The sequence below is a fragment of the Microbacterium sp. Se63.02b genome (assembly GCF_014171575.1).
In the GTDB taxonomy this organism is placed as follows: domain Bacteria; phylum Actinomycetota; class Actinomycetes; order Actinomycetales; family Microbacteriaceae; genus Microbacterium.
Window position 1 is genome coordinate 2,783,729 of record NZ_CP050453.1, and the last position, 113,542, is coordinate 2,897,270.

General features: G+C 68.9%; 97 protein-coding genes and 28 pseudogenes (1 of these 125 only partly in view). 51 read left to right on the forward strand and 74 right to left on the reverse strand.

The window, feature by feature from the left end; all coding sequences use genetic code 11:
* The 16 genes and pseudogenes from G4G29_RS13670 to menC form a co-directional block, all read left to right on the forward strand.
* Window positions 1-1,249, forward strand: partial view of a serine hydrolase domain-containing protein gene (locus G4G29_RS13670; RefSeq protein ID WP_183150502.1) — the 3' portion only. It extends 140 nt beyond the left edge of the window; the window shows 1,249 of its 1,389 coding nt (coding positions 141-1,389); its start codon lies beyond the left edge, outside the window; the stop codon is at window positions 1,247-1,249.
* Window positions 1,246-2,196: a serine hydrolase gene (locus G4G29_RS13675; protein WP_202045257.1), complete on the forward strand. Its 951-nt coding sequence runs from the start codon at window positions 1,246-1,248 to the stop codon at window positions 2,194-2,196. Before G4G29_RS13670 ends, G4G29_RS13675 begins: the two co-directional genes overlap by 4 nt.
* Window positions 2,197-2,397: 201 nt before the next feature.
* Window positions 2,398-3,858 (forward strand): ABC transporter substrate-binding protein, encoded by a 1,461-nt coding sequence (locus tag G4G29_RS13680; RefSeq protein ID WP_202045265.1) that lies wholly within the window; start codon window positions 2,398-2,400, stop codon window positions 3,856-3,858.
* A gap of 20 nt (window positions 3,859-3,878) precedes the next feature.
* Complete coding sequence (locus tag G4G29_RS20670; protein ID WP_202045267.1) at window positions 3,879-4,361, forward strand: ABC transporter permease; 483 nt, start codon at window positions 3,879-3,881, stop codon at window positions 4,359-4,361.
* Window positions 4,301-4,876, forward strand: coding sequence for an ABC transporter permease (locus G4G29_RS20675; protein WP_210274177.1), 576 nt, complete (start codon window positions 4,301-4,303; stop codon window positions 4,874-4,876). The genes G4G29_RS20670 and G4G29_RS20675 overlap by 61 nt, the downstream gene beginning before the upstream one ends.
* The gene (locus tag G4G29_RS13690; RefSeq protein WP_183150503.1) at window positions 4,873-6,810 is read left to right on the forward strand and encodes a dipeptide/oligopeptide/nickel ABC transporter permease/ATP-binding protein; all 1,938 of its coding nucleotides are present in this window, start codon (window positions 4,873-4,875) and stop codon (window positions 6,808-6,810) included. Before G4G29_RS20675 ends, G4G29_RS13690 begins: the two co-directional genes overlap by 4 nt.
* A complete protein-coding gene (locus G4G29_RS13695) occupies window positions 6,807-7,184 on the forward strand; it encodes an ATP-binding cassette domain-containing protein (RefSeq protein ID WP_183150504.1) in 378 nt (125 codons plus the stop codon). Before G4G29_RS13690 ends, G4G29_RS13695 begins: the two co-directional genes overlap by 4 nt.
* Window positions 7,160-7,849, forward strand: coding sequence for an ABC transporter ATP-binding protein (locus G4G29_RS23495; RefSeq protein WP_183150505.1), 690 nt, complete (start codon window positions 7,160-7,162; stop codon window positions 7,847-7,849). Before G4G29_RS13695 ends, G4G29_RS23495 begins: the two co-directional genes overlap by 25 nt.
* Window positions 7,850-8,002: 153 nt before the next feature.
* The gene (locus tag G4G29_RS20680; protein WP_202045273.1) at window positions 8,003-9,178 is read left to right on the forward strand and encodes a PD40 domain-containing protein; all 1,176 of its coding nucleotides are present in this window, start codon (window positions 8,003-8,005) and stop codon (window positions 9,176-9,178) included.
* Window positions 9,082-9,780 (forward strand): prolyl oligopeptidase family serine peptidase, encoded by a 699-nt coding sequence (locus tag G4G29_RS20685; protein ID WP_202045275.1) that lies wholly within the window; start codon window positions 9,082-9,084, stop codon window positions 9,778-9,780. Before G4G29_RS20680 ends, G4G29_RS20685 begins: the two co-directional genes overlap by 97 nt.
* 106 nt (window positions 9,781-9,886) lie before the next feature.
* A pseudogene (locus tag G4G29_RS24105) lies at window positions 9,887-10,459 on the forward strand (serine hydrolase domain-containing protein); the annotation flags it as partial.
* Window positions 10,460-10,599: 140 nt separating this feature from the next.
* A complete protein-coding gene (locus G4G29_RS22285; RefSeq protein WP_244632024.1) occupies window positions 10,600-11,199 on the forward strand; it encodes a serine hydrolase in 600 nt (199 codons plus the stop codon).
* Window positions 11,199-11,786, forward strand: coding sequence for a M20/M25/M40 family metallo-hydrolase (locus tag G4G29_RS22290; protein ID WP_244632025.1), 588 nt, complete (start codon window positions 11,199-11,201; stop codon window positions 11,784-11,786). The genes G4G29_RS22285 and G4G29_RS22290 overlap by 1 nt, the downstream gene beginning before the upstream one ends.
* Window positions 11,783-12,313 (forward strand): M20/M25/M40 family metallo-hydrolase, encoded by a 531-nt coding sequence (locus G4G29_RS22295; protein WP_244632026.1) that lies wholly within the window; start codon window positions 11,783-11,785, stop codon window positions 12,311-12,313. Before G4G29_RS22290 ends, G4G29_RS22295 begins: the two co-directional genes overlap by 4 nt.
* Complete coding sequence (locus G4G29_RS13715; protein WP_183150506.1) at window positions 12,310-13,182, forward strand: GNAT family N-acetyltransferase; 873 nt, start codon at window positions 12,310-12,312, stop codon at window positions 13,180-13,182. The genes G4G29_RS22295 and G4G29_RS13715 overlap by 4 nt, the downstream gene beginning before the upstream one ends.
* Window positions 13,179-14,285: an o-succinylbenzoate synthase gene (gene menC / locus G4G29_RS13720; RefSeq protein ID WP_183150507.1), complete on the forward strand. Its 1,107-nt coding sequence runs from the start codon at window positions 13,179-13,181 to the stop codon at window positions 14,283-14,285. The genes G4G29_RS13715 and menC overlap by 4 nt, the downstream gene beginning before the upstream one ends.
* A gap of 47 nt (window positions 14,286-14,332) precedes the next feature.
* Here menC and G4G29_RS20700 read toward each other — a convergent pair whose 3' ends face one another.
* Together G4G29_RS20700 and G4G29_RS20705 are read right to left on the reverse strand one after the other, a co-directional pair.
* Window positions 14,333-14,632 carry a hypothetical protein gene (locus G4G29_RS20700; protein WP_202045281.1) on the reverse strand — a complete coding sequence of 100 codons (300 nt, stop codon included), beginning with the start codon at window positions 14,630-14,632 and terminating at the stop codon, window positions 14,333-14,335.
* Window positions 14,633-14,793: 161 nt separating this feature from the next.
* Window positions 14,794-15,168 (reverse strand): hypothetical protein, encoded by a 375-nt coding sequence (locus tag G4G29_RS20705; protein WP_202045283.1) that lies wholly within the window; start codon window positions 15,166-15,168, stop codon window positions 14,794-14,796.
* A gap of 8 nt (window positions 15,169-15,176) precedes the next feature.
* Here G4G29_RS20705 and G4G29_RS20710 point away from each other — a divergent pair, with 8 nt between their 5' ends.
* Window positions 15,177-16,076: a helix-turn-helix domain-containing protein gene (locus G4G29_RS20710; RefSeq protein ID WP_202045284.1), complete on the forward strand. Its 900-nt coding sequence runs from the start codon at window positions 15,177-15,179 to the stop codon at window positions 16,074-16,076.
* Window positions 16,077-16,324: 248 nt separating this feature from the next.
* On the forward strand, window positions 16,325-16,783 hold the full coding sequence (locus tag G4G29_RS13730) for an Lrp/AsnC family transcriptional regulator (protein ID WP_183152844.1): 459 nt from the start codon (window positions 16,325-16,327) through the stop codon (window positions 16,781-16,783).
* Between the two features lie 23 nt (window positions 16,784-16,806).
* On the opposite strand, the pseudogene G4G29_RS13735 reads toward G4G29_RS13730, so the two are convergent.
* The 3 genes and pseudogenes from G4G29_RS13735 to rsmA all read right to left on the reverse strand — a co-directional run bounded on the left by G4G29_RS13735 (window position 16,807) and on the right by rsmA (window position 19,690).
* Window positions 16,807-17,736, reverse strand: a pseudogene (locus tag G4G29_RS13735) (4-(cytidine 5'-diphospho)-2-C-methyl-D-erythritol kinase).
* 7 nt (window positions 17,737-17,743) lie between these two features.
* Entirely contained in the window at window positions 17,744-18,811 is a 1,068-nt protein-coding gene (gene mgrA, locus G4G29_RS13740; RefSeq protein ID WP_183150508.1) for an L-glyceraldehyde 3-phosphate reductase, read from the reverse strand.
* Window positions 18,812-18,820: 9 nt separating this feature from the next.
* Complete coding sequence (gene rsmA, locus G4G29_RS13745) at window positions 18,821-19,690, reverse strand: 16S rRNA (adenine(1518)-N(6)/adenine(1519)-N(6))-dimethyltransferase RsmA (protein WP_183150509.1); 870 nt, start codon at window positions 19,688-19,690, stop codon at window positions 18,821-18,823.
* A 244-nt stretch (window positions 19,691-19,934) separates the two neighbouring features.
* Between rsmA and G4G29_RS13750 the strand changes: the two genes are divergently transcribed.
* Window positions 19,935-21,218: an MFS transporter gene (locus G4G29_RS13750; RefSeq protein WP_183150510.1), complete on the forward strand. Its 1,284-nt coding sequence runs from the start codon at window positions 19,935-19,937 to the stop codon at window positions 21,216-21,218.
* Here G4G29_RS13750 and G4G29_RS13755 read toward each other — a convergent pair.
* From G4G29_RS13755 to rsmI, 10 genes and pseudogenes are all read right to left on the reverse strand, one after another.
* Window positions 21,197-22,089: pseudogene (locus tag G4G29_RS13755) on the reverse strand (TatD family hydrolase). The gene G4G29_RS13750 and the pseudogene G4G29_RS13755 overlap by 22 nt on opposite strands.
* Window positions 22,038-23,669 (reverse strand): methionine--tRNA ligase, encoded by a 1,632-nt coding sequence (gene metG / locus G4G29_RS13760; RefSeq protein ID WP_244632027.1) that lies wholly within the window; start codon window positions 23,667-23,669, stop codon window positions 22,038-22,040. Before metG ends, G4G29_RS13755 begins: the two are co-directional and overlap by 52 nt.
* Before the next feature lie 40 nt (window positions 23,670-23,709).
* The gene (locus G4G29_RS13765; RefSeq protein WP_183150511.1) at window positions 23,710-24,879 is read right to left on the reverse strand and encodes a family 1 glycosylhydrolase; all 1,170 of its coding nucleotides are present in this window, start codon (window positions 24,877-24,879) and stop codon (window positions 23,710-23,712) included.
* A 42-nt stretch (window positions 24,880-24,921) separates the two neighbouring features.
* Window positions 24,922-26,631 carry an ABC transporter ATP-binding protein gene (locus tag G4G29_RS13770; RefSeq protein WP_244632028.1) on the reverse strand — a complete coding sequence of 570 codons (1,710 nt, stop codon included), beginning with the start codon at window positions 26,629-26,631 and terminating at the stop codon, window positions 24,922-24,924.
* Entirely contained in the window at window positions 26,628-27,542 is a 915-nt protein-coding gene (locus tag G4G29_RS13775; protein ID WP_183150512.1) for an ABC transporter permease, read from the reverse strand. The genes G4G29_RS13770 and G4G29_RS13775 overlap by 4 nt, the downstream gene beginning before the upstream one ends.
* A complete protein-coding gene (locus G4G29_RS13780) occupies window positions 27,539-28,519 on the reverse strand; it encodes an ABC transporter permease (RefSeq protein WP_183150513.1) in 981 nt (326 codons plus the stop codon). The genes G4G29_RS13775 and G4G29_RS13780 overlap by 4 nt, the downstream gene beginning before the upstream one ends.
* Window positions 28,516-30,135 carry an ABC transporter substrate-binding protein gene (locus G4G29_RS13785; RefSeq protein ID WP_244632029.1) on the reverse strand — a complete coding sequence of 540 codons (1,620 nt, stop codon included), beginning with the start codon at window positions 30,133-30,135 and terminating at the stop codon, window positions 28,516-28,518. Before G4G29_RS13785 ends, G4G29_RS13780 begins: the two co-directional genes overlap by 4 nt.
* 179 nt (window positions 30,136-30,314) lie before the next feature.
* A complete protein-coding gene (locus G4G29_RS22300) occupies window positions 30,315-30,608 on the reverse strand; it encodes a substrate-binding domain-containing protein (RefSeq protein ID WP_244632030.1) in 294 nt (97 codons plus the stop codon).
* Window positions 30,609-30,844: 236 nt separating this feature from the next.
* Entirely contained in the window at window positions 30,845-31,510 is a 666-nt protein-coding gene (locus G4G29_RS22305; RefSeq protein WP_244632604.1) for a LacI family DNA-binding transcriptional regulator, read from the reverse strand.
* Window positions 31,437-32,248 (reverse strand): annotated as a pseudogene (rsmI, locus tag G4G29_RS13795) (16S rRNA (cytidine(1402)-2'-O)-methyltransferase); the annotation flags it as partial. The gene G4G29_RS22305 and the pseudogene rsmI, both read right to left, overlap by 74 nt.
* Window positions 32,249-32,310: 62 nt before the next feature.
* Between rsmI and G4G29_RS22310 the strand changes: the two are divergent.
* From G4G29_RS22310 to G4G29_RS13800, 3 genes are read left to right on the forward strand one after another with little or no spacing between them, the layout of a single operon-like run.
* Window positions 32,311-32,469, forward strand: coding sequence for a hypothetical protein (locus tag G4G29_RS22310; protein ID WP_244632031.1), 159 nt, complete (start codon window positions 32,311-32,313; stop codon window positions 32,467-32,469).
* Window positions 32,454-32,756, forward strand: coding sequence for a hypothetical protein (locus G4G29_RS22315; protein ID WP_244632032.1), 303 nt, complete (start codon window positions 32,454-32,456; stop codon window positions 32,754-32,756). The genes G4G29_RS22310 and G4G29_RS22315 overlap by 16 nt, the downstream gene beginning before the upstream one ends.
* The gene (locus G4G29_RS13800) at window positions 32,669-33,862 is read left to right on the forward strand and encodes a phospholipid carrier-dependent glycosyltransferase (protein ID WP_244632033.1); all 1,194 of its coding nucleotides are present in this window, start codon (window positions 32,669-32,671) and stop codon (window positions 33,860-33,862) included. Before G4G29_RS22315 ends, G4G29_RS13800 begins: the two co-directional genes overlap by 88 nt.
* Window positions 33,863-33,880: 18 nt before the next feature.
* Here G4G29_RS13800 and G4G29_RS13805 read toward each other — a convergent pair whose 3' ends face one another.
* The 9 genes and pseudogenes from G4G29_RS13805 to G4G29_RS13835 form a co-directional block, all read right to left on the reverse strand.
* Window positions 33,881-34,363, reverse strand: a complete 483-nt coding sequence (locus G4G29_RS13805) for an Lrp/AsnC family transcriptional regulator (protein ID WP_183150515.1) — start codon at window positions 34,361-34,363, stop codon at window positions 33,881-33,883.
* Window positions 34,364-34,366: 3 nt separating this feature from the next.
* Window positions 34,367-35,683, reverse strand: a complete 1,317-nt coding sequence (locus G4G29_RS13810; RefSeq protein WP_244632034.1) for an amino acid permease — start codon at window positions 35,681-35,683, stop codon at window positions 34,367-34,369.
* A gap of 82 nt (window positions 35,684-35,765) precedes the next feature.
* On the reverse strand, window positions 35,766-36,833 hold the full coding sequence (hisC, locus tag G4G29_RS13815) for a histidinol-phosphate transaminase (RefSeq protein WP_183150516.1): 1,068 nt from the start codon (window positions 36,831-36,833) through the stop codon (window positions 35,766-35,768).
* Between the two features lie 177 nt (window positions 36,834-37,010).
* Window positions 37,011-37,331 carry a hypothetical protein gene (locus G4G29_RS24110; protein ID WP_309491580.1) on the reverse strand — a complete coding sequence of 107 codons (321 nt, stop codon included), beginning with the start codon at window positions 37,329-37,331 and terminating at the stop codon, window positions 37,011-37,013.
* 105 nt (window positions 37,332-37,436) lie between these two features.
* A complete protein-coding gene (locus G4G29_RS13820; protein ID WP_345941080.1) occupies window positions 37,437-38,813 on the reverse strand; it encodes a DUF255 domain-containing protein in 1,377 nt (458 codons plus the stop codon).
* A gap of 49 nt (window positions 38,814-38,862) precedes the next feature.
* A complete protein-coding gene (gene msuE, locus G4G29_RS13825; RefSeq protein WP_183150517.1) occupies window positions 38,863-39,432 on the reverse strand; it encodes an FMN reductase in 570 nt (189 codons plus the stop codon).
* Between the two features lie 76 nt (window positions 39,433-39,508).
* Window positions 39,509-40,344: pseudogene (locus tag G4G29_RS13830) on the reverse strand (aldo/keto reductase).
* Between the two features lie 62 nt (window positions 40,345-40,406).
* A complete protein-coding gene (locus G4G29_RS22320; protein ID WP_244632035.1) occupies window positions 40,407-40,718 on the reverse strand; it encodes a hypothetical protein in 312 nt (103 codons plus the stop codon).
* Window positions 40,685-41,593, reverse strand: a complete 909-nt coding sequence (locus tag G4G29_RS13835; protein ID WP_244632036.1) for a heparan-alpha-glucosaminide N-acetyltransferase domain-containing protein — start codon at window positions 41,591-41,593, stop codon at window positions 40,685-40,687. Before G4G29_RS13835 ends, G4G29_RS22320 begins: the two co-directional genes overlap by 34 nt.
* 43 nt (window positions 41,594-41,636) lie before the next feature.
* On the opposite strand from G4G29_RS13835, the pseudogene hrpA reads away from it, so the two are divergent.
* Window positions 41,637-45,553: pseudogene (hrpA, locus tag G4G29_RS13840) on the forward strand (ATP-dependent RNA helicase HrpA).
* A 38-nt stretch (window positions 45,554-45,591) separates the two neighbouring features.
* Window positions 45,592-46,095 (forward strand): alcohol dehydrogenase catalytic domain-containing protein, encoded by a 504-nt coding sequence (locus G4G29_RS22325; protein WP_244632037.1) that lies wholly within the window; start codon window positions 45,592-45,594, stop codon window positions 46,093-46,095.
* Window positions 46,096-46,156: 61 nt separating this feature from the next.
* On the opposite strand, the gene G4G29_RS22330 is transcribed toward G4G29_RS22325, so the two are convergent.
* From G4G29_RS22330 to G4G29_RS22355, 14 genes and pseudogenes are all read right to left on the reverse strand, one after another.
* Window positions 46,157-46,483 (reverse strand): hypothetical protein, encoded by a 327-nt coding sequence (locus G4G29_RS22330; protein ID WP_244632038.1) that lies wholly within the window; start codon window positions 46,481-46,483, stop codon window positions 46,157-46,159.
* Window positions 46,484-46,553: 70 nt separating this feature from the next.
* A pseudogene (locus tag G4G29_RS13850) lies at window positions 46,554-47,160 on the reverse strand (alkylhydroperoxidase domain protein).
* Complete coding sequence (locus G4G29_RS13855; protein WP_183150518.1) at window positions 47,157-47,786, reverse strand: CMD domain protein; 630 nt, start codon at window positions 47,784-47,786, stop codon at window positions 47,157-47,159. Before G4G29_RS13855 ends, G4G29_RS13850 begins: the two are co-directional and overlap by 4 nt.
* Window positions 47,783-48,181 (reverse strand): hypothetical protein, encoded by a 399-nt coding sequence (locus G4G29_RS22335; protein ID WP_244632663.1) that lies wholly within the window; start codon window positions 48,179-48,181, stop codon window positions 47,783-47,785. Before G4G29_RS22335 ends, G4G29_RS13855 begins: the two co-directional genes overlap by 4 nt.
* A gap of 412 nt (window positions 48,182-48,593) precedes the next feature.
* A pseudogene (locus G4G29_RS22340) lies at window positions 48,594-48,833 on the reverse strand (LLM class flavin-dependent oxidoreductase); the annotation flags it as partial.
* Window positions 48,830-49,123 carry an ABC transporter ATP-binding protein gene (locus tag G4G29_RS24115; RefSeq protein WP_345941081.1) on the reverse strand — a complete coding sequence of 98 codons (294 nt, stop codon included), beginning with the start codon at window positions 49,121-49,123 and terminating at the stop codon, window positions 48,830-48,832. The pseudogene G4G29_RS22340 and the gene G4G29_RS24115, both read right to left, overlap by 4 nt.
* The gene (locus G4G29_RS24120) at window positions 49,087-49,995 is read right to left on the reverse strand and encodes an ATP-binding cassette domain-containing protein (RefSeq protein ID WP_345941082.1); all 909 of its coding nucleotides are present in this window, start codon (window positions 49,993-49,995) and stop codon (window positions 49,087-49,089) included. The genes G4G29_RS24115 and G4G29_RS24120 overlap by 37 nt, the downstream gene beginning before the upstream one ends.
* The gene (locus G4G29_RS24125; protein ID WP_345941083.1) at window positions 49,989-50,486 is read right to left on the reverse strand and encodes an ATP-binding cassette domain-containing protein; all 498 of its coding nucleotides are present in this window, start codon (window positions 50,484-50,486) and stop codon (window positions 49,989-49,991) included. The genes G4G29_RS24120 and G4G29_RS24125 overlap by 7 nt, the downstream gene beginning before the upstream one ends.
* Window positions 50,487-50,538: 52 nt before the next feature.
* Entirely contained in the window at window positions 50,539-51,435 is an 897-nt protein-coding gene (locus G4G29_RS13870; RefSeq protein ID WP_183150519.1) for an ABC transporter permease, read from the reverse strand.
* Window positions 51,436-51,579: 144 nt separating this feature from the next.
* Window positions 51,580-51,861: pseudogene (locus G4G29_RS22345) on the reverse strand (ABC transporter permease subunit); the annotation flags it as partial.
* Window positions 51,747-52,409, reverse strand: coding sequence for an ABC transporter permease (locus tag G4G29_RS13875; RefSeq protein ID WP_244632039.1), 663 nt, complete (start codon window positions 52,407-52,409; stop codon window positions 51,747-51,749). The gene G4G29_RS13875 and the pseudogene G4G29_RS22345, both read right to left, overlap by 115 nt.
* 16 nt (window positions 52,410-52,425) lie before the next feature.
* Window positions 52,426-54,060, reverse strand: coding sequence for a TIGR04028 family ABC transporter substrate-binding protein (locus tag G4G29_RS13880; RefSeq protein ID WP_183150520.1), 1,635 nt, complete (start codon window positions 54,058-54,060; stop codon window positions 52,426-52,428).
* Window positions 54,061-54,179: 119 nt separating this feature from the next.
* Window positions 54,180-54,677, reverse strand: a complete 498-nt coding sequence (locus G4G29_RS22350) for a hypothetical protein (RefSeq protein ID WP_244632040.1) — start codon at window positions 54,675-54,677, stop codon at window positions 54,180-54,182.
* A complete protein-coding gene (locus tag G4G29_RS22355) occupies window positions 54,602-55,552 on the reverse strand; it encodes an LLM class flavin-dependent oxidoreductase (protein WP_345941183.1) in 951 nt (316 codons plus the stop codon). The genes G4G29_RS22350 and G4G29_RS22355 overlap by 76 nt, the downstream gene beginning before the upstream one ends.
* Window positions 55,553-55,717: 165 nt before the next feature.
* On the opposite strand from G4G29_RS22355, the gene G4G29_RS13890 reads away from it, so the two are divergent.
* A complete protein-coding gene (locus tag G4G29_RS13890; RefSeq protein WP_183150521.1) occupies window positions 55,718-56,704 on the forward strand; it encodes a Gfo/Idh/MocA family oxidoreductase in 987 nt (328 codons plus the stop codon).
* Between the two features lie 2 nt (window positions 56,705-56,706).
* A pseudogene (locus G4G29_RS13895) lies at window positions 56,707-57,674 on the forward strand (NYN domain-containing protein).
* A gap of 27 nt (window positions 57,675-57,701) precedes the next feature.
* Here the strand turns inward: G4G29_RS13895 and G4G29_RS13900 are convergent.
* From G4G29_RS13900 to G4G29_RS13935, 9 genes are all read right to left on the reverse strand, one after another.
* Window positions 57,702-57,992 carry a Dabb family protein gene (locus G4G29_RS13900; protein ID WP_183150522.1) on the reverse strand — a complete coding sequence of 97 codons (291 nt, stop codon included), beginning with the start codon at window positions 57,990-57,992 and terminating at the stop codon, window positions 57,702-57,704.
* 20 nt (window positions 57,993-58,012) lie between these two features.
* Window positions 58,013-59,020, reverse strand: coding sequence for a sugar phosphate isomerase/epimerase family protein (locus G4G29_RS13905; protein WP_183150523.1), 1,008 nt, complete (start codon window positions 59,018-59,020; stop codon window positions 58,013-58,015).
* A 42-nt stretch (window positions 59,021-59,062) separates the two neighbouring features.
* Window positions 59,063-59,914, reverse strand: a complete 852-nt coding sequence (locus G4G29_RS13910) for a sugar phosphate isomerase/epimerase (RefSeq protein WP_183150524.1) — start codon at window positions 59,912-59,914, stop codon at window positions 59,063-59,065.
* 76 nt (window positions 59,915-59,990) lie between these two features.
* Window positions 59,991-61,199: a substrate-binding domain-containing protein gene (locus tag G4G29_RS13915; protein WP_183150525.1), complete on the reverse strand. Its 1,209-nt coding sequence runs from the start codon at window positions 61,197-61,199 to the stop codon at window positions 59,991-59,993.
* A gap of 2 nt (window positions 61,200-61,201) precedes the next feature.
* Complete coding sequence (locus G4G29_RS13920; RefSeq protein ID WP_244632041.1) at window positions 61,202-62,305, reverse strand: ABC transporter permease; 1,104 nt, start codon at window positions 62,303-62,305, stop codon at window positions 61,202-61,204.
* Entirely contained in the window at window positions 62,302-63,426 is a 1,125-nt protein-coding gene (locus G4G29_RS13925; protein ID WP_183150526.1) for an ABC transporter permease, read from the reverse strand. Before G4G29_RS13925 ends, G4G29_RS13920 begins: the two co-directional genes overlap by 4 nt.
* A complete protein-coding gene (locus tag G4G29_RS24130; protein WP_309491582.1) occupies window positions 63,423-64,124 on the reverse strand; it encodes an ATP-binding cassette domain-containing protein in 702 nt (233 codons plus the stop codon). Before G4G29_RS24130 ends, G4G29_RS13925 begins: the two co-directional genes overlap by 4 nt.
* Window positions 64,112-64,948, reverse strand: coding sequence for an ATP-binding cassette domain-containing protein (locus tag G4G29_RS24135; RefSeq protein ID WP_309491583.1), 837 nt, complete (start codon window positions 64,946-64,948; stop codon window positions 64,112-64,114). Before G4G29_RS24135 ends, G4G29_RS24130 begins: the two co-directional genes overlap by 13 nt.
* Window positions 64,945-66,054, reverse strand: a complete 1,110-nt coding sequence (locus tag G4G29_RS13935; protein WP_183150527.1) for a Gfo/Idh/MocA family oxidoreductase — start codon at window positions 66,052-66,054, stop codon at window positions 64,945-64,947. The genes G4G29_RS24135 and G4G29_RS13935 overlap by 4 nt, the downstream gene beginning before the upstream one ends.
* Window positions 66,055-66,168: 114 nt before the next feature.
* Between G4G29_RS13935 and G4G29_RS13940 the strand changes: the two are divergent.
* Window positions 66,169-67,361, forward strand: a pseudogene (locus tag G4G29_RS13940) (ROK family protein).
* A gap of 31 nt (window positions 67,362-67,392) precedes the next feature.
* Here the strand turns inward: G4G29_RS13940 and G4G29_RS13945 are convergent.
* Window positions 67,393-68,532 carry a Gfo/Idh/MocA family oxidoreductase gene (locus G4G29_RS13945; RefSeq protein ID WP_183150528.1) on the reverse strand — a complete coding sequence of 380 codons (1,140 nt, stop codon included), beginning with the start codon at window positions 68,530-68,532 and terminating at the stop codon, window positions 67,393-67,395.
* Window positions 68,532-69,338, reverse strand: a complete 807-nt coding sequence (locus tag G4G29_RS13950; RefSeq protein WP_183150529.1) for a sugar phosphate isomerase/epimerase — start codon at window positions 69,336-69,338, stop codon at window positions 68,532-68,534. The genes G4G29_RS13945 and G4G29_RS13950 overlap by 1 nt, the downstream gene beginning before the upstream one ends.
* A 108-nt stretch (window positions 69,339-69,446) precedes the next feature.
* Between G4G29_RS13950 and G4G29_RS13955 the strand changes: the two genes are divergently transcribed.
* From G4G29_RS13955 to G4G29_RS13965, 3 genes are read left to right on the forward strand one after another with little or no spacing between them, the layout of a single operon-like run.
* The gene (locus G4G29_RS13955; RefSeq protein ID WP_183150530.1) at window positions 69,447-70,094 is read left to right on the forward strand and encodes a TetR/AcrR family transcriptional regulator; all 648 of its coding nucleotides are present in this window, start codon (window positions 69,447-69,449) and stop codon (window positions 70,092-70,094) included.
* 17 nt (window positions 70,095-70,111) lie between these two features.
* The gene (locus tag G4G29_RS13960; RefSeq protein ID WP_244632042.1) at window positions 70,112-70,750 is read left to right on the forward strand and encodes a DUF4166 domain-containing protein; all 639 of its coding nucleotides are present in this window, start codon (window positions 70,112-70,114) and stop codon (window positions 70,748-70,750) included.
* Window positions 70,747-71,715: a DUF1731 domain-containing protein gene (locus G4G29_RS13965; protein ID WP_183150532.1), complete on the forward strand. Its 969-nt coding sequence runs from the start codon at window positions 70,747-70,749 to the stop codon at window positions 71,713-71,715. The genes G4G29_RS13960 and G4G29_RS13965 overlap by 4 nt, the downstream gene beginning before the upstream one ends.
* On the opposite strand, the gene G4G29_RS13970 is transcribed toward G4G29_RS13965, so the two are convergent.
* The 3 genes and pseudogenes from G4G29_RS13970 to G4G29_RS13980 form a co-directional block, all read right to left on the reverse strand.
* Window positions 71,712-72,101 (reverse strand): PLDc N-terminal domain-containing protein, encoded by a 390-nt coding sequence (locus G4G29_RS13970; protein WP_183150533.1) that lies wholly within the window; start codon window positions 72,099-72,101, stop codon window positions 71,712-71,714. The genes G4G29_RS13965 and G4G29_RS13970 overlap by 4 nt on opposite strands.
* A 35-nt stretch (window positions 72,102-72,136) precedes the next feature.
* Window positions 72,137-73,067: pseudogene (locus tag G4G29_RS13975) on the reverse strand (aldo/keto reductase).
* Between the two features lie 29 nt (window positions 73,068-73,096).
* Entirely contained in the window at window positions 73,097-73,327 is a 231-nt protein-coding gene (locus G4G29_RS13980) for an XRE family transcriptional regulator (protein ID WP_244632043.1), read from the reverse strand.
* A 94-nt stretch (window positions 73,328-73,421) separates the two neighbouring features.
* On the opposite strand from G4G29_RS13980, the gene G4G29_RS13985 reads away from it, so the two are divergent.
* From G4G29_RS13985 to G4G29_RS13995, 3 genes are read left to right on the forward strand one after another with little or no spacing between them, the layout of a single operon-like run.
* A complete protein-coding gene (locus G4G29_RS13985; RefSeq protein ID WP_244632044.1) occupies window positions 73,422-73,796 on the forward strand; it encodes a helix-turn-helix transcriptional regulator in 375 nt (124 codons plus the stop codon).
* Window positions 73,797-73,841: 45 nt separating this feature from the next.
* Window positions 73,842-74,237 carry an ImmA/IrrE family metallo-endopeptidase gene (locus tag G4G29_RS13990; RefSeq protein WP_183150534.1) on the forward strand — a complete coding sequence of 132 codons (396 nt, stop codon included), beginning with the start codon at window positions 73,842-73,844 and terminating at the stop codon, window positions 74,235-74,237.
* 42 nt (window positions 74,238-74,279) lie between these two features.
* A complete protein-coding gene (locus tag G4G29_RS13995; protein ID WP_183150535.1) occupies window positions 74,280-74,882 on the forward strand; it encodes a GNAT family protein in 603 nt (200 codons plus the stop codon).
* Window positions 74,883-74,897: 15 nt separating this feature from the next.
* Here the strand turns inward: G4G29_RS13995 and G4G29_RS14000 are convergent, their stop codons facing one another.
* Window positions 74,898-75,101 (reverse strand): hypothetical protein, encoded by a 204-nt coding sequence (locus G4G29_RS14000; protein ID WP_183150536.1) that lies wholly within the window; start codon window positions 75,099-75,101, stop codon window positions 74,898-74,900.
* A gap of 90 nt (window positions 75,102-75,191) precedes the next feature.
* On the opposite strand from G4G29_RS14000, the gene G4G29_RS14005 reads away from it, so the two are divergent.
* Window positions 75,192-75,803, forward strand: coding sequence for an NAD(P)H-dependent oxidoreductase (locus G4G29_RS14005; protein ID WP_183150537.1), 612 nt, complete (start codon window positions 75,192-75,194; stop codon window positions 75,801-75,803).
* On the opposite strand, the gene G4G29_RS14010 is transcribed toward G4G29_RS14005, so the two are convergent.
* A complete protein-coding gene (locus tag G4G29_RS14010; RefSeq protein WP_183150538.1) occupies window positions 75,775-76,821 on the reverse strand; it encodes a hypothetical protein in 1,047 nt (348 codons plus the stop codon). The genes G4G29_RS14005 and G4G29_RS14010 overlap by 29 nt on opposite strands.
* 662 nt (window positions 76,822-77,483) lie before the next feature.
* Between G4G29_RS14010 and G4G29_RS14015 the strand changes: the two genes are divergently transcribed.
* The 4 genes and pseudogenes from G4G29_RS14015 (at window position 77,484) to G4G29_RS14030 (ending at window position 81,814) form a co-directional block, all read left to right on the forward strand.
* Complete coding sequence (locus G4G29_RS14015) at window positions 77,484-78,548, forward strand: substrate-binding domain-containing protein (protein ID WP_183150539.1); 1,065 nt, start codon at window positions 77,484-77,486, stop codon at window positions 78,546-78,548.
* 112 nt (window positions 78,549-78,660) lie between these two features.
* Window positions 78,661-79,403: pseudogene (locus tag G4G29_RS14020) on the forward strand (GolD/DthD family dehydrogenase).
* A 402-nt stretch (window positions 79,404-79,805) separates the two neighbouring features.
* The gene (locus G4G29_RS14025) at window positions 79,806-80,903 is read left to right on the forward strand and encodes an ATP-binding protein (RefSeq protein ID WP_183150540.1); all 1,098 of its coding nucleotides are present in this window, start codon (window positions 79,806-79,808) and stop codon (window positions 80,901-80,903) included.
* Window positions 80,867-81,814 carry an AAA family ATPase gene (locus G4G29_RS14030; protein WP_183152928.1) on the forward strand — a complete coding sequence of 316 codons (948 nt, stop codon included), beginning with the start codon at window positions 80,867-80,869 and terminating at the stop codon, window positions 81,812-81,814. The genes G4G29_RS14025 and G4G29_RS14030 overlap by 37 nt, the downstream gene beginning before the upstream one ends.
* Before the next feature lie 547 nt (window positions 81,815-82,361).
* Here the strand turns inward: G4G29_RS14030 and G4G29_RS14035 are convergent.
* From G4G29_RS14035 to nrdI, 6 genes and pseudogenes are all read right to left on the reverse strand, one after another.
* Entirely contained in the window at window positions 82,362-82,607 is a 246-nt protein-coding gene (locus G4G29_RS14035) for a DUF2188 domain-containing protein (RefSeq protein WP_183152848.1), read from the reverse strand.
* A gap of 82 nt (window positions 82,608-82,689) precedes the next feature.
* Window positions 82,690-83,577: a hypothetical protein gene (locus G4G29_RS14040; RefSeq protein WP_183150541.1), complete on the reverse strand. Its 888-nt coding sequence runs from the start codon at window positions 83,575-83,577 to the stop codon at window positions 82,690-82,692.
* Between the two features lie 564 nt (window positions 83,578-84,141).
* The gene (locus G4G29_RS14045; protein WP_183152929.1) at window positions 84,142-84,663 is read right to left on the reverse strand and encodes a hypothetical protein; all 522 of its coding nucleotides are present in this window, start codon (window positions 84,661-84,663) and stop codon (window positions 84,142-84,144) included.
* A 356-nt stretch (window positions 84,664-85,019) separates the two neighbouring features.
* Window positions 85,020-85,884: pseudogene (gene nrdF, locus G4G29_RS14050) on the reverse strand (class 1b ribonucleoside-diphosphate reductase subunit beta); the annotation flags it as partial.
* Between the two features lie 70 nt (window positions 85,885-85,954).
* Window positions 85,955-88,057 (reverse strand): annotated as a pseudogene (nrdE, locus tag G4G29_RS14055) (class 1b ribonucleoside-diphosphate reductase subunit alpha).
* Window positions 88,058-88,299: 242 nt separating this feature from the next.
* Window positions 88,300-88,710 (reverse strand): class Ib ribonucleoside-diphosphate reductase assembly flavoprotein NrdI, encoded by a 411-nt coding sequence (gene nrdI / locus G4G29_RS14060; RefSeq protein WP_022710813.1) that lies wholly within the window; start codon window positions 88,708-88,710, stop codon window positions 88,300-88,302.
* Between the two features lie 356 nt (window positions 88,711-89,066).
* On the opposite strand from nrdI, the pseudogene G4G29_RS14070 reads away from it, so the two are divergent.
* Window positions 89,067-89,836, forward strand: a pseudogene (locus tag G4G29_RS14070) (MFS transporter); the annotation flags it as partial.
* Complete coding sequence (locus tag G4G29_RS22360) at window positions 89,833-90,192, forward strand: hypothetical protein (protein ID WP_244632045.1); 360 nt, start codon at window positions 89,833-89,835, stop codon at window positions 90,190-90,192. The pseudogene G4G29_RS14070 and the gene G4G29_RS22360, both read left to right, overlap by 4 nt.
* A gap of 75 nt (window positions 90,193-90,267) precedes the next feature.
* On the opposite strand, the gene G4G29_RS22365 is transcribed toward G4G29_RS22360, so the two are convergent.
* Window positions 90,268-90,501, reverse strand: coding sequence for a hypothetical protein (locus G4G29_RS22365; protein WP_244632665.1), 234 nt, complete (start codon window positions 90,499-90,501; stop codon window positions 90,268-90,270).
* Here G4G29_RS22365 and G4G29_RS22370 point away from each other — a divergent pair.
* The 5 genes and pseudogenes from G4G29_RS22370 to G4G29_RS14095 form a co-directional block, all read left to right on the forward strand.
* Window positions 90,449-90,670, forward strand: a pseudogene (locus tag G4G29_RS22370) (PfkB family carbohydrate kinase); the annotation flags it as partial. The gene G4G29_RS22365 and the pseudogene G4G29_RS22370 sit on opposite strands and share 53 nt — an antisense overlap.
* A 160-nt stretch (window positions 90,671-90,830) precedes the next feature.
* Window positions 90,831-91,589: an alpha/beta hydrolase gene (locus G4G29_RS14080; RefSeq protein ID WP_183150542.1), complete on the forward strand. Its 759-nt coding sequence runs from the start codon at window positions 90,831-90,833 to the stop codon at window positions 91,587-91,589.
* Window positions 91,586-92,748 (forward strand): annotated as a pseudogene (locus G4G29_RS14085) (acyl-CoA dehydrogenase family protein). Before G4G29_RS14080 ends, G4G29_RS14085 begins: the two are co-directional and overlap by 4 nt.
* A gap of 89 nt (window positions 92,749-92,837) precedes the next feature.
* On the forward strand, window positions 92,838-93,302 hold the full coding sequence (locus tag G4G29_RS14090) for an Lrp/AsnC family transcriptional regulator (protein WP_183150543.1): 465 nt from the start codon (window positions 92,838-92,840) through the stop codon (window positions 93,300-93,302).
* A pseudogene (locus G4G29_RS14095) lies at window positions 93,299-94,692 on the forward strand (aspartate aminotransferase family protein). The gene G4G29_RS14090 and the pseudogene G4G29_RS14095 overlap by 4 nt, the downstream one beginning before the upstream one ends.
* 38 nt (window positions 94,693-94,730) lie before the next feature.
* On the opposite strand, the gene G4G29_RS14100 reads toward G4G29_RS14095, so the two are convergent.
* Complete coding sequence (locus G4G29_RS14100; RefSeq protein ID WP_244632046.1) at window positions 94,731-95,054, reverse strand: helix-turn-helix domain-containing protein; 324 nt, start codon at window positions 95,052-95,054, stop codon at window positions 94,731-94,733.
* Window positions 95,047-96,201 (reverse strand): PucR family transcriptional regulator ligand-binding domain-containing protein, encoded by a 1,155-nt coding sequence (locus G4G29_RS14105; protein WP_183150544.1) that lies wholly within the window; start codon window positions 96,199-96,201, stop codon window positions 95,047-95,049. The genes G4G29_RS14100 and G4G29_RS14105 overlap by 8 nt, the downstream gene beginning before the upstream one ends.
* A 173-nt stretch (window positions 96,202-96,374) precedes the next feature.
* Here G4G29_RS14105 and G4G29_RS14110 point away from each other — a divergent pair.
* Together G4G29_RS14110 and G4G29_RS14115 are read left to right on the forward strand one after the other, a co-directional pair.
* Window positions 96,375-97,857, forward strand: a pseudogene (locus G4G29_RS14110) (CoA-acylating methylmalonate-semialdehyde dehydrogenase).
* A gap of 11 nt (window positions 97,858-97,868) precedes the next feature.
* Window positions 97,869-99,254 (forward strand): aspartate aminotransferase family protein, encoded by a 1,386-nt coding sequence (locus tag G4G29_RS14115; protein ID WP_183150545.1) that lies wholly within the window; start codon window positions 97,869-97,871, stop codon window positions 99,252-99,254.
* 28 nt (window positions 99,255-99,282) lie between these two features.
* Here the strand turns inward: G4G29_RS14115 and G4G29_RS14120 are convergent.
* From G4G29_RS14120 to G4G29_RS14140, 7 genes and pseudogenes are all read right to left on the reverse strand, one after another.
* A pseudogene (locus tag G4G29_RS14120) lies at window positions 99,283-100,010 on the reverse strand (GntR family transcriptional regulator).
* Window positions 100,011-100,043: 33 nt separating this feature from the next.
* A pseudogene (locus G4G29_RS14125) lies at window positions 100,044-100,822 on the reverse strand (3-oxoacyl-ACP reductase).
* 39 nt (window positions 100,823-100,861) lie between these two features.
* Window positions 100,862-102,223 (reverse strand): aldehyde dehydrogenase family protein, encoded by a 1,362-nt coding sequence (locus tag G4G29_RS14130; RefSeq protein WP_183150546.1) that lies wholly within the window; start codon window positions 102,221-102,223, stop codon window positions 100,862-100,864.
* Window positions 102,220-102,540, reverse strand: a pseudogene (locus G4G29_RS23500) (gamma-glutamyl-gamma-aminobutyrate hydrolase family protein); the annotation flags it as partial. The gene G4G29_RS14130 and the pseudogene G4G29_RS23500, both read right to left, overlap by 4 nt.
* Window positions 102,492-102,692: pseudogene (locus G4G29_RS23505) on the reverse strand (gamma-glutamyl-gamma-aminobutyrate hydrolase family protein); the annotation flags it as partial. The pseudogenes G4G29_RS23505 and G4G29_RS23500, both read right to left, overlap by 49 nt.
* Window positions 102,596-102,898 carry a gamma-glutamyl-gamma-aminobutyrate hydrolase family protein gene (locus G4G29_RS23510; RefSeq protein WP_345941087.1) on the reverse strand — a complete coding sequence of 101 codons (303 nt, stop codon included), beginning with the start codon at window positions 102,896-102,898 and terminating at the stop codon, window positions 102,596-102,598. The gene G4G29_RS23510 and the pseudogene G4G29_RS23505, both read right to left, overlap by 97 nt.
* 51 nt (window positions 102,899-102,949) lie before the next feature.
* Window positions 102,950-104,305, reverse strand: coding sequence for a glutamine synthetase family protein (locus G4G29_RS14140; protein ID WP_183150547.1), 1,356 nt, complete (start codon window positions 104,303-104,305; stop codon window positions 102,950-102,952).
* A gap of 158 nt (window positions 104,306-104,463) precedes the next feature.
* Between G4G29_RS14140 and G4G29_RS14145 the strand changes: the two genes are divergently transcribed.
* Window positions 104,464-106,011, forward strand: a complete 1,548-nt coding sequence (locus G4G29_RS14145) for an amino acid permease (RefSeq protein WP_183150548.1) — start codon at window positions 104,464-104,466, stop codon at window positions 106,009-106,011.
* A gap of 47 nt (window positions 106,012-106,058) precedes the next feature.
* Here G4G29_RS14145 and G4G29_RS14150 read toward each other — a convergent pair whose 3' ends face one another.
* Window positions 106,059-106,331: a metal-sensitive transcriptional regulator gene (locus G4G29_RS14150; protein WP_017202671.1), complete on the reverse strand. Its 273-nt coding sequence runs from the start codon at window positions 106,329-106,331 to the stop codon at window positions 106,059-106,061.
* 36 nt (window positions 106,332-106,367) lie between these two features.
* Here G4G29_RS14150 and G4G29_RS14155 point away from each other — a divergent pair, with 36 nt between their 5' ends.
* From G4G29_RS14155 to G4G29_RS14165, 3 genes and pseudogenes are all read left to right on the forward strand, one after another.
* The gene (locus tag G4G29_RS14155) at window positions 106,368-107,645 is read left to right on the forward strand and encodes a DUF445 domain-containing protein (protein ID WP_183150549.1); all 1,278 of its coding nucleotides are present in this window, start codon (window positions 106,368-106,370) and stop codon (window positions 107,643-107,645) included.
* Between the two features lies 1 nt (window position 107,646).
* Window positions 107,647-108,578, forward strand: a pseudogene (locus G4G29_RS14160) (arginase family protein).
* Window positions 108,575-109,111, forward strand: coding sequence for an AAA family ATPase (locus G4G29_RS14165; protein ID WP_183150550.1), 537 nt, complete (start codon window positions 108,575-108,577; stop codon window positions 109,109-109,111). Before G4G29_RS14160 ends, G4G29_RS14165 begins: the two are co-directional and overlap by 4 nt.
* A 27-nt stretch (window positions 109,112-109,138) precedes the next feature.
* On the opposite strand, the pseudogene hutI reads toward G4G29_RS14165, so the two are convergent.
* The 3 pseudogenes from hutI to hutH all read right to left on the reverse strand — a co-directional run bounded on the left by hutI (window position 109,139) and on the right by hutH (window position 113,530).
* Window positions 109,139-110,301: pseudogene (gene hutI, locus G4G29_RS14170) on the reverse strand (imidazolonepropionase).
* A gap of 34 nt (window positions 110,302-110,335) precedes the next feature.
* Window positions 110,336-111,997 (reverse strand): annotated as a pseudogene (gene hutU, locus G4G29_RS23515) (urocanate hydratase).
* A pseudogene (hutH, locus tag G4G29_RS14180) lies at window positions 111,990-113,530 on the reverse strand (histidine ammonia-lyase). The pseudogenes hutU and hutH overlap by 8 nt, the downstream one beginning before the upstream one ends.
* Window positions 113,531-113,542 lie beyond the last annotated feature (12 nt).

Here is a 113,542-nt window from a genome sequence, read left to right on the forward strand (position 1 = left end):
CAACACCGGCGTCGAGGCCGATGAGGACTCGGTCTTCCAGATCGGCTCGATCACCAAGACCTGGACGGCGACGCTGATCATGCAGCTGGTCGACGAGGGGCGGCTCGACCTCGACGCCCCGGTGCGCGACACGCTCCCCGCCTTCGCGATCGGCGACGATGCCGCGGCGAGCGCGATCACGACCCGACAGCTCCTCAGCCACGTCGGCGGCTTCGAGGGCGACCTCTTCAACGACACGGGTGTGGGCGACGACGCGGTGGAGAAGTATCTGGCGACGATCGCCGACGCCCCGCAGCTCTTCGCCCCCGGAGAGCGCTTCTCCTACAACAACGCGGCGTTCGTCGTCCTGGGTCGCATCGTCGAGGTGCTGCGCGATCTGCCGTACGACCAGGCGCTGCGCACGCACCTGATCGCACCGCTCGGCCTCACCCACGTGGCGACCACCGCAGCGGAGGCGATCATGTTCCGCGCGGCGCTCGGGCACATCCCCGCGGACGGCAGCGACGAGCCGGTCGCGGCGCCGGTGTGGAGCCTGGTGCGCTCGAACGCACCCGCCGGATCGATGCTCGCCATGACCGCACGCGACCTCGTGACGTACGCACGCATGCACCTCGACGGCGGTACCGCCGCCGACGGCACCCGCGTGCTCTCCGCGGAGAGCGTCGCGGCGATGCAGGAGCGGCAGGTCGAGCTTCCCGAACTCGGGCTGATGGGCGACGCCTGGGGCCTCGGCTGGGAGATCTTCGACTGGGAGGGCGGGACGGTGATCGGGCACGACGGCGGCACGATCGGGCAGAACGCGTTCCTGCGGATGGTGCCGGGCGCCGGCGTCGCCGTCGCCGTGCTGACGAACGGCGGGCAGACCGTCGACGCTTATCACGCGATCGTGTCGAAGGTGCTCGCGGCGCTCGCCGGCATCACGGTGCCCGCGCTGCCGACTGTTCCGGAGGCGCCCGTCGCCATCGACCTCGAGCGGGTGCTCGGCACGTACTCGTCGTCCGTCTCGGACTCGACCGTACGCGTGGACGACGACGGACGGGTGTGGCTCGACCGCACCATGAAGGGCATCTTCGCCGAACTCGGCCCTGCCCCCGAGCCCGTCGAGCTCGTCGGCTGGTCCGGCGACACCCTGCTCCCCCGCAAGGCCGAGCACGGGATGCGCATGCCGCACGCCTTCGTCGGCGATGACGGCAGCGGACGCGCGCTCTACCTGCACACGGGCCGCGCGGATCGGCGGATCGACGCATGAGCGGAATCACCGCGGCTGCTCCGGCGACCGCGGAGATCGCCGACATCTTCACGGATGCGGGAGCCGCCGGATTCCTCCATGCGCGGAAGATCGGCGCCGCCGGCGCCACCGACGCCGCCGAGGTGACGCACGGCGCAGACGAACCGGTGGTCCTGGCCTCGGTGTTCAAGATCCTGGTGCTCACCGCCTACGTCCGGGCCGTCGCCGCCGGTGAGCTCGACCCGACCGGTCGCACGACCGTGACGGCGCGCTACCGCATCGGCGGCGTCGGAACGGCCGGATTCGCTGACGACGTCGAGGCCAGCTGGCGCGACCTGGCCCTGAACATGATGACGATGAGCGACAACGCCGCCACGGACGTGCTCTACCACCGGCTCGGCGCCGACGCCGTGAACCGCGTGATCGACGACCTGGGGCTCGACGGCACCCGCCTGATCGGATGCTGTGAAGACCTGTTCGCCTCCGTGGTCGCCGACCTCGGCGGCACGCCGGACAGCGACCTGGACGAGCTGCTCGGCAGTGCGACCCCGGAGCAGATCCTGGCGCTCGACGCGGTGCACCCCGTCCGCACCTCGCACTCCACCCCGCGCGACGTCACGACGCTGCTGAACGCCCTGTGGACCGACACCGCGGCTCCCGCCGACGCGTGCCGCCAGGCCAGGGACATCATGGCCCAGCAGATCTGGCCGCACCGGCTCACCTCGGGGTTCCCGAACGGAGTGCGCATCGCCGCCAAGACCGGCACGCTCCCGACCTGGCGCAACGAGGCGGGCGTCGTCACCTACCCCGACGGCCGCCAGTACGCGGTCGCCGTGTTCACGCGCGACCTCTCTCGCCGACCGACAGCCCCTGGTCGACGCCTCGATCGGCCGGGCGGGGTTCGCCGCGGTCGAGCACCTGCGCGCACACTGACCCCCTCCCCCGTCGCTCGCACCCCATCGCTGTAGATCACTCATCCCAGACACTGCACCATCCCAGACACTGCACCATCACAGACACTGCTGGAGGCTTCTGATGCGTTCTCGTACCCCGCTGGTCGCCCTGCTCGCCGTCACGGCCCTCGCCCTGACATCCTGCGCCGCGAGCGCTCCCCCGGAGGCGGTGACAGCGCCGAGGGTGTCCTCGCGGACGGCAAGACCTTCACCTCGGTGATCTCGACCGACCCGGGCAGCCTCGACCCGTTCATCACCGTGATGTCGGTCGCCCGCTCCATCGACCGCTTCGTCTACGGGCGCCTGGTCGAGACGACGGAGGACGGCTCGATCGTCTCCGGCCTCGCCGAATCGTGGGAGGCCGACACCACCACGGCGACCTTCACCCTGCGCGACGGCATCACCTGCGACGACGGCACGCCGCTGACCGCCACCGACGTCGCCGCGAACATCACGCACATCGGGGACCCCGCCAACGGCTCGCCCCTGATCGGCCTGCAGGTGCAGCCGGGGACCACCGCCGTCGGCGACGACACCGCCGGCACCGTCACGGTCACGAGCGGACGCCCCGACTCGTTCCTGCTCGAGAACGTCGGCAGCGTGTCGATCGTGTGCGGCACCGTGATCGACGACCCGGACGCCCTCGCCAAGGGCGAAGGATCGACGGGCATGTTCACGATGACCGAGATCGTGCCGAACAGCCAGTACACCCTCACGCGCCGCGATGACTTCACCTGGGGTCCCGGCGACTGGGATGCGACGCAGAAGGGCCTGCCGGACACCGTCGTGTTCCGGGTGGTCCCCAACGAGACCACCGCCGCGAACCTGCTGCTCTCCGGCGAGGTCAACGCCGCGCTCGTGATCGGTCCGGACAGCGCGCGCATGGAGAGCGCCGGGCTGTACCACACCGACCTCCAGACGCCGGGCGGATCGTTCACGTTCAACCAGGCCGCAGGCCGGGCCACCGCCGACCAGGCCGTGCGCGACGCGCTCATGCAGGCCGTCGACCTCGAGCAGATGCGTCAGGTCATCGGCAGCGGCAAGGCCACGGTGCCGACCGGCCTGGTCACCGTGTCGCCGAACCCGTGCCGTGCCGACACCGTGTCGGGCCACCTGCCGGAGTTCGACGCCGACGCCGCGGCGGCCGCCCTCGACGACGCCGGCTGGTCGGCAGGCTCCGACGGGGTACGCAGCAAGGACGGCGAGACGCTCACCCTCCGGATGATCTACTCCTCGCAGCTCGGCGACGCGGGCAACGCCGCCGCCGAACTCGCACAGTCCGCATGGAAGGACCTCGGCGTCGACATCACGGTCACCGCCGTCGACTCCCCCACCTTGAGCGAGGTGCTCTTCTCCACCGGCGACTGGGACATCTCCGCCGCGCCCCTCACGGTCAACCTGCCGAGCATGCTCGTGCCGTTCTACTCGGGTCCCACCCCGCCGAACGGCACCAACTTCGCCTCGATCGACAACGCCGACTACACGGCAGCCGTCACCGCGGCGTCGCAGAAGCCGGGCACCGAGGGATGCGACGAGTGGTCGGCCGCCGAGGTGGCGCTGTTCGAGACCACGAGCGTCGTCCCGTACGCGAACATCGTGCGCTCGACCTTCGCGCAGAAGTCGACCTTCACCGAGAGCGACGGGATCGACCCGACGTCGATCCGGATGTTCGAGTAGCAGAGAGCCGGAGTCAGCCGATGGCCAGCACCACCGCCACACAGGCGATACTGATCAGATCCGCACGGTCGGACAACCCCTGGGTGTCCTTCCTGGTCCGTCGCGGAGGGCAGTTCGTGCTCTCGGTGTGGGTGCTGGTCACGGCTGCCTTCCTCATGATCCACCTGGTGCCGGGAGACCCGGTGCGAGCGGCTCTCGGGCTGAACGCCCCCGCCGAACTCGTCGAAGCCAAACGCGCGGCGCTGGGCCTGGACCAACCGCTCCTCGTGCAGTACTTCCACTACATCGGCGGCCTGTTCACGGGCGACATGGGGTCGTCGATGATCACCAGCCAACCCGTGTCCGAGATCATCTCCACCCGACTCCCGGCGACGTTGCAGCTCGCCCTCCTCGCGGTGCTGCTGGTGCTCCTGGTCTCCGTCCCCTCGGCGTCACGATGGCGGTGGCCACCCGCGGCGGCCGGCGCCGAGGACTCGAGCTCGCGTTCGCCGCCGGCTCCGTGATCCTCGCTGCCATCCCCGAGTTCCTCCTCGCCGTCGGCCTCGTCTACGTGTTCGCGGTCTCGCTGGGCTGGTTCCCGGTCGCCGGCAACACGGCGCCGTTCGCGCTGGTGCTCCCCGTGGTCGCCCTCGCCGTCGGACCCATCGCGGTGTTCTCGCGCATCATCCGCGTCGAGGTGCTGTCCGTCCTCGGCCAGGACTTCATCCGCACCGCCAGGGCGAAGAGGCTCGCCCCGCACCGCATCTACTCGCGCCACGCCCTGCCGAACGCGATGACGGCGACGCTCACCCTCACCGGCCTCCTGCTGACGGGCATGGTCGCGGGCACGGTGCTGGTCGAGAACGTGTTCGCCTGGCCGGGCCTCGGCACGATGATCGTCCAGTCGATCCTCACCAAGGACTACTCGGTCGTGCAGGGCATCGTGCTCGTGTACGGCATCGGGGTCCTGCTGGTGAACCTCGTGATCGACGTGATCCTCGCGCTCCTCGACCCTCGATCCACCATCCGGGAGGCATGATGTCGGCACGCACCGCCTGGTCGGGCATCGTCCGATCGCCCCTGGGACTGACCGCGCTCAGTCTGTTCCTGCTGGTCGCCCTCGCCGCGATCTTCGCACCGCTCATCTGGGGCGCTCAGGCCGAGCAGGTGAACCCCGCCGAGATCACGCAGGGGCCCAGCGCCGCGCATCTGCTGGGCACCGACACGCTCGGGCGCGATGTGCTCGCGCGGGTCCTGGTGGCGACCCGGCTCTCGGTGGTGCTCGCGGTGCTCGCGGTGATCATCGGCGTCGTCGCAGGAACCCTGCTGGGCACGGCGCCCTCCGTGCTCCCGCGGTGGGCGGGCCGACCGATCGTGGGCTTCGTGAACATCGCGGTCGCCTTTCCCGGGCTCCTGCTCGCCCTGTTCTTCGCGGTGATCTTCGGGGTCGGCACGACCGGATCGGTGCTGGCGATCGGCTTCGCGATGGCGCCGCAGTTCGCCCGGCTGACCCAGACCCTCTCGGCCGCGATCGCAGGACGCGACTTCATCTCCGCCGCGCAGGTGGCCGGAGTGTCCCGCTTCCGCATCCTGATCCGGCACATCCTGCCGAACATCGGTGAACCGCTCATCGTCAACGCGACCGTCGCCGCCGGATCCGCTCTGCTCGCCTTCGCGGGCCTGTCGTTCCTCGGGCTCGGCGTGCAGGTGCCGGCATACGACTGGGGCCGCTTGCTCGGAGAAGGCCTGAACCGCATCTACCTCAACCCCGCGGCGGCCCTGGGCCCCGCGGTGGCCGTGGTGATCGCCGGACTCGCGTTCAACCTCCTCGGCGAGACCGCGGCGGCCGCCCTCGGCGGGCGTTCGGCTCGTCGCCGACACGCTCTCCCCGCTGTCGCGTCGTCGCCCACGCGCGTCGACGCCCCTCAGCCCGCGCAGGTCGACGGCGACGACGTGGTGCTCCTCGTCGACGACCTGCGCGTCTCCTTCCCCACGCCCGCCGGATGGGTCACGCCGGTGCGCGGGGTGTCGTTCACGATCTCGCGCGGCGAGGCGATCGGCGTGGTCGGCGAGTCGGGCTCCGGCAAGAGTCTGACCGCTCTCGCCGCCGCCCGACTGATCGAGCGCCCGGGGCACATCGACGCCGCTCGTCTGGACTTCTGCGGCACCTCGCTGCTGACCTCACCGGACCGCGCGATCCGCAGCCTTCTCGGCACCTCGCTCGCGATGGTCTTCCAGGATCCGATGACCTCGTTCAACCCGACCAGGAGGATCGGCTCGCAACTGGCGGAGGCCGCGTCGGAGCATCAGGGCATGAGCCGCCGCGACGCCATGACCCGCGCGGTCCAGCGGCTGCAGTCGGTGCGGGTGCCGGCCGCCGCCCGTCGCGCGCACCAGTACCCGCACGAGTTCTCCGGTGGCATGCGGCAGCGGGCGATGATCGCGATGGGGCTCATGAACCATCCGCGTCTGATCATCGCGGACGAGCCGACCACCGCACTCGACGTCACCGTGCAGCGCCAGGTGCTCCAGCTCCTCGCCGGTGTGCGCCGCGACACCGACGCCGCGATCCTCCTGATCAGCCACGACATCGCCGTCGTGGCGCAGACCTGCGAGCGCGTGCTGGTGATGTACGCCGGCCGCATCGTCGAGGATCTGCCCGCCGCCGACCTGCACACGGGGGCGCAGCATCCGTACACACGGGCGCTCCTCGAGGTGGTGCCCGAGATCGACGCGGATCGGAATGCGCCCCTCAAGATGATCCCCGGCCGCCCACCGGCGCCCGGGGCGTTCCCTCCCGGATGCGCGTTCGCCGATCGCTGCCCCCTCGCCTCGGCGGTCTGCCGCGAGCGCGACCCGGAACTCGCCGCCGCCGGACCCGGGCATCGCGTGGCGTGCTGGCATCCGATGGACCACCGCGTCGCCGCTTCCGCGGCGCAGACGCAGGTCGAGGAAGAGACGGTCCCCCGATGAGCGAGCTCCGCTTCGATCGTGTCAGCGTCCGCTACGGAACGCACCGCTCCGGTCTCACCGCCGTGGACGATGTGAGCCTCACCGTGCCCTCCGGGTCCGTCGTGGGGCTCGTCGGCGAATCCGGATCGGGCAAGTCCACCCTCGCCCGCGCGGCGATCGGCCTCGCACCGATCAGCGACGGAGCCATCACGCTCGACGGCGCCGACGTCCGCGGGTTCCGTCGCCGCCGCCCGATCCAGATGGTCTTCCAGGACCCGTTCTCCTCCCTCGATCCCCGGATGACGATCGGGGAATCGATCGCGGAGGCCCTCCCCGCGACCTGCGGGGCACCAGAGCCCGTCGGGCCGAGGTGGCACGGCTGCTCAACCTGGTGAGCCTCGACGCCGATCGAGCACAGTCGCTGCCGGCGGCGCTCTCCGGTGGCCAGCGCCAGCGCATCGCCCTCGCGAGAGCCCTCGCCGCCCGGCCCGATGTCGTGATCGCCGACGAGATCACCTCGGCACTCGACGTCTCGGTACAGGGGTCCGTGCTCAACCTCGTGCGCGACCTCCGCGGCGAGCTCGACCTGACGATGCTGTTCATCTCGCACAATCTCTCGGTCGTGCGCTACCTGAGCGACCACATCGCCGTGATGTACCTGGGACGGATCGTCGAGGTCGGCCCGACCGAGCAGGTGCTCGCCGACCCGCAGCATCCGTACACCCGCGACCTGCTGCAGGCCGCACCGACCAGGCACGGGAACCTCCTCGCGGTCGACCCGCTCGCGCCCGTCGACGTCGAACCGGCCGACCCGCATGCCCCGCCGAGCGGATGCCGCTTCCACCCGCGATGCCCCATCGGCCCCGCCGCGCGGCCCGATCGACAGATCTGCGTCCTCACGGAGCCGCCGCGTCCCACGGGAACGGTCGGAGCCGCATGCCACTTCGCGGGCTCCGGTCCGCACGCCGCGCTGGGGACTGTGCCCTCGCCCCAAAGCACCCTCCTGGTTTCGGCCGCCGACACAACACGCTCCCCGCACTCTGCGGACACAGTGAACTGACCATCCGATTGGAGCCCTCATGAATCGCCTCACCGTCGACGACCTGCTCTCCCTCCGCTCACCCGAGCAACCCGCGCTGTCGCCCGACGGTTCCCGCGTCGCGTACGTGCTCCGCACGACCGACCGCGACGGCGATCGCGACACCCGCGCGCTGTGGCAGGTGCCGGCCTCCGGAGGCGACGCCGCCCCCTCACGCACGGGACGGCGGACACGACTCCGGTCTGGAGTCCGGACGGCGCCCAGCTCGCCTTCCTGCGCGCTCAGGATGGTCCGGCGCAGATCTGGCTGCTCCCGGCCACGGGAGGAGAGCCGCGCGGCCTGACGACTCTTCCGCTCGGCGCCGGCACTCCGGTGTGGAGCCCCGACGGCACGCGCATCGCCTTCGCCGCCCCCGTCGACACCGCGGCCCTCCCCGGGGAGAGCGCCGACACGATCCTCGCCCGGCGTTCCGCACCCGCGGCGACCGACCGTCTGGGGTACAAGGCCGACGGCGCGGGAAACCTCGGCACGCTCGTGCAGCAGCTGCACGTGCTCGACGTCGCGTCGGGGGCGGTCACCGTGCTGACCCGCGGTCGCGCGCACGCCACCGACCCGTTCTGGTCGCCCGACGGCACGCAGCTCGCCTTCTCGTCCAGCCCGGACGACGACGCGGACCTCACCATGCGCATCCCGGTCTTCGTCGTCTCGTCGACCGACCCGAACAGCGCCCCGGTGCGGATCAGCGCCCCCGACGTGCAGGCCGCAGCCGTCGGCTGGACTCCGGATGGGAGCCGGGTGATCGCCGCAGGGCGCACCGACACCGAGGTCGGCAACGCCGACCTGCTGCTGTTCCCGCTCGACGGCGGCGAGGTGCGGAACCTCACCGGATCGCTCGACCGCAACGTGATGCCCGGCGGCCCCGGATACCCGGGCGGCATGCCGCAGTTCGCCGACGACGACACCCTGGTCTTCTGCCTGCGCGACAACGGGTACTCCCACCTGTACCGCATCCGCCTCGACGGGTCGGACGCCGTCCCCCTGATCGGCGGCGGCGGCAACGTCTCGGGGCTGTCGGTGGCCGGGGCCTCGGCCGCGGTCGTCGTCGCCTCGTCCGACTCGTTCGGCGATGTCGCCCTGGTGGACCTGGCAGACGGCACGCACCGCACCCTCACGGCGTACGGGACGCCGGAGTTCGAGCTGGTGCCCGCCGAGGAGCGGCGCTTCACGATCTCCGACGGCACAGTCGTGACGGGGTGGCTGCGCCGCGATCCCGACGCCGCCGGCCCGCTCCGCTGCTGCTGGACATCCACGGCGGACCCCACAACGCGTGGAACGGCGCGGCGGATCTGATCCACCCCTATCACCAGGTGCTGGCGCGCCGCGGGTGGGCGATCCTCACCCTCAACCCGCGCGGCAGCGACGGTTACGGCGACGCGTTCTTCTCCGCCGTGTCGGGCGGCTGGGGTGTGAACGACGCGAACGACTTCCTGGAGCCGATCGACGAACTCGTCGCGGAAGGCATCGCCGACCCGGCACGGCTGGCCGTGACCGGCTACAGCTACGGCGGGTTCATGACCTGCTTCCTCACCTCGCGCGACGACCGGTTCGCGGCGGCGGTCGCCGGCGGCGTGGTGACGGACCTCTTCTCGATGGGCGGCACCTCGGACTACGGACACTTCCTCGCCGAGAAGGAGAACGGCGGCCTGGCCTGGCGCGACGAACAGCGGATCTCGGCGCAGTCGCCCTTCACCCAGGTCGACCGGGTCACGACGCCGACTCTGATCCTGCACGGCGCCGCAGACGAGCGGTGCCCCGTCGGCCAGGCGGAGCAGTGGTTCACGGCCCTCCGCGAGCGCGACGTGCCCACGCGCCTGGTGCTGTATCCCGGGGCTCGCATCTGTTCGTGCTCTCCGGCAAGCCCTCGCACCGCGCGGACTTCTCGCAGCGCGTGATCGACTGGGTCGAGCAGTACGCACCCCCGCAGGCAGGCCCGTGCGCGCGCGCCTCGACGCCCGGCACTGGCAGCAGCGGCTGAGCGCCCTCGCCGCCGCGCACAAGGTGCCGGGAGCGACCCTCGGAATCCTCCGCCTGGGCGAAGAGCCGGTATATGCGCATCACGGCATCCTCAACGCCCGCACGGGGATCGAGACCACCGACGACTCCGTGTTCCAGATCGGCTCGATGAGCAAGGTGTGGACGACCTCCGTGGTGATGCGACTGGTCGACGAGGGCAAGCTCGACCTGGATGCGCCGATCGTGGAGTACGTCCCGGAGTTCTCGTCCTCCGACCCCGAGGTCACCCGCACCGTCACGATGCGCCACCTCCTCACGCACACCAGCGGGATCGACGGCGACGTCTTCACCGACACCGGCCGCGGCGACGACACCCTGGAGAAGTACGTCGCCCTGCTCGACGGTGTGGCGCAGAACCACCCGCTCGGTGCCACGATGTCGTACTGCAACTCGGGCTTCGTGCTCGCCGGGCGCGTGATCGAGAAGATCACCGGCACCAGCTGGGACCAGGCGATGCGCGAGCTGCTGATGACCCCGCTGGGGCTCACGCACTCGACCACCCTCCCCGAGGAGGCGATCATGTTCCGCGCGGCCAGCGGACACACGGGCGTGGACGACGACGGAGAGCCCACCCTCGCGCCGGCATGGATGCTGCCGCGGGCGATGGGCCCTGCCGGACTCGTCAACTCCACGACGGCCGACGTGCTCGCCTTCGCGCGCATGCACCTGACCGGGGGCTCGCCGCCGACGGCACACGGGTGCTGTCCGAGGAGAGCGTGCGACGGATGCAGCAGCGCGAGGTCGACATGCCCGATCCGTACTCGCTCGGCGACGCGTGGGGCGTCGGCTGGATCCTCTTCGATTGGGACGGCCACCGGCTGTACGGCCACGACGGCAACACGATCGGACAGGCGGCGTTCCTGCGCATCCTCCCCGACGAGCAGGTCGCTGTCACGCTGCTCACCAACGGCGGGAACACGCATGACCTGTACATCGAGCTCTTCGACGAGATCTTCGCCGAGGTCGCCGATGTGCACCTCCCGGTCGGGCTCACCCCACCGCAGGAGCCCTTCGAGGACGACTTCTCCGACTACGTCGGCGTGTACGACCGTTCGGGCGTCCGCACCGAGATCTTCGCAGAGGACGGCGGTCTGCGCATGCGGACCACGTTGAACGGCCCGCTCGCCGCTCTCCTCCCCGACCCCGTGCAGGAGCATCCACTGGTGCCGGTGCGCACGGGCGAGTTCGTCATGCGGCCGGAGGGCGAGCAGAACTGGAACGCCGTCGTCTTCTACTCACTGCCCAGCGGCGAGCGCTACCTGCATCACGGTGTCCGCGCCGCGCCGAAGGTGTCGTGATGATCGTGCAGGCCGGCCAGGATCTCGACGTGGTCCTGGCCGACATCGAGACCCTCGTCTCGTGCGAGTCGCCATCGGACGATCTCGCAGCCGTCGCCCGCAGCGCCGACGTCGTGGCCGCTCTCGGCGAGCGTGTGCTGGGCGTCGGGCCGGAACGGATCGTCCTCGAGGGGCGGACGCACCTGCGCTGGCGGTTCGGCGACCCTGCCGTGCTGGTGCTCGGTCACCATGACACCGTGTGGCCGCTGGGCTCTCTCGATCGGCTGCCGTTCGGCGTCTCCGACGGGATCCTCCGCGGGCCCGGCTGCTTCGACATGAAGACGGGCGTCGTCATGGCCCTGCACGCGGTGGCCGCACTGCCGGATCGCACAGGCGTCAGCATCCTCATCACGGGCGACGAAGAACTCGGGTCGCCGAGTTCACGCGCGCTGATCGAGCAGGAGGCCCTCGGCTGCGCCGCGGTGCTGGTGCTCGAGGCCGCCGCCGACCATGGTGCTGTGAAGATCGCCCGCAAAGGGTGTCGCTGTACCGGGTGCACGTCGAAGGCCGAGCGGCACACGCCGGCCTCGAACCAGAGCGCGGCGTGAATGCCGCCGTCGAAGCCGCCCATCTGCTGCTCGCGGTCGCCGCCCTGGGCGACGCCGCCGCGGGCACGAGCGTCACCCCGACGCTCCTGAAGGCCGGGAGCACCACCAACACGGTCCCCGCCGGGGCGGAGTTCGCCGTCGATGTGCGGGTGCGCACCATCGCGGAGCAGGACCGGGTCGACGCGGCGATCCGTGCCATCGCCCCCACGCTCCCCGGCGCCGTGATCCGGGTGGAGGGCGGTGCGAATCGTCGGCCGATGGAGCGGGAATCGTCCGCCGCACTTTTCGCCGAGGCGGTCGCGATCGCCGAGGCCGCCGGGCTCACGCCGTTCGAGGGCGTCGCGGTCGGCGGGGCTTCCGACGGCAACTTCACCGCGGGTCTCGGCGTGCCGACCCTCGACGGGTTGGGCGCCGTCGGCGGTGGAGCGCACGCCGACGACGAGCACGTGATCGTGGCGATGATCCCCGAGCGCATCGCGCTGCTGCACGGGCTGCTCTCCGCGGCTCTGCCGGGAGGGAGGGCATGAGCGTGACCGACGCCGCGGCATACAGCGCCTCACCGCAGGAGGCCGCGGACGCGGCGAGCGCTGCGGCGGCCACGGCCGGCGTGGAGATCCGCCTGCTCGGCGACGTGGACGAGTTCACGCGGGTCGCCGACCTGTTCCAGCGCATCTGGACCAAGCAGGGCGAGACCTCGCCCGTGAACGTCGAGACCCTGCGCGCCCTGTCCAAGGCGGGGAGCTACGTGGGGGGTGCGTTCGAGCACGACGAGCTCGTCGGCGCATGCTTCGGATTCTTCGCGGCCCCCGATCAGCGGGCGCTGCACAGTCATATCGCGGGTGTCTCGCAACGGATGCGGGGCCGCAGCGTCGGCTTCGCGTTGAAGGTGCATCAGCGCGCCTGGGCGCTGGCCGAGGGGCTCGACGAGATCTCCTGGACCTTCGATCCGCTGATCAGCAGGAACGCCCATTTCAATCTCGTGAAGCTCGCCGCGACGCCGACGTCGTATCACCGCAACTTCTACGGGCACATGGCCGATGCGCTCAACGGGGCGGACGACACCGACCGGATGCTGGTGACCTGGTACGTCCGCGACCCGCTGGTCGTGGCGGCATGTCACGGCGAGCCCGCCCTCCCCGACGCGCGTGTCACGGCGGAGCCCCTGCTGAGCGTGGGCGACGACCTCGGTCCGCTCCGGCATCGCACCGACGCCAGGATCGTGCGGGTGGCGCTGCCGCGCGACATCGAGGCCCTGCGTCTCACGGAGCCGGCGCGTGCGACGGCGTGGCGACTGGCGCTGCGCGACACGCTCGGAGCCCTGCTGGAGGGCGGAGGGCGCGTGCTCTCCTTCGACCGCTCCGGCGCGTACACCATCGACAGAGGAGAACAGGGATGAAGCTCACCGGATTCGAGCTGCGCGTGATCGAGATGCCGTTGGTGTCGCCGTTCCGGACGTCGTTCGGGGTGCAGACGGTGCGCGAGGCGCTGGTGGTCCGAGCGGTCACCGACGAGGCCGAGGGCTGGGGCGAGGGCGTGGCGATGAACGACCCGCTGTACTCGTCCGAGTACGTGGCGGCGAGCGTCGACGTGATCACACGGTTCCTGCTGCCTGCCCTCGCGCAGGTGCAGGACCTCGACGCCGCGGGAGTCGCGCCGGCCCTCGCGAAGTTCAAGGGACATCGCATGTCGAAGTCCGCCGTCGAGCTGGCGGTGCTCGACGCCGAGCTGCGGGCCTCCGGCGTTCCCCTCTCGCGGGAGCTGGGCGCCGTGCGCGACCGGGTCGACTGCGGGGTCTCCGTGGGGATCATGGACTCGATCCCCGAGCTGCTCGATGCGGTCGGCGGCTACCTCGACGAGGGGTACGTGCGCATCAAGCTGAAGATCGAGCCGGGGTGGGACATCGAGCCGGTGCGTGCGGTGCGCGAGCGCTTCGGCGACGACGTGCTGTTGCAGGTCGACGCGAACACCGCGTACCACCGCGGCGACGCCCGGCATCTCGCCAGGCTCGACCCGTTCGACCTGCTCCTGATCGAACAGCCGCTCGACGAGGAGGACCTGCTCGGCCACGCCCAGCTGGCGAAGGCCATCACCACCCCCGTGTGCCTCGACGAGTCGATCGTGTCGGCCCGCGCCGCCGCGGATGCGATCGCGCTCGGCGCCTGCTCGATCGTGAACATCAAGCCGGGTCGGGTCGGCGGGTACCTCGAGGCTCGTCGCATCCACGACGTGTGCGCGGCGAACGACATCCCCGTGTGGTGCGGCGGGATGCTCGAGACCGGGATCGGCCGCGCGGCGAACGTCGCGCTCGCGGCACTGCCCGGTTTCACGCTCCCCGGCGACACGTCAGGCTCTGGGCGCTACTACGCGAACGACATCACCGAGCCCTTCGTCGTGGAGGACGGCACGCTCCGGGTCCCGACGGGTGCGGGCATCGGGGTCGCCCCGGATCCCGATGCTCTGGACGCCGTCACCGTGCGCACCGAATGGGTCGCGCTCTGAGGGCGCACTGAGACCCGATCGAACCTGTCGGGCTCGACGAAGAGTCGCTACGATTTCGTCGTGCCCCACAGATCCGCGACGCCCCCACGCCGCCTAGCCTGGGCCTCGTGCTCATGCCAGTGACGACGAAGCCCCGGGCCAGCCTCGGCCGGGTGATCGAAGACCTCGGCAACACGCTGCTGGAGGTGGTAAGCGGCGCGGTCGACGACGACACCGAGATCGAGACGGTCGTCATCCACGACGTCCTCGACGATGCGATGCCGATGCGCGGCGCCCTGGTCCTCGGCGTGGGGCTGAGCGACCCGGAGGAGATCGCCGAGCTGCTGCGCACCCTCGCGGATCAGCACGCGACCGCCCTGGTGCTGCGGGCGCCGGTGCGCGCCGAGCAGCCTGTCCGCGAGGCCTCCGCGACCACCGGCATCCCCGTGCTGTCGCTCACACGCGGCGCATCCTGGGCGCAGTTGGCCGCGATGCTGCGTTCGCTGATCGCCGAGGGCGACGTCGGCGATCAGGGCGCGACGACGCTCGGCGGCATGCCGTCGGGCGACCTGTTCGCGCTGGCCAATGCGATCGCGACCCTGCTGAACGCCCCCGTCACCATCGAGGACCGCAACTCGAGGGTGGTCGCCTTCTCCGGCCGGCAGCATGAAGCCGACCCCGCGCGCATCGAGACCGTGCTCGGACGCCAGGTGCCGGAGCGCTTCGCACGGCAGCTCGAAGAGCGCGGCGTCTTCCAGGAGCTGTACCGCAGCGAGGATCCGATCGACGTCGTCCCGGTGCACAACGCTGAGGGGCTTCCGTCGTTCCCCCGCGTCGCCCTGGCGGTGCGGGCCGGCGACGAGATCCTCGGATCGATCTGGGCCGCGGTCCAGGAGCCGCTCACCCGATCGCGTGCAGGCCCTGAAGGACTCCGCAGGCCTGGTGGCCCTGCACATGCTGCGCCTGCGAGCGGGCGCCGATGTCGAACGCCGCCTGCGGGCCGACCTGCTCGCCACGATCCTCGAGGGAGGACCGGGGGCCGCCGACGCCACGGCCCGATTGCGTCTCAGCGACCATCGCTGCGTCGTGCTCGCCCTGTCGGCCGCCGAGGAGATCGGCGACGAGCCATCGGCAGGAGCACGCGGCGTGGCCGAACGGCAGCGGATCGCCGATGCCTTCGCCGTGCATCTCGGCGCCGTCTACCTCCGCTCGGCGGTCGCCGTGATCGGCAACGTCGCGTACGCGGTCGTCGGCATCCGTCCGGAACAGGGCGAAGGCGACGCGGGGGCGGAGCACAGCGATGCGGACAGCCGAGCCGCACGCGTGGCTCTCGACTTCCTCGGCCGGCTCGGCGCCTCAGGCGACATCCGGATCGGGGTCGGCACGGTGGCGGACGACGCCTCGAGCATCCCTGCGTCCCGCGCCAATGCCGACCGCGCCCTCCGCGTGGTCCGCCAGGCACCGGCACGCGAGCCGGTCGCCCGCTTCACGGCCGTGCAGATGGAGGCGCTGCTGGTCGAACTCGGCGACCTCGTCCGCGCGCGGGGCGATCAGCCGACGGGACCCGTCGCACAGCTTCTGGCGCAGGACCGGGAGCGTGGCACGCACCTCGTCGAGACGCTGCGGGCGTGGCTCGACGCGTTCGGCGACGTGGCGGTGGCCGCCGCACGCGTGTACACGCACCCGAACACGTTCCGCTACCGGCTGCGCCGACTGTCGGAGATCAGCGGACTCGATCTGACCGATCCCGAAGCCCGGTTCTCCGCCATGGTCCAGCTGCGCCTGCTCGTCCCCAGAGAGGGAGACGCGTAGACGAGAGACAGCGCCTGCCCCGTCCCTCCCGGGGACGGGGCCGGCTGAGGCTCGTGGCCCGTCGCCGTCGACACCCGACGTGGCTGCTCGTGGCCGTCCTGCCGAGTGCGCGTGATGCCCGCTCATGACCGGCATCCTGCGTATCTGACACACATCTCAACACACACCGGTCATTCAGACCATAGAGTGAGTTCCGACTGATCGATCCGATCAATCGCGACGTGGCGCAGAAGGTGATGGTGATCGATATGGCCAACCTCGACGAGACCGACCGGAGGATCCTCGGTGTGCTCGACACCGACCCGCGTCGCCCGGTCGCGCTGATCGCCCAGGACCTCGGCCTCGCCCGAGGCACCGTGCACTCCCGGCTCGACCGGCTCGAATCGGGCGGCTACCTGCGCGCGCACAGCTCCCGCATCCCCCAGGCGCTCGGCCGAGGCGTCGCGGCCTCGATCCTCGTCGAGCTCGACCAGCACCAGATCACCGCGGCGATCGACGCCCTGAGCCGCATCCCCGAGGTTCTGGAGTGCTTCGCACCCGCGGGAGACACCGACCTGCTGCTCCGCGTCGTCGCGAAAGACCCCGACGACCTCTACCGGGTGGCCGAGGTCGTGCGCCTGTGCCCCGGGATCCTCCGCACCTCCACGAGTCTCTTCCTCCGGGAGGTCATCCCCTATCGGGTCAGCGCCCTCCTGCAGGCGGAGTGATCCGCAGCGGCGGCGAACGGGTCTCAGCCGATGATGCGCGCCCCGGGAACGGGACCGTGCACGTGCAGCGGATCGAGCCCTGTTTCGCGGAGGGCGGACTGCACGTGCTGTGCGGTCTCCGGATCGGGGCAGAGCAGCGCCACCGTGGGCCCCGAGCCTGACACGATGCCCTGCAGAGCGCCGGCGAGGACGCCCTGCCGGATGGTCTCGGCGAGATCGGGCCGCTCGTACAGCGCGGCCGCCTGCAGGTCGTTGAAAAGCGTGTCGGCGAGCTGCACGGGGTCGCCCGACCTCAGCGCCTGGAGCACCGGGATCGGCACGTCGAGCGACAGCGGCGGGTCGTCGGCGAGCGCCCCTCCTCGTCGCGCAGCAGGTCCAGACGCTCGTACACCACGGGTGTCGACAGCCCCTGCTCGCTGGGCACCAGGATCCAGTCGAAGCGTCCCCGCGCCAAAGCCGGGTTGAGCTGATCGCCCCGCCCCGTGCCGACCGCGGTCCCGCCGTGCAGGGCGAAGGGCACATCCGCGCCGAGACGTGCGGCGAGGTCGTGCAGCCGTGCCGCCGACAGGCCGGTGCCCCACAGCGCGTCGCAGGCGACGAGCGCGGCCGCCGCATCCGCAGACCCCCGCCCATGCCCCCGGCGACCGGGACGCTCTTTCGGATCTCGAGCGCGACGCCCCCGGGTGCTCCACCGCGGCGGCGAGCAGCTTGGCGGCCCGCATCGCCAGGTTGCGGTCGTCGAGCGGAACCTCGCCCATGTCCTCGTATCCGGAGACCGTGAGAGAGAAGTCGTCGGAGGGACGCGCGATCACGTCTTCGTAGAGCGAGACAGCCTGGAACACGGTCGCCAGCGCATGGTAGCCGTCCTCATGCCGCCCGCCGACCCCGAGGAAGACGTTGATCTTCCCCGGCGCGCGTACGTGCACGGATTCGGTGGACGCGGCCTGACTCATGATCCGGTCACAGCTCCGAGGACTTCGCCCACAGGTTCACGTCGATCGCTCCGGAGAGCTCGTCGATCCTGGCCAGTTCCTCGGCGGCGAACGCCGGACCGTTCACCGCGGCGATGTTCTCGTCGAGCTGCTCGGGTCGCGAGGCGCCGATCAGCGCGGAGGCGACGACCGGGCTGCGCAACGTCCACTGCAGCGCGAGCTGTGCCAGCGACTGGCCGCGCCCCTGTGCGACCTCGTTCAGCGCGCGCAGCGACTCGACGGCCTCATCTGTGAGCTTGCCGTCCGGCAGAGAGCCGCGCTTCTGCGCACGCTCCGCCGTGCCGTCACCGAGATACTTGTCGGTGAGGAGACCCTGCGCCAGCGGCGTGAAGGCGATGGCGCCGAGGCCCGACTGCTCGAGGGTGTCGGTCAGCCCGTCCTCGATCCAGCGGTTGAGGATCGAGTACGCCGGCTGGTGGATGACCAGCGGCGTGCCGAGCTCCTTAGCGACGGCGACGGCCTCGGCGGTGCGCTCGGCGCTGTACGAGGAGATGCCGACGTAGAGGGCCTTGCCCTGGCGGACGAGCGTGTCGAGCGCGCCCACCGTCTCGGCGATCGGGGTCACGGGGTCGACGCGGTGCGAGTAGAAGATGTCGACGTAGTCGAGGCCCATGCGGCTGAGCGACTGCTCGGCGCTCGCGAGGATGTACTTGCGGCTCGCGAAGTCGCCGTACGGCCCTGGCCACATGTCCCAGCCGGCCTTCGACGAGATGATCAACTCGTCGCGGTACGGACGCAGGTCCTCGGCGAAGATGCGTCCGAAGTTCTTCTCGGCAGACCCGTAGGGCGGGCCGTAGTTGTTCGCGAGGTCGAAGTGGGTGATGCCGCGGTCGAAGGCGTGCCGCAGCAGCGCGCGCTGGTTGTCGAGCGGGATGTTGTCGCCGAAGTTCCACCACAACCCGAGCGAGATCGGGGGCAGGTACAGACCGGAGGTGCCGACCTGGCGGTAGGCGAACTGCTGGTAGCGGCTCTCGTCCGCGGCATACGGACGGTGCAGCTCGGGGACATCGGGGCGGAAGCGCGAGGACTCGGTCACCGTGCCAGATTAGCCCCTGACGTCGACCTCATCGATCGCGGTTGCGTGCTGCGCGATGCGCTGGTAGTCGTCGACCGTGAGGTCTTCGCCGCGAGCGGTGGGAGCGACCCCCGCGGCGATCAACACCTCGGATGCCGCGGCGGAGCTGCCGAAGATCCCGGACAGCGCCTGGCGCAGCATCTTGCGGCGCTGGTTGAACGCGGCGTCGACGATCCGGAACGTGCGACGCCGCTCGTCCTCCGGGCCGCGCTCCCCCTCCGACCGGTCGAAGCCGACGAGAAGGCTGTCGACGTTCGGCACCGGCCAGAACACCTGGCGCGACACGGTGCCCGACAACTTCCACTCGCCGTACCAGGCGGCCTTCACGCTGGGCGAGCCGTAGATCTTCGAGCCCGGCTTCGCGGCCAGCCGTTCGGCGACCTCGGCCTGGACCATCACGACGCCGCGCTGCAGGTACGCGAAATTCTCGAGGAAGTGCAGCAGGACCGGCACCGAGACGTTGTACGGCAGGTTGGCGACGAGGACCGTGGGCTCACCCGGCAGCTCGGTGATGCGCAGGGCATCGGCGTCGACGACCGTGAGCCGGTCGGCCTCGACCCCGTGCTCTGCGGCGGTCTGCGCCAGGCGCGCGGCGAGGCGGTGGTCGATCTCGACCGCGGTGACGGAGGCGCCGGTCTCGAGGATCGCGAGCGTCAGGGAACCGAGCCCCGGGCCGACCTCGACCACGCGTTCGTGCGGGCGGACATCGGCTGCCTGGACGATCTTGCGGACCGTGTTCGCATCGGTCACGAAGTTCTGGCCGAGCTTCTTCGTCGGGGTGACGTCGAGCTCGGCGGCGAGGCGGCGGATCTCGGAGGCGCCGAGCAGGGTGACGGTCATCCGTCCATTCTCCCCTACTCTCCCGGTGTCCCCGTGACTCAGTGACTCAGTGACTCAGTAACTCAGTGACTCAGTAACTCAGTGACTCAGTGACTCAGTGACTCAGTGACCTTCTCTGGTGCCCTCCCTCGGTGAACTCGTCGCCCCCGCCGCATGGGCCGCAATTCAGCAACCTTCTCTGGTGCCCTCCCTCTGTGAACTCGTCGCCCCCGCCGCATGGGCCGCGATTCAGTAGCCTTCTCTGGTGCCCTCCCTCGGTGAACTGATCGCGCCCCGCCGCATGGGCCGCGATTTCCGCTGGCTCCTCGCGTCGTCGTGGACCAGCAACATCGGCGACGGCGTCGCCCTCGCAGCGGCTCCCCTGCTGATCGCATCGATGACGTCCTCGCCGATCCTGGTCGCGGCAGGCGCGATCCTGCAGTTCCTCCCGTGGCTGCTGTTCGGGCTGCACGCCGGCGCGATCGCCGACCGCTTCGACCGCCGACGCCTCGTCATGGCCGCGAACGCCGCGCGCGCCGTCGTGCTCGCCGCGCTGTGCGTGTTCCTCGTCACCGGCGTCGCGAACATCTGGATCGTCCTCGCCGTCGCCTTCCTCTACGGCACGGCCGAGGTGTTCGTCGACACGGCAGGGAGCACGCTGCTGCCGATGCTCGTGAAGCCCGCCGATCTCGGCACCGGCAACGCGCGCCTGCAAGCCGGATACCTGGTCGCGAACCAGTTCGCCGGCCCTCCGCTCGGCGCCTTCCTGTTCGCCGCTGGCACGGCATGGCCGTTCCTGCTCGAGGTCGTGTGCGTGAGCCTCGCCGTGGTGCTGATCTCACGCATGGCGAAGACTCCGGTGCCCCCGGGAGACCGACACCCACCGCCCGTGCACACCGACATCGCCGAGGGCCTGCGGTGGCTGTGGCGCAACCCACCGGTGCGGATGCTGGTGCTCATCATCCTGGTCTTCAACGTCACGTGGGCGGCGCCGTGGGGCGTGCTCGTCCTCTACGCCACCGAGCATCTGCACATGGGCGCGGTCGGCTACGGCGCGCTGACGACGGCGTCCGCAGCCGGCGGCATCCTCGCCACGCTCAGCTTCGGCTGGCTCGAGCGGCACGTCTCCTTCGCGACGCTCATGCGCATCGTCCTGTCGCTCGAGGTGCTCATGCACCTGTCGTTCGCGCTCACCACGACGGGGTGGGTCGCCCTCATCATCATGTTCGTCTTCGGCGCATACGCGTTCGTGTGGGGCACGATCTCCACGACCGTCCGACAGCGCCTGGTCCCCGCCGAGCTGCAGGGCCGCGTCGCCTCGGTGAACATGGTCGGCGTGTTCGGCGGCATGGTGATCGGCCAGGCGCTGGGCGGAGTGATCGCTCAGCTGTGGGGACTCACGGCCCCGTGGTGGTTCGCGTTCGGCGGCGCCGCGATCACCCTGCTGCTGGTGTGGAAGCCCATCTCGCAGATCGTGAGCGCGAAGCCGGTCGCCGAGACCGGGCCCGAAGACGTGGATCCCGAGCGTCAGTCGGCGAACGAGCCGTAGACGCGCAGGGTGTTGTCGGCCAGCTGGGCGCAGAGCTCGTCGACGTCGATGCCGAGCTCTGCCGCCATGAAGCGCACGGTGATCGGCACGAGGTACGGCGCGTTCGGGCGGCCCCGCAGCGGTACCGGAGTGAGGAAGGGGGCGTCCGTCTCGACGAGGATGCGGTCGAGCGGGGTGACCTTCAGCGCGTCCCGCAGGTTCTGCGCGTTCTTGAACGTCACGTTGCCGGCGAACGACAGGTGGTAGCCCGCGTCCGCGCAGATCCGGGCCATCGCGTCATCGCCCGAGAAGCAGTGGAACACGGTGCGGTCGGGAGCGCCGACACGGGTCAGGGTCTCGAGCACCGCATCGTGCGCATCGCGATCATGGATCTGCATCGCGATGCCGTGCTTCTTCGCGAGCGCGATGTGGGCCTCGAACGATTCGAACTGCGGCGCCCGGCGCTCGGGCTCGGTGCGGAAGAAGTCGAGCCCGGTCTCGCCGATCGCCCGGGTGCGGGGTGCGCCGCGAGCTCGTCGATCACGGCGATCGCCTCGTCCAGGCCCACCCCGCCGACCCGGCCCTGCTCCGCATAGGTCGGAGCGTCGTTGGGGTGGATCGCGACGGCGGCGAGCACGCGCGGATCGGATGCCGCGGCCTCGACCGCCCACCGCGACGACTCGATGTCTCCCGATGCCTGCACGACGCCGGCGATGCCGACGGCCGCCGCCCGGTCGAGCTGCTCCGTCAGCGACAACGGTTCATCGCCGTCGACGATCTCGAGGTGCGCGTGGTTGTCGTACACCGGAACCGTCAACGGCTCGGGGGCCGCCGGATACTTCAGATCCTTGCGCCCGTCGCCATCGCGGCGCTGTACGTACGTGCCCGACATCGTTCAGGCCGTGGACTCCACGCGGGGAACAGCGGCGCGAGGCCGTTGACGCTGGTGCCGGGGCGCAGCACGCCCCAGGTTCCGGCCTCACGGATCGGCTGATCCTGCAGACGCCCGAGGGTCTCGGCGGCGCCGAGTGCGATCCACAGCATCTCGGTCGACTGCGGCATCACCGGCGAGAGCAGCACAGCGAGAGCGCGCAGCCCCTCGGCGCAGGTGTACAGCACGGTGCCGAGCCGTGCGCGCTGGTCCTCGTCGCGGGCCAGAGCCCACGGCTCGTTCTCGGTGATGTAGCCGTTGAGCGCGTCGACGATCGTCCAGATCGCCGAGATCGCCTCGTCGATGCGGAACTGCGCGACCGCAGCATCCGCGTTCGCCGCGGCATCCGCCACGATCTTCTGGATCGCGAGGTCGTTCTCGGCGTACTCCGCCGCAGGCGGCACGATGCCTTCGAAGTACTTCTCGATCATCGCCGTGGTGCGCGACGCCAGATTGCCGAAACCGTTCGCGAGCTCGGCCTGGTAGCGCGCCGACAGGTCTTCCCACGAGAACGAGCCGTCCTGCCCGAAGGCGATCGCGGAGAGGAAGTAGAAGCGGTACGCGTCGGAGCCGAAGACGTCGGTGATCTCGGTCGGCGCGATGCCGGTGAGCTTCGACTTCGACATCTTCTCGCCGCCGACCAGCAGCCAGCCGTGCGCGAAGACGCCCTTGGGCACCTCGAGGCCGGCAGCCATCAACAGCGCGGGCCAGATCACCGCGTGGAAGCGCAGGATGTCTTTGCCGACCACGTGGTACGCGGGCCACCGGCGCGCGAACGTCTCTTCGTCGGAGCCGTATCCGACCGCCGTGGCGTAGTTCAGCAGGGCATCGACCCACACGTAGATGACGTGCGACTCGTCCCACGGCAGCGGGATGCCCCAGTCGAAGGTCGAACGCGAGATCGACAGGTCCTTCAGGCCCTGACTCACGAACGACATGACCTCGTTACGCGCCGAGTCGGGGCGCACGAAGTCGGGCTGGGTCTTGTAGAGCTCGAGCAGAGGCTCCTGGAACTCGCTGAGCTTGAAGAAGTAGTTCTTCTCCTGCAGCAGCTCCAGCGGCTTCGAGTGGATGGCGCAGACCTTCAACCCCTCGAACGGACCGGTGCCGTCGACGATCTCCGACTCGGGCTTGAACTCCTCGCAGCCCACACAGTAGAGCGCCTCGTACTCGCCCGCATAGATGTAGCCGCGGTCGTACAGGCGCTGGAAGAACGTCTGCACGTTCGTCTCGTGGCGCTCCTGGGTGGTGCGGATGAAGTCGTCGTTCGCGACGTCGAGCGTCGTCAGCAGCGGGAACCAGCTCTCGCTGACCAGCTTGTCGACCCACTCCTGCGGGGTGACGCCGTTCGCCGCCGCCGCACGCAGCATCTTCTGACCGTGCTCGTCGGTGCCCGTGAGCATCCAGGTGTCATCCCCCGCCTGGCGGTGCCACCGTGCGAGCGTGTCGACGGCCACCGTCGTGTACCCGTGGCCGATGTGAGGCACGTCGGACGGGTAGTAGATGGGCGTGGTGATGTAGAAGGATTCGCCTGCGGGCATGGGGACAATTCTAGGTGCCCCCATGCCCGTGGTTACGCCGTCACAGCCCGTTGCGCCGGGCGACCTCCCCGAGCCAGGCGAGCGAGGGCTTGGGTGTCCGCGCGAACGTCTCGTGGTCGAAGCCGATCAGACCGAAGGTCGGCGCGAAGCCGCTGGCCCATTCGTAGTTGTCGAGCGCGCTCCAGTGCTGGTATGCCCGCACGTCGATGCCGTCCGCGATCGCACGGTGCAGGCCCTCGAGCGCCCCCTGGGTGTAGGCGATGCGCCGGGTGTCGTCGGCGGTGGCGATGCCGTTCTCGGTGACGAGCACCGGCACCCCGCCGCTGCGCTCCCACGCGCTGCGCACCCCGAGTTCGAGCGCTTCGGGGAAGAACTCCCAACCGGTCAGGGTGGTCTCGACGTCGGTCGACACCGGAAGCGGCCCCTCCGGACCGATGAAGGTGCGGGTGTACGCCTGCACCCCCACGAAGTCGTCTCCGGCCGACTGCTCCAGATACCAGTGGTCGCGCGGATCGCCGTACGCCGCGAGCATCTCGTCGGCCCCCGGCTCCCCCGTGGAGTGGAAGGCCTGGGTCGCGATCGTCCACCCCGCCTGGACGCCGGGGACGGTGTGCAGGATCTCCGTTGCCCGGTGGTGGGCCGCCAGCAGCGTGTCGGCGACGCCGAGGTCGGGGTTGGGCAGGCCGTAGGCCACGAGGTTGGCGGCGTCCTCCCCTCCTGCCAGCATGGCGGCGATGTTCGGCTCGTTGATCGTGCACACGTAGCGCACGCCATCGAGGATCGGCAGCACCGTCTCGACGTAACGCGAGAACAGATCCACCGCGTCGTCGGCACGCCAGAAACCGTCTCTCTGGAACCACTGCGGCACCGTGAAGTGCATGAGGGTGACCGTCGGGTCGAGGCCGTTCTCCCGCGCCGTGTCGATCATGCGACGGTAGTGGTCGAGCATCGCCAGCGACACGAAGCCGCGCTCCGGTTCGATCCGCGCCCACTCCACCGAGAACCGATAGGAGTTCAGTCCGGCCTCGGCGAGCAGCCGCATGTCCTCCGGGTACCGGTGGAAGTGATCGGCGGCGTCTCCCGAGGGCTCGACCATGGGCGAGTCCGGTGCGTGTTCCATCGCCCACCAGTTGCTCGTGGTGTTGTTGCCCTCCACCTGGTGGGCAGCGGTCGCGGCGCCCCAGAGGAAGCCGTCGGGGAATGCGAGCACGGATGCGCTCCTCTCTCTTACTTGCAGGTCTCTCGTCGCGGTCTAGCGCGCGCGTGCGGGGTTGGGCACGGCGTCGAGCAGCTCGACCGTGTACGGATCTTCGGGGTGCTGCAGGACCTGCGAGGTCTCGCCGCGCTCGACGACGCGGCCGCGGTTGAGCACGAGGATGTTCTCGGTCACGAGGCGCGCGCTCAGCAGGTCATGCGTGATGTAGAGCATGCTGATGCCCCACCTCTCGCGCAGGTCTTCGAGCAGGGCGAGCACGCCGGCGCGGAGCGAGACGTCGAGCATCGACACCGGCTCGTCGGCGATCAGCACCTGGGGGTCGCTGGCGAGCGCGCGGGCGATCACCACGCGCTGGCGCTGCCCGCCGGAGAGCTGATGCGGCAGCTTGGCCGCGAACTGCTCGACGGGAGTGAGACCCACGGTCTCCAGGAGTTCGAGCACTCGCGCTCTGGCCTCGGCGCCGCGGAGTCGCGTGTAGTTCACGACCGGACGTGTCAGCGCGTACTCCACGGTGTGCAGGGGGTTCAGCGCCGCATAGGGGTCCTGGAACACCATCTGCACGTCCTTGCGCAGATCGCGCAGCCCCCGCCGCTTGAGGGTGGCGACATCGGTGCCACCGAAGCGGATGCTGCCCGAGGTCGGCTTCTCGACGCCCGTGAGCATCTTCGCGATGGTCGACTTGCCCGACCCCGAGGCGCCGACCAGCGCGAGCGCCTCTCCCGGCTCGAGCCGGAACGACACGTCGTCGACCGCCGTCACGGCGTCCTGACCGCGTCGCGGTGCCGGGTAGCGCTTCGACACCCCGTCCACGACGATCGCGGCATCCGCCCGACGGGCATCGCGCGGCGACACGGTCGGCACGGTCTCGGTGACGTCCGCCCTCGAGCGCCCTTCGCGACGCCGCGTGCCCAGGTCGACGAACCCGGGGATGGAGAGCGTCTTCGCCCGCGGGTCCGCATAGTGGCTCAGCAGCATGCGCGTGTACTCGTCCTGCGGGCGTTCGAGGATGTCCCGGCTCGGGGCGTCCTCCACGATGCGACCTTCGTGCATGACCATCACACGGTCGGTGGCCTCGAGCACGATGCCGAGGTCGTGGCTGATGAGGATGGCCGTGAAGCGCTCCGACCTCTGCAGCTCCTTGATCGTGTCCATGACGGCGTGCTGCACCAGCACGTCGAGCGCCGTTGTCGGCTCGTCGAACACCATGAGCTGAGGTTCGAGTGAGAGCGCGAGCGCGATCGAGGCGCGCTGTCGCATGCCGCCGGAGAGCTCGCCGGGGAAGCGCGCGAGCACCTCGGGCGCGAGCCCCACCTTGCCGACGAGTTCGCGAGCACGAGCCTCGCGTTGCTCGCGCGGCACGTGGCCGTGCGCGGCGAAGATGTCGCGGAAATGGTTGCCCACCGTCCGGACGGGGTTGAGGGCGTTCATGCCCGACTGCAGCACCATGGCGAAGCCGCCCTGGCGTTGGCGGCGCAGCTCCTCGGCGTCGAGCTCCCGGATGTCGCGCCCGTCGAACAGGATGCGTCCTCCGCTGATGCGCGCCGGAGGCTTCTGCAGCCGCGTGAGCGCGAAGCCGAGCGTGGACTTGCCCGATCCCGACTCCCCGACGAGTCCGACGAACTCCCCGCGGCGCAGACGGAACGACACGTCGTGCACCGCCTGCACCGGATCCTGTCCCGGCGACGCGTATTCGATCGACAGTCCCTGGACGTCGAGCAGGATCTCGTCGTGCTCCATGGCGCTCATCGCCCCTTCCCTTCTCGCAGGCGCGGATTGGATATGCCGTCGACGCCGAAGTTGATCAGTGTCAGGCTCAGCGCCAGCAGGGCGATGCAGAGACCGGGGGCGAACAGCAGCAGCCACTGCCCGGTGAGCAGCGAGTTGGAGTTCTGCGCCCAGTAGAGCATCGTGCCCCAGCTGACGATGCTGGAGTCGCCGAGGCCGAGGAACTCGAGGCCCGCCTCCGCGAGGATGGCGGCCGTCGCCGCACCGAACAGCGTCCCGGCGATGATCGAGGTCATGTTCGGGAGGATCTCGCGGAACACGATGCGGGTGCGGCTGTCGCCCGAGAACTGGGCCGAGGTGACGAAGTCGTTGCCGCGCAGCGACTGCGTCTGACTGCGGAGCACGCGCGCTCCCCACGCCCATCCGGTCACGACGATCACCGCGATGATCATCAGGATGCCGCCGTTCTGCAGATAGGCGGCGATCACGATCATGAGCGGCAGCCCGGGGATCACGAGGAAGAGGTTGACGATGAATCCGATGACCTCGCCCGCGAAGCCGCGCATGTACCCCCAGCTGAGACCGATGAGCACCGCCACGATCGTGGAGAGGATGCCGGCGGCGAACCCGACGAGGAGGCTGACCTGCGCGCCGTAGATGAGCTGGCTGAGCACGTCCTCCCCCGCGGCCGTCGTCCCGAGCCAGTGCGCCCAGGAGGCGTCGGCGTTGCGCTCGAAGCCGTTCTCCTTCGGGTCGTACGGCGCCAGCAGCGGTGCGAACACGGCCACGAGCACGAAGAAGCCGAGGATGCACAGGCCGAGCCTGGCCTTGCCGTTCGACCAGAGGGTGCTCACCATCCGCCCGAAGGCGCGCCACGGACTGGGCGCCGCGATGCGGTCGGCGGGGATCTTGACGTTCATGGTGGAGGTCATCGGCGTGTCCTTGGGTCCAGCACCCCATACAGGATGTCCACGAGGAAGTTGGCGATGAGCACGCTCACGGTGATCATCAGGAAGAGCGCCTGCATGAGCGGGTAGTCCTGCCCGATCACGGCGTTGAAGAGGAGGTATCCGATGCCCGGGTATCCGAACACCTGCTCGACGAGGATGGACCCGCCGACGACACCGCCGAGGGTGAGCCCGAAGCCGGTGAGGTTCGGCAGGATCGCATTGCGCGCGGCGTAGCGGAGGGCGATCGTGCGGCCGTGCAGGCCGTTCGCCTCACCGAAGGTGATGTAGTCCTCGCCGAGGGTGTTGATCATGGCGTTGCGCATGCCGATGATCCACCCGCCGAGCGAGGTGAGCAGGATCGTCAGCGCCGGCAGGAACGCGTGGCTCAGGAGGTCTCCGAGGAAGTCCCACGTGAATCCGGGCGTCGTCGTGGCGGAGTAGGCGCCGGTGGTCGGGAACCAGTGCAGCACGTAGCCGAAGAAGAACAGCAGCAGCAGTGCCGTCCAGAAGTAGGGGAACGTGCTCAGGAACGAGCCGGTCAGCGTGGGGAGCGTGTCGAGCCAGGTGCCTCGGCGCCAGGCGGCCGCGACCCCGATCAGCGTCCCGATCACGAACGCGAGGACCGTGACGATGCCGACGAGCCCGATCGTGTACGGCAGCGCGGTGGAGACCATGCTCGACACGCTCTGCGGGTAGAAGGTGTACGAGACCCCGAAGTCGAGCCGCACGACCTGGCCGAGGTAGGCGATGTACTGGTCCCACAGCGACCCCGTCGGCACGCCCAGCTGCGCCTCGATGGCGGCGCGCGTGGCATCCGACACCGGACCGTTCTGGGAGAGCTTGGCGATCGCGGCGTCGGCCGGCGACCCCGGCATCATGCGCGGGAGGAAGAAGTTCAGGGTGACCGCCGCCCACAGGGTGAGCACGAACAGGCCGAACTTCTGGAGCACGTACTTCACTTGTCGTCCTCCTTCACTCGCTCGAGCCGCGTGAAGATGCCCAGCGGCGCGGAGTCGTAGTTCTGCGGGATCATGTACGGGTCGTCCTCACTCGGCCATCCGGTGAACTTGGCGTCGTTGAACAGCCCCCAGATGCCGCCGTAGTAGAGGCCGATCACGGGGAGTTCGTCGTAGACGATGCCCTGCAGCTCCTGCACGATCTCGGCCTGGCGAGCCGTGTCGACGGTCTCGCGGTATTCGGCGAGCAGCGCGTCGGCCTCGTCCGAGCGGTAGCGCTCGAAGTTGTTGGCTGTCGCCTCCCCCGACGGCACGTAGAACTCACTGGAGAGCAGGTTGTTGTACGCCTGGTAGACGTCGCCGTTGCCCATGCCGCCGATCGCCATCTCGAAGTCGCCGTTGCTGATCGCGCTCTGGTATCCGGCCGGCTGAGGGAGCTTGAGCGTGACCTTCACCCCGACCTCGGCGAGCTGACTGCGCACGGTCTGCGCCGCGCGCGTCCAGTCGGTGAAGCCGTTGGCGGTCGTGAGAGCGAACTCGAACTGCTCGCCCTGCGCGTCCACGAGACGGTCGCCGTCGAGCGTGTATCCCGCGTCGGCGAAGGCCGCGAGCGCGGCATCCTCATCCTGCGTGATCATGCCGCCGTCGGGGATGCTCGGGTCGAGGTACTGCTCCTGATTAGGGAGGATGAGTCCGGTCTGCCCTGCCGGCTTCATGTACCCCTCGGAGGCGGTCTCGGCGATCTCCTCGCGGTCGAGCGAGAGAGCGATGCCGCGTCGCACGTTCACGTCGTCGAACGGGGCCACCTCGAGGTTCGGCATCAGCGCGATCACGCCGCCCGGCGGGAACCACCACGAGTTGTGCGGACTCGCCGCGCCCCAGGTGCCCTCGACGTCGGAGATGAACGCATACGCCCAGTCGTAGCCGCGGCTCACGGTGTCGAGCTGCGAGTTCGTGGCGGGCAGGACGATGTGCTCGATCTCGATCGAATCGGCCTGCCAGTAGTCGGGGTTCTTGTCCATCGAATACTGCTGGTCGTTGTAGTTTCCGAGCACGAAGGGTCCGGTGCCGACCGGGTTCTCGTTGCGGAAGGTGCCGGGGTCCTTGACATCGGACCAGAGGTGCTCCGGCACGATCATGGTCTGGCCGAGGATCGACAGCGAAGGGGCGTCCTCCGTCTTGAGGTGCAGGATGACGTCGTCGCCGTCGGTCTCGACGCTGTCGAGGTGCTGCCACGCGCCCTTGATGTCGAGCGAGGGGTTGTCCTTGAGCAGCTGGAACGTGAAGGCCACGTCGTCCGGGGTGAGGTCTTCGCCGTCGCTCCACTGCACGCCGTCTCGAATCGTCATCTCGATCGTGCGGGCGTCGGGCTGCGACCATTCCGACGCGAGCCACGGGTTCTGCGCACCGTCGAGCGGGTTGATCAGGATCAACGGCTCGTAGATCCACCGCGACGCGGTGCGGGTGTTGGTCAGGTACGGGTTGAAGTTCTTCGTGAAGAACGGGTTGCCGTGGTCCGCGTTGATCAGCATCGTGTCGTCGCCGATCGAGGGATCGGGTTGCGACGTGATCTGGATGCTGCAGCCGGTCAGCGCGATCGCCGCAGCCGTGAGACCCACGACCGCTGCCCGGCGCCACCGTCGGAACGTACGCCCTCTCGGCGCTCTGCCACCTGACATCTGCCACCTCATGTCGTCTCTGTCATGAACGACGGTCTACGCCGCCTCCGCGAGTGTAAGCGCATACATTTTGCGAAGGCAACCCCTTGACAGCCGAGCGACGGCATGCCTCCCGCGCCTCAGGAGGGGCGTCGGGAGCTCTCGCGGAGGAGGATCTGCAGCGGCAGCCGCGCCACCACCGGATCGGCATCGGTGTGCTCGAGCCGACGCGCGAGCACCTGCACCGCCGCCCGCCCGAGATCGATCATCGGCTGGCGGACGGTGGTGAGCGGCGGGTGCGCGAGCGCCGCAGCGTCGATGCCGTCGAAGCCTGTGACGAGCACTTCGTCCGGCACGCCGATGCCGGCATCACGGAACACGTCCAGCACGCCGAGCGCCATCTGGTCGTTCGCCGCCACCACGGCCGTCGGCACCCCGGAGTCGACGAGCTGCCGCGCCGCCGCGCGCCCGGACCCGCGTGAAGTCGCCGCGGAGGACGGCGACGTCGGCGACGGACCGGCCGGCCGCCGTCACCGCGGCCGCGAACCCTCCCAGCGCTGGAGTCCGTCGGGCGAATCCGCTGGACCAGCGAGGAACGCGAGCCGCCCCTTCCCCACCTGGCTCAGGACGTGGCGCGTGAGCTCCGCCATGGCCTCGGCATTGCTCACCGTCACGTGGTCGTAGTGATCCCCGCGCGGGGGGCCAGAGAGGACCACGACGGGGATCCGCCGCGCCAGCCGCGCCAGCACGTCATCCGGAACGCTGGTCGCGAGGACCATGAGGCCGTCGACACGACCGGCCATGTCGCGCACGGTGGAACGGTCGGGGTCGTCGCGCCCGACACCGACCATGAGCACGAACCCCTGCTTCCACGCCTCCAGCTCCGCACCGCGCAGCACCTCGTCGAGGAAGAGCATCGAGGAGCGCTCCGTCTCGGCCTGCGTCTCCTCCGCACCACGGCGAACGGCGGAGCGTCGGCCCGAGCGGCGGACAGCGCGTCGAGCGGCGGAGCGTCCTCCGCGGCGTCGAACCCGGGAAAGTACAGCCCGAGCACCCCGGTGCGGCGTTCCGCGAGACCGCGGGCGCTGCCGCTGGGCACATAGCCGAGGGCGGTCACGGCGTCGAGCACACGCTCCCGTGTGACCGGACGCACCGCATCCGGCGAGCGCAGCACGCGCGAGACCGTGGCGATCGAGACCCCGGCGCGGTCCGCCACGTCGTAGACGGTCGCCGCTCTGCTCACGGTCGCGCTCCTCCCCGGAGCGGGCGGCGAGGGCCGCCTGATACAGGTCGCGGGAAGAGAGCCCGGTGAGGGACGCGACCTCGGACGCGGCATCCTTCAGCCTGATGCCGTCGGCGACGAGCTGCTGCACCTGGGCGAGGGCGTCTTCCGGAGAGGCGTCACGGCGCGCGGCACCTTCGACGACGACCACGATCTCGCCCTTCACGCCGCCCTCGGCCCAGGCCACGAGCTCGGAGGCCGTGCCCCGCCGTACCTCCTCGTACAGCTTCGTCAGCTCACGGCACACGGCGATCCGCCGCTCGTCGCCGAAGGCCGTCCCCATGTCGGCGAGCGCGCTCGCGAGGCGGGCCGGCGACTCGAAGAAGACCATGGTGCGAGGTTCCGCCGCGAGCGCCCGGAGCGTCGAACGCCGCTCCCCGGCTTGCGCGGCAGGAACCCCTCGAACGTGAAGCGGTCGGTCGGCAGGCCCGAGATCGCGAGCGCCATCAGCACCGCGCTCGGACCGGGTATCGCGGTCACGGTGACGCCCTGCGCGACGGCCTCGGCGACCAGACCATAGCCGGGGTCGCTCACCGTCGGCATCCCGGCGTCGCTCATCACGACGATGTCGGTCTCCGCGGCGAGCGCCGCCAGCTCCGCCGCCTTCTGTTTCTCGTTGTGGTCGTGCAACGCGATCAGGCGGGGCCGGTTCTCGATGTGCAGCGCTTTCAATAGGCGCTGCGTCGTGCGGGTGTCCTCCGCGACGACGACTTCGGCGTTCTCGAGCACCTCCACCAGGCGACGCGACGCGTCGCCGAGATTTCCGATCGGAGTGGCGGCGAGGATGATCACCCGCCCAGCTTAGGCGCGGTGGATGCAGCCGACCGGGAGGGCCGGTTGTCTAGGCTGGAGCGGTGACCGCGCCCGAGCCCCTGCTGCCCGCTCCTCAGGAGCGGTCGACGCGCTACGGGCAGCTCCGCGATCGCGTGCTGCGCGATCCGGACTGGGGCCGCGCCGTCCGCTGGCTCGCCCGCTCGTCATCACCGCGCTGGCCGCGGTGCTGCGCCTGGTGAACGTGGGGCATCCGCATCAACTCGCGTTCGACGAGACCTACTACGTCAAGGACGCCTGGTCGTTGTGGACGCTCGGCTACGAGGGCACGTGGGGCGAGAACGCCAACGAGGCGTTCGTGACCCTGCAGGCGCTGCCCCTGTCCGAGCAGGGCGCCTTCATCGTCCACCCCCGCTGGGCAAGTGGCTCATCGCGCTCGGCATGGCGCTCGGCGGGCCCGACAACAGTGCAGGCTGGCGCCTGGCCACCGCGGTGCTCGGTACCGGATCGGTCCTCCTGGTGTACCTGATCGCGCGTCGCCTGAGCGGTTCCATCGTGGTCGCGACCGTGGCGGGCACGCTGCTGGCGATCGACGGCCTGAGCATCGTGATGAGCCGGATCGCTCTGCTCGACGGCATCCTGACGTTCTTCCTCCTGCTGGGCGTGCTGTTCGTGCTCATCGATCGGGAGCGGACCATCCCGGTGCTCGAGAGACGCGATCCTGACGCCCCCGATCCGTTCTGGGGACCCGTGCTCTGGCGTCGGCCGTGGCTGATCGCCGCGGGGACGGCGTTCGGCGCCGCCTCGGCCGTGAAGTGGTCCGGCCTCTACGCGCTGGCGGGTTTCGGGCTGTACGTCGTGGTCACCGATGCCCTCGCCCGACGCCGCGCGGGGGTGGTGCTGTGGCCGACCGCTGCGGCATTCCGCCAGGGGCCGGTCTCCTTCGTCCTGTTCGTCTTCCCGGCCCTCGCCGTGTATCTGATCAGCTGGACCGGCTGGCTGGTGACGTCCGGGGGCTACGACCGGCAGAGCGACCCGAACCCGCTGGTCGCGCTGTGGAAGTACCACGAGTCCATGCTCGGCTTCCACGTCGGGCTGACACGCGGCCACCCCTACGCGAGCCCCGCCTGGGAGTGGCCCCTCCTGCTCCGGCCGACCGCGGTCTGGGTCGACTCCGACCCGACGAACTGCGGCACCGACCACTGCATCGCGGTGATCTCGGCCGTACCCAACCCGCTCATCTGGTACGCCGGCGTCGCGGCGGCCGTCTACCTGCTGTACCGGCTGATCCGCGGCTGGATCGCCCGACGGCCGATCGGCCCGGAGCTGACGCTCCCGCTCGTCGGGCTGGCGGTCACGTACCTGCCCTGGCTGATGTTCCCCGAGCGCACGATCTTCCAGTTCTACACGGTCGTGATGATGCCGTTCCTCGTGCTCGGGCTGAGCATGACGCTGCGCATCATCGCCGGGCGACGCGAGGATCCGCTGTACCGTCGGCAGTCGGGCGAGCGCACCGTGACGATCTTCCTCGTCTTCGTCGTGCTGGTGTCGGCGTTCTTCCTGCCGCTGTGGACGGGGATGAGCGTGCCGTACGACTTCTGGCTGCTGCACAACTGGATGCCCGGCTGGGTGTGAGGCCGGGCCGGTCGGCCCCTACGGCACGTCGTCGGCAGCGACGTGATCGACCAGCGGAAGGACGCGTCCTGAGAGGTGCGTGCGCATCGCGATCGACGATGCGGTGCGCGCGACACCGGGGACGAGTGCCACCCGGTCGAGCACTTCCTGCAGCTGCGTGGCGTCGCGGGCGACGAGTCGCAGCTGCATGTCGCTGGCTCCGGTGACCGTGTGCATGTCGACGATCTCGGGTACGGCATCGGCGAGCGCGGTGGCCACGTCGTCGTGGCCGACCTTCTGGTCGATCTCGACCAGGCAGAACGCGACGACACCGTAGCCGAAGCCCGCAGGATCGATGCGGGGCACGATCGCCTCGATCACCCCGCCCTCGTGCAGACGCGCGAGACGGCTGGTCGCCGTGCCGCGCGCGATGCCCAGCCGCCGCGCGCACTCCAGGATCGGCAGCTGCGGCGACTCCGTGAGCAGCCGGATGAGCTGCGCGTCGAGGCGATCGATCCGCATCCGCTACTCCCTGGTCACGCCGGGGCGGGCGACACCCCTCGTCGCGCGGGCGACGACCAGGAGCACGGCCGTGAGACCGAGCGTGAGCAGCAGCTGGATCCGGGCGGCCGGGTCGATCATCGCGAGCGCGATCACGGCGGCCAGCAGCACCAGGCACAGCCACGACAGCCACGGGAAGCCCCACATCCGCATCGGCATCTGCTCCCCCGTGCGGTCGGCGCGACGGCGCAGGATGATCTGCGACACGGCGGTCGCGGTCCAGATCACCAGCAGTGTCGAGCCGACCACGTTGAGCAGCGCGGGGAGCACGACGTCGGGGAACGCCCAGTTGAGCCCCACCGTGACGAAGCCGAAGGCGACCGAGGCCAGCACGGCGACGAACGGCACGCCCTTGAGGCTCGTGCGCGTCGCGGCCAGCGGCGCCAGACCGCGCTCGCCCAGGGAGTAGGCCATGCGCGAGGCGCCGTAGATGTTGGCGTTCATGGCCGACAGCAGCGCGATGATCACGATCAGGTCCATCACGAGTCCGACACCGGGCACGTTCAGGGTGTCGAGCACGGCCGAGAACGGACCCGCCTTGACCGCCGGGTCGTTCCACGGCAGCACGGCCACGATCACGAAGATCGATCCGACGTAGAACACCAGGATGCGCACGAGCACCTCGCGCACGATACGGCGGATGTTGTGCGCGGGGTCATTCGACTCGGCGGCGGCGATCGCGACCACCTCGGTGCCCCCGAAGGCGAACACGACGATGAGAAGGGCGCCCGCGATGCCGGCGATGCCGTTGGGCGCGAAGCCACCGTCGTCGACCAGGTTCGCGATGCCGGTCGCCGGCACACCGGGGATGAGCCCGACGATCGCGCACACCCCGACCACGAGGAACGCGATGATCGCCGCGACCTTGATCGCCGCGAACCAGAACTCGAAGCGGCCGTAGTTGCGCACCCCGAACAGGTTCACGGCCGTGAGGGCCACCACGAAGATCAGCACCCACACCCAGGCGGGGATCCCCGGCGTCCAGTTCGCCACGATCGCACCGGCACCCGTCGCCTCGGCCGCGATCACCACGACCAGCTGGATCCAGTACAGCCAGCCGACCGCGCTGCCCGCGCTGCGTCCCATCGCCTTCTGGGCATAGGAGCTGAAGGCACCGGAGCTGGGCCGAGCCGCGACCATCTCGGCGAGCATCGCCATCACGAGCACGACGATGCCGCCCGCGACCAGGTACGACACCAGGACCGCGGGACCCGCGATGCTGATCGCCTGCCCCGAGCCGACGAACAGGCCGGCGCCGATGGCCCCGCCGAGACCCATCATCGAGATCTGACGACGGGTCAGGCCGGGGTGCAGGCCCTGGTGGTGGTCGTGGTGGGCGGGACCTCGGTCCGACGATCGCCGGTCATGCGTCCACCTCGACGCGCAGGGTCGCGAGTGCGGCCGCGACCCGATCGATGTCCACCGTCGAGCCCGACGAGATGCGGATGCCCTCGCCGGCGAAGGCGCGGGCGATCACACCTCCCGCCTGCAGGACGCTCTCGAGCTCGGCGGTGCGCTCGCCCGCGGGGACCCAGACGAAGTTCGCCTGCGAGCGGACGGCGGGCCACCCTGCCGCGGTGAGCACCGTGTACAGACGGTCGCGCTGGACGACCACCTCGTCGATGCGCGTCGCGAGCTCATCCTCCGCATCCAGCGAGGCCAGGGCCGCGGCCTGGGCGAGGTCGGTCACCCCGAACGGCACGGCGACCTTGCGCTGATTCTCGGCGACCTCGACGGGCGCGATCGCGTAGCCGATGCGAAGACCGGCGAGCCCGTAGGCCTTCGAGAACGTGTGCAGCACAGCCACATGCGGGTGACGTCGGAACAGCTCGATCCCGGCACCGTGGCTCTCGGTGCGGTCGAAGTGCACGTAGGCCTCGTCGACCACGACGAGGACGTCGTGCGGCACGGCGGCGACGAACCGCTCCAGCTCATCGGCACCGACCACGGTCCCGGTCGGGTTGTTCGGGTTGCATACGAAGATCAGGCGCGTGTGCGGGGTGATCGCCGCGAGCATGGCCTCGAGGTCGTGGCCGTGATCGGCGTCGAGCGGCACCGGCACCGGCGTGGCCCCGGCGATGCGGACGAGCGAGGGATACGCCTCGAAGGACCGCCATGCGAAGACCACCTCATCGCCTTCTCCGGCGACCGCGTGGATGAGCTGGGACGCGATCTCGACCGAGCCGGCGCCGACGGTGACCTCGGCGGCGTCGACGCCGTAGCGCGCGGCCAGCCGCTCACGCAGAGCAGCCGCGCTCATGTCGGGGTACCGATGGATGCCGTCCAGGCGATCCCGCACGGCCTGGGCGACCGAGGGCAGCGGGGGATGCGGAGACTCGTTCGACGAGAGCTTCGAGGCACCGACGGGGGCGGAGCGCCCCTGCCGGTATGCGGGGACGGCATCGAGTCCGGCACGGGTGGGGAGGGGCATCGTCAGAGCATCCTTGCTGCGATCGGAGTGGGGTGTCGCGCAACCCTAGAACGGATGCCGGGCACTGGGCAATCGGTGCACCTGATACTGCGCAACCCGCGCAACAGACCCGCGACTTCGCCCGAAACTGTGGGCAGACTGCCCAGACCGGACACGCACGTCCACCCCGGGCAGCCGTCACCGGGCGACGCTGACCTCCGCGGGGTCGCGCACCGGGAGGCGGCACACGAACGCGCGGCAGTCGTACGCCCGCTCCGCCGTCGCCTCCTTGCCCGCGAACAGCTCGAAGCCGGCCTCGGCGAGCGCACGCGCCTGTGCGGGGGCGACCACGGAGACGACCTCGGCATCCGCACCCCTGGCGGCGGCGGCGAGCGCGCCGTGCCGGTCGGCGGTGACCACGACGAGCTGGCGGGGCGGAACGGCGAGACCCGCAGCCACCCGCAGCAGGGTGCCGTGGGCGAAGGGCTGCTCCAGCGACCTCTCGGCGAGCGCACTCACGGCCGCGACCGCGGCCTCCCGGTATCTCTCCCCGCGCCCAGCCACCACGCGGTCAGCGCGGCACCGGCGACCGCAGCGGCATCCGATGGCAGGTCGCCGTCGGTCTCATCGGGTGAGGTCGCGATGCCCTGGGCCGACAGCAGCGGGTCGTCGCCGCCGGGACCATCGAGCACCTCGTCGAGGGTGCGCCGCGCCTCGGTCGCCCACATCGCGTCGCCGGTCGCGAGCGCGAGGGCGAACAGACCGTCGGCGAACAGCCCTCGGTCGGCCGCGGTCGCCACGGCGGATGACGCCCGGCCGTCGAGCGATGTGCGCACCAGCGCGCCGGCGGAGTTCCGGTTGACCCGCACCACGTGGTCGGCGGCAGCAGCCGCGGCATCGATCCAGCGCTGCTCCCCGAATGCCAGCCCCCGCCCGGGACAGGGCGCCGATCGCCAGCCCGTTCCAGCCGGTGATCACCTTGCCATCGACGGCGGGCGACTCCAGGTCCGCGCGGTCGGCGAGGGTGCGGAGGTAGTACCCGCCCTCGTTGCGCACACCGTCGATCATCGACTCCGAGTCCTGTGCCGCGCCGAACCCTCCGCCGTCGCGACGGAGCACGTCGATCAGGAAGGCGGCGATCCCGCGCACGGTTCGCTCGTCCTGCGCGTCGCGTGCGACATCCAGCAGCTGCGCGTTGTCGGTCAGCATCCGCTCGTAGTGCGGCACCGTCCAGTCGCGCTGCGTCGCATACCGGAAGAAGCCCCCGTCGGCGTCGCGCAGGGCGGACCCCGCCATCGCGGCGAGCGCGCGCTCGACCGACGCCGCCGCATCCGGAGCGCCCTCTCGCACGACCGGATGCTGCAGGAACCGCAGCGTGGTCGCGACGGGGAACTTCGGTGCGCCGCCGTACCCTCCGAACTGCCGGTCCTCGCGCTGCGCGATCGCCTCCGCCGCTGTCGCGATCGCGACGACGTCCGGCAGGTCGGACGGCGCCGACTCCGCAGCCCTCGCGAGCGCATCCGTCACCGCATCCGCCGACTCCTCGGCTTGGGCGCGTCGCACCGTCCACGCCTCGCGCACCGCGGCGAGCACCTCGCGGAACGCGGGCATCGGAGCACGCGCCTCTGGGGGCCAGTACGTGCCGGCGTAGAACGTGCGCCCTCGCGGAGTGGCGAAGACCGTGAGCGGCCAGCCGAGGTTCTGCGTGAAGGCGGAGGCGGCGGCCATGTAGGCGCCGTCGACCTGCGGATGCTCCTCCCGGTCGACCTTCACCGCCACGAAACCGTCGTTGATCAGCGCCGCCGTCGCGGGGTCGGCGAACGACTCGCGTGCCATCACATGGCACCAGTGGCACGTCGAGTAGCCGATCGAGATCAGCAGCGGCACGTCGCGCCGCTGCGCTTCGGCGAACGCCTCCTCGCCCCAGGGGAACCAGTCGACGGGGTTGTCGGCGTGCGCCCGCAGGTACGGGCTGAGCGTGTCGGCGAGCCGGTTGGTCATACCCTCACGCTACGCCGCGCGGGAACGCCACGCCGCGGGAGGACGCGAGTCAGCCGACCAGCAGGTCGATCGGGCGCGATGCCGCGTAGCCGACGAGCGGCAGAGCGCGGTCCGCGGCCAGCGCGATGCGGGCGCGCAGCACGTCGGAGGCGATCTCGTAGCCGTCGAAGTCGGTGTCGCTCGCGTACACCCCGAGCGGAAGGGTGAGCGCCTGGAAGAACGCGAACAGCGGACGCAGCTGATGCTCGATGATCAGCGCGTGCTTCTCGCCGCCGCCGGTCGCCGCGAGCAGCACCGGCTTGCCGACCAGCTCGTACTGTCCGACGAAATCGAAGAGGTGCTTGAACAGGCCCGTGAACGACGCCCGGTAGACCGGGCTGCCGACGATCAGGAGGTCGGCGGACTCGATCGCCTGCAGCTGGGCCTCCACCTCCGGCGCGAGCTGGTCGCGTCGAAGCGCGCCGGCCAGTCCGGGGCCGATCTCCGTGAGCTCGATGAGCTGCGACTCGACCGCGGCGCGTTCGCCGATCGCGGCCGTGATCGCCCGGACGAGGGCCGTCGTCTTGCTCGGCTCGTGCAGGGAACCCGACACGGCCACGACGCGGAACGGAGCTGTCATGCCTCGACGGTACTCACGACGACGCCCCGTGTCGCGCGATGCGACACGGGGCGTCATGTGCGGGGAGAACCGGGTCTCAGTTCACATCGTCAGGATGCGAACCGACACGTCCGGAGCCGTCCAGCGGGTCGAGCGCGTCGATCGCCGCGATCTCGGCGTCCGTGAGCTCGAAGCCGAACACGTCGAGGTTCTCGCGCAGCCGCTCGGCGCGCACCGACTTCGGGAACACGATGATGCCCTTCTGGAGGTGCCAGCGCAGTACGGCCTGCGCGGGGTGACTCCGTGCGCCGCGGCGGCCTCGGCCACCGCGGGAGTGCCGAACAGGTCGTACTTGCCCTGCCCGAGCGGACCCCACGCCTCGATCCGGATGCCGTGCTCGTCGGCCCACGCGACCACGTCGCGCTGCTGGTAGGCGGGGTGCAGTTCGATCTGGTTCACCGCCGGCACGACACCGGTCTCCTTCACGGTGCGCTCGAGGTGCGGCACCAGGAAGTTCGACACGCCGATGCTGCGGGTGAGCCCGGCCTCGCGCAGCTCGACGAGCTTCGCGAACGCGTGCACGTAGTCGTCTTTGGCGGGGGTGGGCCAGTGCACCAGGTAGAGGTCGACCTTCTCCAGCCCGAGCTTCTCCAGGCTCTCGCCGATCGCTGCGCGCGGCTCCTCGCCGTGGTGGCGGTCGTTCCAGAGCTTGGTCGTGATGAACAGGTCGTCGCGCGCGATGCCGGAGGCGGCGATGGCCGCACCGACGCCCTCTTCGTTGCCGTAGATCGCGGCCGTGTCGATGTGGCGGTAGCCGATCTCGAGCGCCTCGCTCACCGCGCGCTCGGTCTCTGCCGGCGGCACCTTGAAGACGCCGTAGCCGAGCTGCGGGATGGAGTTGCCGTCGTTCAGTTCGAGTGCAGGAATGCTCATTCCTCCAGCCTATGACCGGTGTCGGACGCCGAGGCCGGGGGATGTGGAAGAAGTCCCTCGGTTCAGCGCCGCGGAACCGCCGCCATCGCCGCCGCGCCGCGACCGACGAGCCGTTCCAAGGGTCCGCGTCCGAAGAACATCGACCACAGGGTCGTCACAACCAGCAGGCCCACCGCCGTCGCCGCCCAGACCGCGTTGCTCGAGAAGAACGCGCCCGGCCCGCCGACCAGGACGATGGACAGCACGTGCGCGCTGTATGCCGTCAGCGGCATGGATCCGAGCGCGCCGAGGGGCAGCAGCACCCACCGCAGGGGCCCTGCCAGCAGCAGGCACAGCGCGATCACCGCGAGCGCGAACCCGCCGGAGCCGAGCACCTCGGCCGTCCCCCGCTGTGAGGTTCGACCGCGAACACCGCGGCGACCAAGGCGCCCAGCGGGTCGGCCGCCGCGAGCGCCTGCGGATACCCCTCCCACCCGCTCGGAGCGGACAGGACCCCGCCGTCGCTCTCGATGAACGAGCCGTCCGCGAAGGACGAGCTGCCGTCCGGAGCCCCCGTGAGCCCCGCGGACTGCCCGATGCCACCGAGTCCGTAGCCTGCGACCGCGAGCACGAGGCCGAGGCCGAGCGCGATCACGGCGGTGCGGATCCGCTCCACGTGCATCCGCCCCAGAGCCATGCCGCCCAGCACGAGCGCCATCCACACCGTGATCGGGTACGTCCCGTACAGCACGAACCCGATGCCGGCGCCGAACGGGTGCAGCATCACCGCGCCGAGGAAGGCGAGCAGTGCGGGTCCGAGCAGCGCGAGCACGGCAGCCCCGAGCAGCAACTGCCACGGACGCCACCGCAGGAACGGGATCACGGCGATGTAGAGGATGCCGTAGAGCGTGAGGATCACCGCGATCGGGGTGTTCAGCATCTCGAGGGCGAGCCCGATCAGGAAGATCACCGCTCCGCGTCCGACGAGGTTCAGCCGGATGCCGGGGAGACGCCCCGGGTCGGGCAGCGCGCTGCGGCCGGTCATCAGGGCGATCGACACTCCCGCGAGCAGGGCGAAGAGGATCGAGGACCGCCCGTGCACGAGGTCGGTCCACGTCGAAGGATCGACGAGGTCGAAGGCCTCCGTCTCGCCGATGTGCGCTCCGGCCATGCCGAGGATCGCCAACCCCCTCGCGACATCGAGGCCGAGGATGCGCGGAGGGCGCCCGAACTCACGGAACCATCGGACGGGAGCCAGGGCGGTGATCACCAGATGATCGTAGGGGGCGATTCCCGTCATACGATGGAGGGCTATGTCCTCCCCCGTGATCTCCTATCCCCCGGAGCTGCCCGTCAGCGCCGCCAGGGGCGAGATCGCCGATGCCATCCGCGACCACCAGGTCGTGATCGTCGCGGGGGCGACCGGCTCCGGCAAGACCACCCAGCTGCCGAAGATCGCCCTCGAACTGGGGCGCGAGCGCATCGCGCACACGCAGCCCCGCCGACTGGCCGCCCGGACCATCGCGGAACGTGTCGCGGAAGAACTGCACGTCGAGCTCGGCACCCTCGTCGGCTACAAGGTGCGCTTCACCGACAAGGTCTCGGACGCCACTCGCATCGCCCTGATGACCGACGGCATCCTCCTCAACGAGATCCACCGCGACCGGCTGCTCACCCGCTACGACACGATCATCATCGACGAGGCGCACGAACGCTCCCTCAACGTCGACTTCCTGCTGGGGTATCTGGCCCGCATCCTGCCGGAACGTCCCGACCTCAAGATGATCATCACCTCGGCGACGATCGACCCGGAGAGCTTCGCGAAGCACTTCGCCGCAGCGGACGGCACGCCGGCACCGATCATCGAGGTGTCGGGGCGCACGTATCCCGTCGAGATCCGCTACCGCGGCCCGGTCGAAGACGCGGACGACGAGAGCGCACCGGCCGAGCCGGAGGACGAGGTCTCGGCGATCGTCGCCGCACTGCGCGAACTCGACCGGGAGGCCCCGGGTGATGTGCTCGTCTTCCTGCCCGGCGAGGCCGAGATCCGCGACGCCGCGGATGCCGTGCGCGGCGCCTACGCGAACGACCGCTCCCCCACCGAGGTGCTGCCGCTGTTCGGTCGCCTCTCCGCCGCCGACCAGCACCGGGTCTTCGAACGCAGCAGGGTCGCGGGCGTCCGTCGTCGGGTCATCCTCGCGACGAACGTCGCCGAGACGAGCCTCACGGTCCCCGGCATCAAGTACGTGATCGACACCGGGACCGCGCGCATCTCCCGCTACAGCAACCGCTCCAAAGTGCAGCGACTGCCGATCGAGGCCATCTCGCAGGCCTCGGCGAACCAGCGCTCCGGTCGCGCGGGGCGCACCAGCGACGGCATCGCGATCCGCCTGTACTCGGAAGAGGACTTCGACCGTCGCCCGGAGTTCACCGAGCCCGAGATCCTGCGCACCTCGCTGGCGTCGGTCATCCTGCAGATGCTGTCGCTCGGGTTCGGCGACATCAGCGCGTTCCCCTTCCTCACGCCGCCGGACTCCCGGGGCGTCAAAGCGGCCTTCGACCTGCTCACCGAGCTCGGAGCCGTCGAGCCCTCCCGTCGTGACGGCTCCCCGCACCTCACCCGCACCGGCCGCGACATCTCGCGCATGCCGATCGATCCGCGGTTCGCCCGCATGCTGATCGAGGCCGGGCGGTCCGGATCCGCCGGCACCGTGACCCGAGACGTGCTCGCGATCGTGTCGGGCATGACGATCCAGGACGTGCGGGAGCGGCCGGAGGAGCGCCGCGAGGAGGCCGACCGCCTGCACGCCCGCTTCGTCGATCCGACCAGCGACTTCCTGACCCTGCTGAACCTCTGGAACCACCTGCGCGAGCAGCAGCGTGAGCTCGGGTCCAGCGCGTTCCGTCGGCTGTGCCGCGCCGAGCATCTGAACTACGTGCGGGTGCGGGAGTGGTTCGATGTGCACCGCCAGCTGCGCACGCTCGTGAAGACGCCCGATCGCTCCCACGACGACACCGGGACGAGCGACCCCGACGCCATCCACCGCTCGCTGCTCGCCGGACTCCTGTCGCAGATCGGCATCCTCGACGAACGCACCGCTCCCGCGGGGAAGGCGCACTCCCCCGCCAAGGAGCAGAAGGGCCGGCGCATCGCGGAGTACCGGGGTGCCCGCGGCATCCGGTTCTCGATCTTCCCGGATCCGGTCTGCGCAAGAAGAGTCCTCGCGCCGTGATCGCCGCCGAGATCGTGGAGACCTCGCGCACCTTCGCCCGAACCGTCGCCGCGATCGACCCGGCGTGGGCGGAACCGCTGGCCGGTGACCTCGCCAAGCGGCAGGTGACCGAGCCGCACTGGTCGAAGGATGCCGGCGCCGCCGTCGCGTTCGAGAAGGTGACGCTGTTCGGACTCGAGATCATCCCGCGGCGCCGCGTGCAGTTCGCCCGCATCGACCGGCCAGCCTCGCGCGAGCTGTTCGTGCGGCACGCGCTCGTCGAAGGCGAGTGGGATCCGACGCGCATCGACAAGAGGGTGAGCGCGTTCTGGCGCAGCAACGCCGAGCTGCGCCGACGCCTCGAGAAGCTCGAAGAACGCGAGCGCCGCCGCGACATCCTCGCCGGCGATGAGGCCGTGTTCCGCTTCTACGATGAACGCATCCCCGCCGACGTGTTCGACGTGCGCTCGTTCGAGAGCTGGTGGCGCGAGGCCATGGCGACGACGCCGAAGCTGCTCGTCATGCGTGAGAGCGACCTGATCGACGATGAGGAGCGCGCGGATCAGCGCGAGTTCCCGACACGGTGGACGCAGGGCGATCAGGTCCTCGGACTCGCGTACCGGTTCGAGCCGGGCGCCGACGACGACGGTGTCAGCGTGGTGGTGCCCCTGCCCCTGCTGGCACAGCTCGAGGACCGCGGCTTCGACTGGCAGGTCCCCGGCCTGCGCGCCGAACTCGTGACCGGACTGCTGCGAGCGCTGCCGAAGGCCATCCGCCGCCACGTGGTGCCCGCAGCCGACTGGGCCGAGAAGTTCGGGGCAGAGCTCGCCGAAGAGGGTCCGGAGTCGCACGGCGGCCTGCCTCCACGCACGCTCAAGGACGCTCTCGCCCGGCTCATCCAGCCGCTCGCGAACCAGCTCGTCTCCGCCGTTGACTTCGAGGACGAGCGGGTGCCCGCGCACCTGCGCATGAACTTCCGCGCGGTGGACGAACGCGGCAGGGTCGTCGGCTCCGGACGTGATCTGCGAGCCCTGCAGGCGCAGCTCTCCGACCGCGCGCGCAGCAGCGTCGCGCGCTCGATCACCGCACCTCCCCGCTCCGGCGCCCCGGGCCCGAACCGCGGCGCCGAGCGCGTCGCCGCGGCACCGGTCGAACAGACCGGGCTGACGGGGTGGACGTTCGGGGAGCTGCCCGAGGTGCTCGACACGCGGGTCGCCGGCGGAGTCGTGCGCGGCTATCCGGCCATCGTCGACCAGGGCAAGAGCGTGGCGGTGCGCGTCGAGTCCACTCCTGAGGCCGCAGCTGCTGCGACCCGCGACGGCGTGCTGCGACTGGTGCTGCTGGGCGTCCCCTCGCCGTCGTCGTATGTTCAGGAGCACCTGACGAGCCAGGAGAAGCTGGCGCTCGCGGCTTCGTCGTACCCGTCAGCCGCTGCGCTGATCGAGGACTGTCGCGCCGCTGTGTCCCGGCGGGTCGTCCAGAGCATCGTGCCGGACGGGATCGTGCGCAGCGAGGCCGAATTCGTGCGGGTGCGCGACGCCGTGTCGGCGGTGCTCGTGGACGAGCTCTTCGCCTGCGTCTCGCTGGTCGCCCGCATCCTGACGAAGTCCCGCGACGTCGAGCGCGGGATCAAGTCGCAGAACTCTCTGGCGCTCCTCGGACCTCTCAACGACATCCGCACGCAGTTGAGCGGTCTGCTGCATCCCGGATTCGTCTCGGCCGCCGGCGCCGATCGGCTCGCGCACTTCCCGCGGTACCTCGAGGGCATGCTCGACCGGCTGAAGACGCTCGCGAGCGAGCCTGGCAAGGACCGCGCGCGCATGACCGAGTACGAGCGCATGGCGAAGGCGTTCGAAGACGCCGGCGGCACGATCCCGCTCGCCCGCGACGCCGCGCCCGCGCTCGTCGAGGTGCGCTGGCTGCTGGAGGAGTACCGGGTCAGCGTGTTCGCGCAGCGTCTCGGCACCGCACAGCCCGTGTCGCCGCAGCGGATCATGAAGGCGCTGTCAGGTCGCTGAGCCCTCGCTTCGGCCCTCGGCACGGGTAGCCTGAACGCATGGCTCGCGCGATCGTCTACACCGAAATCGGCTCCCCCGCTGTCCTGCACCTGATGGAGATCCCCGACCCCGTGGCGGCACGCGGCGAGGTCGTCGTCCGCATCGAGGCCGCCGGCGTGAACCCCATCGACGCGAAGCTGCGCAGCGGCAAGCGCCCGTCGCCGCCGATCACGGAACCGCGCCCTGTCGGATTCGACGGCGCCGGTGTCGTCGAGGTGCTCGGCGAGGGCGTCGATCGGTTCGCGGTCGGCGATCGGGTGGCGATCCGCGACGCGCACGGCACCTACGCCTCGGCGCTCGCGATCGCGACCGAGAACCTCGAGAAGCTCCCCGACGCCGTCACGATGGCCGAGGGCGCGGCGATCGGCATCCCCTCCGGCACGGCCTATCAGGCGCTGCGCTCCCTCGGAGTGACCGAGGGCGACGTCCTGCTCGTGCACGCCGGCTCGGGGGCGGTCGGCCAGGCGGCGGTGCAGTTCGCCGTCGCGGGGGTGCGACCGTGATCGCCACCGCCAGCACGGCCCGCCACGACCAGCTGCGCGAGCTCGGCGCGATCCCCGTGGCCTACGGCGACGGGCTGCTCGAGCGGGTCCGCGAGGCCGCTCCATCTCCCGTCACGGTCGTGCTCGACGGCGCGGGCACCGACGAGGCGATCGAGACCTCGCTCGCCCTGGTCGCCGACCGCGACCGGATCGCGACGATCGTGCGTGGACCGGACGCCGCATCGTTCGGCATCCGCGCGTTCTCGGGCGGATCGCCGGTGCCGCTGAGCGCGGAGGAGCTCGCATGGCGCGCCGAGGCGCTGCCGAAGACCATCGAGCTGCTCGCCGCCGGCGACTTCACGATCGAGCTGGGCCCGGAACTCCCCTCGCCGAAGCGGCGCAGGCCCATGAGCTCATGGAGTCCGGCGCCACCTCGGGCAAGATCATCCTCGTGCCGTAGCCGAGGGTCACGTCGGGGTTCAGGCTGGAGCCACCGGGCGTCCGATCGACAGCATGAGCCGGTTCGCCCAGTTGAAGAACGCGGCGCCGTGGATGAAGTCGGCGATCTCCAGGTCGTCGAGTCCGGCCGCGCGCAGCCGCACGATCTCGTCCTCCCCGAACGCGTTCGGCGTGTCGGTGAGGGCGACGGATGCCGCGACGACGGCGTTCCAGCGCTCGCCGAGGTCGGCGTCCACCCCCTCGTCGAGCAGGAGGTCGACGTCGTCCGTGCGCTTGCTGTGGTGCGCGGCGAAGCGCGAGTGCACCGAGGCGCAGAACACGCAGCCGTTGCGACGGGATGCCGCGGTCGCGGCCAACTCGCGGTCGGCGCGGGGCAGCCCCTCCGCGGCGTTGTAGAAGATGTCCTTGTCGACGAGGGTGCGCGCTTTCAACACCTCGGGGTCGCGGGCCAGCAGACGGAAGTAGTCGTTCTTCGCGCGAGCCGCGTCGACGAGACCGTCGAAGTGACGCTCGGTCAGGTCCTCCTCGGCGAGCGGTGCGAGGTGGGACCCACCCGACCTCCCCGCGGGTGAACGCGTGCGGATGCGGGGCGTCGTCGTGACGGAGCACGGTGGTCTCGGCGGTCATGCGGCTTCCTCCTCGGAGATCTCGGGCGTGGCGGTCGTGGTCAGCCCTGCGGCGGCGAGCACGCGGAGCCCGGTGACGACACGCTGCTGGAAGGCGAGGAAAGACACCAGCTGCGACAACGTCACGATGCCGTCGGTCGACCAGCCCGCGTCGACCAGGCGCCCGAGGTCGGTGCCCGAGGCCTCGCGCGGGCGGAACACCAGCAGGTGCGTGTGCGTGAGGGCGGCGGCCACGCGCTCGCCCACGGCGGCGACGACGGCCTCGGACGGGACGTAGCGCGGGCCGTCGGCGTTCTCGGCCTGCAACCCCAGCTCGGTGTAGGTGCCGAACGGCCCCCTGGTCGCCGCCACAGCCGCCTCGGCGACCACGACGGCCGCGCGCTGCGGATCGCCCTCCTGCGCGCGGGCGGCGTAGAACTCCGCGGTCGGGTCTTCGGCGCCGGCGAGACCGGTGGCGAAAGCGGCGACGAGTTCGCGTTCGGCCTGCGACACGTGCTCCACGCTCGCCGGACGGAAGAGGGCGTCGAAGCTCGCCTGCAACTGCTCTCTGGTGACGGGACGGCGACGGCGCAGGACGTCCAGCTCCGGCGTCACCTCCGCGATCCGGTCCACGATGTCGTCGGTCATGCGTTCTCCTTGAGGGTGAGGTTCTGGTCGGTACTGATGCGGTGCGGGGTGGGGGTGAGCGCGTAGCCGAGGGCCGGGGCGACCTCGTCGGCGAAGAGTGCGATCGAGCGCAGCACGTGCTCGTGCGGGGCGTCGACGGAGTGCACCTGGAAGGCGACCTCGGTCGCGCGGGCGAGGGTGGTGTCGGCGGCGAGGGAATCCGCCACCTCCTCCGGAGTGCCCAGGTGCGTGTCGAGTGCGGCGATCAGCTCGTCGATGCTGTCGCCCGGGATCGTCTGGCCCTGACGGCGGAAGCCCTCGGCCGCGCGGCGCAGACCGACCTCGGCGAAGCGCAGCGCCTCGGCACGGTCGTCCGCGACGAACACGGTGCGCGAGGCGGTGATCCGCGGCGCCACTCCTCCGGCAGCGCCTCGAGGTAGGCGTCGATGATCGGATCCTGCAGGGCGGAGAGCGGCGCCTGCAGCCGGTCGGCACTGCGCGGCTGTGTGCGGGACAGCAGCAGACCGTGCCCGTGGATGCCGGCGCGATGCCCACCCGGTACCGAGAACGTCGCCTGCCAGACGCGGTCCGCGAGGTCCCCGGCATCCGGATACAGGGAGTTGCCCGCACCGACGTCCCGCCCGGCGAGACCGTCCAGCAGGGTCCGCAGCTTGCGGTCGTAGGTCGGTCCCTTGTCGCGCACATCCTCCCCGAACGGCGCGAACGACGAAGGCGTGCCGCCGCTGCCGAGTCCCAGATCGACGCGACCCCGGAGAGCAGATCGGCGACCACGGCATCTTCGGCCACCCGCACCGGGTCTTCCAGCGGCAATGTGATCACCCCGGTGCCGAGACGGATGGCGGAGGTCACGGCAGCGACGTTCGCGAGGAACACCAGAGGTGACGGCAGTCCTCCCTCGGCAGCGTGGAAGTGGTGCTGGGCGACCCACGCCCGACCGATGCCGTGCCGCTCGGCCTGCTGGATCTGCGCGGTCGCGAACGCGTACCGCTCGGCAGGGGCGGCGTCGTCGAGCAGTCGGGTGAAGAACGCGACGGTGGGTGCGGTCATGCGGGTACCTCTCTGGTGCCGGAGACTTCTCTGGTTCCGGGCACTGCGGCCAGCAGCTCCCGGGTGTAGTCGTGCTGCGGGTCGCGGAAGAGGTCTTCCGTCTGCCCCTCCTCGACGATCTGGCCGCGGCGCATGACCGAGACCGTGTGGCTGATCCGCCGCACCACGGCCAGGTCGTGCGAGATGAACAGGTAGGTGAGTCCGAGCTCGGCCTGCAGCGAGGTGAGCAGCTCGAGGATGCGCGCCTGAACGGTCACATCCAGTGCCGACACCGCCTCGTCGAGGACCACGACCTCCGGGTCGATCGCGAGCGCTCTCGCGATCGCGACCGCTGCCGCTGACCGCCCGAGAGCTCACCGGGGGTGCGACGTGCGACGTCGATCGGCAGCGAGACCCGCTCGAGCAGTGCGTGCGCGCGCTCCCGCCGCTCGATGCGCGTCCCGACCCGGAAGTTCCGCAGCGGCTCCGCGACGATGTCGACGATCTGCTGGCGCGGGTCCAGTGACGCGAAGGGGTTCTGGTAGACGAGCTGCACGCGCCGACGCAGTGCCCGCAGCTGGTCGCGCTTCGCCTGGGTCACGTCCTCGCCGTCGAGTTCGATGGTGCCGGCGTCGGGCTGATGGAACCGCGTGACGAGTCGGGCCGTGGTGGTCTTGCCGGAGCCCGACTCCCCCCACGAGCGCGCGTGCGTGGTGCCACGGCGGACCTTGAACGACACGTCATCCACCGCACGGAAACGCTCGCGCCCCGCCACACGGAACTCCTTCACGAGGCCCTCGGCGACGATGGCGAACGGGTTCTCGGCGGCGACGGCCGCGGCATCCCGGAGGAACGGCGGCGCATCCGGACGCCGGAAACCGGTGGCGAATGCCGGAGCGTCCGAGAGCAGCTGCCGTGTGTACGCGTCGGCGGGCGCCGCGAGCACCGCATCGCTGCGCCCCTCCTCCACGATCCGTCCGTCCTTGAGCACGACGAGCCGCTCGGCGCGGTCGGCGGCGACCCCGAGGTCGTGGGTCACGAGCAGGATGCTGGTGCCTTCGTCGCGCTGCAACTCGTCGAGCAGATCCAGCACCTTCCGCTGCACCGTGGCGTCGAGGGCGCTGGTGGGCTCATCCGCGATCAGCAGTCGGGGCCGCAGGGCGATGGCGGTGGCGATCAGCACGCGCTGCCGCATCCCCCGGAGAGCTCGTGCGGATACTGGCGTGCCCGCAGGTCGGGATCGTCGATGCCGACGCGGTCGAGCAGCTCGATGGCTCGTGCGTGCCGCGACCGACGGTCCCGGTGCCCGTGCAGGCGAAGGATCTCCTCGACCTGCGCGCCGATCGTGCGCACGGGGTCGAGCGAGGTGGTCGGATCCTGCGGCACGAGGCCGATCTCGGGCCCGCGGATGCCCCGCAGCGCGCGGTCGGACCACCCCGAGATGTCGAGATCGCCCAGCACGACCGTCCCACCGTCGACCCTTCCTCCCGGCGGGAGGAGACCGAGCAGTGCATGGGCGGTCGTGGACTTGCCCGACCCCGACTCGCCCACCAGCGCGAGGGTCTCGCCCTCGTGGATCTCGAACGAGACGCCGTGCACGACTTCCCGACGCGCGTCCCGGTCGCCGTAGGAGATCCGCAGGTCGGTCGCGGAGATGACAGGTGTGCTGCTCATTTCCCGCTGCTTCCGATTCGATGACCGAGCAGTGCTGATGACCTCACGACACTCACTTCCCGCTCCTTCCGATTCGATGACTGATGCGGTTCGCGCTGAGCACGACCACCACGACGACCAGGCCGGGCAACGCCGTGAGCCACCACGCGGTGCCGACGTAGTTCCGACCGTCGGCGATCAGCAGCCCCCATTCCGGGGTGGGCGGTGGCGCACCGTAGCCGAGGAACCCCAGAGTGGAGATCGCGAGGATCGCACTGCCGAACTGCAACGCAGCGAGCGCGAGGATCGGCGTCAGGGAGTTCGGCAGCACGTGCCGACGGAGGACCGCGGCGAAGGTGGCACCGCTGCCGAAGGCCGCTTCGACATACTCGGTGCGGCGCACGCGCGCGACCTCGGCACGCATGAGCCTGGCGAACGCGGCGACGCTGCCGAGACCGACGGCGATCGCCGCGTTCACGGTGCCGAAACCCAACAGGATGATCACCGAGAGCGCCAGCAGCAGCCCCGGGATCGCGAGGAGCACGTCGACGATGCGCATCAGCACGTCGTCGACCACACCGCCGACGGCGCCGGCGATCGCGCCGATGAGAGTGCCGAGCGCCAGCCCGACCGTCACCGCGATGAGCGCACCCGACAGCGAGTGCACGGCGCCGTGCACGACCCGTCCGAACAGATCACGACCGAGCGTGTCGATCCCGAACCAGTGCGCGGCGCTCGGCGGCAGCAGCTTGTCGGCCGGAACCCCGGTGAGCGGGTCGCCCGGCGCGAAGACCCCAGGAACGATCGCCCACAGGACGGCCACGCCGACGACGACGAACGCCAGATACAGCCCCCACGACCGACCACGCAAGCGACGACGCCGGCGGGGCGAAGGCACGCTCCCGGCGGCGGTCGAGGCCGGTGTGCCGTCGGCCTCGACGGCCGTCTCGGCGATCACGGATGTGGTCATGCGGACACCTCCTGAGGTGCGAGCCGCCCGCCGACGGCGGCGGGGGTACGAGCGACGCTGCGCTGGCGAGGGTCGATGAGGGGTCACGAGGTCGACCGCGAAGCTGATGACCACGAAACCGAGCGCCGACAGCAGGACGACGCCCTGCAGCACAGGGATGTCCTGGTTCGCCACGGCCTGCTCCGTGAGGCGGCCGATGCCCGTCCGCCCGAACACGGTCTCGGTCACGACCGCCCCGCCGACCAGTTCGCCGAACAGCACCCCCGCGATCGTGAGGGTGGGCACGGCGGCGTTGCGGGCGACCGAACGCGTCAGCACCCACAGCGGCGGAGCGCCCTTGGCACGGACCACCGTGACGAAGGGCTGCGCCTGCACCTGATCGATCGCGCGGACCAGCACCTGTGCCAGTGGGGCGGAGATCGGCACCGCGAGCGTGAGCACGGGAGCACGAGCCCGCTCACCGGGTCCGCTCCGACGATCGGCACCCAGCCGAGCCCGAACGAGAACACCTGGATCAGGAGGATGCCGAGCCAGAAGACCGGGACCGCGACGAAGAGACCTGGCACCTGACGCAGGCCGTCGCGCAGCCATGCGAACGGTGCGAGCGAGGAGAGCCCGGCGATCAGGACCGCGAGCAGCAGCGCGACCACGAGTCCGAGCGATGCCAGCAGCAGCGTCGCCGGCAGGGCTTCGGCGAGCATGGTCAGCACCGGCGTGCCGAACTGCGTCGAGAACCCGAAGTCTCCGGCGAGGAACCCGAGACCCGCGTGCACGTACTGCTCCCACCAGGGCAGGTCGGCCCCGTAGGTCGCGCGGATGCTGTCGAGCTGATCCGGGGACAACCCGAGGCTGGGGTCCGAGAACTTGATCAGGATCGCATCGCCCGGCAGCAGCTGCAGCAGGAAGAAGGTGGCCGTGAAGGCCGCGATCAGCACGATCGCGGCCTGCCCGGCTCGTCGGAGGACGAAGCTCATCGAAGCACCATGCCGATCAGTGCTCGGCGAGCCAGACGCCGGAGAATGTGGGGCGCCCCACCGACTCGAAGGCGACACCGTGCACGTAGGTCGCGGTGCCGTACACCTGCGGCTCCTCGAACAGCGGGATCACGTACGCCTGCTCCGCGATGTAGTCCTGCACGGCCTGGGATGCCGCGATCCGCTTGTCGGCATCGGGCTCTGAGGCCACCGCGAGGAGCAGCTCGTCGAGCTTCGCGTCCTTCGAGATCAGCACGTCGCGGTTCTTCGTGAAGTACTGGCTCTTGATGACGTCGAGATCAGCACGACCGACCATCGAGTGGTAGAAGCCGGTCTTCAACGGATCGCGGGTGTCTTCGGCCGCACTGCCCGCATCGCCCGGCTTGACGGTGAGCTCGACACCGACCTTCGCCAACTGCTGCGCGACGAGCTCGAGCGACTGCTTCGACAGGGGCTGCGGCTTGGCCTCGTACACCGTGATGGCGAGCCGTTCCCCGTCCTTCTCGCGGATGCCGTCGGAGCCCGGCTCCCAGCCGGCCTCGTCGAGCAGTTCCGCGGCCTTGTCCGGGTCGTAGACATAGTGCTCCGACTCGTCCTTGTACCCGACGGCCTGCGACGACAGCACCGAGGTCGCCACCGGATAGTTCTCGGTGAAGAGCGTGTCGACGACCTCCTGGGCGTTCACGGCGGCGATGATCGCCTGGCGCACCCGGATGTCGGAGAGCAGCGGGTTCTCGGGGCGCAGGGCGATCGAGTTGTTCACCCCGCGGGTCTGCGGCGCGTAGAGGGTGAAGCCAGCGCCCTCGACGCGATCCTCGTCGAACGCCTGCACATAGCGCACGTAATCCGCCTGCCCCGCGAGCAGCGAACCGATGCGCACCGAGTCCTCCGGGGTGATCAGGACGTGCACCGCGTCGAGGTACGGACGGCCGTCGTTGTCGACCGTGCCGGGACCCCAGTCGTAGTCGTCGCGGGCGGTGAGCGTGTACTCGGTGCCGAGCTTCTCGTCCGTCACGGTGAACGGGCCCGATCCGATGATCTCCGCCGCGTTGCCCGCGCCGAAGTCCTCGATGGTGCCGTCGAGGGTCTCCGGCGACAGCAGGCCGGAGTTGATCGTCGAGGTCGCCTGCAGGAATCCGGGTGAGGGTGCGCTGAAGTGGAACGTCACCGTGTCCTCGTCGACGACCTCGCTGCCGGCGTAGTTGTTGATCGCCTCGGAGACCGTGAGTCCGCGGTCGGCGTCGCCAAGTCCGTAGGTGTCGAAGTTCTTCGCGACCGCAGCGGCGTCGAGCACGGTGCCGTCCGAGAAGGTGATGTCGGGGTTCAGGTCGAACGTGTACTCGGTCGCATCGTCGTTGACCGTCCACTCCGAGGCGACCCACGGCTCGATCTCGAGCGTGTCGGGGTTCTGCCACGTCAGGCGAGCCGCGATGTTGTTCACGATGCCCCCGTTCGGGTAGAACCCTGCCTGCGGCGGATACAGGTTCGTGTAGGCCTGGTGCTCGAGATAGGTGAGGGTGCCGCCCGTGACGGGGTCCCCGCCTTCCGCGGGGGCGTTCGCCGGGGCGGGCGATGAGGCGCACGCGGCGAGGCCGCCGGCGAGGACGAGCGGGAGCGCGAGTGCGGCGGCGCGGGTGAGACGGCGATTCATGCGAGGACTCCTCGGAGGGATGCTGTGGTTCGGGTGGACGGGATGGTGATCACGGTAGGAAGCGGGGATGCGACGGCGCGAGGCCGACGACTCCGCGGGTCGCAAGACGAAACCTCTCGTCACGCGTCGACATAGGAGGACACGCGCAGCCGGTCACGCAGGGTCGCTGGCGGCTTCTCCGCCGCGTCCCCCTCATCGCGCAGGAGTCCGCGACGACGCAGCTCCGGAGCGGCCGTGCGCGTGAACGCCTCGAACTGCGAGGGCTGGAACGCCGACAGCACATTGAAGCCGTCGGCGGCCTCGTCGTCGCGCCAGCGTTCGAAGTGGTCGGCGATCGTGCCGGCATCGCCGACCACGAACGCGGCGGGCACGGCGTGCGCCGCCACGAGGTGTCGCCACGTGAGCGCCTCGCCGGCCGAGCCCGCACCCACGATGCCCGCACCCGCGATGGCTCCCTCGGTGATGCGCAGTCCCGCGATGCGGGCGACACGCTCGATCAGCGCGGCGCCGCGCTCCCCCAGCCGGGCCTCCTCCGCACGCGTCACCGGCCGGTCGAAAGCGGCGGTGCGCAACGGGTCGTCGGCCGGCACCTCGAGGGCGTCGGCGAGCGCGTCCACCGTGCGGTTCTGAGGAAGGCCGTCCGTGCACTCTGATGGCCCTCCGCGAGCGGGACGAGCGCCAGAAGACGCTCCACGATGCGATGTGCGGCGGTATCCGTGTCGGCGACCACGGGCAGGACCGGTGCGATCACCTTGAGCGCATCCGGTGACCGGCCGGCCTCCACGGCGATGTCACGCAACGTGCGACGCGTCGCGATCGCCTCGGCGATGGTCGGCGCGGCGATGAGTGCCAGGTCGGCCGCGGTCGCCGCGAGCGCGCGCGACCGCGGCGACGTCCCCGCGTGCACGATCGGGATGCGACCCTGCGGTGGTCGGGCGACGTTGAGGGGCCCGGACACCCGCAGGTGCTCTCCGCGAAGGTCGGCGGAGCGGAGTCCTTCCGGATCGATCAGCACCCCTCGATCGGCATCGGCGACCCAGGCGTCCTCGGCCCACGAGTCCCACAGCCGTCGCAACGCCTCCACGAACTCCTCGGCGCGACCGTAACGCGCCTCGTTATCGGCATGCGCGTCCCTGCCATGGTTGCCCGCGGCGCGCGGCTCGGCTCCCGTGACGAGGTTGACGCCAGCGCGGCCCTGCGTCAGCACGTCGAGCGAGGCCAGCGAACGAGCCGTCGTGTAGGGGTCGGCGTAGGTCGTGTTCACGGTCGCGATCAGCCCGATCCGCGAGGTGACGCCCGCGAGGAAGAGCACGGCGCTGACCGGGTCGATGCGGGCGAGGAGATAAGGGTCGCGGAACTCCAGGTCGGGCCCCGTCGCCAGCCAGTCGCCGAAGAAGAGATAGTCGAGCCCCGCACCCTCCCCTCTCGCGCGATGTGCCGGAGGATGGCGGCGTCGGCGGCAGGGTCGCGATGCGCACCGGGGTGCCGCCAGCCGGAGGGGTACGCGCCGAGGGTGCGCACCATCGCACCGATGATGAGGGGATCGGTCATGCCCGACACGGTAGGAGCGCGCGCGACGACGCTGCCATGCCGCCGAAGCCGGGCGTCATGGGATGTAACAGACCGACACACCCGGCACACCCCCTACGCTGAGAGCATGACTGGTCTTCGGTGGGGAATCCTTGCGACCGGCGGTATCGCCGGTGCGTTCGCGTCCGATCTGCGCACGGCGGGGCTCGACCTCGTCGCCGTCGGGTCACGCTCCCAGGAGTCGGCGGACGCCTTCGCCGCACGCTTCGACATCGCGCACGCGCACCCCTCGTACGAAGCGCTCGTGTCCGATCCCGATGTCGACATCATCTACGTCTCCACCCCGCACCCGATGCATCACGAGAACGCACGGCTCGCACTCGAACACGGCAAGCACGTGCTCGTCGAGAAGGCCTTCACGCTGAACCGTGCAGAGGCCGCCGACCTGCAGGCGCTCGCCGCAGAGCGCGGTCTGCTCGTCATGGAGGCGATGTGGACGCGGTACCTGCCGCACATGGTCCGCATCCGCGAGCTCATCGCCGCCGGTGCTCTCGGCGAGATCCGCGCGGTCAGCGCCGATCACACGCAGCTGCTCCCCACCGACCCGACGCACCGGCTCAACGCCCTGGAGCTGGGAGGCGGCGCGCTGCTCGACCTCGGCATCTACCCGCTCTCGTTCATCTGGGACATCCTCGGCGCCCCGACCGAGATCCGCGCCGTCGGCCGACTCATCGAGACAGGCGCCGACTCCGAGGTCGCCACGGTCATGGTCCACGAGGGCGGCGCGATCTCGACGAGCCTCTCGTCGTCACGGGCGTCCGGACCCAACGCCGCCGGCATCATGGGCACGACCGCGCGCATCGACATCGACCGCGTCTGGTACGCCCCGACCACATTCCGCGTGGTGCTCCCCGACGGCACGGTCCAGGAGGAATACGTGTCAGACGTCGAGGGCCGAGGTATGCAGTATCAGGCGCTCGCGGCGGAGCGTCTGGTCCGCGACGGCATCCTCGAGGGCGACATCCTGCCCATCGCCGAGAGCGTGGCGATCATGGGCACGCTCGATGAGATCAGGGCGCAGATCGGCGTCCGCTATCCCCGAGAGGAGGCCTGATCATGGCGGAGACCACCGACGCCCGCGTGGCCGTCTACCTCGACTTCGACAACATCGTCATCTCCTGGTACGACCGCGTGCACGGCCGCAACGCCTACGGCAAGGACCGTCAGCGGATCACCGAGAACCCGAACGACCCCGAGGTCACGGACCGGTTGAGCCGCGCGATGATCGAGGTCGGCGCGATCATCGACTACGCCGCATCCTTCGGCACGCTGGTGCTGACCCGCGCCTACGCCGACTGGTCGTCGCCCGTGAACGCCGAATACCGGTCGCAGCTCGTGGCGCGCGCGGTGGACCTCGTCCAGCTCTTCCCCGCCGCCGCGTATGCGAAGAACGGCGCCGACATCCGACTCGCCGTCGACGCGGTGGAAGACATGTTCCGCCTTCCCGATCTCACCCACGTCGTGATCGTGGCGGGCGACAGCGACTACGTCCCCCTCGCCCAGCGGTGCAAACGGCTCGGTCGGTACGTGATCGGCGTCGGCGTGTCCGGCTCGACCGCCAAGTCCCTCGCCGCCGCGTGCGATGAGTTCGAGTCCTACGACTCGCTGCCGGGCGTCGTCCGCCCCACCAAGGTGGTCGCCGCCCCCGTCGCCGCACCCCGGTCGAACCCGCAGCACCGATCGCCGAGGCCGCGACGAAGCCCAAGACCGCCCCGAAGCGTGCGAAGTCCAGGCCTGCCGCGAAGACGGAGGAGCCCAGGGTCGAGGACAAGGTCGACGACCAGGAGGTCGCGACGCAGCTGCTGGAGCGTGCGCTGCGTCTCGGCCACGACAAGGCCGATGCCGACGAGTGGCTGCACAGTTCGGCCGTGAAGACGCACATGCGCCGCATGGATCCGTCGTTCAGCGAGAAGGCGCTCGGCTATCGCTCGTTCTCCGACTTCCTCAAGTCGCGTGACGACATCGCCGAGCTCGAGGAGACGGGGCACGAGCGGCTCGTCCGCCTGCGCGAGCCCGCAGCCTGACGACCGATCCCGTACCGCGGCGCGGTCTCACTCGACGAAGTCGTACTCCTGGAACGCGATGACCTCGGGCACCCACCGTTCGGAGACGAACGCCCGGTGCGCGGGGTGCGCGTCGTACGCATCGTAGGCCTCCTGGTCGGCGAAGCGCATGGAGAACTGGTGGGTCAGGTCGCTCTTCGCGCTCACCTGGCGTCGGATCGTGAACTCCTCGACCCCCGGAATCGCGGTGAGGACTGCGTGCCCGGTCGCCAGGAACTCCGCCTCCTCGGCAGACCCCGCGGGGTGGCGCAGGCGGAAGACGACGGTGTGCTGGATCATGCGGGCTCCTGGTCCGGTGGTCACTGATTGCTGAAAGCGGCATCGAAGGATGCCTCGGGTTTCGCCCACAGCAGCGAGCGCACGTGCTGCAGCGCTTCCGGGGCGCCGTGCAGCCGGTCCATCCCGGCGTCCTCCCACTCGATCGAGATCGGGCCGTCGTAGCCGATCGCGTCGAGCGCGCGGAACGCGTCCTCCCACGGGACGTCGCCGTGGCCGGTCGAGACGAAGTCCCAGCCGCGGCGAGGGTCGCCCCACGGCAGATGCGAGCCGAGCACGCCCGCCCGTCCGTTGTGCGGCCGCATCCGGGTGTCCTTGCAGTCCACGTGGTAGATCCGGTCCGCGAAGTCGACGATGAAGCCGACGGGGTCGATGTTCTGCCACATCATGTGCGAGGGATCCCAGTTGAACCCGAACGCCTCACGGTGATCGATCGCATCGAGGGCGCGCACGCTCGACCAGTAGTCGTAGGCGATCTCGCCCGGATGCACCTCGTGCGCGAACCGCACCCCCTCGGCATCGAAGACATCGAGGATCGGGTTCCACCGGTGCGCGAAGTCCTCGAACCCGCCCTCGATCACCGACGAGGGGACGGGCGGGAACATCGCCAGGTACGGCCAGATCGAGGAGCCGGTGAACCCGACGACGGTGTCGATATCGAGCTTGCGGGCGACGCGCGCCGCACGCTTCATGTCCTCCGCTGCCCGCTGCCGCACGCCCTCCGCCTCGCCGTCGCCCCACACGTACTCGCGCAGGATGGCCCGGTGGCGGAAGTCGATCGGCGCATCGCACACGGCCTGACCGGCGAGATGGTTCGAGATCGCGAAGATCTTCAGACCGTGCCGATCGAGGATCTCCTTCCTCGAGGCGAGGTACCTCTCGTCTTCGTCGGCACGCCGCAGATCGAGGTGATCACCGGATGCGGCGACCTCCAGCCCGTCGTAGCCCCACGCGGCGGCGAGGCGAGCGACCTCCTCGAAGGGCAGATCCGCCCATTGACCGGTGAACAGCGTGACCGGATGGCTCGTCATGGGGACTCCTTCGTCTCGGACTCGTGCGGGGTGGTGCGGTGGTCAGGCCCCGAGGGCTCGGAGGGCCGCGATGCTCCGGGCCGCGAGCTCGTCCTGACTCGCCGCGAGCGGGCGCCAGACCGAGGCCGCGACCGCGATCGTGGCGTTGTCTCCCGTGAAGCTCTCCAGGCCGAGCGGGCCGTGATAGTCGGCGTCGTCCAGCGCGCGGAGCATCTCGGGCCAGTCGGTGTGGTCGTCGCCGACGGCCCCGCGATCGCTGCCGCACACCTGCACGTGGGCGATCGCCGACCCCGCGGCGCGGATCGCATCGGCCGGCCTCTTCTCCTCGATGTTGAGGTGGTAGGTGTCGAGGGCGAGTCCGACACCGGCGCCCAGCAACGGCTCGAGGGCGTCGAGGCTCTGCGCGACCGTGTTGAGCACACTCGTCTCGTAGCGGTTCAGGGGCTCCACGGCCAGGGTCACCCCCACGGCCGCCGCGTCATCGGCGAGCGCTGCCAGGTTCTCGCGCAGCTCTCCGACGACCGCGGCCCGTTCCTCCCGGTCCATCCGCCAGGTGACGCCGGTGGGGCTGTAGAAGGGACCGGCGACCGTCGTGGCACCCAGCACCTCGGCCGTGCGGAGACAGGCACGCAGATACTCCTGCGTCGCCGTGACATCGCCCACGCGTCCGATAAGCGAGCGCCCGGGCCCCATGGCGCCGACCACGATCGCGCCGAGGCCCAGTCGGTCGAGCACGTCACGGGCACGCGCGGCGTCCCAGTCGCCGATGCTCTCCAGTGGCAGCTCCAGCGCGTCGTAGCCGAGATCCCTGGCCGTGCGGGCGAGCGGCTCGAGCGTCGCATCCGTGAGCGGAGACGTCCACACCCAGGTGTTGACGGCGATCGTGCGGGGCATCATCGTCCTTTGATCGTGAAGACGCTCCCACCCTCCCACTCCGCGCGTGCGGAACGGAAGGGCGGGAGCATCGGGGTTACGGGATCTGCCGTTCCTGCCACACGGTCGGGTAGCCGGGGAGGTTCTCCCCGCCGAACTTCGCGTAGTGGCCGTCCGGCATGCCCTCGTTCGCGGCCAGGTAGTCGTCGAGCTCCGGTTCCGTGATCGGCTTCTGCGGCAGCACCCACTCCTTGGGCACCTCGGTGCCGGCGAAGACCATCTGCGCTGCGAGAAGCGGCGTGCGCCACTGGAAGTTCGAGTACACGGGGGCGAGTCCGGTGAGCCCCGTGTCCTTCCACTTGCGGAGGAAGCTCATCTCGTCCTCACCGGTCATCACGGGGTAGTCCGCTCCCGCGTCCTCGAACGCCTCGATGGCGGCCACCGCGCCATCGCCCGCGTCCATCCAGATGCCGTCGACGTCGCCCTTGGCGAGCTCGTCGCTGATGATGCTCTTGATCTCGGCAGGGTCGGCGCCCGTGAAGTGATCCACGGCGTCGATGCCGGCTTCGTCGAACAGCTTCTTCGCGCCGGCCCAGCGGTGCTCGAGCACGTCCACACCCGGGAGGATGCGGAGCGCCACGACCTTGTCGCCCTCTTCGAGGTTGTCGATCAGGAACTCGGCGGTGTCGATGCCCCAGGCGAATCCGCCGATCGGGTGGATGAACGTGACAGGGCAGTCGGTGTTGACGCCGCGGTCGAACACGATGACGGGCTTGCCGGTCTCGCACGCCCTGTCGACGGCCGGGGTCATGGCCGCCGTGCTGTTCGGCGAGATGAGGAAGACATCGCAGTCGCCATCGGAGATGAAGTAGTCGATGTCGGCGATCTGCGTGTCGTCGGAGTCCTGCGCGTCGCGCGTCTCCATCTCGCTGATCGCCCCGGCCTCCTGCAGCGCCTTCAACTGCTCGTTCATCGTGATCCAGCCCGTCTGACGCCACGGGTTGGAGATCGAGGCGTTCGCGAAGCAGGCTTTCTTCGCCCCCTCGCTGGCGAACTCCGAGGTGTCGACCATCTCGGCGTTGATGTGCTGCAGGTAGGGCTCATCAGCCGGTCCCTGCGGGTCGACGCCGCGTTCCTCGTCCTGCTTGTCGAAGAGCTCCTGGTCGAACCACTCGGTCGTCTCCGCCGTCTCGTCGGGGTTCTCGGACTCGGCCGGCGCCACGGACGGGTCGGTCGTGCACCCGGCGAGCGCGATGAGGCCGAAGAGAGCCACCCCCGCGGTGGCGATCTTCATTGATCGTCGCATTGCTAATCTCCTCTGGTTTCTGTGTGGATGGTGCTGGTGGATCTGTCGGATCTGTTGGTGCTGTCGGATCTGTTGGTGCTGTCGGATCTGTCAGTGCTGTCGGTGCTGTCGGTTTCTGCGGCAATGGGCTCTGGGGTCTGCGGGCCGCGCTTCCGCCGTGCCCGGAAGGCGACGGCGGAGTACGCGACGGCGGCGATGATGATGACGCCCTGCACCGCATCGCGGAGCGTGGACGGGACACCGGCGATGTTCAGCAGCATGAAGACGGCTTCGAGGGCGAAGGCGCCGGCGACCGCGCCGACGATCCAGCCCCGGCCCCCGCCGAGCACGACGCCGCCGAGGACCACCGCGGTGATCGCCGTGAACTCGTAGCCGCGACCGACCGAGGGGTGCACGCCGGCGTAGCCGACCAGGAGCACGGCCGACAGTGAGGCCGACAGCGACGAGATGATGAACGCGCGGGTGGTGACCCAGGCGCGACGTGCACCGGCGTAGTCGACGGCGCTCGCGTTGTCGCCCACCGCCATGAGGGTCTTGCCCAGGGGGCGCTTGGTGATCCAGATCCCGAGCGCGAGCCACGCGATCAGGATCAGGACGGCCCAGGGGATGAAGTCGAGCAGCGGCACCTCACGGATACCCCCTCGCCCGATCTCGCGGAAGCTGTCTGCCGGGTTTCCGGTGGCCGCACCGCCGGTCCACCACATGACGCCGCCGAGGAGGGCGAGCATCATGCCGAGCGTGACAATGAACGACGGCACCTTGAGCAGTGTCGTGATGATGCCGTTCACGAGGCCGACGGCGACGCCGAACACGACCATCAGGAGCAGCACGGGAATCGTGCGGGCGTCGTCCTGGCCCACCAGGTTGCCGGCGACGATGACCTGCGCCGTGATGAGCGATCCCTGCGAGAGATCGAACTCGCCGGCGATGATCACGAAGTACTGCCCGATGGCGACGATCGCGATGGGCGCGACGCGCTGGATGAAGCGCATGAACTGGCCGGGCTCCGCGAAGCTCGGGTTGAGGATCGTGACGGCGACGAGCAGGATCACCAGGAGCAGGAAGACCGCCCCACGGGGGCTCACGAGTGTGCGCAGCGCGTTCATGAGCGCCCTCCTTCCGCCGCGGGAGCGGTATCAGGCGCGACGCCGTCGACCGCGCCGACGCTGGTCCCTGGGTCGGCGAGTTGCGACGCGGCGTCCGCCATGTCGGCATCGGCGGCCTTCGCCGCATCGTCGCCACCGGTGCGCGTGCCACCGGCGCCGAAGCGCGGTCGACGCCGGGCGATCGAGCGACGGCTGTACACGGCGACGGCCGCCACGATCACCACGCCGCGAACGACGTCCTTGAGGAACGGGTTGACCTGCATGACGCTCATCACGTTGTCGACGACGGCGAGGATCGCGACGCCGCCGATCGTGCCCCAGATGGAGCCGCGGCCGCCCAGCAGGAGCGTGCCGCCGAGCACGACCGCCGCGATCGAGAGCAGCGCGTAGCCGCCCTGCTGTCCGACGGTCGGGCTGCCGACCCCGAGCCGGCTGGCGAGGAGGAGTCCGGCGAGTCCCGCGAACACCGAGCACAGCACGTGCGCCCAGATCAGCGGCATGCGCGTGCGGACGCCCGACAGCCGCGCGATCTCGGGGTCGCCGCCCACCGCGTACAGGTGAGCACCGGTGCGCGTGCGGTTCAGCAGGAGCCAGACGACGACGGCGAGCACGATCATGATGAGCGTCGACACGGGTACCGGACCCACGCCGGTGGCCCCGATGAGCTGGAACGCCCAGGGGACGTCGCCCGCCGATCCCTCGAAGTTCGTGTTGAGGATCCCCTGCAGGATGAGTCCGACGCCCAGAGTGGCGATGAAGCCGTTCACCTTGAGCACCGTGACGATGAGGCCGTTCAACAGGCCGACTCCGGCGCAGACGAGCAGCGTGACGACGACGGCGACAGGGATGTTGTCCGCGTTGCCGTTCATGATGGTCGCCGCGAGCAGGCTCGACAGACTGATCACGTAGGTCACCGAGAGATCGAGCGATGCGCCGAGGACCACGAGCGTCTGCCCGATCGCCACGAGTCCGAGCACGCTCATGCCGGTGAGGATGTCGCGGATGTTGCCTGGACTCAGGAAGTTGCGTCCCACCGTCGCGACGAGGATCGCGCCGACGATGGTCACGAGGAGGAGGATGCCGAGGACGATGACCGTCGAGTCGATCTTCAGCCGCTTCATCGTGCACCTCCGTCCGCTGCCGTGCCGGTGTCCGCGGCGCCCGTCGCGGCGCCCAGGATCTCGTGCTCAGCCGACCCCGCGGGGAGCTCGGCGACGAGTTCGCCGTCGTGCATCACGAGGATGCGGTCGCTCATGCCGATGACCTCCGGCAGCTCGCTCGACACCATCAGCACGGCCTTGCCCTGCGCGGCCAGGTCACGCATGAGCTGGTAGACCGCGTACTTCGCACCGACGTCGATGCCGCGCGTCGGCTCGTCGAAGAGCACGATCTGCGGCTGGGTGAGGAGCCATTTGGCGAGCACGACCTTCTGTTGATTGCCACCGGAGAGGAACCGCACCTCCTGGTCGACTCCGCGGGAGCTGACCTCGAGGGAGCTCAGGACGCCTGGCACCTCGCGACGCGATGCGGCGGTCCGGCGCGCGAACACGCTGCGGACGACCAGGAGGGCGTTGTCCATCACGGATTGCCCGAGTGCGAGTCCCTGGGCCTTGCGGTCTTCCGAGACCAGGGCGAGTCCTGCCCGCACGGCCGCGCGGGCGCTCGTGATGCGCGCGGGTGCCCCGTCGATCCGCATCGTCCCGCGGGTGAAAGCCTGGATGCCGAAGATCCCCTCGACCAGTTCGGTGCGACCGGAGCCCTGCAACCCCGCGATGCCGACGATCTCCCCGGCACGCAGCGCGAGGGTCACGTCGTCCACGTAGGCGTTGCCGCAGCCTTCGAGCTCGAGCCGCGGCGCTCCGACCGTCGTCCCCCGACCGCATCGGGGAAGTACGACTGGATCGACCGGCCGACCATGCGCCGGACCAGCTCGTCCGTGGTGAGGGCCCTGGTGTCGTCGGTCGACACGAGCGCGCCGTCCTTGAGGATCGTGATGCGGTCGCACAGGTCGAAGATCTCCTTCAACCGGTGCGACACGTAGATCACGGCAACGCCGCGAGACGTCAGCCGCCGGATGATCGCGTACAGCAGCTCGACCTCGCGGTCGCTGAGCGCGGCGGTCGGCTCGTCCATCGAGATGACCCGCGCGTCGAACGAGAGCGCCTTGACGATCTCGACGATCTGCTGCTCTGCCACCGTGAGCGAACCCACGCGCGCCTGCGGCTCGATGAACGAGACGCCGAGGTCGTCCAGCAGTTCCGCGGTCCTGGTGTTCATCGCACGCTGGTCGACGAAGCCGCGGCGGCGCGGTTCACGGCCGAGATAGACGTTCTGGGCGACCGTGCGCTCCGGCAGGAGGGTGAACTCCTGGAAGACCGTGACGATGCCGGCGTCCATCGCCTGCCGCGGGTGCGCGTGATGGACCTCTTCCCCGCGATACGAGATCACTCCCTCGTCCGCGGGCTGCACGCCGGCGATGATCTTCATGAGGGTCGACTTGCCCGCGCCGTTCTCCCCGACCAGTCCGTGCACCTCGCCGGGGTGCACGTCGAAGTCGACGCCGTGGAGCACCTCGACGCCGAAGAACGACTTGCGGATGCCGGCGACGGCGAGCACCGGCTGCGTCGTCGTGGTCGCCGTCATGACGTCACCTCCACCCATCGTCCGCCGTCCGCCGCCGAAGCGAGCACGGCCTCCGTCAGCACCGCGGAACGGTAGCCGTCCGCGAAGGTCGGCAGGCCATCGGGGTGCGCCCCGGAGATGGCCGCGTACACGTCGCCGACGAACCCGTTGAAGGCGTCCTGGTAGCCCATCGCATGTCCGGAGGGCACACGCTGGAGTCGGGCGGAGTCGGGATCGGCGGTCGCGGGGTCGCGCAGCAGTAGCCGGGATTCCTCGCGCATGCCGATCCAGAGCTCCTCCGGTCGTTCCTGCTCGAACCGCAGACTCTGCCGCGAGCCGTGCAGCTCGAGCGTGAGCGCATTCTTGCGTCCTGCGGCCATCTGCGAGATGAGCAGCGTACCCAGGGCGCCCGACACGGTCTCCACCAGCACGGCCACGATGTCCTCGGTGTCCACGGCACGTCCGGAACGCTCGGAGTAGACCCGGCGGGTGCGCGCGCTCAGCGCCTGGATCCGCTCGCCGATCACGAACTCGATGAGGTCGCACAGGTGCGATCCGATGTCGGCGAACGCCCGTGAGGCGCCGGCTGCGTCGGACCGCACCCGCCAGTCGTCGTCGCTCTCGAGGAGCATCCAGTCCTGCAGGTACGCGCAGTCGAGGGTGAGGAGCTCGCCGATCTCGCCGCGGGCGATGCGTGCGCGGGCCTCACGCACCATCGGGTGATAGCGGTAGATGAACGGCACGGCTGCGACACGCCCCTGGGCCACGGCCGCGTCCGCGAGGATCCTGGCGTCGGGGGCCGTCGTCGCGAGCGGCTTCTCGCAGATCACATGCTTGCCCGCCGACAGCGCGCGCAGGGCGAGGTCGGCGTGCGTGATGTTCGGGGTGCAGATGTGCACGACGTCGATGTCCGCGGCTTCGAGCAGCGCGGCCGCGTCGTTCTCCGCACGGTCGGCGCCGAGCGCTTCGGCGGCCTCGCGTCCTCCCGATGCGGAACGGGTGGCGACCGCGCGCAGCTCGCCGCCGGCGTCGCGGGCCGCGGTGCGATGCACCCGCGCCATGAATCCTCCGCCGAGGATGCCGGCTCGGATCGTCCCGAGACCGGTGTCAGTGACATCCGTTGTCATGCCGCCGATTCTGACACAGACCTTTCGACTTTTGCTAGCCCCTCGTCAAAAGTTGTCGGCTCCGAATCCGAAGTCAATCGACGAGACGCCGAAGTGCTGTGGTTTACTGACGCAATGGTTGACGTTCCGAGGCCGGCGCCGGCGATCTCCTCCGGCAGCGGAGAGATCTTCCAGATCCTTCGCGACGGCCGCGCACGCACCAAGGCCGAGCTCGCGGCTCTCACCGGTCTCGCACGCTCCACGGTCGCGCTCCGCGTCGACGCGCTTCTCGCGGTCGGCCTCCTCCGCCCCGCCGGCGAGGCGGTGTCCACGGGAGGTCGCCCGCCCGCCAGGGTCGCCTTCAATCCGCGCGCCGGCCTCGTGCTCGCCGTCGACCTCGGCGCGACCCATGCCACGGTCGCGGTCGCCGACCTCGCCGGGGTGATCCTCGACGCCCGCACCCGCACGATCGACATCGGCGACGGACCGGAGAGCCTTCTCGACACACTCCTCGCCGACGCCGCCGAGCTCCTCCACATCGCGGCGGACGAGCTCCCGCTGTTCGGTGTGGGCATCGGCGTCCCCGGCCCCGTCGAGCACTCGACCGGCCGACCGACCAACCCGCCGATCATGCCGGGGTGGGACCGGTTCGACGTTCCGGCGTACGTGCAGAAGGTGTTCGACGTGCCCGTGCTCGTCGACAACGACGTCAACATCCTCGCTCTCGGAGAGCAGGCCACAACGTGGCCCGATGTCGATGACCTGATCTTCGTCAAGGTGTCCACCGGCATCGGCGCCGGGATCATCGCCGGTGGTCAGCTGCAGCGCGGCGCACAGGGCTCTGCGGGAGACATGGGCCACGTGCAGGTGCCGACGGGGCCGGATCGGCCCGCGAACCGGGCGACGAGCGCGACCTCGAAGCGCTCGCGAGCGGCTCGGCGCTCGCGGTCGCGCTGCGTGCACAGGGACTCGAAGCCCACAGCGCATCGGACGTGGTCGACCTCGTGCGCGCAGGCAACGCCGCGGCGATCGAGGCGACCCGGCAGGCGGGGCGAGACGTGGGCGAGGTGCTCGCCACGGTCGTCAACCTGCTGAACCCGTCGATCATCGTGCTGGGCGGCAGCATCGCGCGGGCGGGAGAGCACCTGTTGGCCGGTGTCCGCGAGGTCGTGTATCGCCGCTCGATCCCGCTCGCGACACAGCATCTCGCCATCGTGCAGTCCCAGGCCGGCGACCGCGCCGCGGTCCTCGGAGCGGCGATCATGGTCGCGCGCGAGGTGCTGTCACCGGCGAACGTCGACCGTCAGGTGGCAGCGAAGGCACGGTGATCCGCGCCTCCGCCGTCACGAGCGGCCGCGGTCAGAGGGTGGCCGCGAACGGGTCGAAGTCCGCGTCGATCGATCCGACCTGATCCAGGCTGCTCTGCACGTCGACGAAGCTGCGCGACTCGGCGGCCTCCTCGATCGACAGAAGCGTGTCGAGCACGTGGTACCCGAACTCCCCCGTGGCCACGTGCGGGCGGTCTGCGGCGATCGAACGGACCATGTCGAGCAGTCCCACCCCACGCCCGGAGAGCACACCCTCCTGCGCCACGTCGAGGATCTCCTGCTGGATCGGCTCCGGCGGGACGAACAGACGCGTGAGCGGCCGGGTGATCGAGATCGCGCCGCCGAAGGTGTTCGGATCGGGGATCACGATCGTGCCCTCGGTGCCGGTGATCTCCACGACGCCCTGCCGCAGCATGGGGGAATCCGTGCTGTAGAGGCTCTGCGCCTGACCGCCCTCTTCGAAGGCCGTCAGCACGCTGAGCGTGGAGGGGATCTCGACAGGGAACTCCTGGCCGGCGAGCTCGCCGACCTGCACACGGCGGGTGGGCGTGCCCTGGAGGCCCAGAGCGGCGACCGAGGCGACGGGACCGAACACATGAACGAGCGCCGAGACGTAGTACGGCCCCATGTCCAGCAGCGGCCCCGCACCCTTCGCGTACAGGAACGAGGGATTCGGGTGGAAGATCTCCGGACCCTGCCACTGGAAGGTGGTCTGGGCGAAGAGGGGACGACCGATGTCACCCCTCGCGATAGCCCGCTTCGCCGTCTGCACGCCCGGTCCGAGCACCGTGTCCGGCGCCACGCCGACGCGGAGACCGGCGGCATCGGCCTTCTCCAGCAGTCGGCGCGACTCCTCGCGGCTCACCCCGATCGGCTTCTCGGTCCACACGTGCTTGCCTGCCGCGATGATCGCCTCCGAGACCTCGACATGCACGGCCGGGATCGTGAGATTCACGACCACGTCGATCTCCGGGTCCTCGAGGACGACGTCAACGCCGCCGGAACGCGGGACGCCGTACTTCTCGGCCTGCGTCCTGGCACGCTCCTCGATCAGGTCGGCGACCGCGATGACGCGGACGTCGGGGAACGTGGTGAGGTTCGACAGATACTGGTCGCTGATGTTGCCCGCGCCGATGATGCCGACGCCGACGGGACCCGCACCGATCGCCATCAGCCGGCCACCTTCTCGTCGAGGTAGACGCGGCTGCGCTCGATCGCGTCGAACAGGTCGCCCTCGTAGTGGTCGAACTCCACGATCGCGAGCTCCAGAGCCGGTGCCGCGGCGATCGCCTCGACCAGCGGGACGGATCCTTCTCCCGCGGCCACTTGATCGGCGGGCGGGTACGCGCCGGCGAGCGCGGGGTCGAGAGTGCCGTCCTTGGCATGCACCGCGATCACACGACTGCCGAGGCGCTCCAGCAGGGCGACGGGATCGACGCCGCCACGGGCCACCCAGTACAGGTCGACCTCGAGCACGACGCGCTCGTCGAGGAGGCCCGCGAGGACCTCGAGGCCGGTCACACCGTCGAAGACGGCCTCCAGCTCATGCGCGTGATTGTGGTATCCCACCCGGACGCCCTGAGCTGCCCCGATCTCGGCTGCCGCGTTCAGCAGTCGGGCGGTCTCCTCGATCTGCGCGACCGACTCCCACCGGGCCGGCGCGGTGTACGGGTCGATGACGGTTCCCATGCCGAGCACCTTCGCCGCCGCGAAGACCTCCGCGGGCGAGGGCACCGGCACCGTGGTGCCGCTGCCGTCGGGGTTCACGAACGAGGTCGACGCCAGGAAGGCATGCCCGGACGGTGCGCGCAGTCCCGCAGCCGACAACGCGGCGGCGAGAGGTTCGGCCCGGCGCACGAAGTCGTAGGGCTCGACGGCCGTGAACCCGCGGGCGGCCACCGCCGCAAGCGATCCTTCGAGGTCGGACTCCAGCTCCTCCTTGATGGTGAACAGCTGCAGGGAGGTCTGAATCGTCATCGGTCGTGCTCCTTCGGTCATCGGCGACGTGGCGGGAATCCTGTCCCGTGGAGGCACGCTACCACCAAATACCTCCACGCGGAAGTTTTTGTTCGCTAGACTCTCCCCATGCCCGAAGAGACGCCAGAGCAGCTCGAGCATCCCCGCCAGCGGGGCGCCTACGCCAAGGGCATCGCACGGCGACAGGAGATCCTCGATCGCGCGATCGAGGTCTTCGCCGAGCGGGGTTCCGATCGCACGAGTCTCCGTTCCATCGCGCGGGAGGTCGGGGTCACCCATGCCGCCCTCACCCACTACTTCGGCTCCCTCGAAGAGCTCCTCGTCGCGGTGTACGAAGAGAGCAACGCGCCAGGACGACAGCCGGAGGCCCCCTCCGAGGAGGTGACTCCCGTGGAGATGATGATCGAGTCGGCCCGCATCAACCGTTCCGTCCCCGGTCTCGTGCAGCTGTACTCCACGCTCGTCGCGTCCGCCCTCGAAGAGGGCCACCCGGCGGCTCGCACCTTCGCCACCGGTCGGTTCGCACGCCTTCGCGACCGGCTCGCCGACACCGTGCGGCAGCAGCAGGACGACGGTCGCATCCGGACCGATGTCGATCCGGACGCCGTCGCCGCGTTGGTGGTCGCCGCCTCCGACGGCCTGCAGACCCAATGGCTGCTCGATGAGACGGCACCGCAGCACGAGGCGCTCGCGCTCCTCGACCGCCTGCTGCGCCCTGTGCCGGAGCATCCGGAGCACCGGGCCGAGCGCCCATGACCCCGAGCTAGGCTCGAATGGTGACGTCCGTGCCGCAGTCCCCGTATGCCAGGGCGCTCGGCGCGCGCATCAGCGACCTGCACCCGCGGCTCCGCGCGTACTTCGAGGCGATCCCGGAGGGCGCCGTCGGCGTCGGTGAGGGCGTCTTCCAGCGGGTGGGCACGCCGCGCCGCTGGCTGTGGCCGCTGCTGCGCCTGCTCGAACGCCGCGGTGTGCTCGCCGCTCGGTGGGAGCGCGACGTGCCGTTCCGCGTCGAGAACCGCACAATCGCGTCGCGCGCCATCAGCGAGCGCACCTTCTACTTCGCGGGAGGGCCCTGGGTCATGCGCGATGCGGTCGCGCTCACACGTCACGGGCGCGTCGTGGACGAGCTCGGCGAGCCCGGTTTCCTCGCCGCCTGCTTCGACGTCGAGGTGCATGAGGGCGCGCTCCGTCTCACCAGCCGGGCGGTCGGCGTGCGTCTCGGACGACTCCGCCTGCGCATCCCGCCTGCGCTCGCACCGGTCGTCCGCCTGATCGAGCGCTTCGACGACACCGAAGAGCGGCAGCGCGTGGCCCTCACGGTCGATGCCCCTGTGCTCGGACGCCTGTACGAGTACCGCGGCGACTTCCGCTACCGCATCGAGCACACCGGAGGGAAGGAGCGGAGCACATGAGCGCCGGCAGGGTCGTCATCGGCGGGGCCACCGGGTTCATGGGGCGCTTCCTGGTTCCCCGGTTCCGGGCGGAGGGCCGCGAGGTCGTCACGATCTCGCGCTCCGGCGCCGACGTCCGCTGGGGCGACCAGGTCGAGATCGACCGCGCGGTCGACGGAGCGGCACTGGTCATCGGACTCGCCGGCAAGAGCGTCAACTGCCGCTACACGCCCGAGAACCGGGCGGAGATCTTCCGATCACGCACCGACACCACCGCATCGCTGAGCACCGCGATCGCGCGCGCGAGCGCACCGCCCGCGCTGTGGGTGAACTCCTCGACGGCGACGATCTACCGACATGCCGAGGATCGCCCGATGACCGAGTCGACCGGCGAGATCGGCACGGGGTTCTCGGTCGAGGTCGCGAAGGCGTGGGAGAGGGCGCTGTTCGCCGACGACCTGCCCGCGACACGTCGCGTCGCACTCCGCACGGCGATCGTCCTCGGTCACGGTGGCGTGCTGGAGCCGCTGAAGACCCTGGCCAGACTCGGACTCGGCGGGCCGCAGTACGACGGGCGCTGGCCGGTGGGCGCAGCCCGTCGTCTGGCAGGTACCGCCCATCATTTCCGTGCACGTCACGGGCATCAACGGTTCAGCTGGGTGCACATCGACGACGTCCCCCGCATCATCGACTTCCTCGAGCAGACGCCCGCTCTCGAGGGCCCTGTGAACGCCGCGTCGCCGCACCCCGTCGACAACGTCGAATTCATGGCGACGGTACGACGCGCCCTCGGGGTTCCGTTCGGTCCGCCGTTGCCGCGGTGGATGCTGGAGCTCGGCGCGATCGGCATCCGCACCGAGACCGAACTGGTCCTGAAGAGCCGGTGGGTGCTGCCGGAGAAGCTTACCGCCGCCGGGTTCACCTTCCATCACCCGGAACTGGAAGGCGCGATCCGCGAGTCCTTCGATCGCCGCGACGCGGCCTAGGAGGCTGCGCCTGCAGGGCCCGTCGAGGCGTCGCCGTCGCGTCGGCGGCGTTCGATCTCCTCGCGCAGGCGCCACTCCTCGATCTCCCGGTCGAGGTCTGCGATCTGCTGCTCGGTCGTGCGCGTGTCGGTCGGCGGCGCAGGGCGCACGTCGGTCCGGGGCATCGGACGTTCGGCTCGACGCATCCGCGGGATCGGGACGCCGCTCTCTCCGTACTCCCGGCCGATCGCGAACCACAACAGGCTGCCGATCAGCGGGAGCAGGATCACGATGATGATCCACACCATCTTCGGCAGGTGCTTCACCAGCGCACTGTCGCGCGTGATGATGTCGATCAGCGCGCCGATCATCAGAGCGATGACGAGGATCGAGAACAGGAACGGCATGAGATCAGGGTAGACGACGCGGCGCGCGGCGTCGCCTACGGGAGAAGATGTCCGGCGGCGCGGAAGAGTTCATACCATTCCGGACGCGTGAGTTCGATGTCTGCGCCGGCTGCCGCATCCTGCACCCGCTGCGGAGTGGTGGTCCCGAGCACCACCTGCATGCCGGCCGGGTGACGCGTGATCCAGGCGGTCGCGATCGCGATCGGCGTCACCGCGTAGGAGGCGGCGAGCCGGTCGATCACGGCGTTCAGCTCTGCATACTCGGGGTTGCCCAGGAAGACCCCGTGCGAGAAGCCGTCCTGGAACGGCGACCAGGCCTGGATCGTGATCCCGTTGATGCGGCAGTAATCCACCAGGCCGCCGCCGTCGCGGACCACGCTCTGCTCCTGAGCCGCCATGTTCGCCGCGACCGGCTGCGCGCAGGAGCGGCGCGTGGGTCATCGACAGCTGCAGCTGGTTGGCGACCAGAGGCTGTTCGACGGCGGTGCGGAGCAGATCGATCTGTCGAGGCGTGTGGTTGGAGACGCCGAACGCCCTCACCTTGCCCGCAGCTTCCAGGTCGTCGAAAGCCCTGGCGACCTCTTCGGGTTCGACGAGGATGTCGGGGCGGTGCAGCAGCAGTACGTCGAGACGGTCGGTGCGCAGCGCCGCGAGGGACCCGTCGACCTGAGCCACGATGTGGTCGTACGAGAAGTCGAACATCCCGTGCGCCGGAACGATGCCGCACTTGGTCTGCAGCACGATCTCGTCGCGTTCCGCGGTGCTCAGCCGGAGCGCATCGGCGAAGCGGGCCTCGCAGTGGTGCATGCTGCCGCCGTAGATGTCGGCGTGGTCGAAGAAGTCGATGCCGGCGTCGCGTGCGGCGGCATACAGGGTCCGGATGTGCGCATCGTCCTTGTCGTCGATGCGCATCATGCCGGCGATGACGGCGGGGGCGGTGGCTGATCCGAACGGCACGGTCTTCATGCCGACCACGCTACCCCCGCGGGACCGAGTCAGCCGCCGTCCGGCATCGCGGCGGGGAGCAGCGCGGTCACCGGGAGGTCGAGGGCAGCGGCGATGCCCGCGAGGTCGACGAGCGTGAAATCCGCTCGACCGTCCAGCAGGTCGGCGAGCTGCCCGGGGGCGATGCCGGTCAGCTCTGACAGGCAGGGGAAGGACACACCGGCGTGGATCCGGGCCCCCTCCACCGTCGATGCCACCAAATGACGCAGTTCCGTCCCCATACGCACACATTACCGCCCCACATGGACACGCAACGAGGTCGAATGGATTATAATGGCAGCATTCTGGAGTCGGGGCGCTGCTATCGTGATCCGGATGAAGACACCTGCCGAGGAGTTCAACGATGCGGTCGGACGACAGCTGCGAGCCGAGATCGCCGCGTCCCGCAGCAGCATCGCAGCGATGGCGCGGACGATCGGGATCGCCCGCAGCGCGCTCGACAACTACGTCACCGGCAAGCGCGCGATTCCCGTGCCGGTCGTGTACTCGGTATGCGCTGCCCTCGACGTCGAACCGCACGTGCTGTTCGCCCGCGCCGAGGAGCGGCTCAGTGCCGACGGCGTGAGCACCGCACGTGTCACTCCGATCCGACGCACCCCCGATGTCGCCGGCCCACGCGAAGATAACCGCGAGGTCGCCTTCGACTCCTCCGTCCGTCACGACGCCGACTCGGACGACCTCTACGACTGATCGAGAGTCCGCGGTGACCCGCGGAGACGACCGCGAGGAGGAGCCGTGCAGCACCTCCTGCGTCTTGCCGACGAACAGCACGTCCGCGTGATCGAGCGCCCCGGCCGCACACGCGGCGGCTTCGACCCCGCGACGGCGACGATCCGACTGAGCCCCGGCATGAGTGTGCGCACGACACGAAGCGTCCTCGCTCATGAGCTCGGCCACGCACACCTCGGTCACGTGCCGACGCCGGTCGCGGCTGTCCGCTCTCACCAGGAGCGCCAAGCCGACGAGTGGGCCGCGCGCCAGCTCATCTCGGCGCGCGCCTACGCCGAGGCCGAAGAGCTCCGCGGCCCCCACCTGGCGAGTCTGGCCTTCGAGTTGGGTGTCACGATAGAGCTGGTCACCGCCTATCAGCGGCTGTTGCGCCAGGGCGCGGTCACGATGGCGGTCGCCTAGTCCGCAGCGAAGAACGGGTCCCCACGCTGGTTGAATATGGTCATGGCCTTCCTCGTCGATCCCGTGCCCGTCACCCTCACCGGAGAGCTCGTCGAGCTCCGCCCCCTCGAACGCTCCCACGTCGACGGACTGATCGATGCCGTGCAGGAGGGCGATCTGTGGAAGACCGCGTGGTACACCTCGGTCCCCGCTCCTGACGGAGTGGCGGCCGAGGTCGATCGGCGCATCGCCCTGATCGACAAGGGCGAGATGGTGCCCTTCACCGCGTTCGACGCGAGCGGGCGCGTCCTCGGCCTCACGTCGTTCTACGACCTCGTGGCGGATGTCCCCCGCCTGCACATCGGGTTCACCTGGAACCGGCCGTCCGCCCACGGCTCCGGCACGAACGCCGAGTCGAAGCTGCTCCTGCTGCGGCACGCGTTCGAGACTCTCGGCGTGTTCCGCGTCGGCCTCACGACGCAGTGGGTGAACTTCCAGTCGCGCACGGCGATCGAACGCCTCGGGGCCAAGCAGGACGGCGTCATGCGCGCCATGAGCCGCTACCGCAACGGCGCACTGCGCGACAGCGTCGAGTACTCGATCATCGAGCCGGAGTGGCCCGCGGTCAGAGCGAACCTCGAAGCACGGCTCGCCCGACGACGGTGACCCGTCCGCAGCGGATCACTCGGTGGGGTTGCCCGACCAGTTCTTCGACCGGCGGGTGGCCGAACCGCGCTCACGCAGGATGAACGCCAGCGCGAGGGTCACCAGCAGGAGGCCGCCGCAGAAGGCGAAGGCGTTGTAGTCCGGCAGCTCGAATGAGGTGCCCATCAGCCAGAATCCTCCGAGGAAGAGGATCATGAAGAAGAGGAAGCTGAGGATCACGGGATCTCCTGTCGTCGGTGCCGTCTACCAGGATAGCCCGGACGCGGAAACCCCCTGTGCCGCCGACTCCTCCTCTGCTGTGCTCGGACGATGAAGACACCACTGACCGCGGTCGCCATCTCGTGCACGCTCAAGCCGTCACCCGCATCGTCCAGCTCCGACCTCCTCGCGACCCAGTTGCTCGATGCCCTCTCCGGGCACGGCGTCACGGGAGAGCTGGTGCGCGCGGTGGACCTCACGGTGAGCCCCGGAGTCGACAAGGACATGGGCGGCGACGACCAGTGGCCGAGCGTCCGACGACGCGTCCTCGATGCGGACATCCTCGTGTTCGTCACGCCGACCTGGATGGGCCAGCATTCGAGCGTCGCTCAACGGGTCCTCGAGCGGCTCGACGCAGAGCTGAGCGAGACCGACGCCCGAGGACGCCCGACGCTCTTCGACAAGGTCGCCGTCGCGGGGATCGTCGGGAACGAGGACGGTGCGCATCACATCGCGGCGATCCTGTTCCAGTCGTTGAACGATGTCGGCTTCACCATCCCCGCCCAGGGCTCGGTGTACTGGAACGGCGAGGCGATGCACACGACCGACTACAAGGATCTCGACCAGACCCCCGAGAAGGTCGCGTCGGCGATGAGCACGGCCGCGAAGAACGCGGCCCACCTCGCGCGTGCGCTCAAAGCGCAGGAGTACCCGGTCGGGTAGCGGCCCCCACCGCACGGCGGAAGGTGACGACCTCGTCACGACGCTTCTTCTCGGCGGCGAGTCCCACCAGCTCGAAGCGGCGGAACACGCGGCGAGGCAGCGCCGGAAGCTCTGCGGTGAGTCCGCGCGGGGGCTTCGCGAGACCCGCGATCAGGGAGAGATCGGCCCCCGCTCCCCGCACCTCGATCCGCGCGTAGTCGCTGCGGGTGCGCCAGCGCAGGTACTCCATCTCGCGATACGGGATCGTATGCAGCACGGCATCGACCCTCACCCGCAGTTCGTCGTCGCCGAACGCCACGGAGCACGACGCCGTGCGACGTCGAAGGATGGCCGCGAAGAGCAGGTACGCCGGAAGACCGAGCACGACGCCCATCAGAATGATCGCGATCCGCGCTCCCATCCGCATCACGATGTCATCGAACGCGATCAGCAGCACGACGGCGAAGGCGCCGACGACCACGACGATCGCGACGATCGCCTGGGTGAGCACGCGCATACGCAGTTCGAGGCCGGGAAAATGCACGATCGAACCGTCGCCGCTCTCGTCGCGCTCCCACGCAGGTGTGACGGGTGCCGGGCGCTTCTTCGCGTCTCTGCGAGAGAACAGGTCCGTGATGCGGCCGATCACACCGAGCCAGATCCATCCGACCGCCGGGATCGCCGCCATCTGCAGGACCACGGCGACTCCGCGCACGGATTCCGGAAGCGGTTCGAGAAGGTCACCGCCGAACTCGACGACGAAGGCGACCAGAGCCCCGAGGACGACCGCCACGGCCACGTGCAGGATCGCGCCGTTGCGTGCCGGAACCATCCCGAGGGTCGCATTCACGAAAGCGAAACCGAAGCACAACCCGCTCACCAGCATGAACAGGAAGGGGAAGAAGCCGAGGTCATCGCCCGCGAGCGTGACGGCGATGGCCGCGAGCAGCAGCACAGCCCCGCCCAGCAGCGGATACACGACGAGTGTTCGGGTCACGGACCGTCGCACGCGGGCGTCGGCGGCGGTCTCTTCGGTCATCGGCATGAGTCTAGAACGGACCGACCTGCATCGACCCGGCGGCGGGCTCGACGCGCGGTCCCGAGGCCATCCGGATCCACGCCACCGGGGACCGGCGGCCACCTGGTAGGGGTGACCGGTGGCCGCCGGCAGCCGAGACGGGAACTGGGGACCCCCGCTCGGAGCACCGATGCTACGCCGCGCTGGACGAGCCGCACGGGGGCTTGATCGACGGGACCGGATGAGCTAGACCACGCGTTATACCTTCTCCCCTCCGCATGCCACAACCCCCGCGCGTCCGATCGCCGTGGCGCCTACTGTCGGAGGACGGGGAGGGATCCCTGCTGGGCCGCAGCCGGAAGGGCAGCGCGGCTCGGGGTCCGCCGCCCCGGGGCCGGGGGCGCCGAGGCGGCGGATCACACCTCCGCGCACGCACGAGGCCGGGGAGTTCGACCACCTGCCGTGCCGCGCGGTCGTCGCTCGCGGGGTGCTGAGGCAGCCGGAGGTGCGGGCCGCTTCACTCGGCGTGCACTCGGCACTCGTCCGCTCAGATCCGTGTCCTGCTCATATGAGCGGGGGTCGTTGCATTCTGCAAACAGCTGACTATCGTCTGGTGTCGCCTCCCCGGAGCGACATCTCACTGGCGGACCCATGCAGCATGCCTCGACGACGAAGGAACACACATGAAGCGCACACTCAGGACCACGATCGCCGGCACGGTGGCCATCGCGGCGACATTGACCGCCCTGACCGGGTGCGGCAGCGGCGACCCCGATGCGGGAGGCGACACCATCACCGTCGGCGTCACCGTCTACGACATGTCGTCGTTCATCACCCAGGGCAAGGAGGGGATGGAGGCCTACGCCGACGCCAACCACATCCATCTGGAGTGGAATTCCGCCGGAGGCGACGTCTCCACCCAGGCCGACCAGGTGGATCAGTACGTGACCGCAGGCGTCGACGCCATCATCATCGTTCCGGTGCAGGCCGACTCGCTGTCCCCGCAGGTCAAGGCCGCCAAAGCCGCGCACATCCCCGTCATCGCCGTCAACACCTCGCTCGCCGGTGTCGATGTCGACGCCAGCGTCCAGCCCGACGACGTGGCCGCAGGGAAGCAGGAGGCTCAGCAGATGGTCGAGGCCCTCGGCGGCAAGGGCAACGTCGTCGTCTTCGAGGGCCCGCTCGGATCCTCGCCGCAACTCGACCGGGGCGAAGGCATCCACGCGATTCTCGATGAGAACACCGGACTCCACGTCCTCGCGGAGGACACCGCGAACTGGAAGCGAGACGAAGCCGTCAACAAGATGAAGAACTGGATCTCCGCGTTCGGCGACGACATCGACGGCGTCATCTCGCAGAACGACGACATGGCGCTCGGAGCCATTCAAGCGCTCCGAGAAGCGGGCCTCTCCGGCGTGAAGGTCGTCGGCATCGACGGCATCGAAGACGGGCTCGACGCCGTCGCGGCCGGCGACATGATCGGCACCTCGTTGCAGCACGGAACCGTGGAACTCGCGTCCGGCCTCGCTGTCGCCGCCAAGACCGTCCGCGGCGAAGAAGTCGATCAGAACCCGATCTACGTCATGCCGGCGATCGACTCCGGCAACGTCGACGCCGCGAAGAAGAACGTGGTGACCGGACGCACGAAATTCCTCAAGGCGCTTCCCGCGCTCGTCGACGAGAACGTCGCCGCCGGCGACATCGCGTACGAGGGCCTACCGGGACAGAGCCGCGAGGACGCGTCATGACAACGCTCTGCAACGCCCCCGGGGTCATCGTGGTCGTCGATGTGGGCGTCGCAGCCGACGGGCGCGCGGCGTATCCGCACATCGTCATCGAAGAACTCGAGGAGAAGTGATCATGGAATCGACATTCGCGGGCAGGATCGCCGTCGTCACCGGGGCCGCGAGCGGCATCGGTTACACCGTCGCGCATCACCTCGCCGAGCGCGGCGCACGAATCGTCGGAGTCGACATCGACCAAAGAATCGCCGTCTTGGTCGATGCACTCCCCGGCGCAGAACACCTCGGCATCGTGACGGACCTCACCGATCCGGCGGCCGCGACCGCGGCGATCGCGCAGACGGTCGAGACCGTGGGAGTTCCGCACATCCTGGTGAACTCAGCGGGCCTCGCGCTCCTCGACCCGGCCGTCGACGTCACTCCCGACAGGTGGCGGCTCACGGTGGACGTCAACCTCGGCGGCACCTTCTACATGGCTCAGGCCGCCGGCCGCGTCATGCTCGAAGCCGGTTACGGGCGCATCATCAACCTCGCCTCGCAAGCCGCGGTGATCGGCCTCGACCAGCACGCGGCCTACTGCGCCAGCAAGGCCGCGGTGCTGGGACTCACCCGAGTGCTCTCCCTGGAGTGGGCACGCCACGGCATCACCGTGAACGCCGTCTCCCCACCGTCGTGGAGACGCCTCGGAAAAAAGCGGCGTGGGCCGGCGAGAAGGGCGAGAAGGCCAAGCGGGACATTCCCGTCGGCCGGTTCGCGCAGCCCGAGGAGGTCGCCGCGCTCATCGCCTTCCTCGCCAGCGACGACGCCGCCATGATCACGGGAAGCAACCACCTCATCGATGGTGGCTTCACCGCGATCTGACCGACTCTGCGTGACCGTGCGCCCCGCGGATCTACAGCGACTGTGCCGCGTCGACAATCCTGGCGTAGATATGTAGCACCTGGCTCAAGGGAACGCTGAAGACAGTGCGGGCCGCCAACTCCAAGATGCGTCGCAGAAGTTGGCACAGTCTTGGAGCCGCGATACTCAAGGCGTTTCAACTACATCGAATCCACGCGGCTCGTGCCCACTGATGCGTCGCAATTGTCGGAGGGATTCAACTCCAGCAGGTAGTTAGAGGCGTTTCCCCAAGCCCCCGGTCGGCCGTCGAGCGAGATATCAGAGCGCGCGGGCGCGCCCGGCGGAGCGCACCTGCACTTCAAACTCGCCTCTCCGACGAGCTGGTGTGCCAATATAAAGCCACAAACGGCTGGGGGATGTGGCATGCAGTTGTCGAAGATCGAGTTCAACGGGTTCAAGCGGCTCGACCAGACATCCTGCAATGTGGACGGCCAGACCATCGCGTTCATCGGACCAAACGAAGCAGGAAAGACCAGCGTTCTGCGAGGACTTGCCTGGCTCACTGACGAGTCTGAGGATCCTGCACTGCCAATCCGGGATCAGAATCGACGCCAGCGTCCGGCGGACGACGCACTGGTCGTCCGCGCCTACTACCGTGTTGAAGCCGATGACATCGAAGCGTTGAGACAGCTAGATCTGGACACTGACCGCCCTGTCTCTCTCAAGACAGTCACTCAGTTCCGACTCAATCGTCAGAAGAACGGCCAGCAGACCACCGGCATCGAATCGACCGTGAAGCGGAATCCTCGCCCATTCGAGCTCGCCTCGAAGCTGCTCGCCAAAGCGGCCAGTCGGATGGAGGCCGCGTATGACGTTCTCGAGGACCTCGAGATCGATGACCCGAACGACGCTATCGAAGCGGCAGAGCATTCCCTCGACCCATCGGACTCGGTCTGGACCGCGCAACGCGTCGCACCATTACGTGTCGCGGCCGATGTTCTCACCACTCTTGCGAACGAGATCGACCAGCAGGACTCCAAACCGCGAGGTCTTACCGCGCTGCGCACAGCCAGCGAGAACGCAGCAACCGCACTCCGGGCCGCTGCAGTGTCAGGCGAGCGTGCGCACCCGAAGGACACGATCCGCGCAGCCCTCAAACAACGCGTGCCGAAGTTCCTCCTGTTCGGAGACAATGACCGAGAGCTATCTGAGTCTTACCATCTTGAAGACACATCGCTGCGAGAGAATCCTCCGTCTCCCTTAGTGAACCTCGTCAGCGTCGCGGGGACCAGCGTGGAAGACATCTGGTCTGCCACGACTGGCGGCGACCCGGCCACCATGCGGACGCTGGAGCATCGTATGAACGAAACACTCCGCGCGCGACTCCAGCCGATGTGGACGCAGTCCGAACTCACCGTCCAGTTGAGACTCAACCAGGGCGGCGTGTTGAGGTCAACATTCTGGAGCTGGATAGCCCCGACTATGTGGTCACACCGATTGCTGAGCGCAGCGATGGCCTAAGAACCTTCCTCGGACTCGTCTGCTTCCTTCTCGCCGCCAACCTCGATGTCCCACCGGTACTCCTCGTCGACGAGGCAGAGCGAAACCTCCACTACGACGCTCAAGCAGACCTCGTGCGCGTGCTTACCCACGAGCTCAGAGTTCACAAAGTGCTCTACACGACGCACTCGCCCGGATGTCTACCCCTCGATCTGGGGACCGGGATCCGGGTGGTCTCACGCAATCCCGATGACCCCGGGACGAGCATCCTCTCGAACAACTTCTGGACGAATGAACATCCGGGCTTCTCGCACCTGTTGTTCGCGATGGGCGCTGAGGCAGCCGCCTTCTCGGCCTTCCGCCGCGCGGTGCTCGCGGAGGGAGTCAGCGAAATGATCTTGCTTCCCACCCTCTTGCGCAACGCGACCGACGGGTCTCAGCTCGACTTCCAGGTTGCCTTCGGGCTCTCCAATCTTTCGGCACCGAGAGCCATCAGTTCCGTCGCGCTCATCACGACATTCTTGGTCGACGGAGATGGATCAGGCGACATCAAGAAGAGGCAGCTTGAAGCTGAAGGTGTTCCGCGAAGTCACATCTTTCAACTGCCCAAGGGTAAGGCCATAGAAGACCTCATCGACCGCGCGACTTACGTCGAGACCGTGAACGAGGTGCTGGCCGAGCAAGGAAAGTCGATCCCTTTGAAAGACCTCGCGACGAAGGTGACCGTTGCGAGGGCCGTCGACGACTACGCCAAGAGCCACCTTGGACTCCCGAACGGCGTGGGGCACAAGATCGTGGCCTCTCGTCTCGCGAGCCAAGGCAGCGCGCTTCCGTTGAGCGCGGTTGGGAAGCGGTACCTGTCGAGTTTGCGGCCACAGCTCGAAGCCGCTTTCAGGACCCACTACACCCTGTTTCCCAGCGCACCCAACTAGCGCGCGACCAAATAGCTACTCCTCTCGATACCACACGAGGTTCTCGGTCTGCGTTCCCACGCGAACCGTCTTTCGTCGATACCAGCGAATGAATGGCAGCGCACGCCACCGCACCACCGCCTTTAACGAGCGTGGGTCGACTTTGCCGTCTGCCCAGATACCGCTACCTTCCCCCTAGGTCGACGAAAGGGGTGACCATGAACTCTTGGTCGTGCGACTCATCGGGCTTCAGCGTCCCAATCGTCCATACTTCGTCCAAGCCATCACCTGGCAAGACTCGGATCCGAACGTCCCAGGCCTCGCCGTTGCCTCGATTGGATACACGGATGCGCCACCGTGGTTGCGATGTCTCGCTGTTGTCCTTCAGATCGCTGAACTCCACGCGAATGAACGGGCGCTGTCGCCATGCCAGTGTAATGAAGATGGCGACCGCGGAAAGGGCTAACGCAGTCGTAGAAATCAGTTCGCTGAGGGACATGATTGACACTGTCCCAGATTCACGGACCGAACGTAGCGTTACCCAAGTCGCGGATCACGGGCGACGCAATCAGTGCTTGGTGTCTCTCGCGGAAGACTGGTTCCCCGGGTACACCGTGTCGGCGTCCCGGATCGTCCCGTCGCGACGATGGATGTAGACCTGACCTCCGCCCGCACCGGACACTTGGGCCTTCGCACGCGCCTCCGCTTCCTTCTGCGTCGATACCGTGTCGGTCACCTTGCCTTGGCTCGTGACCTTGAAGCCGTCGCGTCTATAGCTCCCCTGCGTCCGGCGCGAGAGACCTGGGGGCGGCATGGCCAAGTTATCCAAGGCCGGTCCGACGCCTGTCGCCCGGATCGTCGCATGCCACGTCAAGCCGCTGACGCTGTGAAGGCTGTCAGAGCAGCGCCATTACCTGCGGAATCTGGGTCGCCAGGTGTCCGCCGAGCGCTCCCGCGGCGGTGTCGTTCAGGAACCCTGCGATGCTACTTAGCGCTCGCTTCACCCGTGACTTCTCCTCAGCGGCGACGCCTTCACGAGCATCCTCCACCAGCGGTGCGATGGCGTCACCGACCTTGTCGGGAAGCGCCGCCATCGACTGCCCCACTATCTCTAGCAGTCGCGTCACCTCATCAGCCCAGGACGCCTGGATCGTCGCCGTTTGAGTGACGTTCGAACTGCCGACGGAGACATTGGTGCTGTCTGTGATGTGGGTGGTGACATGGCTTACGGTGGCCACGCGGTCGAGGTCGCGCACCGAGCGCTTGTGCTCTACTGTCTTCCGCCCCGTCTCCGTCATGTCGAGACTTCCCGGCTCGAGGAGGTCTTTCGCGTGCAGGCGCGAGGTCGCCTTCTCTACTTCGCCCTCGGTGTACGCGATTCCGAGATACCCGAACTTTGCATCGAGGAAGTCGCGGGCGACGGGGACAACACCTTCGATCTCGACACGCGTGTACAGCCACCGCAGATAGTCGTCTTCGAGCGCTAGCAGCCGGTCGACAGGGTCTCGCCTGTCACGCTCGAACTGCGCGGCCAGATCTTTCCCCCTAGGGCGCACGAAGACCGCCGCCAGACCACCCATCGTGAAGATCCCTTTCACGAGATCTTGTTGCTCCATGAGCTTCACATGGTCGTCGAGCGCGCCGGCCGTCACGCCGAGCGACCCGGGGAGCGCGTCAAGGAGCGCACGACCGCCGACATCACCGTTGGAGGTGCGGGCCGCCATCTCGGCTGCGATGGAGAGAATGCTCAGTCGAGTGACCATCTCCGGCTGAAGGACTGTCATGCTCACAGGCTAACGGCAGGTGCGGACATCCGGGACGGAAGGCGACGGCCACGACCGTGGGTGTCACCACTGGCACATAGGGCCTCGTCTGGAGCCCCCATGAAGCAGCCGGCACTCCTACTCCGCCTCCCCGGGAGCGCCCGACATGGCCTATGCCCACGGTCTACTCTCCGGGGAGCTTCTATCGGCTCGACGTCGGCCCGCACCGTTTCGCAGGGTCGTTAGCCTTCCCGGCGGCCACTACCTTGGCACCTTGCACGACATGGTGAAAGGCGACAGTTCCGGTGAAGGTTGCGAAGTCCACCTGGGACGCGCCGATAGGCATTGCCGGCTACCCCGTTTCTCGGTCGATGGTACGGTCGCCGGAGCTCGTGCGGGACACCTCAAACTCCAAAACTGAGATGCTCCGGATTGCTTCGCCTAGGTGGAACCCAGGCGATCCGCAACCTGTGTCCTAGACAGTGCAACGGGAGGGTCAGCCGACTCACGCAAGGCAGGTTCGCACCGTGCCTCTGACCTTCAGCCGCACTCCGCCTACGCCTACGCCTACGCCGCAAACGCTATTCATCTTATTTCATTTTCGGGAAATGTGTTTGCTGCGACGGGAACCACGCAGGTCGGAACCATCCCCGCGCTGAGCGTGTGCGACGGGCGGGAGGATCTCGTGGGCTCCAGCGGACGGCGATGACGAGACGACGCTCGGCGTTTCAATATCACTACGCGCGGTGCGATGCCGCATCGACGAACGTCGTCGACTTGAGTGATGTCTGTGGCTCCCTCTAGACTGAAATCACCAGTCCCCCGCCGCCTCTCAACGATGCGCACTGCGGGGGTCCTTTTTTGCGAGGCGGCATGATGAGCACTGACCGACGCTTTCTCACGCTCGACGAACGCGCGGCGTATCTCGTCGACCGTGGTTATGTAAACGAACACTCGCTGAGCGACCATGCTCGCGAGTTCATCGCTCGGACCAACTTCCACTACTTCCTCGGCTACGCCCGCAACTTCCGGAAACTCCGCCGAGAGGGACTCGTTCAGGGCGATGATCGTATCGACCGCGTCATCCGCATGGTGGAAATCGACCACAGCGTCTCCACTCGCCTGTTCGCAGCGATCCGCGACGTGGAATGGCGTCTTCGCGCAGCCCTCGTTGAGGCACACTGCTCACTATTCCCCGACCGCGCATGCTTCCTGGAGGCGTCTCACTTCCAGGTAATGAACGCGTCAGCGACCCCTGTGCATGTCATCCTGCGTGACCAGATCAGCCGGTCGCGGGAACCCTTCGTCCTCGGGGCCTTCGAAAAGCACGCTCATAACATCGGACGTAAGTGGACGGAGAACCCCACATGCCTAACCGACGATGAGCGATTGTCCGCGATGCAGACCTTGCCGATCTGGTCGACTGTCGATGGCTGGACGCTAGGGCTCTTGGAGCGAGTGATCAGGATCGCCGGATTAACATTGGTCACAGTGCTCGGGAACAATGGCTCATAGCCGAGATTCATCAGCGCTTTATTCGCATTATAGTGCAGGAATTTTTTGACATCTTCGGTCAGACCGGTGCCGTCATAAAGCGCTTCTGTATATTTGGTTTCAACTTCATAGAGATCGAGCAGCATCGAGAAGGCGAAATCTTTCAGCTCTTCCTTGCGGGCTTCACTCTCTTTTCCAAAAGCCACCTGATATTTATAGCCGATATAATAGCCGTGCACGGCTTCGTCACGGATAATCAGGCGGATAAGATCGGCAGTATTGGTCAGCGTTGGCGCGGCTCGACCAGTACATTGGCAGATAGAAGCCGGAATAGAACAGGAAACTTTCCAGATATACGCTGGCAATTTTGCGCTTCATCGGATCATCAGATTTATACTCATTGATGATCAGAGCCGCTTTGCGCTGCAAATGCGGGTTTTCCTCACTCCAGCGATAGGCATCATCCACATCCGGTGTCGAACACAGGGTGGAGAAGATCGAGGAATAGGAGCGGGCATGAACCGCTTCCATGAAGCTGATATTCGACAATACAGCTTCTTCATGCGGGGTCACAGCATCCGGCATCAGGCTGATTGAGCCGATAGTGTTCTGGATAGTGTCCAGCAGGGTCAGGCCGGTGAAAACACGGATAGTCAGTGTTTTTTCTGCCGGCGTCAGCGTACCCCAGGACGGAATATCATTGGACAGCGGGACTTTTTCCGGCAGCCAGAAATTACCGGTCAGACGGTTCCATACTTCGAGATCTTTATCATCCTCGATACGGTTCCAGTTAACAGCCTTTGTGGCGCAGACGAGTTTAGGTTGGGCGTTCATAACGTGCTCTGATCTGTTCCAGATGAACCGTCTGCACTGCGGCAGACGGTTTGATATAAAAGGATAGGGTTTACAGGGTGCAGGAAACGCAGCCTTCTACCTGTGTGCCTTCCAGAGCCATCTGGCGCAGGCGGATATAGTAGATTGTCTTGATTCCCTTACGCCATGCATAGATCTGCGCCTTGTTGATATCGCGTGTTGTTGCGGTATCGCGGAAGAACAGCGTGAGCGACAGGCCCTGATCCACATGCTGCGTTGCCGCTGCATAGGTATCGATGATTTTTTCCGCGCCGATCTCATAGGCATCCTGATAATAATCGAGATTATCATTGCTCATGAACGGGGCCGGGTAATAAACGCGGCCGATCTTGCCTTCCTTGCGGATTTCAATCTTGGACGCAATCGGATGAATCGAAGAGGTCGAGTTGTTGATGTAAGAAATCGAACCTGTCGGCGGAACAGCCTGAAGGTTGCGGTTATACATACCATGCGCCATCACCGATTTGCGCAGCTCTTCCCAGTCTGCCTGTGTCGGGATCGTAACACCTGCTGTTTCAAACAGTTCACGAACGCGGGCAGTTTCCGGTTCCCAGACCTTGTCAGTATATTTGTCGAAGAATGTGCCGTCGGCATATTTTGAATCTTCAAAGCCGACAAAGCTCGACTTGCGATCCATCGCAATGCGGTTGGACGCTTTAATCGCGTGATAGGTCACGGTGTAGAAATAGATATTGGTGAAATCCACACCTTCTTCAGAACCGTAGAAAATGCGTTCACGCGCCAGATAGCCGTGCAGGTTCATCTGACCCAGACCGATCGCGTGTGATTCATCATTGCCGCGGGCAATCGATGGCACGGAATTGATCTTGCTCATATCCGACACAGCGGTCAGCGCACGGATCGACGTTTCAACAGTCTTGCCGAAATCCGGTGAGTCCATGGTCATCGCAATATTGAGCGAGCCGAGGTTACAGGAAATATCCTTGCCGATATGTTCGTAATTCAGATCGTCTTTATAGGTGCTGGCTTCGCTGACCTGAAGAATTTCCGAGCAGAGATTTCATGGTGATGCGGCCGGCAATCGGATTGGCTGCATTCACGGTGTCTTCGAACATGATATATGGATAGCCGGATTCGAACTGAATTTCCGCCAGTGTCTGGAAGAAGGCGCGTGCCTTGATCTTCTGCTTGCGGATACGGCCGTCATCAACCATTTCGCGATATTTGTCGCTCACGGAAATTTCGCCGAAAGGTACACCGTAAACGCGTTCCACATCATATGGCGAGAACAGATACATATCCTCGTCATTCTTCGCCAGTTCAAAGGTGATATCCGGGATCACCACGCCGAGCGACAGGGTTTTAATGCGGATTTTTCATCGGCATTTTCGCGCTTGGTGTCGAGGAAGCGCATAATGTCCGGATGGTGGGCATTCAGATAAACCGCACCGGCACCCTGACGTGCACCGAGCTGGTTCGCATAGGAGAATGCATCTTCGAGCAGCTTCATGATCGGAATAATACCGGAAGACTGATTCTCGATCATTTTGATCGGCGCGCCATGCTCACGGATATTGGTGAGCGAGAAGGCCACACCACCACCGCGCTTGGAAAGCTGCAGCGCGGAATTGATCGAACGGCCGATCGATTCCATATTGTCTTCCATGCGCAGCAGGAAGCAGGAAACCAGCTCGCCGCGCTGTTTTTTACCGGCATTGAGGAAGGTCGGTGTCGCAGGCTGGAAACGGCCGGACAGCACTTCTTCCATGATCGAGATCGCCAGAGCCTCGTCACCGTCGGCAAGTGCCAATGCAACCATGCAAACGCGGTCTTCATAACGTTCCAGATAGCGCAGACCGTCAAAAGTCTTCAGCGTATAGCTGGTGTAATATTTGAACGCGCCGAGGAAGGTCGGAAAGCGGAACTTCTTTTTATAAGCGAGATTGAAGAGATTCTGGACGAATTCAAAAGAATACAGATCCAGAACTTCTTTTTCATAATAATTCTGGGTCACCAGATAATCGAGCTTCTCTTCCAGATTGTGGAAGAAAACCGTGTTCTGGTTCACATGCTGGAGAAAATACTGGCGAACGGCCTTGCGATCCATATCAAACTGGATCTCACCATTCGGACCGAACAGGTTCAGCATGGCATTCAGCGCATGATAGTCCATTGCCGGAGTGTCCTTTTAGAACTCCCGTTGTTTGAACTGTTGGTGTTGTTCTTTTCTGTCCGTTCAAGCTCAAGAGTCGCCACAGTTTTTCCAATTCATTTTTCGGCCAATTTATTTGTCGGTATGTGCAAAACAAAGACCGGCTTCGCTTTCACATCTGTTCACAATACTGATCCGGCTTTTCGTTTGAGAAGGCGGACAGCAATTTAATTTCGTTGTTGAACCCTGTATGGGCTCAGAAGTCAGGCAGCGAGGTCTGCCTGCCAGAATTTCCGCAGACCGTTCCGCACATTGATAACGTCATCATCCGTTCCGGCCAGCTCATAGCGATACAGAAACGGCACCTGACATTTCTCAGATATGACATTGCCGGCAAGACAATAGGTTGCACCGAAATTACGGTTGCCACCGGCAATCACACCGCGAATAAAGGAACGGTTGGCACTGTCATTCAGAAAACGGATCACAGGCTTGGGAACAGCACCGCGTCCGTCCCCGCCGGCATAGGTTGCGACAACCAGCACAAAAGGTTGTGTCACCTGTAAAAGATCGGCCTTCATGCTGCACGGAATACGCAGAGCAGGCAGTCCGGTTTTTGTGACAAAGCGATGCGTATTTTGCGTGCCGCTTGAAAAATAGACGAGCATGCTCATAGCCACTTCCTCATGTTAAATCTCCAGTGAGACACTGAAGTCAAACAAAGACCCTCTATATATAGTGGCACCAGTCCGGCTTTGCAGCCAATGCTGTGCATTATACAGGAAGAGGGCATAGCTTTTGTGATTTGCCTGAAATGCCGTTTCTGGTTCCGGCTTCTGCCCGTCTTGCAATGTGAAAGACGGGCAGAGAATTACCGGCCAGATTGAACAGTCAGGCGGATTGTCCGGATATGACAGTCAAACCGGAACGCTCAGGCCATTATAATTAAGCCAGCGCGCTGATCATGTCAGGGCGGAAGCCTGCCCAATGTGTGTCACCGGCAACAACAACCGGAACCTGCATATAACCGATCATCTGGGTGCTGGCCCCGGTCGTGATCACACTGGTCTCCACGCAGATCGGCACCATGGAGGGGCTGCTGCTGGTGGCCGTGGTCCTCGTCGGCGGCGGCGCGTGGTTCATCCTCTCCCCGAGGTCGGCCGGGTGCGCATCCCGCGCAGCCGCAACGCGCTGGGCACGGTGGTGCTCAAGCCACCCGTGATGCTGGCGACAGTGATCGGCTTCCTGTTGATCGGAGCGTGCTCGGCGGTCGAGGTCGGCGTCGTCGCGACCTTCGAGCACGGCAGTCTCGCGGCCGGCCTCGTGCTCGCGGTGTTCTCGGCGGGCAGCCTCGCCGGCGGGTTGGCGTTCGGGCACATCCCGAAAACAACGTGGGCGATGGCGCGCCGCCTGCTCATCGTCACGATCGGCCTCGGTTGACGATGGTCATGCTGAACGTCTTCTGGCTGGGCGGGACGCTGATCCTCGCCGGGATCGGCATCGCCCCCGCACTCGCCGTGCTGTTCGCGATCACCTCCGCCAGCGTGAAGTTCAGCGAGACAGCCGAGGCCTTCGGATGGGCGGGCACCGGCCAGCTGATCGGCGCGGCCGCGAACCTCCGCCGTCGCCGGGTTCCTCGTCGACGTCAGCGACTGGCGTGGCGCCTACCTCGCCGCCACGATCTTCGCTGCGGCCGGACTCCTCGTCTCGATCGTCTTCGTCCGTTCGTTCCCCGACCTGCGTCACCGCGACGCGAGCCCGCATCCCGACACCGAACCCCTGGCGGTCACCCCTTCATGAACTCTTCCTCCTCTCTGCGCACTGCCCCCGAGATCGTCTGCATCGGCGAGACCATGGCTCTGATCACCCCGACGGATGCCAGACTCGCGTCAGCCGCCCAGGCATCGATCGGACTGGCGGGTGCGGAATCCAACGTGGATCGGCCGGCGTCGCCTCCACCGGGCACCGGGTCGCCTGGGCTTCACGCCTCGGAATCTGACCCGCTCGGAGACCGCGTCGCCTCCGAGCTGGGCTGTTTCCGGGCACGTCGGGGAGTCGAACTGTGGGTCGAGCGCGACGACGCCGCCCCGACCGGCGTGATGTTCAAGGACCCCGGGGTCGAGTCCTCCTCCGTCTACTACTACCGTCGGGGATAATCGGCCTCCGCATGGAGCCGGGATTCCTGAGCACCGCGCAGCTTCAGGGCGTCCGCATCGTGCACACCACCGGGATCATTCCCATTCCTCTCCGCGTCGTGCCGAGACATGGTCGACCGACTGTTCGCCGATGCGCGCACCGCCGGCGCCCTCGTGTCGTTCGACGTGAACGATCGCCGTCCGTTGAAGCGGCTGGAGCCGGGAAGACGCGGCGGAGACGCTCGCGCAAAAATCGGACGCCGCCGACATCACGTTCGTGGGTCGCGACGAGGCGGAGCGCATCTGGGGCACGGCGACGCCGTCCGCCATCCGTGCCTTCCTCCCGAACTGCGCGCTGCTGGTCGTCAAGGACGGCGACGTCGGCGCGACGGCCTTCGACGGCGACGCCGAGCCGGTGTTCGTCCCGGCACCCGTCGTCGACGTCGTCGAGCCGGTCGGCGCCGGGGACGCCTTCGCGTCCGGCTTCCTCGCCGCGACCCTCGACGGAGCCGGCCTCGCCGAGCGACTCTCCGCCGGGCATGCCGCGGCGGAGCGCGTGCTGACGATCGCGGCCGACCTGCCCCGTTGGCGGCGATCGGCTCCGACTGACGGGGACAGCGTCAGGGGCCAGGGCCGCCACCCGGTCGTAGGCTGGTGCCATGCCTGCACCGCTCACCCTGCCCCGCCTCTCGTGGGGTGCTCCGTCTGCCGCCAGGCGGGCACTCCTGGTCCACGGTCTCGGGTCCTCTGGCGCACTGATGTGGCGCATGGGCGACGCCCTCGCCGGCGCGGGCTGGCACGCGACCGCGGTCGACCTGCGTGGCCATGGCGATGCGCCGCGTTCTCTCGATTACACGGTCGCGGCATACGGTGACGACCTCGCCGCCACCCGCCCTGACGGCGCGGGCCCCTGGGACGCCGTGGTCGGCCACTCCCTCGGCGGCGCGGCGAGCACCGTCGCCGCGGCGTCCGCACCGGACTGGGCCCGTCGGCTCGTGCTCATCGATCCGGCGATCCACGTCGACGGTCGCGACGCGGCCATCGTCCGCAGAAGCCAGGAGCGGGCCTTCGCCGACACGAGACTCGAGGTCGTGCAGCAGGAGCATCCGCACTGGCACCCGCAGGACCATGAGTTGAAGATCGATGCGGTGCGGCGGGCGAGCGCCTGGGCGGTGGAGCAGACCAGTGCACAGAACCAGCCGTGGGATGTGCGCGACGCGGCCGCCCGCCTGACGGTCCCCACGCATGTGATCGGCGCCGACCCCGCCGTCTACAGCATCTTCACGGGAGACCTCGCGAGCGAGGTACTCGCCGCGAACCCGCTGATCACCCTGTCCATCGTCGAAGGAGCAGGTCACTCCCTGCACCGCGACCGCCCTGACGAATCGATCCGACAGCTTCTGGAGGCTCTGGCATGAGCGACTTCGACCCGACCGCATACCTTCCCGACGATCTCCTCGCGCGGATCCGCGAACGCGCACCGATCCACGACCGCGAGAACACCTTTCCGCAGCCGGACCTCGACGAGTTGCGCGCGGCCGGGTACCTGTCGATCCTCGTGCCGACCGAACGCGGCGGTGCAGGCCTCGGGTCGCCGAGGCCGCCATCCCATAAAAAGCAAATCTCGCGGGGGCGGCGCCCGCGACGGCTCTGGCCATCAACATGCACCTGGTGTGGACGGGCGTCGCGAAGGTGTTCTCCGACCGCGGCGTACCCGGCCTGGAGTTCGTCCAGGACGGCGCGGTCGCCGGCGAGGTCTTCGCGTTCGGCATCAGCGAAGGCGGCAACGACCTGGTCCTCTTCGGCAGCGACACGGCGGCCGTGCCGGACGGCGACGGGGGCTATTCGTTCACCGGCACCAAGATCTTCACCTCGCTCGCCCCGGTGTGGACGAAACTCGGCCTGCACGGCCTCGACACCACGAGTGCCGACGCGCCGAAGCTGGTGTTCGCGTTCATCGACCGCACGGATGCCGTGACCACCTCGGACGACTGGGACACGCTGGGCATGCGGGCCACCCAGAGCAGGACCACCCGGTTGAACGGCGCCACGGCGGATGCCGCACACGTGGTGCGACGCATCGACCCCGGACCGAGCCCCGACCCGATCGTCTTCGGCATCTTCTCGGTGTTCGAGATCCTGCTCGCCTCCGTGTACACGGGCATCGCGCGGCGAGCACTGGAACTCGCCGTGGCGACCGCGCAGAAGCGACACTCGAAGAGGACGGGCCTCGCGTACAGTCAAGACCCCGACATCCGCTGGCGCATCGCCGACATGTCGATCGCCTACGACGCACTGCCACCGCAGATCGCCCAGCTCGCCCGAGACGTCGACGACCGGGTCGACAACGGCGCCCGCTGGTTCCCGCTGCTGTCGGGCGTCAAACACCGCGCGATCACCATGGCCAAGCAGGTCGTCGACGACGCCATGCTCGTCGCGGGCGGCGGTTCCTACTTCTCGGCCAACGAGTTGTCGCGGCTCTACCGAGACGTCCTCGCCGGCGCGTTCCACCCCTCCGACCCCGAGTCCGCGCACTCCACGGCGGCCGGGGCGTTGCTGGGTCCCCTCCAGACGTGACCCGTCTTCACCGCTGATTCCGCCGAGGATCGCGGTTTTCACGGCGGAATCGGTTGCCGTACCACGGGCCCGGGTGCGAGGATCGCATCATGGGTCCGAAGAAGCATCCCTCGCTCGACGCGATCTCCAAGACCATCATCGAGCTGCTCCAGGAGGACGGTCGTCGATCGTACTCCGACATCGGACGCGTCGTCGGCCTGAGTGAGGCCGCCGTGCGGCAGCGCGTGCAGCGCCTGACCGAGTCCGGGGTGATGCAGATCGTCGCCGTGACGGATCCGATGCAACTCGGGTTCCCTCGACAGGCGATGATCGGCATCCGCGTGTCCGGCGACACGCGGCGCGTCGCGGAGGCCGTCGCGGCGATCGACGCGGTCGACTACGTGGTCATCACCGTCGGGTCCTTCGACGTGCTCGCCGAGGTGGTCTGCGAAGACGACGACGACCTGCTCGCCCTGATCAACGACGTCATCCGACCGATCGACGGCGTCCTCTCCACCGAGACCTTCATCTACGCCAAGCTGCAGAAGCAGCTCTACAACTGGGGGACCAGATGAGCACCGCCCGCACGATCCCGTCCGAGTCCGCACTGCAGACGATGGCGAAGGACCATCTCTGGATGCACTTCACGCGACAGTCGACCATGGCCGAGTCGGGTGTGCCCATCATCGTCAAAGGCGAGGGACACCGGATCTGGGACGCGAAGGGCAAAGGGTACTTCGACGGCCTCGCGGGCCTCTTCGTGGTGAATGCGGGCCATGGCCGGCGGCGTCTCGCCGAGGCTGCGGCAGCGCAGGCGTCGGAGCTGTCGTTCTTCCCGCTCTGGTCGTATGCGCACCCGGCTGCGATCGAGCTCGCCGATCGTCTCGCCGATGAGGCCCCCGGCGACCTCAACCGCGTCTTCTTCTCCACGGGCGGCGGCGAGGCGGTCGAGACCGCGTTCAAGCTGGCCAAGCACTACTGGAAGCTGCAGGGGAAGCCCGCCAAGCACAAGGTCATCTCGCGAGCGGTCGCGTACCACGGCACCCCGCAGGGAGCATTGGCGATCACCGGGATCCCGGCGATGAAGTCGATGTTCGAGCCGGTCACGCCTGGCGGCTTCCGGGTGCCGAACACGAACTTCTACCGTGCGGCCGAGATGGGCGGCCCGGCTGACGACCTCGAAGCCTTCGGTCGATGGGCCGCCGACCGCATCGAAGAGATGATCCTGTTCGAGGGGGCGGACACCGTGGCCGCGGTCTTCCTCGAACCCGTGCAGAACTCCGGCGGGTGCTTCCGCCTCCTCCCGGCTACTTCGCGCGCGTGCGCGAGATCTGCGACCGCCACGACGTCCTGCTCGTCTCGGACGAGGTGATCTGCGCGTTCGGGCGGCTCGGACACACGTTCGCGTGCACCGGTCTCGGCTACGTCCCCGACATGATCACGTGCGCCAAGGGCATGACGAGCGGGTACTCCCCCATCGGCGCCACGATCGTCAGCGACCGCGTGTACGAGCCGTTCTCCAAGGGCGACGTCTCGTTCCCGCACGGCTACACCTTCGGCGGGCACCCCGTGTCGGCTGCGGTGGCCCTGGAGAACCTGGCGATCTTCGACGAGGAAGGGCTCAACGCCCACGTGCGCGAGAACTCCCCGCTGTTCCGCACCGAGCTCGAGAAGCTGCTCGACCTGCCGCTCGTCGGCGATGTGCGCGGCGACGGGTACTTCTTCGGCATCGAGCTCGTCAAGGACAAGTCCACGAAGGAGACCTTCGACGACGCCGAGTCGGAGCGGCTGCTGCGCGGCTTCCTCTCACCCGCCCTGTTCGAGGCGGGTCTGTACTGCCGCGCCGACGACCGTGGAGATCCCGTCATCCAGCTCGCGCCTCCACTCACCGTGGGTCCGACGGAGTTCCGCGAGATCGAGCAGATCCTCCGCGATGTGCTGACGCGCGCGCAGTCGGTGCTCTGACGGGCAGGGCACCGCAGCGGGCGCAGGCGGGGCTCGGGTCAGGTGACGGGAACCGCGCTCCGTCTCGCCAGCAGCGCCAGGTGCAGCGCCGCGAGGGTCTCCCCGTCGTCGAGGTCGACCTCGAGCATCTCGCCGATCACCGCGAGGCGCTGGTAGAAGACCGAACGCGAGAGGTGACTCGCGGCCGCCGCCGCGGAACGATTGCCCGGATGGGCGACGAGCGCGGACAGCACATCGAGCAGGTCGCCGCGACGCTCGTCGTCATAGGCCACGACCGGGGCCAGCATCCGCGCACTGTGCGCGAGCAGACGTTGGTCGTCGCGCAGTGACGCGACGAAGCGCTCCAACGGCCGGTCATCCACGCGTCGCACCCGGTCCGGACTCGGAGCGATCGCTCACCGCGAGGTCTCTCGCCGCTCGCAGCGAGGCGAGCAGTCCCCGCACGTCTTCGGCGGCGGGACCGACGAAGACCGTGCGGGCGGGACCGACGATGCGCGCGGCCAGAGCATCGCTGAGCAGCAGGGATGACGGGAGTGACAGGAGGGCGACATCGTCGTCGCCCACGCGCGCGGCGACCACCGCTGCTCCGGCGCGCTGCGCCCGGGCCGCGAGCTCCGCTGCCGACTCCGCACCGCGGGCGACGATGCCGTGACAGTGCCGGCCCCGCAGCGCGAAACCACCGGCCCCGAGGCGCGCGGCGATGTCCTCCGGACTCGCGAAGCGCGCGCCGAGCAGATCGTCGATGATGCCCCGCTGGGCGAGCAGCGACCATTCCGCGTCGCCGCCATCCGCGAGGCACCCGAAGGCGAGCGCCGTCGCTCCCTGCTCGAGCACGGTGAGCCGACCAGCCGGATGTGCCGGCCCCGAGAGGGCGACGAGAGTCCCCCAGCGCACGCCGCGCGCCTGCACCGGGACGCGGTCGGCGTCGGCGAGCTGCCCGAGCGCCTGCGCCACCGGTGTCCGCAGAGTCTCATAGGCGATCACCTCGTGCGCGAGGTTCTGCAGGATCACGGGCGCGCCGAGTGCACGCGCTGTCTCCGCGACGATGACATCGGCAGGCGCACCCTGCAGGCTCAACGCGGTGAAGAGTTCGTGCAGGCGCTGTCGCTCGCCCAGTGCATCGGTCTGGGCGGCGATCAGCGACCTGTGCACCGACTCGGTCACGGCGACGAACTTGATCTCCCTGTAGAGGGCGATGAGTGCGAGCCCGACCTCTCTGCACGTCTCGGCGAGGGCTTCCGGAACCCGCGTCTGACCGGAGCCGAGCTCGACGACGATGCCCGCGACGCCCGTGCGATGAAGCGTCATGGCGAACTCGCGCAGAGCGTCGGCCGCCGTCGGCCACCCTGCTCCGGTGCTGAGCAGCAGCTCGCCGCCATCGAGCAGACGAGCGACGCCCGCGTTGTCCGAGACGTGCACCCAGCGCACATCGACGTCGAGAGCGGCGCCTCCGACGATCACCTCCGGCGCGCCGCCCTGCAGCACCGGATCGGCGAGCACGTCGGCCACGGTGAGCAATCCGTCGGTCCGGGCCGGACGATCTGTCCGGATTCCAGTCAAGTCCTGACGTTCTGACACCCTCGGACACCTTCACGCTCTGTGATCATGGAGAAACATCAGCGTACTCGACACTCAGTCAGAGTGTATGAACACCGCATTCTTCACGAGCCGGAGGAACAATCGTGGACATCGTCCGTCACGTCATCAACGGAGTGGAAGCCGCCGAGGCGGCCCGCACCGGCCAGGTCTTCGACCCCGCAACCGGCCGGGTGTCGAAGCAGGTCGCCTTCGCCTCGGCCGCCGAGGTGGAGTCCGCGATCGCCGCCGCAGAAGCAGCGCTTCCCGCATGGCGCGAGACGAGCCTGATCAAGCGCGCCGACGTCTTCTTCCGCTTGCGTCAGCTGCTCAAGGAGCGCACCCCGGAACTCGCGGCGATCGTCACCTCCGAGCACGGCAAGGTGCTCTCCGACGCTGCGGGCGAGGTGTCGCGCGGCATCGAGAACGTCGAGTTCGCCGCCGGCCTCGTGCACCTGCTCAAGGGAGAGCGCAGCGAGCAGGTCGCGCGCGGTGTCGACGTGCATTCGGTCAAGCAGCCGGTCGGCGTGGTCGCGGCGATCACGCCCTTCAACTTCCCCGTCATGGTGCCGCTGTGGATGGTGGCCTCGGCCATCGCCTGCGGCAACACGGTCGTGCTCAAGCCGAGCGAGAAGGACCCGTCGGCGGCGGTGTGGATCGCGAAGCTCTTCGCCGAGGCGGGCCTGCCCGACGGAGTGCTCAACGTCGTCAACGGCGACAAGGAGGCCGTCGATGCCCTCCTCGAGTCCCCTGAGGTGTCCGCGATCAGCTTCGTCGGGTCGACCCCGATCGCCCGCTCGATCTACCAGCGCGCGTCCGCCGCCGGCAAGCGCGTGCAGGCGCTCGGGGGCGCGAAGAATCACATGGTCGTCATGCCGGATGCCGACATCGACGCCGCGGCCGACGCCGCGGTCTCCGCCGCCTACGGCTCGGCCGGCGAGCGCTGCATGGCCGTCTCGGTGCTGGTCGCCGTGGGCGAGGTGGCCGACGACCTCGTCGCCGCGATCGCCGACCGCATCGACGGCCTCACGATCGGCGCGGGCACGGATGCCGCGAGCGAGATGGGTCCGCTCATCACGCGCGAGCACCGCGACAAGGTCGCCTCGTACGTGACAGGAGCCGAAGCGGAGGGCGCGACCGTCGTCGTGGACGGCACCACGAAGGAGTTCGATTCCGAGGGTTTCTTCCTCGGCGTCAGCCTCATCGACCAGGTCGCCCCCGGCATGAAGGTGTACGACGACGAGATCTTCGGCCCAGTGCTGTCGGTCGTCCGCGTTGACACCTACGCCGACGCGGTCGCCCTCGTGAACGCCAACGCCTACGGCAACGGCACGGCGATCTTCACGCGCGACGGCGGCACCGCCCGCCAGTACGAGTTCGACATCGAGGTCGGCATGGTCGGCGTCAACGTGCCGATCCCGGTGCCCGTCGGCGCCTACTCGTTCGGCGGCTGGAAGGACTCGCTGTTCGGCGACTCGCACATCTACGGCCCGGAGTCGGTGCACTTCTACACGCGCTCCAAGGTCGTCACCACCCGCTGGCCGGACCACACCCCCGCAGATCGACCTCGGCTTCCCGAGCAACCACTGAGCGGAGACGACATGACGACCTACACCGACCGACACGGGTTCGCGCACCCGCTGCCCGCCCCCGACGCCGAGGCGCAGGTGCGCGCGGACGACCGCGGGCACGTCTTCCACTCCTGGAGCGCGCAGGCCCTGATCGATCCGCTGCCTGTCGCCGCTGGCGAGGGTTCGACGTTCTGGGACTATCAAGGCAACGCGTACCTCGACTTCTCCAGCCAGCTCGTGAACCTCAACCTCGGCCACCAGCATCCCGACCTCGTCGCGGCGATCCAGCAGCAGGCGGGGCGTCTCGCGACGATCCAGCCGTCCATCGCGAACGATGTGCGCGGCGAGCTGGCCCGCCTGATCGCCGAGGTCGCGCCGGACGGACTGGAGAAGGTGTTCTTCACCAACGGCGGCGCCGAGGCCAACGAGTACGCGGTGCGCATGGCCCGCCAGTTCACCGGCCGCCGCAAGGTGCTCTCGATGTACCGCAGCTACCACGGCTCCACCTCGACCGCGATCTCGCTGACCGGCGACCCGCGCCGCTGGGCGAACGACACCGTCGACTCCGGAGCGGTGCGCTTCTTCGGCCCTTACCTGTATCGCTCCCCCTTCCACGCGGAGACTCCGGAGCAGGAGTCGGAGCGGGCACTGGCGCACCTGGAGCAGACGATCCAGCTCGAGGGTCCGCAGACCATCGCGGCGATCATCATCGAGACGGTCGTGGGGACGAACGGCGTGCTCGTGCCGCCGCCCGGCTACCTGCAGGGCGTGCGCGAGCTGTGCGACCGTCACGGCATCGTGTACATCGCCGACGAGGTGATGGTCGGCTTCGGTCGGCTCGGCGAATGGTTCGGCATCGACGCGTTCGACGGCCGCCCCGACCTGATCACCTTCGCGAAGGGCGTGAACTCGGGCTACGTGCCGCTCGGCGGTGTGGTGATCTCCGACCGCATCGCGAGCGCCTTCGACACGATGCCCTTCGCGGGCGGACTCACCTACTCCGGACACCCTCTCGCGTGCGCGGCCGGCGTCGCCACGTTCGAGGTGTTCCGCCGCGACGGCATCCTCGAACGTGTGGATCTCGGCGCGCGTATCGTCGAGCCGACCGTGCGCTCCTGGGCCGAGAGGCACCCGAGCGTCGGCGATGTGCGGGGCCTCGGTCTGTTCTGGGCGGTCGAGCTGGTCCGCGACGCCGAGACGCGCGAGCCGCTCGTGCCGTTCAACGCCGCAGGGGCGGACGCCGCGCCGATGGGAGCATTCGCGGCCGCCGCGAAGAAGGCGGGGGTCTGGCCCTTCACGCACTTCAACCGCGTGCACGTCGCTCCACCCCTGGTGATCGACGAGGACGAGCTCGTGCGCGGACTCGCCGCGATCGACGAGGCGCTGACCGTGACGGACGAGGCCGCCGCGCGCTGACCCGAGGGGCGTGCCGACCCCGACCAGGTCAGATCAGGAAGCCCCGCAGCAGCGCCTCCGACCCGGCCAGATGGTCGCGCATCGCCGCCTCGGCGGCGTCGGGGCGTCCGGCCAGGATGGCCGACACGATGCTCTCGTGCTGCTCTCCTGAGTGCTGGATGTTCCGCGGCATGAGCGGGAACGTGTCGAGCCAGGCGTTGACGTCGGCCCTGTTCTCGGCCACGAGTGCGACGAGCGAGGGGATGCCGGCGGCCTCCGCGATCGCCAGATGCAGCAGCGTGTCGAGGCGCCGGTACTCCTCGGGTCCCGCCGGCAGCGCGGCCTCGTGCCGTGCCCAGAGGTCGGCGCGGGTGGCGGCGTCGAGCGTCCGACTCGCGGCGGCTCTGGCAGACCCGGCTTCGAGCACGCGGCGGAGTCCGAGGACATCGTCGAGGTGTTCGGGGGCGACGGCCGAGGACACCGACGGATGCGGGAGCGGATCAGCCACGAACGTCCCGCCGTACCGACCTCGGCGGGGCAGGAGGTAGCCGGTGTCGGCGAGTTCGCGGATCGCCTCCCGCACGGTGTCTCGGCTGACCCCGAACGAGGCGGCGAGCTCGCGCTCCGGCGGCAGCGACTCCCCGGCGCGACCACGCCGAGCCGGATCGTCTGCACGAGCCGGGCCACCGCGTCCTCGAGGGCGTTGCCACGCCGCAGCGGCCGGTAGACCGCCTTCCGCACCTCGACGAGGTCGCCGTCGGAGGAGTGCTCGCTCATGCCTTCACCCTGTCACAGCGAGGTGGGGGTCGCTCACAGCGGCGTGACGTAGGCGTTGGTGATGCCGCCGTCGACCACGAACGCGCTGGCGGTGATGAACGAGGAGTCGTCGGAGGCGAGGAAGGCGACCGCGGCCGCGAGCTCCTCCGGCTCGGCGAATCGTCCCATCGGCACGTGCACGAGACGTCGTCGTGCGCGCTCCGGGTCCTGGCGAACAGCTCCTGCAGCAGCGGCGTGTTCACCGGTCCGGGGCACAGGGCGTTCACTCGCACACCCTGGCGGGCGAACTGCACACCCAGCTCGCGCGACATCGCGAGGACCCCGCCCTTGGACGCGGTGTAGCTGATCTGCGAAGTCGCCGACCCCAGCAGCGCCACGAACGACGCGGTGTTGATGATCGACCCGCGTCCGGCGGGGACCATGTGCCGCAGCGCCGCGCGGCTGCACAGGTACACGCTCTTGAGATTGACGTCCTGCACCCGGTCCCATGCGGGGAGCTCCGTGGTCTCGATCGAGTCATCATCGGCAGGAGAGATGCCCGCGTTGTTGAACGCGATGTCGATGCGCCCGAACTCCTCCGCGACGCCGTCGAACAACGCGTTCACCTTCGCTTCATCGGCGACGTCGACCGGACGGAACGCCCCGCCCACCTCGGCCGCCGCCGCCTCACCGGTCGTCGGGTCGACATCGGCGATCACGACGAAGGCTCCCTCGGCGGCGAAGCGCTTGGCGGTGGCGAACCCGATGCCGCTCGCACCGCCGGTGATGATGGCGACGCGATCGCGGAGTCGTTGGGTCAGGTCGATGCTCATGAGGGTTCTCCGTTCCGGATGGGGTGGGTTGCGCGGCGATCAGAGGTCGTCGGTCGCGAAGAAGACGTTCTTGGTCTCGGTGAAGTGCTCGGCCGCGTCCGGGCCGAGCTCCCGCCCGAGGCCCGACGCCTTCATGCCGCCGAAGGGGGTGGCGTAGCGCACCGAGGAGTGGGAGTTCACCGAGAGCACCCCGCTGCGCACACCCCGCGCGACGCGCACGCCGCGGCTCAGGTTCTGCGTCCATACCGACCCGGCGAGGCCGTAGATCGTGTCGTTCGCCAGGCGGATCGCGTCGGCTTCGTCCTCGAAGGGCATCACTGCGACGACGGGCCCGAACACCTCCTGCTGCGCGATCCGATCGGCGGGATCGGCGAGCACCACGGCCGGGGCGAACCAGAACCCGTCCCCCTCGGGCGCCGTGCCACGGAAGGCGATGTCGGCGCCGTCGAGGAACGAGGCGACGGTGTCGCGGTGCCCCGCCGAGATGAGGGGTCCCATGTCGGTGTCGTCTCGTCCAGGATCCCCGACGCGCCACGCGGCCACGGCGGGCTCGAGGAGTTCGAGGAAGCGGTCGTAGACCGAGCGCTGCACGAGCAGTCGGCTGCGGGCGCAGCAGTCCTGGCCGGCGTTGTCGAACACGGAGCCGGGGACACCTGCCGCCGCCTGTTCGAGGTCGGCGTCGGCGAAGACGATGTTCGCGCTCTTACCGCCGAGTTCGAGCGTGACCGGCTTGAGCGCCCGCGCGCACCCGGCCGCGACCTCGATGCCCACCTCGGTCGAGCCGGTGAAGACGACTTTGCGCACGTCGGGGTGCTCGACCAGGCGCTGGCCGACGACCGATCCGGAGCCCGTGACGACTTCGAACAGTCCCTCGGGCAGACCGGCCTCACGTGCGAGCTCGCCCAGACGGATCGCCGTGAGCGGGGTCAACTCCGCCGGCTTCAGCACCACGGCGTTGCCCGCGGCGAGCGCGGGCGCGAACGCCCACGACGCGATCGTCATCGGGAAGTTCCATGGCACGATGACACCGACCACGCCATACGGGTCGTGGAAGGTGACGTCGAGTCCGCCGGCCACCGGGATCTGCCGCCCGGACAGGCGTTCGGGGTCGGCGGAGTAGTAGTTCAGCACCTGGGCGACGTGCGCTGCCTCCCATCGCGCGGAGCCGATCGGATGCCCGGAGTTGCGCACCTCCAGCTGCGCCAGCTCCTCGGCCGCGCCCTCGACGGCACGGGCGAAGGCCCTGAGCGCATCGGCGCGGGCGACCGGAGCGAGGGCCGCCCACCGGCGCTGTGCGGCGACGGCACGCGCGATGGCGGCATCGGTCTCGGCGACATCGGCGCGTGCCACCTCGCGGATCGCCGTGCCGGTCGACGGGTTGATGACGGTGAACGCGCTCATCGGGCGCCCTCCTTCCGACCCGCGGCGAACACGCGAGCCTGTGAGACGAGATCTTCGAAGAGGCGCCGGTCCTCGGCGTTCTCCTCCGGGTGCCACTGGATGCCGACCACGTGTCCGCCCGACGTGTCGACGAACGCCTGGACGAGCCCGTCGTCGGAACGCGCCGCGGCGATCAGCCCCTCACCGAGGCGGTCGATGCCCTGATGGTGGTAGCTGTGGACGCGCGCGTCGCCGGCGCCGAGGACCCCCGCCAACGCCGTGTCGTCCGTCACCTCGATGTCGTTCTCGGCGAAGACACCCCTCCGAGGCGGTAGCGCTCGGTGCCGAGCGACTCGGGCAGGTGCTGCTGCAGCGTCCCGCCGCGGGCCACGTTCACGAGCTGCAGACCACGGCAGATCGCGAGCACCGGCATCCGGCGCCGCTCCGCCGCCCGGAACAGGGCGAGCTCCCACGCATCGCGATCGACGCGGGCGGGGTCGGTGAGCGGATGCCGCTCCGCGCCGTAGAGCTCGGGCGCGACGTCGGCACCCCGGAGAGGATCAGCCCGTCCATCCCCGCGATGGCCGCATCCGCCGCGTCTGGGTCCTGCGGGGGCAGCAGCAGGGCGATGCCGCCCGACGCGGTCACCCCGGTCAGGTACTGCTCGGGAAGGAACGCGGCGCGCACATCCCACACCCCTGCTGCGCCCGTTCGAGGTAGGTCGTGACGCCGATCAGCGGGGCGGGGTCAGAGCCGTTCGAAACCACGGATGCGCTCCCAATCGGTGACGGCGGCGTCGTAGGCCTCGACCTCGATGCGTGCCTGGTTCAGGTAGTGGTCCACGACATCGTCGCCGAACGCCTCGCGCGCGATGGTCGAGGCGCTGAACAGCTGCGCAGCCTCGCGGAGGGTGGTGGGCAGGTGCTCGACCCCGGCCTCGTACGCGTTGCCGGTGAAGCGCTCGGGCAGCGGAAGCTCGTTCTCGATGCCGTACAGGCCACCGGCGATGATGGCAGAGATGCCGAGGTACGGATTGACGTCGCCGCCCGGCACCCGGTTCTCGACCCGTAGTCCCGACCCCGAGCCGATCACCCGCAGGGCGCACGTGCGGTTGTCGATGCCCCAGGCCACCCCGGTCGGGGCGAAGCTGCCCTTGGCGAAGCGCTTGTAGGAGTTGATGTTGGGCGCGTAGAGCAGGGTGAACTCGCGCAAGGTGGCGAGGATGCCGGCGATCCAGTGCTCCATGACGGGGCTGAATCCGTGCTCGCCGTCGCCGGCCATGACCGGTGTGCCGTCCTCAGCGCGCAGCGAGAGGTGGATGTGGCAGCTGTTGCCCTCCCGCTCGTTGAACTTGGCCATGAAGGTGAGTGCCTGCCCGTGCTGCTCCGCGATCTCCTTCGCGCCGTTCTTGTAGAGCGCGTGCTGGTCGGCGGTCTCGCGCACTTCGGCGTAGCGGAACGCGATCTCCTGCTGGCCGAGGTTGCACTCCCCCTTCACGCCTTCGCAGTACAAGCCCGCCCCGTCCATACTGTTGCGGATGTCGCGCAGCAGCGGCTCGAGCCTGGTCGAGGCGAGCAGGTTGTAGTCGACGTTGTAGTCGGTCGACGGGGTCAGCCCCTCGTACTTGCGGGCCCAGGCGTCGCGATAGGTGTTGTCGAAAACGATGAACTCGAGCTCTGTGCCCGAGAACGCAATCCAGCCCCGCTCGGCGAGACGGTCGCGCTGACGATCCAGGATGGCCCGCGGGGAGGGCCCGACCGGCTCCCCGTTCCCCCACACGAGGTCGGCGATCACGAGCGCGGTGCCGGCGAGCCACGGGATCCGTCGCAGCGTCGCCACGTCCGGCCGCAGCACCATGTCGCCGTACCCGCGGTCCCACCCCGACATCGCGTAGCCGTCGACCGTGTTCATGTCGACGTCGACCGACAGCAGGTAGTCGCAGGCCTCGGCGCCGTGATGCAGGATGTCCTCCTGGAAGAGCCGGGCGGAGACCCGTTTGCCGACCAGCCGTCCCTGCGCATCGGCGAAGGCCACGATCACCGTGTCGATCTCGCCGGCGGCGATGCCGGCATCCAGCTGCTCGATGCTCAGGTTTCCCGACATCTTCTCGCTCCCGTCGTCGTGGTGAAGCGATCGTCCGACCGGCTTCGCCCTCAGAGTAGATCACCTCGCGGTTTAAAGGTAGACGAAACCACCATTGACTGCCACAATCATGCCCAAGGTGCACCCGGCGCCTGTGTGTGCATGCGAACGGAGAGCGGATGTCTGAGCAGAGCAATGAATCTCGCAAGGTCGCTGGGGCGACCTATACACGGGCCGGGAGCGAGTACTTCGAGAAACGGACCCTGAAGCGCTCGGCCGGCGTCTGGGGCCTGTGGGGTCTCGCGGTGGCCGCGGTCATCTCCGGCGACTTCTCCGGATGGAACTTCGGCATCGACTTCGCCGGCTTCGGCGGCATGCTCATCGCATTCGTGATCCTCGTGCTGATGTACTACGGGATGATCTTCGCGATCGGCGAGATGGCGGCCATGATGCCGCACACCGGCGGCGCGTACTCGTTCGCCCGCTCCGCGATGGGGCCGTGGGGCGGCTTGGTGACGGGAGCAGCGGAGACGATCGAGTATGTGGCGACCACGGCGGTGATCGTCTACTTCTCGGCGTCGTATGCGAACGGCATCACCAGCGAGCTGCTGGGACTCGAGCTGCCGGGGTGGGTCTGGTACCTCATCCTCTACATCGTCTTCATCGCCTTGAATTCGGCGGGAGCGGCGATCTCGTTCCGCTTCGCGATCGTCGTCTCGATCATCTCGATCGGCATCATCGTGGTGTTCTCGCTGATGGCGATCTTCTCCGGCGCCTTCAGCTGGGATGCACTGTGGGACATCGCCCCCGACCCCGGCCAGACCGAGTTCCTGCCGCACGGCGTGCTGCCGATCCTGTTCGCCCTGCCCTTCGCGATGTGGTTCTTCCTGGGGATCGAAGAACTGCCCCTCGCCGCGGAGGAATCGCACAACCCGACGCGCGACATCCCGAAGGCCGGGTTCTGGGCCCGTGGCACCCTCATCGTCACCGGTCTCCTGGTGCTGTTCCTCAACACCGGCGTGATCGGTGCAGAGGCGACCGGCACGGCCGGGGAGCCGCTGCTCGACGGCTTCCGCGCGATCGTCGGCGACCAGCTCGCCGCGGTGCTGGCGCTCTTCGCCCTGATCGGCCTGCTCGCCTCGCTGCAGGGCATCATGTTCGCCTACGGCCGCAACATGTACTCCCTCTCGCGCGCCGGCTACTACCCGCGATTCCTCTCCCTCACCGGCACGCGGCAGACGCCATGGGTGGCCCTGGTCATCGGCGCGGCCATCGGCTTCGTCGCCCTCATCGTCCTCGACGTCCTCGCGGCGGTCGACGCCGAGGGCGCAGGAACCGTCGCCGGTGCGATCGTGTTGAACATCGCCGTCTGGGGCGCGGTGCTCGCCTACGGGCTCCAGCTGGTGTCGTTCATGATCCTGCGGAAGAAGTACCCGGACGTCGAGCGCCCGTACCGCAGCCCGTGGGGCATCCCCGGTGCGGCACTCGCACTGGTGATCGCCGCGCTCATCTTCGTCGGCTTCCTGCTGAACCCGACGTTCGGCCCGGCGATCATCGCCATCGCGATCGTGTACGTGGTGATCCTGCTCGGCTTCGGACTCTTCTTCCGCCACCGCCTGGTGCTCTCGCCCGAGGAGGAGTACGCCATCTCGGGCGGATCGCACGGCGACCCGCAGGCCGAGGGATACGACGCCATGGAGGACGAAGTGTTCGACGGCGGCAGGTGAGCCCGCCCGCAGCGCCTCGACGTCCACGTCGGGGCGCTGCGTCGTGTCTACTTGCGGTCGAAGTCGAACGCCTTGAGGAGCTCGAGCACCGCCTTGTCGCGTTCCTCGCCGCCCTCGTCGAACATGTGGGTGACGTGCGTGCGCAGGTGGTTCTCCAGCAGCAGCCGATTCAACGACTCGAGGGATCGCTGGATCGCGCGGGACTGCGTGATGATGTCCATGCAGTACTCCTCGTTCTCGATCATCCGCGCGACCCCGCGCATCTGCCCCTCGAGGATGCTGGTGCGGTGCAGGGCACGCTTCTTGATGTCTTCGATCACGTCTCGAGGGTACTCGCCTCGTGAAAGGATGACGTCATGCCGCGAACACCGATGACGCAGCTCTCCCCCGCCGACCAGGAACGGCTTCGTGCCCTGCGCCGCATGAAAGCCGTCGCCCTCGGGGCGCTCGTGTTCATGGCCGTCGTCTTCGTGTTCGCCTTCGCGTTCCAGCAGCGTGTCGACTGGTTGGCGTACGTCCGCGCCGCCGCAGAGGGCGGCATGGTCGGTGCGCTGGCGGACTGGTTCGCGGTGACCGCGCTCTTCCGTCGGCCGCTCGGACTGCCCATCCCGCACACCGCGATCATCCCGAGCCGCAAGGACGAGATCGGCCGCACGCTCGGCGAGTTCGTCGAGACCAACTTCCTGGCGGGCGACGTCGTCCGCACCAAGCTGTCGAGCACGCACATCGCCCTCCGCGCCGGCGAGTGGTTGCGCGAGGCTCCGCACGCCGAGCGGGTCGGGGCGGAGGGAGCCACGATCGCGACGGCGGTGCTCAACGCCTTGAGCGACGACGACGTGCGCGACCTGATCACCGACCTCGCGCGCGAGCACCTGGTGACCCCGGAGTGGGGACCGCCGGCCGGTGCCTGGCTCGAGAAGATCGTCGAGGCGGACGCCCACCACGGGGCGGTCGACCTCGCCGCCGACAGCATCGCACGCTGGCTCGACGCGAACGCCGAGTCGTTCACGGGGCTCGTCTCGCGACGGCTCCCCGGCTGGGTGCCGAAACTGGCGCATCGCTTCGTCGACGACACGGTCTACCACGAGGCGGTCAAGTTCGTGCATGCCGTGCAGGCCGACCCGCGTCATCCCGCCCGCCTCGCCGTCGACGGCTACCTCGCACGGTTGGCGGACAACCTGCAGAACGACCCGGTGACGCGAGCGAAGCTCGAGAACGCGAAGGCATCGCTGTTCGACAGTCCCCGCGTCGGGGCGTTGGCAGCCGAGGCGTGGAACACCGCGAAGAACGGACTGCTCACCGCTCTCGCCGACCCCGAGAGCGGACTCCGCCGTCGCGCCGTCCAGGCCCTCCAGGAGGTGGGCGAGCGCCTCACGACAGACACGGCCCTGCAGCACCGCGTCGACACCTGGGTGTCTGATGCGGCCGTGTTCCTGGTCGACCGCTACCGCCACGACATCGCGTCGATCATCACGGACACCGTCGAACGCTGGGACCCGGCCGAGACCACGGAGAAGATCGAGCTCATGGTGGGACGCGACCTGCAGTACATCCGCTTGAACGGCACGTTCGTCGGCGCTCTCGCCGGTCTCGCCATCTTCGCCGTCGCCCACGCCCTGATCCCCGGAGTCTGATATGACCCCCGCATCCCGTCCGCTGAGCCACGATCCGCTCTGGCCCCGCGCCGGCTCCTGGCCCGCCTTCGCGGGTGCCGCCGATGCCGTGCTGCTCGGAGTGCCGACCTGGCGCACCTCGCTCTCGCCCACCGGCGCACACGCCACACCGGCGGCGATCCGTGACGCCCTACCCCGCTACGGAACCGCCCTGATGGGACCGCCCGCGGTCGAGCTCGGCGACGTTCTGCACATCGCGGATGCGGGCGACGTAGCAGACCCCGACGGCGCCGCAGGCGAAGCGCGCGTGATCGCGCGGGTGCGCGACCTCACCGCTGCGTCACGACTCGTGGTCGCACTCGGCGGCGACAACTCGCTCACGTACCCGGTGGCGCTCGGAGCCGAAGCGACCGGCCTGATCACGTTCGATGCGCACTTCGACCTGCGCGACGGCATCTCGAACGGCACGCCGGTGCGCCGCCTCGTCGAAGACGACCCCGCCGCGTCGGCGCTGTCGACCGCACGGATCGACACGACGAGGATCGTGCAGATCGGCATCGCCGACTTCGCGAACTCGGTGGCCTACGCCCGCCGCGCGGCCGAGTGGGGCATCAGGGTCATCACGCTCGACGAGCTCCGCCGCCGCGGGATCGACGACGTGGTCGCCGAGGCCGTCGAGATCGCCGGCGCCGGACAGGATCCCCGCGTCCACCTCGACATCGACGTCGACGTCTGCGACCGATCCGTCGCCCCCGGGTGCCCCGCGAGCGTGCCGGGCGGTCTGCAGGCGTGGAGCTGCGCGCGCTCACCCGCGCCGTCGCCGCCGACAGCCGCGTCGTGAGCGCCGACCTCGCCGAGGTCGATGCGACCGCCGACGCCGACGACGCCCGCACGGTCCGGCTGGCCGCGCTGTGCGTGCTGGAGCTGCTCGCCGGTCTCTCCGCACGCTCATGAGGATCGTCGTCTCCGGAACGCACGCGAGCGGCAAGAGCACCCTGATCTCGGACTTCCACGCCGCGCACCCCGAGTACCTCGTGCTGGGCGACCCCTTCGACGACCTCGAGAGCGAGACTGACGACGCGACCGGCGAGTCGAGCTTCGCCGGTCAGCTGCGCATCTCCGCGACCCGCCTTCACGAGCACGCGGATCAGGCGCATCTCCTCGCCGAACGGAGTCCCCTCGACTTCGCCGCCTACCTCATCGCGCTGGAGGCGTTGGGCCGCAGTTCCGGCGCCCTCATCCCCCGCGCGGTGCAGATCGCCGCAGACGCCCTCTCGTCCATCGACCTCGCCGTGCTGGTACCGCTCGACGCCCGGCATCCCATCCACGTGCCGTCGGACGAAGACCCGGAGCTCCGCGAGGCGATGGACCTGGCACTGCTCGAACTCGCGGACGACATCGAGCACGACGTGGCGTCGCGGTTCCTGATCGTCGCGGGAGAACGTGCGACGAGGTTGCGCTCCGTGCAGGAGGCCGTCCGGCGGTGAACGGCCGCTCCCGTGTCGGAGCCGAGCTCAGCCGATCGCCCGACCGTCCTTCCACACCCGACGCACGAGCGGCACGCCGGGGCGGTACGCGAGATGGATGCGGGTCGGCGCATCGAGCAGCACGAGGTCGGCCCTCGCGCCCGGAGCGATCACACCGATGTCGTCGCGGCGTAGTGCCCTCGCCCCACCGGCGGTCGCCGCCCACACCGCCTCCGCCGGGGTCATGCCCATGTCCCGTACGGCGACGGCGATGCAGAACGACATCGACGAGGTGAAGCTCGACCGGGGTTCGTGTCGCACGCGAGAGCCACGGTCACCCCCGCATCGATCAGACGCCGTGCGTCGGGATAGGGCTGCCGTGTCGAGAACTCGACACCGGGCAGCAGCGTGAGCACGGTGGCCGAGCCGGCGAGCGCTTCGACGTCGGCATCCGTCAGGTACGTGCCGTGATCGATGGATGCCGCGCCCAGCTCGACGGCGAGCCGCACGCCCTCGCCCGGTCCGAGCTGGCTGGCGTGCACGCGTGGCACGAGCCCGCGGGCGACGCCGGCCTCCAGCACACGCCGCGACTGCGCAACCGTGAACGCCCCGGTCTCGCAGAACACGTCGATCCACTTCGCGTGCGGCGCGCAGACGTCGAGCATGGGCCCGGTCACCAGGTCGACATAGGCGTCGGGGGCGTCGACGTACTCGGCGGGCACGACATGCGCCCCGAGGAACGTCACCTCGGGAGTGACCTCGGCGGCGAGCCGGACGAGACGCCCCTCGTCGGCGACGCTCAGTCCGTATCCGCTCTTGATCTCGACGGTGGTCGTCCCCTGCGCGAGCATCTCGTCGACGAAACCCCGCAGTCGGGTCCGCAGCTCCTCGTCGCTCGCCGCGCGGGTGGCGGCGACGGTCGAGCGGATGCCGCCGGCCGCATACTTCTGCCCGGCCATCCGCGCCTCGAACTCCGCCGCTCTGTCGCCGGCGAAGACCAGGTGGCTGTGGCTGTCGACGAATCCGGGGATCACGGCGCGACCGCTGCCGTCGACGATCTCGTCCGCCGTCGGTGCGTCTGCGGAGGCCCCGACCCAGGCGATGCGGCCGTCGTCGATCAGGACGGCCGCATCGCCCTTCGTGCCGCAGGGATCGCCGGCCGAGGCGACGTTGGTGGTCAACTCCGCGATGTCGGTGATCAGCGTGCGCATCGCCGCTCCTCTCGTCCGAGATCCTTCGAGTGTGTCAGAGCATGGGGATGTGCAGGCCGCGCTCACGGGCGACCTCGCGGGCGTGCTCGTACCCGGCGTCCACGTGACGCATCACCCCGGTGCCCGGGTCGTTCGTGAGCACGCGCTCGAGCTTCTCGGCGGCCAGGGCCGACCCGTCCGCGACGGTGACCTGTCCCGCGTGGATCGAACGTCCGATGCCGACTCCGCCGCCGTGGTGCAGCGACACCCACGAGGCGCCGGATGCCGTGTTGAGCAGGGCGTTCAGGAGCGGCCAGTCCGCGATCGCGTCGGAACCGTCCTTCATCGCCTCGGTCTCCCGGTACGGCGACGCGACGGATCCAGAGTCCAGGTGGTCGCGTCCGATCACGATCGGCGCCGACAGCTCACCCGACGCGACCATCTCGTTGAACCTGAGGCCCGCGAGGTGGCGCTCCTTGTAGCCGAGCCAGCAGATGCGGGCGGGCAGTCCCTCGAAGTGCACCTTCTCGCCGGCCTTCTCGAGCCAACGGTGCAGAGCCGCATCCTCCGGGAAGAGCTCCGCGATCGCGCGGTCGGTCTTGAAGATGTCCTCGGGGTCTCCCGAGAGCGCCGCCCACCGGAACGGCCCCCGTCCCTCTTCGAACTGCGGGCGGATGTACGCCGGCACGAAGCCGGGGAACGCGAACGCCCGGTCGTAGCCGCCGAGCTGCGCCATCGGCCCTGATCGAGTTCCCGTAGTCGAACACCGCGGCACCGGCATCCTGGAAGGCCACCATCGCCTCGACGTGAGCGGCCATCGACTCCCGGGAGCGTCGCGTGAATTCCTCGGCGTCGCGCTCGGCCTCGGCCTTCCAGTCCTCGACCGCGATGCCGAGCCGGAGATAGGCGAGGGGGTCGTGGGCGCTGGTCTGGTCGGTCACGATGTCGATCGGCACCCCCCGACGCCGCAGCTCGGGGAAGACCTCCGCCGCGTTGCCGACGACGCCGACGGAGAGGGCCGTACCGGCGCGCTTGGCCTCGATGACCCTGGCGACGGCCGCATCGAGGTCGGTCGTGTACTCGTCGAGGTAGCCGTGCTCGACGCGACGAGACAGGCGTGATTCATCGACGTCGACGATGAGCACCGCCCCGTCGTTCATGGTCACCGCGAGCGGCTGGGCTCCCCCATCCCACCCGGCCACCGGTGAGGGTGAGGGTGCCGCGCAGCGAGTCCCGTCCGAGCGAGCGAGCGACGGCGGCGAACGTCTCGTAGGTGCCCTGCAGGATCCCCTGTGTGCCGATGTAGATCCACGACCCCGCGGTCATCTGCCCGTACATGATGAGTCCGAGCTCTTCCAGCCGACGGAACTCCGGCCAGGTCGCCCAGTCCCCGACCAGGTTCGAGTTGGCGATCAGCACGCGCGGCGCCCACTCGTGCGTGCGGAACACCCGACCGGTTTGCCGGACTGCACGAGCAGCGTCTCGTCGGGCTCGAGCTCGTCGAGGGTGCGACGATCGCGTCGTACGCCTCCCAGCTGCGGGCGGCCTTGCCCGTGCCGCCGTAGACCACCAGGTCTTCCGGGTGCTCCGCGACCTCGGGGTCGAGGTTGTTCATCAGCATGCGCTTGGCGGCTTCCGCGCCCCAGCTCTTCGCCGTGCGCTCGTTGCCACGGGCGGCGCGGACGACGCGGGGACCCGCTGTGGTGTTCTCAACCATCGATGTGCTCCTTCGCGATACGGGCGACGTCGCCCGACTGGACGAGTGCGGTGACCGCTTCCATCTCCGGCGAGAGGAAACGGTCGGGACCGGGGCCTGCCGCCACGGTGCGGACCAGGTCGCGCACGGCGCCGGTCACGGGCCCCGCCTCCAGCGGTGCACGGAGATCGAGGGCGCGGGCCGCGGTCAGGATCTCGATCGCGAGCACGCGCCCGAGGCCGTCGATCGCCCGGCGCAGCTTCCGCGCGGCCGCCCAGCCCATCGAGACATGATCCTCTTGCATTGCCGAAGACGGGATCGAGTCGACGGATGCGGGGACCGCGAGCCGCTTGAGCTCGGACACGATCCCCGCCGCGGCATATTGCGCGATCATCAAGCCGGAGTCGACGCCGACCTCATCGGCGAGGAAGGGCGGGAGGCCGTGGCTGCGCGCCGGGTCCAGCGCCCGGTCCGTGCGACGCTCCGAGACCGAGGCCACATCGGCGATCGAGATCGCGAGGAAGTCGAGGACGGCGGCCACGGGCGCGCCGTGGAAGTTCCCATTCGATTCGATGCGTCCGTCCAGGGTGATCACCGGGTTGTCGATCACGCTGGCGAGTTCGCGCCCGGCGATCATCGCGGCGTGGCCGGCGGTGTCACGTGCGGCGCCATGCACCTGGGGCGAGCACCGCAGCGAGTACGCATCCTGCACCCTGCCGTCGTCCGGCCCCTTGTGGCTGGCCACCATCGGGGAGTCCGCGAGGAACGCGCGGAGGTTCGCGGCGGACTCGGCCTGCCCCGTCTGCGCACGCAGCGCCATCAGATCGGCGGCGAACACGGCGTCGGTTCCGAGCTGCGACTCGACCGACATCGCGGCGGCGAGGTCGGCGGTGAGCAGAAGGGTCTCGAGGTCGTGAAGCGCGAGCACCAGCATGCCGAGCATGCCATCGGTGCCGTTGATGAGCGCGAGCCCCTCCTTCTCGACGAGGGTGAGCGGCTCGATGCCCGCGGCGGCGAGGGCCTCGGCCGCGGGGAGCAGGGTTCCGGAGCCGTCGCGCACGTCGCCCTCTCCCATCGCAGCGAGGGCGATGTGCGCGAGGGCGCGAGGTCGCCCGAGCAGCCGAGCGATCCGTACTCGCGGACGACAGGAGTGATGCCCTCGTTGAGCAGGGCGGCGTAGGTCTCGACGACGACCGGGCGCACGCCGGTGCGTCCGGACGCGAGTGTCTGCAGCCGCAGCAGCTGGAGGCCGCGAACGACCTCGCGCTCGACCTCGGCGCCGGTACCCGCGGCGTGCGAGCGGATCAGGCTGGCCTGGAGCTGCAGGCGGCGCTCGGGGGCGATGAAGGTGGTCGCGAGGGCGCCGAACCCGGTGGACACGCCGTAGTGCGGGCGAGGGTCGGCGGCGAGGCCGTCGACCACACGGCGAGTCTGGGCCACACGGGCGAGAGCTTCCGCGACGACCAGGACGGGGGCATCGTGGCGGGCGACGGCGACGACATCGGCAGGCGACAACGGAGCCGCTCCGACCAGCACGGGGGCGAGTTCGGTCATGGTTCGATTCCA

Excerpts from the sequence above, each read along its gene's own strand:
- menC (WP_183150507.1), top strand. The coding sequence starts at position 13,179 with ATGAAGCTCACCGGATTCGAGCTGCGCGTGATCGAGATGCCGTTGGTG.
- G4G29_RS14165 (WP_183150550.1), top strand. The coding sequence starts at position 108,575 with ATGAGGATCGTCGTCTCCGGAACGCACGCGAGCGGCAAGAGCACCCTG.
- G4G29_RS13915 (WP_183150525.1), bottom strand. The coding sequence starts at position 61,199 with ATGCGACGATCAATGAAGATCGCCACCGCGGGGGTGGCTCTCTTCGGC.
- hisC (WP_183150516.1), bottom strand. The coding sequence starts at position 36,833 with ATGCCCCTCCCCACCCGTGCCGGACTCGATGCCGTCCCCGCATACCGG.
- G4G29_RS13935 (WP_183150527.1), bottom strand. The coding sequence starts at position 66,054 with ATGACAACGGATGTCACTGACACCGGTCTCGGGACGATCCGAGCCGGC.
- G4G29_RS13925 (WP_183150526.1), bottom strand. The coding sequence starts at position 63,426 with ATGAAGCGGCTGAAGATCGACTCGACGGTCATCGTCCTCGGCATCCTC.
- G4G29_RS14010 (WP_183150538.1), bottom strand. The coding sequence starts at position 76,821 with ATGACCGAAGAGACCGCCGCCGACGCCCGCGTGCGACGGTCCGTGACC.
- G4G29_RS22365 (WP_244632665.1), bottom strand. The coding sequence starts at position 90,501 with ATGGCGGACGGCGTCGCCGTGCCCCAGATGCGCTCCGCCTCGTCGCGA.
- G4G29_RS13805 (WP_183150515.1), bottom strand. The coding sequence starts at position 34,363 with ATGCGGATCGATCGCCTCGACGCGCAGCTCATCCGGCTGCTCACGGAG.
- G4G29_RS13870 (WP_183150519.1), bottom strand. The coding sequence starts at position 51,435 with ATGACCACATCCGTGATCGCCGAGACGGCCGTCGAGGCCGACGGCACA.
- rsmA (WP_183150509.1), bottom strand. The coding sequence starts at position 19,690 with ATGACCGTCACCCTGCTCGGCGCCTCCGAGATCCGCCGCCTCGCCGCC.
- G4G29_RS14035 (WP_183152848.1), bottom strand. The coding sequence starts at position 82,607 with ATGCCGCCCCCAGGTCTCTCGCGCCGGACGCAGGGGAGCTATAGACGC.
- G4G29_RS13820 (WP_345941080.1), bottom strand. The coding sequence starts at position 38,813 with ATGACCAACCGGCTCGCCGACACGCTCAGCCCGTACCTGCGGGCGCAC.
- G4G29_RS22330 (WP_244632038.1), bottom strand. The coding sequence starts at position 46,483 with ATGGGCCTGCGCCGCTTCGGCGAGGGGAGTTCCGGGCCCAGCTCGATC.
- G4G29_RS13675 (WP_202045257.1), top strand. The coding sequence starts at position 1,246 with ATGAGCGGAATCACCGCGGCTGCTCCGGCGACCGCGGAGATCGCCGAC.
- G4G29_RS22325 (WP_244632037.1), top strand. The coding sequence starts at position 45,592 with ATGGCTCGCGCGATCGTCTACACCGAAATCGGCTCCCCCGCTGTCCTG.
- G4G29_RS14005 (WP_183150537.1), top strand. The coding sequence starts at position 75,192 with ATGAAGACACCACTGACCGCGGTCGCCATCTCGTGCACGCTCAAGCCG.
- G4G29_RS13800 (WP_244632033.1), top strand. The coding sequence starts at position 32,669 with ATGGCGCTCGGCGGGCCCGACAACAGTGCAGGCTGGCGCCTGGCCACC.
- G4G29_RS13950 (WP_183150529.1), bottom strand. The coding sequence starts at position 69,338 with ATGACGATTCAGACCTCCCTGCAGCTGTTCACCATCAAGGAGGAGCTG.
- nrdI (WP_022710813.1), bottom strand. The coding sequence starts at position 88,710 with ATGAGCATGCTCGTCTATTTTTCAAGCGGCACGCAAAATACGCATCGC.
- G4G29_RS13995 (WP_183150535.1), top strand. The coding sequence starts at position 74,280 with ATGGCCTTCCTCGTCGATCCCGTGCCCGTCACCCTCACCGGAGAGCTC.
- G4G29_RS24125 (WP_345941083.1), bottom strand. The coding sequence starts at position 50,486 with ATGAGCAGCACACCTGTCATCTCCGCGACCGACCTGCGGATCTCCTAC.
- G4G29_RS13970 (WP_183150533.1), bottom strand. The coding sequence starts at position 72,101 with ATGCCGTTCCTGTTCTCGATCCTCGTCATCGCTCTGATGATCGGCGCG.
- G4G29_RS14025 (WP_183150540.1), top strand. The coding sequence starts at position 79,806 with ATGCAGTTGTCGAAGATCGAGTTCAACGGGTTCAAGCGGCTCGACCAG.
- msuE (WP_183150517.1), bottom strand. The coding sequence starts at position 39,432 with ATGACAGCTCCGTTCCGCGTCGTGGCCGTGTCGGGTTCCCTGCACGAG.
- G4G29_RS14155 (WP_183150549.1), top strand. The coding sequence starts at position 106,368 with ATGCCGCGAACACCGATGACGCAGCTCTCCCCCGCCGACCAGGAACGG.
- G4G29_RS13955 (WP_183150530.1), top strand. The coding sequence starts at position 69,447 with ATGCCCGAAGAGACGCCAGAGCAGCTCGAGCATCCCCGCCAGCGGGGC.
- G4G29_RS14080 (WP_183150542.1), top strand. The coding sequence starts at position 90,831 with ATGCCTGCACCGCTCACCCTGCCCCGCCTCTCGTGGGGTGCTCCGTCT.
- G4G29_RS14145 (WP_183150548.1), top strand. The coding sequence starts at position 104,464 with ATGTCTGAGCAGAGCAATGAATCTCGCAAGGTCGCTGGGGCGACCTAT.
- G4G29_RS14115 (WP_183150545.1), top strand. The coding sequence starts at position 97,869 with ATGACGACCTACACCGACCGACACGGGTTCGCGCACCCGCTGCCCGCC.
- G4G29_RS14015 (WP_183150539.1), top strand. The coding sequence starts at position 77,484 with ATGAAGCGCACACTCAGGACCACGATCGCCGGCACGGTGGCCATCGCG.
- G4G29_RS24135 (WP_309491583.1), bottom strand. The coding sequence starts at position 64,948 with ATGACGGCGACCACGACGACGCAGCCGGTGCTCGCCGTCGCCGGCATC.
- G4G29_RS13900 (WP_183150522.1), bottom strand. The coding sequence starts at position 57,992 with ATGATCCAGCACACCGTCGTCTTCCGCCTGCGCCACCCCGCGGGGTCT.
- G4G29_RS14090 (WP_183150543.1), top strand. The coding sequence starts at position 92,838 with ATGGGTCCGAAGAAGCATCCCTCGCTCGACGCGATCTCCAAGACCATC.
- G4G29_RS13880 (WP_183150520.1), bottom strand. The coding sequence starts at position 54,060 with ATGAATCGCCGTCTCACCCGCGCCGCCGCACTCGCGCTCCCGCTCGTC.
- G4G29_RS13960 (WP_244632042.1), top strand. The coding sequence starts at position 70,112 with ATGGTGACGTCCGTGCCGCAGTCCCCGTATGCCAGGGCGCTCGGCGCG.
- G4G29_RS13985 (WP_244632044.1), top strand. The coding sequence starts at position 73,422 with ATGAAGACACCTGCCGAGGAGTTCAACGATGCGGTCGGACGACAGCTG.
- G4G29_RS13775 (WP_183150512.1), bottom strand. The coding sequence starts at position 27,542 with ATGACCTCCACCATGAACGTCAAGATCCCCGCCGACCGCATCGCGGCG.
- G4G29_RS13890 (WP_183150521.1), top strand. The coding sequence starts at position 55,718 with ATGACTGGTCTTCGGTGGGGAATCCTTGCGACCGGCGGTATCGCCGGT.
- G4G29_RS13910 (WP_183150524.1), bottom strand. The coding sequence starts at position 59,914 with ATGCCCCGCACGATCGCCGTCAACACCTGGGTGTGGACGTCTCCGCTC.
- G4G29_RS13920 (WP_244632041.1), bottom strand. The coding sequence starts at position 62,305 with ATGAACGCGCTGCGCACACTCGTGAGCCCCCGTGGGGCGGTCTTCCTG.
- G4G29_RS13875 (WP_244632039.1), bottom strand. The coding sequence starts at position 52,409 with ATGAGCTTCGTCCTCCGACGAGCCGGGCAGGCCGCGATCGTGCTGATC.
- G4G29_RS14130 (WP_183150546.1), bottom strand. The coding sequence starts at position 102,223 with ATGAGCGCGTTCACCGTCATCAACCCGTCGACCGGCACGGCGATCCGC.
- G4G29_RS13690 (WP_183150503.1), top strand. The coding sequence starts at position 4,873 with ATGATGTCGGCACGCACCGCCTGGTCGGGCATCGTCCGATCGCCCCTG.
- G4G29_RS13810 (WP_244632034.1), bottom strand. The coding sequence starts at position 35,683 with ATGATGGGTCTCGGCGGGGCCATCGGCGCCGGCCTGTTCGTCGGCTCG.
- G4G29_RS20670 (WP_202045267.1), top strand. The coding sequence starts at position 3,879 with ATGGCCAGCACCACCGCCACACAGGCGATACTGATCAGATCCGCACGG.
- G4G29_RS14140 (WP_183150547.1), bottom strand. The coding sequence starts at position 104,305 with ATGTCGGGAAACCTGAGCATCGAGCAGCTGGATGCCGGCATCGCCGCC.
- metG (WP_244632027.1), bottom strand. The coding sequence starts at position 23,669 with ATGCCCGCAGGCGAATCCTTCTACATCACCACGCCCATCTACTACCCG.
- G4G29_RS13695 (WP_183150504.1), top strand. The coding sequence starts at position 6,807 with ATGAGCGAGCTCCGCTTCGATCGTGTCAGCGTCCGCTACGGAACGCAC.
- G4G29_RS13730 (WP_183152844.1), top strand. The coding sequence starts at position 16,325 with ATGGCCAACCTCGACGAGACCGACCGGAGGATCCTCGGTGTGCTCGAC.
- G4G29_RS13965 (WP_183150532.1), top strand. The coding sequence starts at position 70,747 with ATGAGCGCCGGCAGGGTCGTCATCGGCGGGGCCACCGGGTTCATGGGG.
- G4G29_RS13905 (WP_183150523.1), bottom strand. The coding sequence starts at position 59,020 with ATGACGAGCCATCCGGTCACGCTGTTCACCGGTCAATGGGCGGATCTG.
- G4G29_RS14040 (WP_183150541.1), bottom strand. The coding sequence starts at position 83,577 with ATGACAGTCCTTCAGCCGGAGATGGTCACTCGACTGAGCATTCTCTCC.
- G4G29_RS22305 (WP_244632604.1), bottom strand. The coding sequence starts at position 31,510 with ATGCCGCGTCCGAGGTCGCGTCCCTCACCGGGCTCTCTTCCCGCGACC.
- G4G29_RS13770 (WP_244632028.1), bottom strand. The coding sequence starts at position 26,631 with ATGAGCGCCATGGAGCACGACGAGATCCTGCTCGACGTCCAGGGACTG.
- G4G29_RS13855 (WP_183150518.1), bottom strand. The coding sequence starts at position 47,786 with ATGACCGACGACATCGTGGACCGGATCGCGGAGGTGACGCCGGAGCTG.
- G4G29_RS22290 (WP_244632025.1), top strand. The coding sequence starts at position 11,199 with ATGATCGTGCAGGCCGGCCAGGATCTCGACGTGGTCCTGGCCGACATC.
- G4G29_RS22360 (WP_244632045.1), top strand. The coding sequence starts at position 89,833 with ATGAACTCTTCCTCCTCTCTGCGCACTGCCCCCGAGATCGTCTGCATC.
- G4G29_RS13715 (WP_183150506.1), top strand. The coding sequence starts at position 12,310 with ATGAGCGTGACCGACGCCGCGGCATACAGCGCCTCACCGCAGGAGGCC.
- G4G29_RS13945 (WP_183150528.1), bottom strand. The coding sequence starts at position 68,532 with ATGGCGATCGGTGCGGGTCCCGTCGGCGTCGGCATCATCGGCGCGGGC.
- G4G29_RS13980 (WP_244632043.1), bottom strand. The coding sequence starts at position 73,327 with ATGGGGACGGAACTGCGTCATTTGGTGGCATCGACGGTGGAGGGGGCC.